This is a genomic window from Rothia sp. P7208 (assembly GCF_048512915.1).
Lineage (GTDB): Bacteria > Actinomycetota > Actinomycetes > Actinomycetales > Micrococcaceae > Rothia.
This window is the reverse complement of the sequence record NZ_JBLXXW010000001.1, coordinates 576715-681471: the sequence shown is the minus strand read 5'-3', so window position 1 is coordinate 681471 and position 104757 is coordinate 576715. Positions and strand designations below refer to the sequence as shown.

98 protein-coding genes, 3 tRNA genes and 2 rRNA genes (1 of these 103 only partly in view) are annotated in these 104757 nt (G+C 46.6%); 51 read left to right on the top strand and 52 right to left on the bottom strand.

Annotation, left to right across the window (positions count from 1 at the left end):
* Positions 1–17 precede the first annotated feature (17 nt).
* From ACN084_RS03220 to rpmH, 9 genes are all read right to left on the bottom strand, one after another.
* The gene (locus tag ACN084_RS03220) at positions 18–1676 is read right to left on the bottom strand and encodes an alpha-keto acid decarboxylase family protein (RefSeq protein ID WP_419105861.1); all 1659 of its coding nucleotides are present in this window, start codon (positions 1674–1676) and stop codon (positions 18–20) included.
* A gap of 332 nt (positions 1677–2008) precedes the next feature.
* On the bottom strand, positions 2009–3121 hold the full coding sequence (locus ACN084_RS03215; RefSeq protein WP_419101270.1) for a ParB/RepB/Spo0J family partition protein: 1113 nt from the start codon (positions 3119–3121) through the stop codon (positions 2009–2011).
* A 188-nt stretch (positions 3122–3309) separates the two neighbouring features.
* On the bottom strand, positions 3310–4173 hold the full coding sequence (locus ACN084_RS03210) for a ParA family protein (protein WP_419105885.1): 864 nt from the start codon (positions 4171–4173) through the stop codon (positions 3310–3312).
* A 452-nt stretch (positions 4174–4625) separates the two neighbouring features.
* The gene (gene rsmG, locus ACN084_RS03205) at positions 4626–5270 is read right to left on the bottom strand and encodes a 16S rRNA (guanine(527)-N(7))-methyltransferase RsmG (RefSeq protein WP_419105860.1); all 645 of its coding nucleotides are present in this window, start codon (positions 5268–5270) and stop codon (positions 4626–4628) included.
* Complete coding sequence (locus ACN084_RS03200) at positions 5271–5786, bottom strand: protein jag (RefSeq protein ID WP_419105884.1); 516 nt, start codon at positions 5784–5786, stop codon at positions 5271–5273. It lies immediately after the preceding gene.
* 31 nt (positions 5787–5817) lie between these two features.
* Positions 5818–6795 (bottom strand): membrane protein insertase YidC, encoded by a 978-nt coding sequence (gene yidC / locus ACN084_RS03195; protein ID WP_419105859.1) that lies wholly within the window; start codon positions 6793–6795, stop codon positions 5818–5820.
* A 52-nt stretch (positions 6796–6847) separates the two neighbouring features.
* Positions 6848–7228: a membrane protein insertion efficiency factor YidD gene (gene yidD / locus ACN084_RS03190; RefSeq protein WP_419105883.1), complete on the bottom strand. Its 381-nt coding sequence runs from the start codon at positions 7226–7228 to the stop codon at positions 6848–6850.
* A gap of 9 nt (positions 7229–7237) precedes the next feature.
* Positions 7238–7648 (bottom strand): ribonuclease P protein component, encoded by a 411-nt coding sequence (gene rnpA / locus ACN084_RS03185; RefSeq protein ID WP_419105858.1) that lies wholly within the window; start codon positions 7646–7648, stop codon positions 7238–7240.
* A gap of 64 nt (positions 7649–7712) precedes the next feature.
* Positions 7713–7850 carry a 50S ribosomal protein L34 gene (gene rpmH / locus ACN084_RS03180; RefSeq protein ID WP_419101264.1) on the bottom strand — a complete coding sequence of 46 codons (138 nt, stop codon included), beginning with the start codon at positions 7848–7850 and terminating at the stop codon, positions 7713–7715.
* A gap of 521 nt (positions 7851–8371) precedes the next feature.
* Between rpmH and dnaA the strand changes: the two genes are divergently transcribed.
* From dnaA to rrf (ACN084_RS03090), 18 genes are all read left to right on the top strand, one after another.
* Entirely contained in the window at positions 8372–9937 is a 1566-nt protein-coding gene (gene dnaA / locus ACN084_RS03175; protein WP_419105882.1) for a chromosomal replication initiator protein DnaA, read from the top strand.
* Between the two features lie 545 nt (positions 9938–10482).
* Entirely contained in the window at positions 10483–11079 is a 597-nt protein-coding gene (locus ACN084_RS03170) for a hypothetical protein (protein ID WP_419105857.1), read from the top strand.
* Positions 11080–11252: 173 nt separating this feature from the next.
* A complete protein-coding gene (locus ACN084_RS03165; protein WP_419101262.1) occupies positions 11253–11897 on the top strand; it encodes a hypothetical protein in 645 nt (214 codons plus the stop codon).
* Between the two features lie 210 nt (positions 11898–12107).
* A complete protein-coding gene (gene dnaN / locus ACN084_RS03160) occupies positions 12108–13232 on the top strand; it encodes a DNA polymerase III subunit beta (RefSeq protein ID WP_419105856.1) in 1125 nt (374 codons plus the stop codon).
* Between the two features lie 45 nt (positions 13233–13277).
* Positions 13278–14447 carry a DNA replication/repair protein RecF gene (gene recF, locus ACN084_RS03155; RefSeq protein ID WP_419105855.1) on the top strand — a complete coding sequence of 390 codons (1170 nt, stop codon included), beginning with the start codon at positions 13278–13280 and terminating at the stop codon, positions 14445–14447.
* A gap of 32 nt (positions 14448–14479) precedes the next feature.
* A complete protein-coding gene (locus ACN084_RS03150) occupies positions 14480–15067 on the top strand; it encodes a DUF721 domain-containing protein (RefSeq protein ID WP_419101259.1) in 588 nt (195 codons plus the stop codon).
* Positions 15068–15371: 304 nt separating this feature from the next.
* Positions 15372–17399 (top strand): DNA topoisomerase (ATP-hydrolyzing) subunit B, encoded by a 2028-nt coding sequence (gene gyrB / locus ACN084_RS03145; RefSeq protein ID WP_419101258.1) that lies wholly within the window; start codon positions 15372–15374, stop codon positions 17397–17399.
* A 78-nt stretch (positions 17400–17477) separates the two neighbouring features.
* Complete coding sequence (gene gyrA / locus ACN084_RS03140) at positions 17478–20123, top strand: DNA gyrase subunit A (protein WP_419105854.1); 2646 nt, start codon at positions 17478–17480, stop codon at positions 20121–20123.
* A 2-nt stretch (positions 20124–20125) separates the two neighbouring features.
* Positions 20126–20626 (top strand): DUF3566 domain-containing protein, encoded by a 501-nt coding sequence (locus ACN084_RS03135; RefSeq protein ID WP_419105853.1) that lies wholly within the window; start codon positions 20126–20128, stop codon positions 20624–20626.
* Positions 20627–20738: 112 nt separating this feature from the next.
* A tRNA-Ile gene (locus ACN084_RS03130) sits at positions 20739–20812 on the top strand.
* A 21-nt stretch (positions 20813–20833) separates the two neighbouring features.
* Positions 20834–20950 (top strand): DLW-39 family protein, encoded by a 117-nt coding sequence (locus tag ACN084_RS03125; protein ID WP_419101255.1) that lies wholly within the window; start codon positions 20834–20836, stop codon positions 20948–20950.
* Between the two features lie 23 nt (positions 20951–20973).
* A tRNA-Ala gene (locus ACN084_RS03120) sits at positions 20974–21046 on the top strand.
* A gap of 3 nt (positions 21047–21049) precedes the next feature.
* A 5S ribosomal RNA gene (rrf, locus tag ACN084_RS03115) occupies positions 21050–21166 on the top strand.
* A gap of 400 nt (positions 21167–21566) precedes the next feature.
* The gene (locus tag ACN084_RS03110; RefSeq protein WP_419101254.1) at positions 21567–22799 is read left to right on the top strand and encodes an inorganic phosphate transporter; all 1233 of its coding nucleotides are present in this window, start codon (positions 21567–21569) and stop codon (positions 22797–22799) included.
* Positions 22799–23095 (top strand): hypothetical protein, encoded by a 297-nt coding sequence (locus ACN084_RS03105; RefSeq protein WP_419101253.1) that lies wholly within the window; start codon positions 22799–22801, stop codon positions 23093–23095. The genes ACN084_RS03110 and ACN084_RS03105 overlap by 1 nt, the downstream gene beginning before the upstream one ends.
* A 39-nt stretch (positions 23096–23134) precedes the next feature.
* Complete coding sequence (locus ACN084_RS03100; protein WP_419101252.1) at positions 23135–23578, top strand: DUF3349 domain-containing protein; 444 nt, start codon at positions 23135–23137, stop codon at positions 23576–23578.
* 215 nt (positions 23579–23793) lie between these two features.
* Positions 23794–23866: transfer RNA gene (locus ACN084_RS03095), tRNA-Ala, on the top strand.
* A 3-nt stretch (positions 23867–23869) separates the two neighbouring features.
* Positions 23870–23986: ribosomal RNA gene (rrf, locus tag ACN084_RS03090) — 5S ribosomal RNA — on the top strand.
* Between the two features lie 261 nt (positions 23987–24247).
* On the opposite strand, the gene ACN084_RS03085 is transcribed toward rrf (ACN084_RS03090), so the two are convergent.
* The gene (locus ACN084_RS03085; protein ID WP_419101251.1) at positions 24248–24709 is read right to left on the bottom strand and encodes a hypothetical protein; all 462 of its coding nucleotides are present in this window, start codon (positions 24707–24709) and stop codon (positions 24248–24250) included.
* A gap of 228 nt (positions 24710–24937) precedes the next feature.
* Here ACN084_RS03085 and ACN084_RS03080 point away from each other — a divergent pair, with 228 nt between their 5' ends.
* The gene (locus ACN084_RS03080) at positions 24938–25465 is read left to right on the top strand and encodes a peptidylprolyl isomerase (protein WP_419101250.1); all 528 of its coding nucleotides are present in this window, start codon (positions 24938–24940) and stop codon (positions 25463–25465) included.
* A 295-nt stretch (positions 25466–25760) separates the two neighbouring features.
* A complete protein-coding gene (locus ACN084_RS03075; RefSeq protein ID WP_419105852.1) occupies positions 25761–26348 on the top strand; it encodes a rhomboid family intramembrane serine protease in 588 nt (195 codons plus the stop codon).
* 257 nt (positions 26349–26605) lie between these two features.
* Here the strand turns inward: ACN084_RS03075 and ACN084_RS03070 are convergent, their stop codons facing one another.
* The 3 genes from ACN084_RS03070 to ACN084_RS03060 form a co-directional block, all read right to left on the bottom strand.
* Positions 26606–26911, bottom strand: coding sequence for a glutaredoxin domain-containing protein (locus ACN084_RS03070; protein WP_419105851.1), 306 nt, complete (start codon positions 26909–26911; stop codon positions 26606–26608).
* Between the two features lie 136 nt (positions 26912–27047).
* Complete coding sequence (locus ACN084_RS03065) at positions 27048–27242, bottom strand: CsbD family protein (RefSeq protein WP_419101247.1); 195 nt, start codon at positions 27240–27242, stop codon at positions 27048–27050.
* A 209-nt stretch (positions 27243–27451) separates the two neighbouring features.
* On the bottom strand, positions 27452–27625 hold the full coding sequence (locus ACN084_RS03060; protein ID WP_419101246.1) for a ribosome recycling factor: 174 nt from the start codon (positions 27623–27625) through the stop codon (positions 27452–27454).
* Between the two features lie 402 nt (positions 27626–28027).
* Between ACN084_RS03060 and ACN084_RS03055 the strand changes: the two genes are divergently transcribed.
* Positions 28028–30049, top strand: a complete 2022-nt coding sequence (locus ACN084_RS03055) for an amino acid transporter (protein ID WP_419101245.1) — start codon at positions 28028–28030, stop codon at positions 30047–30049.
* A gap of 83 nt (positions 30050–30132) precedes the next feature.
* On the opposite strand, the gene ACN084_RS03050 is transcribed toward ACN084_RS03055, so the two are convergent.
* Positions 30133–31506: a galactokinase gene (locus ACN084_RS03050; RefSeq protein ID WP_419105850.1), complete on the bottom strand. Its 1374-nt coding sequence runs from the start codon at positions 31504–31506 to the stop codon at positions 30133–30135.
* A gap of 178 nt (positions 31507–31684) precedes the next feature.
* A complete protein-coding gene (locus ACN084_RS03045; protein ID WP_419101243.1) occupies positions 31685–32215 on the bottom strand; it encodes a TetR/AcrR family transcriptional regulator in 531 nt (176 codons plus the stop codon).
* Between the two features lie 63 nt (positions 32216–32278).
* Here ACN084_RS03045 and ACN084_RS03040 point away from each other — a divergent pair, with 63 nt between their 5' ends.
* The 5 genes from ACN084_RS03040 (at position 32279) to ACN084_RS03020 (ending at position 36154) form a co-directional block, all read left to right on the top strand.
* Positions 32279–33025 carry a hypothetical protein gene (locus tag ACN084_RS03040; protein ID WP_419101242.1) on the top strand — a complete coding sequence of 249 codons (747 nt, stop codon included), beginning with the start codon at positions 32279–32281 and terminating at the stop codon, positions 33023–33025.
* Between the two features lie 115 nt (positions 33026–33140).
* Positions 33141–34379, top strand: a complete 1239-nt coding sequence (gene bioB, locus ACN084_RS03035) for a biotin synthase BioB (RefSeq protein ID WP_419101241.1) — start codon at positions 33141–33143, stop codon at positions 34377–34379.
* 103 nt (positions 34380–34482) lie between these two features.
* On the top strand, positions 34483–35385 hold the full coding sequence (locus tag ACN084_RS03030; RefSeq protein ID WP_419105849.1) for a serine hydrolase: 903 nt from the start codon (positions 34483–34485) through the stop codon (positions 35383–35385).
* Positions 35386–35547: 162 nt separating this feature from the next.
* Complete coding sequence (locus tag ACN084_RS03025; RefSeq protein ID WP_419101239.1) at positions 35548–35910, top strand: hypothetical protein; 363 nt, start codon at positions 35548–35550, stop codon at positions 35908–35910.
* 16 nt (positions 35911–35926) lie between these two features.
* Positions 35927–36154: a hypothetical protein gene (locus ACN084_RS03020; protein WP_419101238.1), complete on the top strand. Its 228-nt coding sequence runs from the start codon at positions 35927–35929 to the stop codon at positions 36152–36154.
* An 88-nt stretch (positions 36155–36242) separates the two neighbouring features.
* Here the strand turns inward: ACN084_RS03020 and ACN084_RS03015 are convergent, their stop codons facing one another.
* On the bottom strand, positions 36243–36710 hold the full coding sequence (locus ACN084_RS03015) for a MarR family winged helix-turn-helix transcriptional regulator (RefSeq protein WP_419101237.1): 468 nt from the start codon (positions 36708–36710) through the stop codon (positions 36243–36245).
* Positions 36711–37144: 434 nt separating this feature from the next.
* Positions 37145–38002, bottom strand: coding sequence for a PRD domain-containing protein (locus tag ACN084_RS03010; RefSeq protein ID WP_419101236.1), 858 nt, complete (start codon positions 38000–38002; stop codon positions 37145–37147).
* A 644-nt stretch (positions 38003–38646) separates the two neighbouring features.
* Between ACN084_RS03010 and ACN084_RS03005 the strand changes: the two genes are divergently transcribed.
* The 4 genes from ACN084_RS03005 (at position 38647) to ACN084_RS02990 (ending at position 41480) form a co-directional block, all read left to right on the top strand.
* A complete protein-coding gene (locus ACN084_RS03005; RefSeq protein ID WP_419105848.1) occupies positions 38647–39954 on the top strand; it encodes a carboxylesterase family protein in 1308 nt (435 codons plus the stop codon).
* A 15-nt stretch (positions 39955–39969) separates the two neighbouring features.
* Positions 39970–40389, top strand: coding sequence for a fluoride efflux transporter FluC (locus tag ACN084_RS03000; RefSeq protein WP_419101234.1), 420 nt, complete (start codon positions 39970–39972; stop codon positions 40387–40389).
* A gap of 10 nt (positions 40390–40399) precedes the next feature.
* Positions 40400–40774 carry a fluoride efflux transporter FluC gene (locus tag ACN084_RS02995; RefSeq protein WP_419105847.1) on the top strand — a complete coding sequence of 125 codons (375 nt, stop codon included), beginning with the start codon at positions 40400–40402 and terminating at the stop codon, positions 40772–40774.
* Between the two features lie 100 nt (positions 40775–40874).
* Positions 40875–41480: a VanZ family protein gene (locus tag ACN084_RS02990; RefSeq protein WP_419105846.1), complete on the top strand. Its 606-nt coding sequence runs from the start codon at positions 40875–40877 to the stop codon at positions 41478–41480.
* 25 nt (positions 41481–41505) lie between these two features.
* Here ACN084_RS02990 and ACN084_RS02985 read toward each other — a convergent pair whose 3' ends face one another.
* The 3 genes from ACN084_RS02985 to ACN084_RS02975 form a co-directional block, all read right to left on the bottom strand.
* On the bottom strand, positions 41506–42744 hold the full coding sequence (locus tag ACN084_RS02985; RefSeq protein ID WP_419105845.1) for an acetylornithine deacetylase: 1239 nt from the start codon (positions 42742–42744) through the stop codon (positions 41506–41508).
* Between the two features lie 101 nt (positions 42745–42845).
* On the bottom strand, positions 42846–43385 hold the full coding sequence (locus ACN084_RS02980) for a flavin reductase family protein (RefSeq protein ID WP_419105844.1): 540 nt from the start codon (positions 43383–43385) through the stop codon (positions 42846–42848).
* A 335-nt stretch (positions 43386–43720) separates the two neighbouring features.
* On the bottom strand, positions 43721–45385 hold the full coding sequence (locus ACN084_RS02975; RefSeq protein WP_419105843.1) for an alpha-keto acid decarboxylase family protein: 1665 nt from the start codon (positions 45383–45385) through the stop codon (positions 43721–43723).
* A 238-nt stretch (positions 45386–45623) separates the two neighbouring features.
* Here ACN084_RS02975 and ACN084_RS02970 point away from each other — a divergent pair, with 238 nt between their 5' ends.
* From ACN084_RS02970 to ACN084_RS02950, 5 genes are all read left to right on the top strand, one after another.
* On the top strand, positions 45624–47711 hold the full coding sequence (locus ACN084_RS02970) for a DUF6541 family protein (protein ID WP_419105842.1): 2088 nt from the start codon (positions 45624–45626) through the stop codon (positions 47709–47711).
* 139 nt (positions 47712–47850) lie between these two features.
* A complete protein-coding gene (locus ACN084_RS02965) occupies positions 47851–48549 on the top strand; it encodes a glycosyltransferase family 2 protein (protein WP_419105881.1) in 699 nt (232 codons plus the stop codon).
* Complete coding sequence (locus tag ACN084_RS02960; RefSeq protein WP_419105841.1) at positions 48549–48980, top strand: DUF2304 domain-containing protein; 432 nt, start codon at positions 48549–48551, stop codon at positions 48978–48980. Before ACN084_RS02965 ends, ACN084_RS02960 begins: the two co-directional genes overlap by 1 nt.
* Entirely contained in the window at positions 48977–49855 is an 879-nt protein-coding gene (locus ACN084_RS02955; protein WP_419101226.1) for a glycosyltransferase family 2 protein, read from the top strand. The genes ACN084_RS02960 and ACN084_RS02955 overlap by 4 nt, the downstream gene beginning before the upstream one ends.
* 87 nt (positions 49856–49942) lie before the next feature.
* Positions 49943–51262, top strand: a complete 1320-nt coding sequence (locus ACN084_RS02950; RefSeq protein ID WP_419105840.1) for a hypothetical protein — start codon at positions 49943–49945, stop codon at positions 51260–51262.
* Here ACN084_RS02950 and ACN084_RS02945 read toward each other — a convergent pair.
* Together ACN084_RS02945 and ACN084_RS02940 are read right to left on the bottom strand one after the other, a co-directional pair.
* The gene (locus tag ACN084_RS02945; RefSeq protein ID WP_419105839.1) at positions 51259–52254 is read right to left on the bottom strand and encodes a glycosyltransferase family 2 protein; all 996 of its coding nucleotides are present in this window, start codon (positions 52252–52254) and stop codon (positions 51259–51261) included. The two genes, ACN084_RS02950 and ACN084_RS02945, sit on opposite strands and share 4 nt — an antisense overlap.
* 150 nt (positions 52255–52404) lie before the next feature.
* The gene (locus ACN084_RS02940) at positions 52405–53379 is read right to left on the bottom strand and encodes a glycosyltransferase family 2 protein (protein WP_419105880.1); all 975 of its coding nucleotides are present in this window, start codon (positions 53377–53379) and stop codon (positions 52405–52407) included.
* 361 nt (positions 53380–53740) lie between these two features.
* Here ACN084_RS02940 and ACN084_RS02935 point away from each other — a divergent pair, with 361 nt between their 5' ends.
* From ACN084_RS02935 to ACN084_RS02920, 4 genes are all read left to right on the top strand, one after another.
* Positions 53741–58600, top strand: coding sequence for an NAD-glutamate dehydrogenase (locus tag ACN084_RS02935; RefSeq protein WP_419105838.1), 4860 nt, complete (start codon positions 53741–53743; stop codon positions 58598–58600).
* A gap of 167 nt (positions 58601–58767) precedes the next feature.
* Positions 58768–59514 (top strand): GntR family transcriptional regulator, encoded by a 747-nt coding sequence (locus tag ACN084_RS02930; protein WP_419101222.1) that lies wholly within the window; start codon positions 58768–58770, stop codon positions 59512–59514.
* A gap of 29 nt (positions 59515–59543) precedes the next feature.
* Entirely contained in the window at positions 59544–60440 is an 897-nt protein-coding gene (gene iolB, locus ACN084_RS02925; RefSeq protein ID WP_419101221.1) for a 5-deoxy-glucuronate isomerase, read from the top strand.
* Positions 60441–60514: 74 nt separating this feature from the next.
* Positions 60515–61261: a sulfite exporter TauE/SafE family protein gene (locus ACN084_RS02920; protein ID WP_419105837.1), complete on the top strand. Its 747-nt coding sequence runs from the start codon at positions 60515–60517 to the stop codon at positions 61259–61261.
* 88 nt (positions 61262–61349) lie between these two features.
* Here the strand turns inward: ACN084_RS02920 and ACN084_RS02915 are convergent, their stop codons facing one another.
* The 11 genes from ACN084_RS02915 to ACN084_RS02865 all read right to left on the bottom strand — a co-directional run bounded on the left by ACN084_RS02915 (position 61350) and on the right by ACN084_RS02865 (position 74444).
* The gene (locus ACN084_RS02915) at positions 61350–62561 is read right to left on the bottom strand and encodes a Gfo/Idh/MocA family protein (protein ID WP_419101219.1); all 1212 of its coding nucleotides are present in this window, start codon (positions 62559–62561) and stop codon (positions 61350–61352) included.
* A gap of 122 nt (positions 62562–62683) precedes the next feature.
* Positions 62684–64126, bottom strand: coding sequence for a sugar porter family MFS transporter (locus ACN084_RS02910; RefSeq protein WP_419105836.1), 1443 nt, complete (start codon positions 64124–64126; stop codon positions 62684–62686).
* Positions 64127–64451: 325 nt separating this feature from the next.
* The gene (locus tag ACN084_RS02905; RefSeq protein ID WP_419101217.1) at positions 64452–65426 is read right to left on the bottom strand and encodes a Gfo/Idh/MocA family protein; all 975 of its coding nucleotides are present in this window, start codon (positions 65424–65426) and stop codon (positions 64452–64454) included.
* A 40-nt stretch (positions 65427–65466) separates the two neighbouring features.
* The gene (locus tag ACN084_RS02900; protein ID WP_419101216.1) at positions 65467–66384 is read right to left on the bottom strand and encodes a sugar phosphate isomerase/epimerase family protein; all 918 of its coding nucleotides are present in this window, start codon (positions 66382–66384) and stop codon (positions 65467–65469) included.
* A gap of 264 nt (positions 66385–66648) precedes the next feature.
* Positions 66649–68148 carry a CoA-acylating methylmalonate-semialdehyde dehydrogenase gene (locus tag ACN084_RS02895; protein ID WP_419105835.1) on the bottom strand — a complete coding sequence of 500 codons (1500 nt, stop codon included), beginning with the start codon at positions 68146–68148 and terminating at the stop codon, positions 66649–66651.
* A gap of 86 nt (positions 68149–68234) precedes the next feature.
* A complete protein-coding gene (gene iolD / locus ACN084_RS02890) occupies positions 68235–70169 on the bottom strand; it encodes a 3D-(3,5/4)-trihydroxycyclohexane-1,2-dione acylhydrolase (decyclizing) (protein WP_419105834.1) in 1935 nt (644 codons plus the stop codon).
* 40 nt (positions 70170–70209) lie between these two features.
* Complete coding sequence (locus ACN084_RS02885; protein ID WP_419105833.1) at positions 70210–71124, bottom strand: Cgl0159 family (beta/alpha)8-fold protein; 915 nt, start codon at positions 71122–71124, stop codon at positions 70210–70212.
* A 34-nt stretch (positions 71125–71158) separates the two neighbouring features.
* Positions 71159–72124 carry a 5-dehydro-2-deoxygluconokinase gene (gene iolC / locus ACN084_RS02880; protein WP_419101212.1) on the bottom strand — a complete coding sequence of 322 codons (966 nt, stop codon included), beginning with the start codon at positions 72122–72124 and terminating at the stop codon, positions 71159–71161.
* 424 nt (positions 72125–72548) lie between these two features.
* The gene (locus ACN084_RS02875) at positions 72549–73016 is read right to left on the bottom strand and encodes a GyrI-like domain-containing protein (RefSeq protein ID WP_419105832.1); all 468 of its coding nucleotides are present in this window, start codon (positions 73014–73016) and stop codon (positions 72549–72551) included.
* A 15-nt stretch (positions 73017–73031) separates the two neighbouring features.
* Entirely contained in the window at positions 73032–73742 is a 711-nt protein-coding gene (deoD, locus tag ACN084_RS02870) for a purine-nucleoside phosphorylase (RefSeq protein WP_419101210.1), read from the bottom strand.
* Positions 73743–73844: 102 nt separating this feature from the next.
* Positions 73845–74444 (bottom strand): arsenic metallochaperone ArsD family protein, encoded by a 600-nt coding sequence (locus ACN084_RS02865; RefSeq protein WP_419105831.1) that lies wholly within the window; start codon positions 74442–74444, stop codon positions 73845–73847.
* Positions 74445–74632: 188 nt separating this feature from the next.
* Between ACN084_RS02865 and ACN084_RS02860 the strand changes: the two genes are divergently transcribed.
* Positions 74633–75148, top strand: a complete 516-nt coding sequence (locus ACN084_RS02860) for a PTS sugar transporter subunit IIA (protein ID WP_419105830.1) — start codon at positions 74633–74635, stop codon at positions 75146–75148.
* An 8-nt stretch (positions 75149–75156) separates the two neighbouring features.
* Here ACN084_RS02860 and ACN084_RS02855 read toward each other — a convergent pair whose 3' ends face one another.
* Positions 75157–76470: a hypothetical protein gene (locus ACN084_RS02855; RefSeq protein ID WP_419105829.1), complete on the bottom strand. Its 1314-nt coding sequence runs from the start codon at positions 76468–76470 to the stop codon at positions 75157–75159.
* Between the two features lie 219 nt (positions 76471–76689).
* Between ACN084_RS02855 and ACN084_RS02850 the strand changes: the two genes are divergently transcribed.
* The 3 genes from ACN084_RS02850 (at position 76690) to gabT (ending at position 81127) form a co-directional block, all read left to right on the top strand.
* Positions 76690–78171, top strand: a complete 1482-nt coding sequence (locus ACN084_RS02850; protein ID WP_419105828.1) for an NAD-dependent succinate-semialdehyde dehydrogenase — start codon at positions 76690–76692, stop codon at positions 78169–78171.
* 55 nt (positions 78172–78226) lie between these two features.
* Positions 78227–79654: a gamma-aminobutyraldehyde dehydrogenase gene (locus ACN084_RS02845; RefSeq protein ID WP_419105827.1), complete on the top strand. Its 1428-nt coding sequence runs from the start codon at positions 78227–78229 to the stop codon at positions 79652–79654.
* Positions 79655–79786: 132 nt separating this feature from the next.
* On the top strand, positions 79787–81127 hold the full coding sequence (gene gabT, locus ACN084_RS02840; RefSeq protein ID WP_419105826.1) for a 4-aminobutyrate--2-oxoglutarate transaminase: 1341 nt from the start codon (positions 79787–79789) through the stop codon (positions 81125–81127).
* A 116-nt stretch (positions 81128–81243) separates the two neighbouring features.
* Here the strand turns inward: gabT and ACN084_RS02835 are convergent, their stop codons facing one another.
* A complete protein-coding gene (locus ACN084_RS02835; RefSeq protein WP_419105825.1) occupies positions 81244–82524 on the bottom strand; it encodes a sucrase ferredoxin in 1281 nt (426 codons plus the stop codon).
* A gap of 61 nt (positions 82525–82585) precedes the next feature.
* Here ACN084_RS02835 and ACN084_RS02830 point away from each other — a divergent pair, with 61 nt between their 5' ends.
* The 4 genes from ACN084_RS02830 (at position 82586) to ACN084_RS02815 (ending at position 86473) form a co-directional block, all read left to right on the top strand.
* Positions 82586–82993 (top strand): RNA-binding S4 domain-containing protein, encoded by a 408-nt coding sequence (locus ACN084_RS02830; protein ID WP_419105824.1) that lies wholly within the window; start codon positions 82586–82588, stop codon positions 82991–82993.
* A gap of 72 nt (positions 82994–83065) precedes the next feature.
* Positions 83066–83596 (top strand): N-acetyltransferase family protein, encoded by a 531-nt coding sequence (locus ACN084_RS02825; protein ID WP_419105823.1) that lies wholly within the window; start codon positions 83066–83068, stop codon positions 83594–83596.
* 31 nt (positions 83597–83627) lie between these two features.
* The gene (locus ACN084_RS02820; RefSeq protein ID WP_419105822.1) at positions 83628–84980 is read left to right on the top strand and encodes an MATE family efflux transporter; all 1353 of its coding nucleotides are present in this window, start codon (positions 83628–83630) and stop codon (positions 84978–84980) included.
* Between the two features lie 167 nt (positions 84981–85147).
* Positions 85148–86473, top strand: coding sequence for an MFS transporter (locus ACN084_RS02815; RefSeq protein ID WP_419105821.1), 1326 nt, complete (start codon positions 85148–85150; stop codon positions 86471–86473).
* Between the two features lie 65 nt (positions 86474–86538).
* Here the strand turns inward: ACN084_RS02815 and ACN084_RS02810 are convergent, their stop codons facing one another.
* The 3 genes from ACN084_RS02810 to pdxS form a co-directional block, all read right to left on the bottom strand.
* Complete coding sequence (locus tag ACN084_RS02810) at positions 86539–87576, bottom strand: YeiH family protein (RefSeq protein WP_419105820.1); 1038 nt, start codon at positions 87574–87576, stop codon at positions 86539–86541.
* Between the two features lie 57 nt (positions 87577–87633).
* A complete protein-coding gene (pdxT, locus tag ACN084_RS02805) occupies positions 87634–88272 on the bottom strand; it encodes a pyridoxal 5'-phosphate synthase glutaminase subunit PdxT (protein ID WP_419105819.1) in 639 nt (212 codons plus the stop codon).
* Positions 88273–88475: 203 nt separating this feature from the next.
* A complete protein-coding gene (gene pdxS, locus ACN084_RS02800; RefSeq protein ID WP_419105818.1) occupies positions 88476–89381 on the bottom strand; it encodes a pyridoxal 5'-phosphate synthase lyase subunit PdxS in 906 nt (301 codons plus the stop codon).
* A gap of 89 nt (positions 89382–89470) precedes the next feature.
* Here pdxS and ACN084_RS02795 point away from each other — a divergent pair, with 89 nt between their 5' ends.
* The 3 genes from ACN084_RS02795 to ACN084_RS02785 all read left to right on the top strand — a co-directional run bounded on the left by ACN084_RS02795 (position 89471) and on the right by ACN084_RS02785 (position 92154).
* Positions 89471–90970 (top strand): PLP-dependent aminotransferase family protein, encoded by a 1500-nt coding sequence (locus ACN084_RS02795; protein WP_419105817.1) that lies wholly within the window; start codon positions 89471–89473, stop codon positions 90968–90970.
* 67 nt (positions 90971–91037) lie between these two features.
* Entirely contained in the window at positions 91038–91631 is a 594-nt protein-coding gene (locus ACN084_RS02790; protein ID WP_419105816.1) for a hypothetical protein, read from the top strand.
* Between the two features lie 157 nt (positions 91632–91788).
* Complete coding sequence (locus ACN084_RS02785) at positions 91789–92154, top strand: hypothetical protein (RefSeq protein WP_419101191.1); 366 nt, start codon at positions 91789–91791, stop codon at positions 92152–92154.
* Between the two features lie 71 nt (positions 92155–92225).
* On the opposite strand, the gene ACN084_RS02780 is transcribed toward ACN084_RS02785, so the two are convergent.
* The 11 genes from ACN084_RS02780 to ACN084_RS02730 form a co-directional block, all read right to left on the bottom strand.
* Complete coding sequence (locus ACN084_RS02780; protein WP_419101190.1) at positions 92226–92678, bottom strand: hypothetical protein; 453 nt, start codon at positions 92676–92678, stop codon at positions 92226–92228.
* A 1-nt stretch (position 92679) separates the two neighbouring features.
* Positions 92680–93336, bottom strand: a complete 657-nt coding sequence (locus tag ACN084_RS02775) for an Asp23/Gls24 family envelope stress response protein (protein ID WP_419101189.1) — start codon at positions 93334–93336, stop codon at positions 92680–92682.
* Positions 93336–93899: an RNA polymerase sigma factor gene (locus ACN084_RS02770; protein ID WP_419105815.1), complete on the bottom strand. Its 564-nt coding sequence runs from the start codon at positions 93897–93899 to the stop codon at positions 93336–93338. The genes ACN084_RS02775 and ACN084_RS02770 overlap by 1 nt, the downstream gene beginning before the upstream one ends.
* A gap of 87 nt (positions 93900–93986) precedes the next feature.
* Positions 93987–94610, bottom strand: coding sequence for a hypothetical protein (locus ACN084_RS02765; RefSeq protein WP_419101187.1), 624 nt, complete (start codon positions 94608–94610; stop codon positions 93987–93989).
* Between the two features lie 2 nt (positions 94611–94612).
* Positions 94613–95239, bottom strand: a complete 627-nt coding sequence (locus ACN084_RS02760) for a hypothetical protein (RefSeq protein ID WP_419101186.1) — start codon at positions 95237–95239, stop codon at positions 94613–94615.
* Positions 95236–95595, bottom strand: coding sequence for a hypothetical protein (locus tag ACN084_RS02755; RefSeq protein ID WP_419101185.1), 360 nt, complete (start codon positions 95593–95595; stop codon positions 95236–95238). The genes ACN084_RS02760 and ACN084_RS02755 overlap by 4 nt, the downstream gene beginning before the upstream one ends.
* Before the next feature lie 40 nt (positions 95596–95635).
* On the bottom strand, positions 95636–95836 hold the full coding sequence (locus tag ACN084_RS02750) for a hypothetical protein (RefSeq protein ID WP_419105814.1): 201 nt from the start codon (positions 95834–95836) through the stop codon (positions 95636–95638).
* Positions 95836–96327, bottom strand: coding sequence for an Asp23/Gls24 family envelope stress response protein (locus tag ACN084_RS02745; RefSeq protein ID WP_419101183.1), 492 nt, complete (start codon positions 96325–96327; stop codon positions 95836–95838). The genes ACN084_RS02750 and ACN084_RS02745 overlap by 1 nt, the downstream gene beginning before the upstream one ends.
* 187 nt (positions 96328–96514) lie before the next feature.
* Entirely contained in the window at positions 96515–98728 is a 2214-nt protein-coding gene (locus ACN084_RS02740) for a heavy metal translocating P-type ATPase (protein ID WP_419105879.1), read from the bottom strand.
* Positions 98729–98867: 139 nt separating this feature from the next.
* Positions 98868–99083: a heavy-metal-associated domain-containing protein gene (locus ACN084_RS02735; protein WP_419105813.1), complete on the bottom strand. Its 216-nt coding sequence runs from the start codon at positions 99081–99083 to the stop codon at positions 98868–98870.
* A gap of 48 nt (positions 99084–99131) precedes the next feature.
* Positions 99132–99467: a metal-sensitive transcriptional regulator gene (locus ACN084_RS02730; protein WP_419101180.1), complete on the bottom strand. Its 336-nt coding sequence runs from the start codon at positions 99465–99467 to the stop codon at positions 99132–99134.
* Positions 99468–99640: 173 nt separating this feature from the next.
* On the opposite strand from ACN084_RS02730, the gene ACN084_RS02725 reads away from it, so the two are divergent.
* Positions 99641–101686: a glycoside hydrolase family 15 protein gene (locus tag ACN084_RS02725; RefSeq protein ID WP_419105812.1), complete on the top strand. Its 2046-nt coding sequence runs from the start codon at positions 99641–99643 to the stop codon at positions 101684–101686.
* 56 nt (positions 101687–101742) lie between these two features.
* On the opposite strand, the gene ACN084_RS02720 is transcribed toward ACN084_RS02725, so the two are convergent.
* The 3 genes from ACN084_RS02720 to ACN084_RS02710 form a co-directional block, all read right to left on the bottom strand.
* Entirely contained in the window at positions 101743–102702 is a 960-nt protein-coding gene (locus ACN084_RS02720) for a bile acid:sodium symporter family protein (RefSeq protein ID WP_419105811.1), read from the bottom strand.
* 5 nt (positions 102703–102707) lie between these two features.
* Complete coding sequence (locus ACN084_RS02715) at positions 102708–104087, bottom strand: M48 family metallopeptidase (protein WP_419105810.1); 1380 nt, start codon at positions 104085–104087, stop codon at positions 102708–102710.
* Positions 104088–104278: 191 nt separating this feature from the next.
* On the bottom strand, positions 104279–104757 hold the end of the coding sequence (locus ACN084_RS02710) for an acetate/propionate family kinase (protein ID WP_419105809.1). 661 nt of this gene lie beyond the right edge of the window; only the last 479 of its 1140 coding nucleotides appear in the window; the start codon falls outside the window, past its right edge — the gene reads right to left on this strand; its stop codon occupies positions 104279–104281.

The following is a 104757-nucleotide window of genomic DNA, read 5'->3' as shown; positions in this document are numbered from 1 at the left end:
ACCAACACCCTAATTTTTTATTGAGAGTTCGCTCGTGCTAAAGCCTTCGCAACGTCGTTGAGTAGTTGAGGGACATCATCTTTATCCATAATAATTTCCATAAACACCATGCGATCACGAGTTTTATTAGTAATACGGCAAGCATCTAATAATTCTTGGGCAGTTCGGACTTTAAATAAGAGGACGTCATCTTCACCTGCACCAAATGCAGCAGGTATAAGATCCCATTGATAACGGTGAATATCGTTATAAGGCTGTTGAGGCCCATGAATAGCTCGTTCAACGGTGTATCCGTCATTATTAATAAGAATAATGACCGGATTAATTTTCTCACGCAGCATTGTTCCAATTTCTTGGATAGTTAGCTGCGCTGACCCGTCTCCAATAAGTAGAACACCTCGTGACGACCTATCTGCTATTGACGCTCCGAGCATCGCTGGCAAGCTATATCCGATAGACCCCCACAGTGGTTGCCCAATAAACATTGAGGATTCTGGAAATTTCCTATTCGCCATCCCGAAGAAAGAAGTTCCTTGGTCAGCAACAACAATATTTCCAGGAGTCAACTCTCCAGAAAGCAAATCCCACAAGGTATCTTGTGTCAAAGAAGCGTTCATATCAATCTTTTGAGTTTGTTCTTTGACTTCTTTTTGGAGAGGGTATGGCTTGGCATCATATTCTCGAGCAACCTCTACAACAATCTCTAAGGCTGTTTTAATGGTCAATGGAGTGAAAACTTCATGCCCGATGCGTGAAGATTGTGGACGAATATGAACCGTATTCTCGGGAAGTTTCTGAGAGAATCCCGCAGTAGTAGAATCAGTAAATTCCACACCAGCACTAATAAGAACCTCTGCATTCTCAATAGCGTCTTTAGTTCGCCCATCAGAGACCACCCCTGCATATACTCCCGCAAATTGAGAGTCACTCTCGTCGACAAGAGTTTTGCCCCACATTAATGTAGCGTGAGGGAATCCCGTTTCTTTGAGGAGTGTCTTAAGCTGTTCACGTGCTCCCATACGATGCACCAATAAATCAGCGAGAACGCTCACTTCTTTCCCTGCAAGAACCTCGCTCAAAGCCTTTCTAAAGGCTTTTTGAGCACCTTTAGAGGATAGTGCAACATCAGTTTGAAGAGGCTCTCGAGGCGGTGTAGTCTCCACTCTTGCAACATCGGTCGACAACAAGAGGTAACCTGGTCGGCGACGGATTACTACTTCACGAATCACGCGATCGATTTCAGCCGTTGCTGTAGCATGGTCAAGGTCTGCTACGGCACAGGAAACTTCCCGCGCCATTCTCATAAAATGCGAGAAATCACCATCGCCTAACGTGTGATGCATTTTCAGGTGGTTTGCTTGATTTTCTTTACTTGGAGCACCAACAATATGCACGACAGGAACATGCTCAGCATAAGAGCCAGCTAAAGCATTGATCGCAGAGAGTTCTCCGACCCCATAGGTGGTAACAAGGGCACCTAGTCCACGAACTCGAGAATAACCGTCAGCACTATAACCAGCGTTAAGTTCGTTTGCGCTACCAACCCAAGATATATTTTTATGTTCTACGATGTGATCTAGAAATTGAAGATTAAAGTCTCCGGGGACTCCAAATATTTCAGTAATCCCCTGCTCTGCAAGTCTGTCCAACAGGTAATCACTCACTGTATAACTCATATAGTCCTCATCTCTTTTTTTATCAATGCAATAAAAAATATTCTTAGCTGTTTTCAGAATCACATAAAGGAGGAAAAGTTGCAAGACAGGTGAAACACAAAAGGGAAATTTTCCAGCATCTCACTAGTGCGAGTCCCTCTTGTTCCACGTGAAACCCTCCTTAAAAGAGGTATTCATGCAGTATATTTAACCGCAAAAGGTTTATATCCTTCATAAAATCTCGTTTCACGTGAAACATTTCATTAGAAGACAGCAAGAAAACCTTACACTTAAAATAAATAATGCGTGAAATAAATATATTTATTTCACGCATTATTAATAAATATAATTATCTATTTTTTATCTATATTTGGATCGAGAACAGAAATAATTCTATTAAGGTCTTCCACAGAAGCAAATTCAATAGTCATTTTTCCTTTACGGGCACCTAATTGAATTTTAACATTTGTATCAAGCCTATCAGCGAATGCGTCTGCAATATAATCCAAGCGTTCATGATGCTTTTGAGGTCGAATTGTTTTTGGTTCTTTTTTAGGCTGTTCCGAAAAATGTGATACTAGTTCTTCTACAGCGCGAACAGACAAACCTTCATTAACAATTTTTTGGGCAACCTTTTCCATTTCAGCATGAGTTTTCAACGACAATAACGCCCGAGCATGCCCCGAAGACAATACACCAACAGCGACTCGGCGCTGCACGAGAGCAGGAAGCTTTAGAAGGCGAATAGTATTCGCAATCAACGAGCGAGAACGCCCAATTTTTTGGGCTAATTGTTCTTGAGTAGTTCCAAACTCCTCAAGAAGTTGCTGATACGCTGCAGCTTCTTCAATAGGATTAAGCTGGCTACGATGAAGGTTTTCTAATAATGCATCACGTAGCAAATCAACATCATGAGTTTCTCGAACAATAGCAGGAATCGTATCGAGACCAGCTCGTTGCGTTGCGCGCCAACGACGCTCCCCCATGACTAATTCGTATTTTTCCTGACCATTTTCACGGCTTTTTCTTACCACAATAGGTTGTAAAACACCTATTTCTTTAACAGAATGAACAAGTTCTTCCATATCTTGCTCATTGAATTCAGTACGAGGCTGTTTTCTATTGGGGTGAATATCGTGAACATTAAGAATGGTAAATTGAGCGCCGGGAACAGGGATTAGCCCACTGTCAGACTGACTTTCTCCGCCAAAGAAGAAATCGACAGGTCGCCTATTAGAAGTTGAACCACGAAGAGCTGCTCCCATGTCTGCACGTTTTTTCTTCGAATCCTTCTGCTGGGTTTGAGATGTTCCACGTGAAACATTCTTTGAGTCACCATTGTGTTGAGGAGCATTTTGAGATAAGCGATCTGCAGTTTGAGATATGTGAACGTTCTTCTCTGTGTAGTTTTCAGTAGGAATGAGAGCGCCAATACCTCGACCTAGCCCACGCTTCTTTTCTGCCATAGTAAGATTCTCCTCTTATTCAGTAGACCGTCTAAGTCTAACTGTTTCACAAGAAACATAGGGAGAAAGATGCGATGTTTCACGTGAAACTCTTAAATTGTACGCTCTTTTAAAAAGTTGTTATTCATGAATAAAAAGCAGTTGCTTCCTTTTCTTCACATAAAACAACCTATTTAGATTTATAATAATTATTTTCTTTTTGCTATTTCTATAGCAGCTTCTATATAAGCTCTAGAACCAGTCGATGAGACATCATAACTAATTACAGTCTGCTGATAGCTTGGCGCTTCTGAGATACGAACAGAACGGGGAATAACAGCATCAAGAACTTCATTCGGGAAGTGAGCTCTTACTTCATCAGCTACCTGAGAAGCTAGATTTGTTCTTCCGTCATACATTGTCAAAAGAATAGTACTCAACACAAGATCAGCATTAAGATGTTTCTGAATCATCTGGATGTTTTTGAGTAGTTGACTCAACCCTTCCAACGCGTAGTATTCACATTGAATAGGGATAAGAACTTCTTGAGCCGCAACAAAAGCATTAACGGTCAGCAGACCAAGGCTTGGTGGGCAGTCAATAAAAATATAATCAAGGCGTTCTAGCCCTTTATCTTGACGCCATTGCTCATATTCTTGAATTGCTCCTCGCAGTCGGTTTTCACGAGCAACCATTGAGACAAGTTCAATCTCAGCTCCAGCAAGATCAATATTTGCAGGCGCACACCAAAGCTTTTCGACGTCTGGACACGGTTCAATAACATCAGATAAAGGAACTTCGTCAATGAGTACGTCGTAGACGCTACGCACATCGCTTCCGTGTTGAATACCTAAAGCTGTTGACGCGTTGCCTTGAGGGTCGCTATCAATGACAAGAACGTTCATTCCTTTAGTGGCAAGAGCGGCCGCTAAGTTGACCGCGGTGCTTGTTTTCCCGACGCCGCCTTTTTGATTCGAGATAGCAAATACGCGGGTTTTTTCTGGTCGATTCAAAACGATTTGTTCCAGTTCCTTAAGTTTCTTTTTCTCACTTAAAACCTCTGCAGAAACCATGCTATCGAGCCCTTTGCTCCGCACCTGTTTCTCTATTTTCTGACGCGTTTCACGTGAAACATAACCGCGATCCAGCCGAGGAGTGCCTGCGCTTTCTGGTGGATCCGGCGGCATTCCAAAATCAGGAACATTAATTGCTATTTTTTGGTTCATGAGGTTCCAGTCAATCCTAACTTTCTCCCCTCAAGAGCAATATAGAAAATTCGGCACTACGACATGAGGGTGCTACTTAGATTACCTGTTTATCAGTGACATATCGACAATATTTACAAATAAAAACCTTAAAAGGTTGTTCTTAAAGATAAACTCCCAAATATTAAAAATCGCACAGGCAAGATTCACCCCATCACATACCAGGCACAACAAACTTAACAAATATAAAAAATGGTGGTATCAATACCTTGCAGTATTGATACCACCAAAAAGTAGAATCGATTTACAGATAAAAGCTTCTAAAGAGAAACTCTCACAATAGTCGTCGGTTCATCAAGAAGCCCTTCACCAGCACTAAGCACCTCTACAGTACGAGCACCATATTTATTGAGCTTCTTTTGCGCCTTAGCAATTTCTTCTCCAGCAGAACGTCCTTTAATCGCAAGCAACTCACCAGTACCACGAAGAATGGGAAGAGTAATATCAACAAGTCCCACCAACGCCGATACAGCACGAGCCGTCACATATTCAACATCTACCATGCCGATAGCTTGCTCGGCACGAGAACGCAAAATTGTCACGTTCCCCAGTCCCAAATCTTCAACAACTTCATCAAGCCATATCACACGACGCTCCAGAGGCTCTATCAGCGTAATATCGAGGTCTGGACGAGCAATAGCCAAACAAAGCCCTGGAAGGCCGGCACCGGAGCCCACGTCAGCGATTGAAGCGTCTTTCTTGATATATTCCTGCACCACAGCACAGTTCAACACGTGACGCCCCCACAAACGAGGAACTTCTCGAGGCCCGATAAGACCTCTCTCAATACCACTAGTGGCAAGATGCTCAACATAGCGTTGAGCGAGCGAAAGCCTCTGACCAAAAATCTTTTCTGCAGCGATTCTTTCAACGCCGGTTAGCTCCGGAAGAATGTCCTGAGTCATTTATGCCTCCGGAACAGAGATAACAATGTGACGCCCTGCCCCTTCTCCTTCAGACTCTGAATAAAGACCATTTTCAGCGACAAGATCATGAACAAGTTTGCGTTCATAAGCACTCAAAGGCTCCAAGTGGTAGTCTTCTCCAGTTTCTTTGACCTGCGCAATAGCTTCTAGTGCCATAGAAGTAGCTCGTTTAATACGTTTTGCGCGATATTCACCGATATCAAGAACCAAACGGGAATGATTTCCCGTAGCAGCAAGCACCGATAAACGCACTAGTTCTTGCAAAGCAGCAAGAGTATTTCCTCGTTTACCGATAAGAGCTTTAAGCTGTTCGTTCTCACCATCTTCACTAATAACAGAAAGATATGTGCGGTTATTACGAATCTCAATGTCGATATCTCCATCAATATCAGCGATATCAAGGAGTTCCTCAAGATAGTCTGCGGCAATGTCGCCTTCATCTTCGAGGTATTTGAGCTGATCTTTTTCCTCGCAGTTTTCGTGTTCTTCAGACATAGGTGTTTCTTCCACAAGATGCTCCATCAAACTAATTCTTCTTTTTCTGTTGTTGACGCTGACGTTTTTTGCTGACAGGCTGTTGGCGTTGCCCTTGAGCTGCACGTTCACGTGCTTTTTGCAATTCTTCTTCGTATTGTTCTTTAGTCTTACCGACCGGTGGCAGACCTTTTTCTGCGCGACGAGCGTTGAGTTCTCGTTCTGCCTGAGAACCGGGCGTTGGGTTATTACGAATAACCCACCATTGCTGCCCTACAGACCAGATATTTGAGACAGTCCAATACACAAGAACACCGATAGGGAAGTTAATACCAGAAATCAAGAAGATAACAGGGAAGATATAAATCATCATCTGCTGTTGGCGATACATGGGTGACTCTTTAGCCGCATCAGACACGTTTTTAGCGCCCAGCTGTTTCTGGGATACAAACATGGATACAGACATCAAGACGACGAGAGCGCCAGCGACAATAATCGTGCTTGCGTGGTTTCCGTTCCCGGGGTTCAACATTGTGGAAAAGAGCGGAACTTGTCCAAAAATATACGAATCATTGAACTGTTTGACTAGGTCACTAGAAAGCATCAAAATGCCTTCATGTTTTTCCGCCGCGTGAGGAATCCCTCTTAGTACTTGGTAGAGCCCAAAGAAAATTGGCATTTGAGCCAGAATAGGGAAACAAGATGAAAGCGGATTAGCTCCGCGTTCTTTATACAGAGCCATTTGTTCTTGCGCCATAGCTTGACGTGAGAGCTGGTCTGTTTTACCTTGATATTTTTTCTTCAGTTTTGTGAGTTCTGGCTGAAGTTCTTGCATCCCTCGCATAGATTTAATCTGTTTAAGGAACAGAGGAATAGTCAGAGTACGCATCACGAGCGTTAGCCCGACAATAGCAAGTACCCAGGTCAGACCCGAGGTAGGGTCTAACCCGATTGTAGTGAAGAGTGAATGGAATACCCAGAGAATAAAGGAAACAATCCATTTAAAGGGCCAGAGAATGGCGTCAAACATCGAGTTCTCCTTGGCTCGTTGAGCCTATTAGTTTGGTCTGTTGCATGATGGTTTATAGATAGTCTTGAGGGTGGTTCAAGAGAATAATTTTAGGTTCTTTTCCGGCAGGAAATTTTTGTTTTCCTGCCGGCACTTCATCAAGTCCACCAGCCGCCCAAGGATGACAACGCAGAAGCCTGCGGACAGTAAGCGACAGCCCCTTAGTTGCCCCGTGTCGAAGGCATGATTCTAAGGCGTAGGCTGAACAACTTGGATAGTATTTACAAACGTTTCCATAAAGTGGTGAAACGACTGCTCGATAAACTTTTAATACCGCGATAAGAAAATTCTGTGGCAATGTCCAGAGAGCATGTTGTATGGATTGTGGACGAACAAATTCGTGTGGCGCTTGTTCTAAGAGGTCTGATCTTTGTCCGTGAGAAGAGTGCGTCATCATGGATTTTCAGCATTCCTCTCGGCGGGATAGTGAGGCAGTTTCAGGGCTTTGTGCTACTGCTTGCAGACATTGTTGTGATGCTATTTTAGCAAGGATGCTAGTTAGAGCACTTTCATAATCTTGTGCTAGTTGCTCCCATGTGGCATGAGAGGATGCCGGAAGAGCGCGAATAACTAGTTGGTATCCCTGCGGAAGTTCTTTGAGTGTAGGTGCTGTGAGTGCGCGCAGTCTTCTTTTGACGAGGTTTCGGGTAACAGCGTTCCCAACAGTTTTAGAGACAATAAATCCGACAATAGTAGGAGATTGCCCATAGGAAGTTGCATATAGAACTAAGTTCCGGCGCCCAGAACGGACACCGGAACGTGTAGTTTCTGTGAATTGGACTTTTGTCCGCATCCGGTGCTGTTGAGCCAGCACATGTTCTCCTTTCGGTTTCGACTCCTAGGATTCCCCCAGAGGTCGAGGAGGGAAGGAGTTTAATTTATGCCGAAAGAGCGGTGCGACCCTTGCTGCGACGGTTTGCCAAGATGGCACGACCTGCACGGGTGCGCATGCGAAGACGGAAACCGTGCTTCTTGGCACGACGGCGGTTATTCGGCTGAAAAGTCCGCTTGCTCATTTTGTTACTCCAAAGCGTTTGGTAGGGGCGCGCAACCCTTCACCAATTTGTTTAGAAACAGGTTGACGCTTATTTCTGATGATGAGCACACATCCTAAGCGTTTTTTCACACTATTGCCCTGCCTAAACAGAGCGTACGGAGCGTACACATATGACTAAAAAACTCTATGAGGTTAATTGCCTGTGGTCAAGCAAGGCACAGCTAAGTTTTTAATCACAGCATGTGCATAATCTATTATCAACACCTGTGGATTCATTCTTTTTGAGGCACTAAATTTCATGTTTTCCACAGAATAACCGCTCGCAACTCATCAACAGTTACTTTTCTTGTAATTCACGACTTCTTCGATAAACTGTCTCGAAGTGCCCACATGAAATACACTGTGTAAATAACAAGTTTTCCACTCTGTGTATAACAGCTGTGGAAAACTGTGGATTTTGGTTTTTAAGCGCTAAAATTTAATCTCAACATTACCCAATATAAAAGGAGTTCCACCTTGAGCGAGCAATCACATGACACCATGATGCTTCGTTGGGCTCATCTCAAGGAGATGCTTCGAACTAAAGTCAGTCCGCGGTGGATGGGATTCATTTCGCAAGCGCTGCCTCAAGCACATATGGGTTCAGTATTACTTATTGCGGTTCCTAGCGAGTATGCAAGAGAAGTCATTCAACAAAAAATTAATCACGAATTCAAGGTTGCATTAGAAAACGCTTTCGGAGAAGGAACTACCGAAGCTATCGTCATTGATACCAGTCTTGAGGAAGTCTCCTCTGCTGCTTTCGTTCAGCCAAAGAATCCTCAACAAGAGATCTCGTCACCGGCTAAAACCGCTAACATACCCCAAAATAATGATGAGATTCAGGTTGTTGAGTCTGTTCCGACAGTTCAACAGATAGAGACGGAGGGGCGTCTGGCAAGCCCATCCTTTACACAAAGTAATCATTCTGTTCAGGAAGAATCAGTTTCTCTTGTTCAAGATGTTGAGACGCCCAAGCCAAAGCAAAACACCGAAACGTCAACGGCATCGTCTGTGTGGGAAAGCTCTGCCCGCCTCAATGATAAATACACTTTCGACACTTTTGTAATTGGACAGTCTAATCGTTTTGCTCATGCGGCAGCTTTTGCTGTTTCAGAAACTCCAGCATCTGCGTACAACCCCCTCTTTATCTATGGCGATTCGGGGTTAGGGAAAACTCATTTGCTCCACGCAATCGGACATTATGCGAAACGACTTTATCCAGAACTTCGAGTACGTTATGTCAATTCCGAAGAGTTTACGAACGAATTTATTAATTCCATTCGAGATGATGAAGGCTCTTCATTTAAGCAGATTTATCGCAATGTTGATATGTTGCTGATTGATGACATTCAGTTTTTAGCTGGTAAGGAACACACTCAAGAGGAGTTCTTCCATACTTTTAACACTTTGCATAATCATCAGAAGCAAGTGGTCATCACTTCTGATTTGCCTCCTAAAATGCTCACTGGCTTCGTAGAACGTATGCGTTCTCGTTTTGAGTGGGGGCTTATTACTGACGTGCAACCGCCGGAATTAGAAACTCGCATTGCCATTTTGAGGAAGAAAGCTCAGAATGAATCTATCGAGGTGCCTGATGATGTGATGGAGTATATTGCCTCGAACATCGCGACTAATATTCGTGAGCTAGAAGGTTCTCTTATTCGTGTGGCAGCGTTTGCATCGTTAAATAAGCAACCTATTGATTTGTCAGTGGCAGAACGTGTCCTCAAAGATTTTATTACCAGCGACGGTGCTCAAGAGATTACCGCTTCTCAAATTCTTGTGGCGACTGCGAGCTATTTTGATGTGTCGATTGAAGAATTACAGTCAAAGTCTCGAACACGTACTCTTGTGACAGCGCGCCAGATTGCGATGTATCTGTTGCGGGAGCTGACAGATATGTCTCTTCCCAAAATTGGTCAAGAATTGGGTGGCCGTGACCATACTACGGTCATTCATGCTGACCGAAAAATTAGGAGTTTGATGGCAGAACGACATCAGATTTTCAATCAAGTAAATGAGTTAACCAACAAGATAAAACAAGTTCAACGGGCTCAGAAGTAGTTCTGACAAGCTTAAATAACAAAAAATCTGGACTGTGGATAACTTGTGTGACTTAAGGTCTTAAAATGTGGAGGTTAAGTGCATAGTTATACGTTTTAAGTGGATTGCTTATGCAGCATAATTATTCATTCACACTAGGTTCACTTAATGAGATTTATTAAAACACATTTTATCAACATCTAAAACCTTGAATTCTCGCGGTATTTGATGGTTATCCACACAATCCACATCCGTTATTAACACTACTACCTTAAAGAGAAAAACCTCCAAATAACATTTTCTGTGCCTCTCTCGAACATCTAGACCTCTGTAATTACAACTTTTCTTGCCTGCTATTGGTGCCCTAGTTCTTGATGTAATTACAGAAAATTGGTGTTTTCTGAGATGTTGTGTTGTTTTGAAAATTAAAAGGATGTAGTTTGACTATCAGATGATCTTCTTTTGAATAACAGTATTTTTAAGAAGTATTCTCGCAATGAACCATTGAGAACAACACTGAAATGTACATATTTTCATGAGTTCTCCCCTTCTTATATAGAGGAACCATGAATTCGATATCTCGTCGTCATCTTGTTAGTGGAACTGCTTGGTCTGTACCTGTAGTTCTTAGTTCGTCACTAGTACCCAGCTACGCTTCCTCCCCTTGTTCTGAAAGCGTGTGGTATATCAAGTCACGTCTGATTCAAACAGAATCGGATCCTTCAAACGTTAACTTTGACAATGTTGTTACCGACCAAACAACTCCTCCGGGTGAAAGTTCCATGCAACATTGGTATTTCAGAGGAAAATTATGGTGGCGTATTCCTTTAGGCTTTCCAGAAGGAGCAGAAGCTGGAACGCTTGTTACTATCCCCTTCGATAGCTCTTGGACTTCCCCTTCGCGTCCGTCTCCTTATCCTCTTGCTAAATTTAAAGCGTTTGGATCAGCCCATCCTGAGCTTTTTACTCACGAACTCCCTCCAGCTGAGATAGCTATAGGATCTGACCACATAACAATTTCTTTCTCTCAAGAAATCCCAGTAGGAGCTGCTGGAGGTTTTATTTTTACAACACTTCCTGTTGGTGGAGAAGACGCTGTATTGGCCGGTACTCCATATACGGCTGAAGCTTATATAACTTTCAAACCTCTACAGTGCTCTTAAAATCTCGATACTTTTTAGATATGTCGTAGTACGAATCTGGCGGGGTATGTCAGCTAAACAGCTGACATACCCCGCCAATAGAGTGGTTAGTTAATAAAACGTCTTTTGGGTATCTTGTCGGTACACTAAAAAGTGAAGTTTTAATTTAAAAATTTTTTCTTATTAGGGGAATAATGTCTCACACAGTGAACCGCCGTCATCTTGTTAAAGGTGCCGCTTGGGCTGCGCCCGTTGTCCTCGCAACATCTGTCGTTCCGGTCTATGCTGCTTCATGCGATATGCGAGTCTGGGAAGTTGAATCTCAAATTGTTGCAACGGACCCAGACTATTCAAACAACAATTACATCAAAAAAGTTCTTTACGGCAAAGGTCTTAGCGAAAAAGACAAGTCTCAAGAATACGGTGAAGCAGAAATGCAACACTGGTACGACGCCAATAGTAAAAAGCTGATGTGGCGTCTACATATCGGTCTTCCTGAAGGTGCTGCTAACGGTGCAATGATTACAATTCCTGTTGACCCCTCATGGTCAAACCCCTCAGCTATTAGCCAAGGTGGACTCGAACTTTTCTTGCGTCTTGATGCTCACCGCCCAGAACTTTATTCGGAGAGTTTCCCACCTGCTCTCATCGAAGATCGTGGAACTTACCTGTCTATTATCTTCGCTGGGCCTATTCCGAAGGGTGCAGGAGCAGTCTTTACGTTCTCTGCAGATCCAAAGGGTGGAGAGGAAGCCGTTCTTGGACGCAATAGCTCCACTGGCACAGGCAATACATACACCGCTAAAGCGACTATCGAGTTTAAGAAATTAGGCTGCTAAAGAGTCAAAAAAGATTACCACTAGCGTATATACCCTAAATGGTATATACGCTAGTGGTGTCTTTAAGGGTGATAACAACTAAAAACACCCCCATCTTCTGGTCTTTACAACGGAACACTTGAAAATATCCGGTAGACTGAACACAAAATGTGCTCACATCTTCGACGAGCTCAGAAACTTTATCTTTGATTCAACGTACAAGGGGTACTGGTGAAATTTACTATCGAACGTGATGTCCTCACAGAAGCAGTCGGCTGGACCGCTCGATCACTTTCACCTCGTCCACCTGTGCCTGTCCTTTCAGGACTGCTAATTACTGCAGCTGACGGAGAAGTCTCTATCGCTAGTTTTGATTACGAGACCTCCGCAAAACTAAAAGTCAGTGCCGTTATTGAAGAAGAAGGTACAGCTCTGGTTTCAGGAAGGCTACTTGCGGAAATTTGCCGTGCTTTACCGAACTCAGCCGTGAACGTTAGCGTTCACGAGTCAAAAATGCATATTCAATGCCGTACCGCAAGTTTTAACCTCAGCACTATGCCAGTAGCTGACTATCCCGAGCTTCCTGCGCTTCCCACTATTTCTGGAACTATCGACGGAAATTCTTTCGCAAAATCTGTTTCACAAGTTGTTGTTGCAGCTTCTAAAGACGACACCATCCCCCTACTCACTGCTATTTTGGTAGAAATTGAGGGGAAAAAGATGACGTTATTTGCAACTGACCGTTATCGTCTAGCAATGCGTGAACTGACATGGGAACCAGCCTCAAAAAATATTAAAACTTCAGTATTAGTCAAAGCGAAAACAATGTCAGAGGTAGCTAAAACTCTAGGTGGAGCAGGCGATCTTAACATAGCGCTTTCCGATTCCCATGAACTGATTGGTTTTGAATCAGGCGGACGTCGCACGACAAGCTTGCTTGTCGATGGAGAATACCCCAAGATTCGCTCTCTCTTCCCTGACTCCACACCTATTCATGCGATTGTCAGAACTTCTGATTTGCTCGAAGCGGTACGTCGTGTCTCGCTTGTTGCAGAACGTAACACTCCTGTGCGTCTTGTTTTCGCTGAAGGTCAAGTGAGCTTAGATGCTGGAACAGGCGAAGACGCGCAAGCAACGGAAACGCTGAGCGCTCATCTTGAAGGTGAAGATAACATTACTGTTGCGTTCAACCCATCCTACTTATCGGAAGGTCTAAATAGTTTCGGGACAGAATTTGTTCGATTCTCTTTCACTGACCCTGCGAAACCTGCCTCTATCTCAGGGCAGAAAGAACTGATGGGCGAAGATGAAAGTGACTACCGATATTTGCTCATGCCTGTTCGTCTACCTAACTAACAAAGTCTTTTAAAACTAAGAACTTGTGAAGAACGGAAGGTTTGTGTGTACATCGACCATATTTCGTTGATGAACTACCGCACTTACTCGCTGTTGAATTTGCCGTTGTCTACTGGTGTCACCGTGTTTTTGGGTGCTAATGGCGTCGGTAAAACCAACATTGTTGAAGCCATTAACTACACTGCAGAGCTTTCTTCACATCGCGTGTCTCATGATGGCCCATTAGTTCAGGTGGGTGCTCAACGAGCGTATATACGTACTCGTGTTGTGCGTGGAAAATGGCAGACCATCACTGAATTTGAAATTGCGCCAGGGCATAGTAATCGTGTTCGCATTAATAGGGCAGCTCCCGTGCGTGCTCGCGAAGCGTTGGGGATTACTGCGACAGTGTTTTTCTCTCCCGAAGATTTACAACTAGTTAAAGGAGAGCCTCAATATCGAAGACGTTTTGTTGACGATATGGCTGTTTCTTTGCGTCCTGTTGTTGCTTCTTATCGAAGTGACTATGAACGGATTCTCAGACAACGAAACTCTCTTCTAAAAACGATGAGAGGTGGGCGAATCACTGAAGAGCATCGCCATACTTTGACTATTTGGAATGAGCAAATCGCTCAAGCTGGAGCGTTACTTGTTCATTCTCGATGGAATGTTTTGGCTCGGCTAATGCCAGAAATTCAACATGCGTATCAGCAGCTCACTGACGGTTCTAAAGCGATTGGTGTCACCTACGAATCGACTATTTTTCCTGATATTACAGATGCTACGCTCCCCCACGCAGCGCAGCTGAGCGTTGCTGATATTGCTCAGGAATGGATGCGCGCGATAGAAGACAAACAGCAAGAAGAAATTGAGCGTGGAGTAAGTTTAGTGGGAGCTCACCGTGATGAGATGATATGGAAGATTGGTGATATACCGGCTAAAGGTTTTGCATCTCATGGGGAGAGCTGGTCCTTAGCACTAGCTCTCAAATTAGGTTCTTGGTATGTTCATAGAAAAGAACAGCAAGGTGTGGGATCTTGTCCGATTCTTATCCTTGACGATGTTTTTGCTGAATTAGATACTGCACGGCGAAAACGCCTCGGTTCAATTGTCTCTGACGCTGAACAAGTGTTAGTCACATGTGCTATCGAAGAAGATATCCCTCAGGAACTGGGGGATGATATTACCATTGTGAGGGTGAGCCCGGGGCGGGTGGCATTTGGTGCAGAATCTTAGATGGCATACGGTAGTGAAAGAATTGTCTTCTCATGAATTTTGACGAGCGATACGCTGAAGCTCCAGCAATTATGTTGCAAAGAATGCGTTATGCTGCTTCTGAGCGAGGAGAGGCACCTCTTGAGGGGTATGCTGCTCGAAAAATTCTCAAAGATTTTAGTGCCTCAATGAGTCAGCAACCGGGGAAGAAAAAACCTCAACCGTATTACCAGCGGCAAAATATTGCTCAAATGGGTGGATATACAGGGGCTGGTGAAGATTATCGTGACCCCCAACCGCTGAGTTATGCTATCGATAAATTAATCCGTAGTCGAGGCTGGAAAGATCCGGTTGCTGTTTCTTCTGTGCTGGCTCGGTGGAAAGAATTGATGGGTGAGCATGTTGCTGAACATACAACACCCGAAAAATATCAAGATACTAAAGTTACGATTCGATGTTCTTCGACCTCCTGGGCTACTAATCTGAAGCTGATGAAAAGTGAAGTGTTGAAGATGTTTGAGCGGGAGCTTGGTGCTGGTATCGTGACAGATATTATTATTTTGGGCCCCCATACACGACAGTGGAAACACGGTAAATTGGTTGCTCCTGGTGGACGTGGACCACGAGATACCTATGGGTAGTTTTCTTATCTAAGAAGAGAAACTTATAACCACGGGGAACCTATTGTGCAATACCCTGATGCGCTTGAAACGCCGATTTTAGGCGTTCTAGCGGGTAGCCGCTAAGAATAACCCTTATAAAAGGCAACAAAGAGGGCTATATTTCCCTATTTTCCGGTAGAATTGAGCATAAATGTACTGCGCATTTTTAACTCTATGTCACTCATTGAATGAGTAATCCGTGCAGCCTTAATGTATAGCAATAAATAAGGTTGTGAAGGTTTGACAAAGATGCGCTAAATCTTACTCAAGGAGCCTTATACCTGTGGCAACTGAAGAAACACCTCATGAATATGGTGCAGCCGATATTACGGTTCTCGAGGGGCTAGAAGCTGTTCGTAAACGTCCTGGTATGTATATCGGTTCAACTAATGAACGCGGTCTGCATCATCTTGTCTATGAAGTTGTCGATAACTCTGTTGACGAAGCTTTGGCTGGATATGCCGATCATATTGAGGTGACAATCCTCGAAGACGGAGCGGTGCGTGTTAGCGATAACGGACGTGGCATTCCGGTTGATGAGCATCCCACCGAACATAAACCTACTGTAGAAGTCGTGATGACGATTTTGCACGCTGGCGGTAAATTTGGCGGTGGCGGTTACGCTGTTTCTGGTGGTCTGCACGGTGTGGGTATTTCTGTTGTGAATGCGCTATCTACTCGCGTGGAAACGCAGGTGCGACGTCAAGGGTATGCGTGGAACATCTCCTTTGAAAATGGTGGTGTTACGAAGAACCCGCTGACTCGTGGCGAAGCAACAGAACAAACTGGAACTACTCAGACGTTCTGGCCAGATCCCGAAATTTTTGAAACAACTGTTTTTGATTTTGAAACGTTGAGGGCGCGTTTTCAGCAAATGGCGTTCTTGAATAAGGGCCTCACCATTTCTTTGACGGATCAACGAGAGGTTCTCCCCCAAGACGAAATTGCTGGGGATGATAAGAAAAAAGGTGAACAACTCAATCGAGTTGGTGCAAATGCGCACGGATATAAAAGCGTCACCTACCTCTATGAAAATGGTCTTTTAGATTATGTTAAGTTCCTTAACAGCTCTAAAAAACTAGAGACTATTAACGACGAAATCATCGCTTTTGAAGCAGAAGATACCGAGCGTATTATGAGCTTGGAAGTGGCGATGCAATGGACTACCGACTATAAAGAGTCTGTCCATACGTATGCTAATACCATTAATACACATGAAGGCGGTACGCACGAAGAAGGCTTCCGTGCAGCACTGACGTCTTTGGTGAACCGTTATGCTCGCGATAATAAATTGTTGAGAGATAAAGACGATAACCTCACCGGTGAAGACGTTCGTGAAGGCCTAACGGCTGTTGTCTCTGTAAAAATTTCTGAGCCTCAATTTGAAGGTCAGACGAAGACGAAGCTGGGCAACTCTGAGGCAAAGTCCTTTGTTCAGCGTGAGATGTCAGATCATTTAGGTGACTGGTTCGAGCGTAATCCTCAGATCGCTAAAGACATTGTGCGCCGTGCGATTACTGCGTCTAATGCTCGTTTAGCTGCTCGTCGCGCTCGCGAGACAACTCGCCGTAAAGGCTTGTTGGAGACGGGTTCGATGCCTGGAAAGCTTAAAGACTGTTCGTCGAAGGATCCATCGATTTCTGAAATTTATTTGGTGGAGGGTGACTCTGCAGGTGGTTCTGCGGTTCAGGGACGTGACCCAAATACTCAGGCGATTCTTCCTTTACGTGGAAAGATTCTCAACGTAGAACGTGCTCGTCTTGACCGCGCTTTGGGCAATGCTGAGATTCAGTCGATGATTACCGCTTTTGGGTCCGGCATCGGAGAAGAATTTAACATCGAAAAAGCCCGCTATCATAAGGTTGTTTTGATGGCGGACGCAGATGTTGATGGTCAGCATATTACGACGTTGTTGTTGACTTTGCTCTTCCGCTTTATGAGACCTTTGATTGAAGCTGGGTATGTGTATTTGGCGCAACCTCCGCTGTATCGCATTAAATGGTCTAACGCTCCGCACGATTATGTTTATTCTGATGCTGAGCGTGATGAGGTTGTTGCTCGAGGTCTCGCTAATAATCAGCGTCTTCCTAAAGATAATGGTATTCAGCGTTATAAAGGTCTTGGGGAGATGGATTATACCGAGCTTTGGGAAACAACGATGGATCCTCAAAAGCGCACTCTCTTGCAGGTGACTGTAGAAGATGCTGCTGCAGCTGATCAGGTTTTCTCTGTTCTGATGGGTGAAGATGTTGAGGCTCGACGTGACTTTATTCAACAGAACGCAAAAGATATTCGATTCCTTGATGTCTAGGGAATATGTGCATAGCACAAGCGTTATATAACGCTCAAGGAATATAAATCAAGGACGAAAAGAAACGGAAAACTTCACATGAGCGATGAAACTCAGAATGATTCCACAGAACCTATTGAAGGCGAAGTTGTAGGAAGTTCCTTAGCGGCAGCAACTACCGTTCACGGACGAGTGAATAAAGTAGACCTCCGCTCAGAAATGGAACGTTCATACCTGGATTACGCGATGGCCGTCATTATTGGACGTGCTTTACCGGACGTGCGTGATGGGCTAAAACCTGTACACCGTCGCGTCATCTATGCAATGTACGATGGCGGCTATCGACCTGAACGAGCTTTTAATAAATGCGCTCGCGTGGTTGGTGACGTGATGGGTCAGTACCATCCCCACGGTGATAGCGCTATCTATGACACCTTGGTACGTCTCATCCAGCATTGGACCATGCGTTATCCCCTTGCGCTAGGGCAGGGAAACTTTGGCTCTCCCGGTAACGATGGAGCTGCGGCGTCTCGTTACACTGAGACAAAAATGGCGCCTATCGCATTAGAAATGGTTCGTGATATCCACGAAGATACCGTGGACTATCAAGATAACTACGATGGTAAGAACCAAGAACCGACTGTTCTTCCATCTCGTATTCCTAACCTATTAGTCAATGGCTCCTCAGGTATTGCGGTGGGTATGGCAACAAACATTCCCCCTCATAACTTACGTGAAGTAGCAGAAGGCGTGGAATGGTTCCTTAAAAATCCTGATGCAACGAACGAAGAGCTTCTTGATGCTCTATTAGAGCGCATTAAAGGCCCAGACTTTCCTACTGGCGCTACCATTCTTGGGCATAAGGGCATCGAAGATGCTTACCGTACAGGACGCGGATCTATTACGATGCGCGCGGTGGTCAACGTCGAAGAGATTCACGGTCGCACCTGCCTGGTTATTACCGAACTCCCCTATCAAACAAACCCCGATAATCTTGCTATTAAAATTGCTGACCTCGTCAAAGAGCATAAGATTACCGGTATTGCTGATTTACGGGATGAAACTTCTGGTCGTACCGGACAGCGTCTAGTTGTCGTTCTTAAGCGTGATGCTGTGCCTAAGGTTGTTCTAAATAACCTTTATAAGCACACTCAGTTACAAGAAAACTTCTCTGCTAACATGCTTGCTGTCGTTGATGGTGTGCCTCGTACACTTTCTTTGGACGCGTTTATTCGTCATTGGGTAAACCACCAGATTGAGGTTATCGTTCGACGAACTCGTTATCGTTTGCGTCAAGCTGAAGAAGAAGCGCATATTCTCCGCGGACTGCTTAAAGCTCTTGACGCTCTAGACGAGGTAATTGCTCTGATTCGTCGTTCTGCAACAGCAGATGATGCTCGTAACGGGTTAATGACGTTACTTGATATTGATGAAGCTCAGGCTCAAGCAATTCTTAACATGCAATTGCGTCGTCTGGCAGCTTTGGAACGTCAGAAGATTCAAACTCGTCATGATGAATTGATGCGTTTGATTGCAGAATATAACGAGATTATTGCTTCTGATACTCTTCAGCGTGAGATTATTTCTGAAGAACTTGCTGATATCGTCAATCGCTATGGCGATGATCGTCGCACCAAGATTCTGATGGGATATGACGGCGACATGTCGATGGAGGACTTGATTCCTGAAGAGGAAATGGTTGTAACTATTACTCGTGGTGGTTATGTCAAGCGCACTCGTTCTGACCAATATCGAAGCCAACACCGTGGCGGTAAAGGTATTAAGGGTGCTGCATTACGTGGCGATGATGTTGTAGAACAGTTCTTTGTGACCACAACGCATAACTGGATTCTTTTCTTCACGAACCTAGGTCGTGTTTACCGCACAAAGGCTTATGAGCTGATGGAAGCCGGTCGTGATGCTAAAGGCCAGCATGTCGCTAATCTCTTGGCGTTCCAACCTGAAGAGACTATCGCCAAAGTGATGGAGCTGAAATCTTATGAAGATGCTCCATATCTAGTGCTCGCTACTAAAGGTGGTTTGGTGAAGAAAACCAAACTAAGTGACTATGACACTAATCGTACTGCTGGTGTTATCGCTATTAACCTACGTGATGGCGATGAACTTGTTTCTGCTGGTCTTGCCTCTGCAGAAGACGATTTGATGTTGATCTCTCGTAAAGGTCAGTCACTGCGTTTCACCGCAACTGATGAGGCATTGCGTCCGATGGGTCGTGCAACCTCTGGTGTTACGGGTATGAAATTCCGTGATGGTGATGAGCTGTTGAGTATGAACGTTGTTTCTGATGATTCGTATGTTTTTGTCGTGACTGAAGGCGGTTATGCAAAACGCACGAAGGTTGGAGAGTATCGTATTCAAGGTCGTGGTGGTCTTGGTATCAAGGTTGCTAAATTGGCTGAAGATCGTGGTGACCTTGTGGGTGGATTGATTGTTGAAGAAGATGACGAAGTCTTAGTCGTTATGCAATCAGGTAAAGTTGTTCGTACTTCTGTTGCTGAAGTTCCTGCTAAAGGACGCGACACCATGGGTGTTATTTTTGCTAAACCTGGTAAAAATGACCATATTGTTGGTGTTGCTCGTAATCAAGACCGACAGCTTGAAGAAGAAAATGATGGCGAAAGCGCCGAAGCGGTCGATAATACAGTACCGTTAGAGAATCATCAGCTTGAGTCTGAGCAAGTAGTAGCTCAGAGTTCTGAAGAGAATGCACACGGAGGTAACTAAGAGTGAGCACTACCGGTACTAGCACCCGTAAACAAGGTGCACGAGCTACTGCGAATAAACAGCGTGTGGGGGCACGCAGCAACAGTACACGTTCTGCTGCTCACCGTAATAAGCCTTTGGTGCGTCCTGCACCTCGTTCTAAAGTTCGTCGCGCTCGTCTTGTTGTTGCTAAAGTCGATACTTGGTCTGTGGCTAAGCTGGTTTTCTTGCTTTCTGTTGCTGTGGGTATTGTCTTTGTTGTGTCTTCAGTGGTTTTGTGGCTTGCGATGCAGGCTACGGGGCTGTTTGATGGCATTAATGATCTTCTGACGATGCTTGGCACAACAGGTAACCATATTGATATTTCTAATTTCTTATCGTTGGGGCAGGTTGCGTTGTACACCACGATGATTTCTGTGGTGAACGTTATTCTCTTTACACTGCTTGGTGTTATTGCTGCAATGCTATATAACATTGCTGCAAAGCTTGTCGGAGGTATTGGGTTGACCTTGACTGATGATTAGAAATCTCTCTGTTTCCTTAGGATAATCTTAATGTGACCTAAAATACCCTATATCGATTTGGAAAAGTCGTGAAGGTCGTGTAAAGTTTTATTTCGTCCTAAGGGACAGGTAAGGGCGTATAGCTCAGACGGTTAGAGCGCTTCGCTGATAACGAAGAGGTCCCAGGTTCAATTCCTGGTACGCCCACTTCCTTACCGAAAGGCAAAAATGAAAAAGGTACTTCTGGTTGTTTCAACTGCGGTTCTTGGAATATTTTTGACGAAGAAGGTTCAGGAAAATCAGGATGTCAAAGCATCTTGGAAAGAATCTACGGATTCTTTGTAAAATCTCATAGAGGTTATAGCCGAGGGGGCGTGGCGCAATTGGTAGCGCACCTGCTTTGCAAGCAGGGGGTTAGGGGTTCGAGTCCCCTCGCCTCCACGTTTCGGTGATTATAGCAAGAGGGAAACGCCCGGATCCATCCCGAACCCGGAAGCTAAGACTCTTTGCGCCGATGGTACTGCACTGGGGACGGTGTGGGAGAGTAGGTCGTCGCCGAGCTATTTTTATGGTTGAGAATGACTCCAAGCCTTGTAGAGGTTTGGAGTCATTTTTTATGCTCGGAATAGAGGATATTTGTGATGAGTGTCCTACTGTTTTTAAGGTGAACAGTTGGTAAACACTACCTAAAGATAGGGTTTAACTCGTTGATATCTTAGGTGAACGCTTTTGAACACAACATAAAACAACATATGTTTTTTATGGAACAACCCTGTATTTACTTGAATGAAAACCTGTTATTTAGGGAGAGTTTAAGGGTTTTTAACCTTCTATTATTTTCTCCGTAAAGATTAAAGTGGTTTTATTGTCTGTTTATGTTGGTTCATGTTGTTTTTTGGTGAGTGTTTTTACCGTGTTCACCTAGCTTTCTATCTCGAATAACTATGTTCATAATCAAAGAGTGACTACTGAACTTATTATCTTAGCTATCGTGGTTCTTACGGCTTTAGCCTTTGACTTCACGAATGGATTTCACGACACCGGAAACGCTATGGCAACTTCTATTGCCACCGGTGCTCTCAAACCTAAAACTGCTGTAACTCTTTCTGCTGTTCTTAACCTCATCGGCGCATTCCTCTCCGTCGAAGTTGCTCGAACTGTAGGTAAAGGCATTGTTAATCTTGATGCTGTTGCTGGTGATAACTCAGGACTGCTTCTGATTGTCTTTACCGGGCTCGTTGGCGGTATCTTATGGAATGTTCTCACATGGCTTCTAGGATTACCTTCTAGCTCCTCTCACGCTCTATTTGGAGGGTTGATTGGATCAGCTATCGCAGCTTTCGGATTTTCTGGTGTTCAATGGAGCGGAGTTGCCGCAAAAATCGTCATTCCCGCTGTGATGGCACCATTCGTAGCAGGTATGGTTGCAACGGTAGGAACTTGGCTTATTTATAAAATTTCCCGACCAGTCTCTGATAAAAAGAAATATGAGGGATTCCGTTGGGGACAAGTTGGTACCGCATCCTTGGTTTCTCTAGCACACGGTACAAACGATGCCCAAAAAACTATGGGTGTTATCTTCCTAGCGCTTGTTGCATCTGGAGAAATTACGCCTGATGCAGATATTCCGTTCTGGGTTAAATTTACCTGTGCTCTCGCTATTGCTCTTGGCACTTACTGGGGCGGCTGGCGCATCATTCGAACCTTGGGTAAAGGCCTCGTGGAAATTGATACACCTCAAGGTATGGCAGCTGAAGGATCATCTGCCGCAATTATTTTGACATCTTCTCACTTCGGTATGGCGCTATCTACAACGCACGTAGCAACAGGCTCTATTCTTGGCACCGGTCTTGGGCGACGTGGCGCTGAAGTACGCTGGGGTGTTGCAGGACGTATGGTTATCGCTTGGATTATTACCTTGCCTGCGGCTGGAAGTATCGGTGCTATTACTTGGATGATTGGTCACTACCTCAACGCTGTCACAGGCAGTGGATTCTTGGGTGAACTCGCGGTATTCCTTATTCTCATTGGTTTCTGTGCGTGGATGTACCTACATTCCAAGAAAGCTCCTGTGGACGCTTCAAACGTCAACGCTGAATGGGGCGAATCAGGCGCCGATAAACAGTCTAAAGAATCAGTTCAGACACTAAACTCTGGTGTCTCCAAAAATACAGCCCATAAGGTGGGTGCCTAATGATAAGTCTTTTTGAGATTGCTCAACGAGTTGTTCCCGTCATTCTGACCGGTTTAGTGTTTGGTGCTGGTATTCCAGCTTTCTACGCCATTGGGCTGAGGATGCTTGCCGGAACGACTGAATATACCGCAGACGGTCGTTTGATTGAGGTTGAACCACCATCTTCGTTCCGTAAAGTCATCGCTTATAGTATCTTTGCAGTGATTGTCCTTGTTATTATTATGGGAATCTTATGGATTGCTAAAGATTTTATTTATCATTCCACAGGGTTTAACCTATTTGGTGTGGCGGGATAGGATGTCTCGCTTTTGAATCCCTAGCAAAGGAGTAGCGGGATGCCTCAGAGAAATATCGTCTCTCGTGTTATTGACTGGTTGAGTGTCGGTTACCCCGAAGACGTCCCGGTACAGGATCGAGCAGCAGTGATGGCTGTGTTGCGTCGTCGATTGACTGACGCGCAACTTGAAGAAGTAATTCGTAAGTTAATGCTCTCTCGTGCTGCTCGAGGTGAAGATTATGTTTCTGACCAACGTATTAACGAGTACATCAGAAAAGTAACCGATGACGTTCCTACTCCTGAAGAGATTGACCGTGTGGCTCGAATCCTCGGCGCTCATGGTCTGCACATTTCAGAGAATCATTTCAGTGCCGAAGACTCTGTTGAAGAGACTGACACTGATGGGTACGTCGAATACACCAACCCTAGTGAAGAAGAAAAGCGTATTGCTGAGTTAGCCGCTTCTCGTGTTCGATTGGATGGAATCACTGGGGAACAATAACTGTCGGCATTCGTTGAGGCGCGGATGTCGTATCTAATCTTTCTTAGAAATAAGAGAGGTGCAATCGCATCAGTAGTCCGTAGCGAAATGCACGTGAGGAGCACCTTGTAGCGGGGTGCTCCTCACTTTATTTAAGATATAAAGTGCTGTAAGTCATAACTTCTTGATTTGCTTAGATTTCGGTAAGTGTTGTAGGATTTTATCTGTAACACCACGGGGGCGTGGCGCAATTGGTAGCGCACCTGCTTTGCAAGCAGGGGGTTAGGGGTTCGAGTCCCCTCGCCTCCACGTTTCGGTGATTATAGCAAGAGGGAAACGCCCGGATCCATCCCGAACCCGGAAGCTAAGACTCTTTGCGCCGATGGTACTGCACTGGGGACGGTGTGGGAGAGTAGGTCGTCGCCGAGCTATTTTTATGGTTGAGAATGACTCCAAGCCTTGTAGAGGTTTGGAGTCATTTTTTATATCGACCCATTATCCACTCATAATGCCATAAAACCCGATACCGCTCTACAACGTCGAAGTAACACTATTCTCCTCTAAACAGCTCTTCAGATTCCCCAAAATCCTCATAAAAGTACCCTTGACGAACAGTTACTACGCCCGTTCATCAAGGGTACTGAGAAGAAACTTTATAGAAAAATTCTTATATCCAAGATTGACCAATAACTAGCTTTGAGGGGTCTTCCAAGGATCCTCTACTGGCTGAGATGCTTTATATGCAGCATAACCGGCAACTGCACCAGCAACTACCAAGCCAAGGAATACCAAAGACTTATTTCCGCCCTTAGTAGCTTTTTTCTGCTCTTTGGCATAAGCCTTCGCAGCCTTAACAGCTTGCTTCTGAGCATTCTTGAGAGCTTTTTTATTTCCAGTTGCTTTCTCAACAAGGTTTTCTGCTTGTTCTGGAATATCGAAAGAACTTAGCTTATCTGCGGCAACAGCAGCAACCTCGCCACTCTTTGCACGAGTCTTTTCTGCATACTTCTGAGCGATTTCGCTAGCCTTAGCTGCCTGAGCTTCAGCAAGCTGAGTGAGCTTCTCAGCCTTTTTGCCCGTTGCTTTCTGAGCCTTAGCAAAAGTCTTTTCTGCAAGTTTCTGAGCTTTCGATACTTTGCGTGCACACACCATGAGGTCTGCCTTTCTTTATCGTTACACCATAGAACCAAGTGCCCTACGGAAAATTATGATTAATACCTAGCTTACGTACTATTTTCTTAAAACAGAGGTTTAGCTCGCAAAAACCCCCATGTTTCACTTCTCGCTAAAGTTCTATCAACATATCTCAAAGACTTTCGCTAAGTGCATAAGTGTCCTAGAGGCTAGCGGACTATGACAGAACATGCGAAAATAGAGACTATGACTAACGCAACTGCTAAAGCAACTATTCATACCAACCACGGTGATATTGTCGTCAACCTCTTCGGCAACCATGCACCTATCACTGTCAAAAACTTCATTGGTCTTTCCGATGGCACCCAACAGTGGACACACCCTCACACCGGTGAACCACAAGAAGGTCCCCTCTACAAAGACGTCATCTTCCACCGTATTATTCGTGATTTCATGATTCAAGGTGGAGACCCCCTCGGTCAAGGAATTGGCGGCCCTGGCTACCAGTTCAAAGATGAGATTCATCCTGAACTTTCCTTCAATAAGCCATATCTTCTCGCTATGGCAAATGCTGGCCCCGGCACCAATGGTTCACAGTTCTTCATCACGACTGTAGAGACCCCTTGGCTCAACGGTCGTCACACCATTTTTGGTGAAGTCGCAGACGAAGCATCTCAGAAGGTTGTAGACGCTATTGAAGGCGTTAAAACCGGAAATATGGATCGTCCCGTCGAAGACGTTGTTATTTCTTCTATCGATATTGAAGAACTCTAAACCTGATTAATATTAGGTAAGAGCCCGTCCGGTACATACCCCGGTCGGGCTCTTATTGCATCACCACAGCATAACTCAGAGAAAAGTACGCCAGATGAACTATCAACCACCTCTACACGGAGAATCATCGACTCCTTCATTTCCGACCTGCTCTCAACACCCTGACAAGATGGCATATGCACGGTGCAAACAGTGCCAAAAACCTACATGTGGTGATTGTCAGATTCCCGTAGAAGTCGGTATCTTATGTCGTTCTTGTCATCCTGATGGGACAGCTTCTCGCAAGATGAGGAGAATGTTAACACAACAAGATTCTCCTGTGATTACCTACCTGTTAATAGTGCTAACAACACTGGTTTATGGCGCTCAGCTATTAATCCCCGGGTATTTTGTGTTTAATGCTTTTGCTTTTAACTGGAACTATGTTCTTGAAACACATCAATGGTGGCGTTTTCTCACAAGTGGTTTTTTGCATAGCCAAGGGAATATCTCTCATCTGGCGCTCAATATGTTTTCTCTATGGCTTTTTGGCCGCGAACTAGAACTTCGTTTGGGAAAAATAAAATTTATAGCTCTTTACCTATGTTCTATTATTGGTGGATCTATTGCGGTGTCTATGGCTAGTACGTTGAGTTCTGATCCGTCTGTAACGACTATCGGTGCTTCTGGGGGAGTCTTTGGTCTCTTCGGTGCATTTTGGGTACTGACTCGTCTTCGAGGCGAAAATTCTTCCCCTATTCTAATCCTGATTGTTATCAACATGGCCTATAGTTTCTTCTTTCCCGGTATTTCTTGGGAAGCTCATCTTGGAGGAATGCTAACAGGTGCTGCAATGACATGGGTGTTGCAAAAATTATCTCAACAGGGGCAATCAAATATTTGAGAAGAAGGGGTATCTACTCCAGTGAAAGAGACACGCTGAGTAGTTATCCACATACTTTGTCCACATTGTTAATAACTACAGGTGTGTAATTCCTAGAATGTTATTCTGTGGAAAACGTGATAGATTCAAGAAGCTACTTTCGCGTAATTACAGGGGTGTAACTATTTTCCCCAGAGTTATCCACTATTGTGGATAACTCTGGGTTTGATATCTGTGGATTTTTTGGAATTACAAAAAATCACACAATATGAAGACTCCTAAACAGATGCCTTCTTGATGAGAGCACGTACAGCCTCAGAAGCATCAGATGCCGAAGCAACAAAAGACTCTTGAGCTGTCGAAACTGTTGGAACAACGGCATTTCCCTGATTGACCGATTTAACAAATTCTTCAGCCTCAGAATCTTCCCAAATATTGACCCATACGGCGCTATCGCCATCGTCACCTAAACCAGCGTCAAGGCGCTCACAAAAAGGGCACCCCGGCCTCCAAAAAATAACAACAGAACCCTGCTCAAGAGCCTGCTGGGCCTGAACAAACGTTGATTGCTGATGGTTTGGCATGGCAAACTTCTTTCTTCTAAAAATACTGATACGAGGTAACACAGAAAAACTCCCTGCTACTGGAAGTATGATGACACAAAAAACTGTGGACGATACCGAAAAAATCGGTACCGCCCACAGCTTCTAAAAGAATAAATTACTTCTTGAAGGAATCAATAATGTCGCCAGCAGCGTCCTTGACCTTCTCTACACCGTCTTTAACAGTGGACTTGAGCTGATCAACTTTACCCTCTGCTTCTAGCTGAGAATCGTCAGTTACTTTGCCAGCAGCTTCTTTTGCCTTACCGGTAGCGTCTTCAACGCCGTTCTGAATTTTATCTCCGATGCTCATAAGAGCCTCCTTCATAGATATGAGGTCTTTCGAGGAAGCAAACTTGCAACCTCTCACTAGTAAGACGAAACAACCCACAAAAATGTCACGCAGAAAATAAAATTTTTTTTCGGGGAAACTAAAAAAGACTAATTCTGCTGCATTCTATCGTGAAAATAGTCTTAAAAATCAAACGCCCCATCGAAAAGATGGAGCGTCCGGCGAAAAACTTACTTGCCAAATTTTTCGGTTACAGCTTCAATGCCTTCGCTAATTTTCTCTTTTGCTTGGTTGACAATATCTTCGTTGACAACGTCTTTACCAATTTTTTCGTTGACAACATCTTTGACGCTTTCGACGCCTTCGGTGATTTTGTCTTTCATTCCATCAAGATCGAAACCCACGGAACTATCCTTTCATATCAAAGACGAGAAGAACTCTTGGAGTATCTACTCGAAGCATCAGAATAATGCTCATAACTAGAATAGTTGGTGCAGAATCATAAATAAAAGCTTTTCATCAAAATTTTCTATATCAACAGATTAAGGATTCAACAGCATATCTCTAAATCTAGGTGATACCGCAAGCTGAACCACCAGCTCAAAAACCTCAAAAGAACATTGGCATGCCGAAGAACCATCATTATAGGTAAAAACAAGTATCAAAATAACTAAAAATGACGTTTCTGACCAGCATGAACTAAAAAATAATGGTACTGAGTACATTGCATCGAAAAACAGGAGTATACTCGCCAGAGTCTTATTCATGATTACGCACAATAGTGCGTTCCTAGAAAGGTCCCCCTGATGGGGTCTACGCTCAAAAATAAACAGCGCAGTATCGCTCAACGAACACACAATAGCGATCCTGAACCAGAGGCGACATCAACTATCACACAAAAAGTTCGCCATATATCTCGTACATGGCTCTTAGATAATGGGCAAGAACTCAAAGGCAACCTCCAAGGCCCACACGGTAGAAAACGTCCACAACATGAAGGCCATTCTTGGTGGAAAGTCATGTGCCTCTCCGGCGTTGACTACTTTTCGACCTTGGGATACCAACCAGCTATTGCAGCACTTGCAGCAGGACTACTAAGCCCTCTCGTGACAATACTTCTTGTCTTTGTCACGCTCTTTGGTGCACTTCCTATCTACCGCCGTGTAGCTGCAGAATCTTCAAATGGCGCCGGATCTATCGTCATGCTAGAAAGACTCCTTTCACGATGGAATGCGAAAATTGTTGTCCTCATCCTTCTCGGATTTACGACTACAGACTTCATGATTACGATGACACTATCAGCAGCCGATGCTGCTGAACACGTCGAAGCTAATCCTTACGTCCCATCTTTTCTCAACGGACAACATATCCTGATTACCCTTTTCTTCCTCGGCCTACTCGGTGCAGTATTCCTCCGCGGCTTCAAAGAAGCTATCGGCATCGCAGTCGGACTCGTTATCTTCTTTCTCTCTGTAAACGTGGTAGTCATCGCCGGTTCAATGATTCGTATCTTTGAACACCCCGAATACCTCAATAACTGGTCGGAAGCATTACTAAGAAACCATTCAAACCCATGGTTAGCTTTTGCCCTTATCGCTCTTGTCTTCCCTAAAATAGCGCTGGGTATGAGCGGTTTTGAAACAGGGGTCGTCGTTATGCCCCAAATTAAGGCTGAAGGAAAAAATACTGCCGAACAAACTAAACACCGTGTTATTGCGACTCGCAAGCTACTCACCACCGCAGCGTTAACAATGAGCACGTTATTGATTACCTCAAGCTTTGTCACAACATTGCTTATTCCGCAGGCAGAATTTCAAGAAGGCGGTCACGCCAACGGTCGAGCTTTAGCCTACTTAGCCCATGAAATGTACGGGGAAGGATTTGGAACAATCTACGATATTGCCACCATCCTCATTCTCTGGTTTGCAGGGGCTTCAGCAATGAGTGGTTTATTAAACCTCGTGCCACGCTATTTGCCTCGATACGGTATGGCCCCAGAATGGGCGCGCGCTTCACGTCCTTTAGTTATTGTCTTCACGATTACAGCATTCATCATCACCATCATCTATAAGGCAGATGTTAACGCCCAAGGTGGAGCTTATGCTACTGGCGTTTTGGTGCTCATGACAAGTGCCGCTATTGCGGTAACTCTGAGCGCTCGCCGTCATCGAGAACCTTATTCCGTTATTTTCTATTCGTTGATCACTCTCATCTTTGTCTACACAACCGTTGCTAACATTATTGAACGCCCAGAAGGTATTCGTATTGCTAGCACTTTCATTGTGGCAATAGTCGTTGTGTCACTTATTTCTCGTGCGATGCGCTCATACGAGCTTCGTATTGACCACGTTAAATTTGATAAAAAGGCTCTTGAATTTATTCTCGAAAAAACAGATGAGCCCATACACCTTATTGCTCACCGTCCTGATAACTTCAACCTTGCTGATTATCTTGAAAAGCGAGAACGTGAAGAATGGGGGCATCATATCGGTAGAGATAAGAATGTGCTCTTTATGGAAATTGCAGTGATGGATCCTAGCCAGTTTAAATCTGAGTTAACGGTGCACGGTGTTGAAGTAGGCGACCAGCGTATCCTCTGCGCTTCTGGAGCTTCTATCCCTAATAACATCGCTGCTTTGACATTAGAAATCCGTGATATGACCGGTAATGTTCCGCATGTGTATCTTGACTGGGCTGCGGGTTCTCCGATGAAGAACTACTTGGCGTTTATTTTCTTTGGACAAGGTCAAGTTGCCTCAACAACGCATGAGGTATTGCGGCGAGCTGAAAAACAGATTATGAGACGACCTGTTGTTCATGTGTCGTAGTTGGTGTCCTTGATATAGCTATCCCCTAGTAAGTATTCCATTTGAGGCATGTTTACTAGGGGATAGCTATATCTCAATAATTTCTAGATATCTTTATCTGCGGGGAATCCTGCAACCATCGGTAAAAACTCAGGGGAGGCGTAACCACAGCGAGCATAAGCTTGCGCCACACTCCTTGCGGCATCAGGAATCTTCTGTCGATCAATAAGCGCCATGACCGCACCACCAAAACCTCCTCCAACCATGCGAGCGCCTAATGCTCCATTTTCAAGACAGACGTTTACTGCAAGGTCAATCTCTGGTCGTGAAACCCTCAGCTCATCCCTCATGGAAATAAAAGATTCTGTGAAAAGATGCCCTAGTTCACTCCATGCATGAGGGGTTTCATCTGACATATTCCGAAGAAGGAATGTTGCTCGTTCTACAAGGCACATGTCGTGAAAAGTATGTCTAACCCAACCACGAGGAAATTGTGGCGGTTGCTCAGTTCCTTCAAAAGCGTCAAGAGCACGAATCGTCGTTGTATCAACCATAGATAAACGCCAAAGCTTCGCCTGATGCTCATCTAATTGAGAACAGGACAAATCCTCAGGGAGAGCATTGCGAAGATAGTCCAAACCTAGAGCCTGCGCGCAGGCTTCTGCTGCTGCTCGACGGACTGCGAATTCTCCGCCGGAGAGTTCGTGTGGAGTATTGGTGTTGATGACGAGGAAACCTAACCCTGCTGACTCAACATCTGCTTCTAGAGGTTCAATGGAGAAATCTCGAAAATCAATAGCTAGAGCCCTATGAGGCTTCGACCGTAATGAGGTTGTCTGATCTAAACCTCCCGTACGAGCTCCCGCTACATCATTTTCTGCGCGGATGCATACTTGAGCTAGGCGGGAACGCAAAGCGTCATTGCCTGGCCCGCGATCAGAAGGCAGCGGTTCGCTCTCGTCACAATCTTCACGTAGAGGGCACGAAAGGTCGAGGAGAGCTAAAATTGTTGAGCATTCTAAAGCTGCAGAAGATGAGAGTCCGCCGCCAACAGGAACATGAGAGTCAATGAGCAAATCTGCACCAAAATTTTTAGGTAAAACAATATCTTTGCCCCCTTCCTGATTCATGGACCAAGCAACACCTGCAACATATGTGAACCACCCTTTGAGGTTGCCTGGTTGAATATCTCGAATGACAACAGTTCTTTCGTCAGCGGGCATCTGTAGAGATTCTGCACGAAGCACACCGTCGGTTCTGAGCTTTCCTGCAATATAGGTGCGGTAGGGAAGAGGCATCGGTAAGCATGAGCCACCCAAGAAATCAATATATTCCCCTAGTAGGTTAAGTCGTCCAGGGGCAGACCAGACACCATCAGGATAGACTCCATATTTTTCTTTGAACGCATTTTTCACATGCAGTACTTGTTCTTGATGATGAGGAAGATCTTTCCATCGTGGTTGAGCAAAATTGCTCATAATGATATGTCTTCTTTCCTGTAGTTGTAACCTCTACACCTCATATGTGGTGAGGTGGCATATTCGAGAATATAACGATATTTTCTCACGGTGTATTCCCTCTGATTATGTTGTGCTCATGCTCTGAATTTGATGGAGAAGAATATATTTTGGGATGATCTACTTTTCAGAGGAGTGATTATTCTGTTGCTAACCACCCGCGAATGAGTGCTTGAATACTTGTTTGATAAGAAGAAGGGGGCGTCAGCATCGCCTTTCGTGCTTCAAGGACAGCTGTTGTTTGTTCTTCTTCAATGAGGCTGAGACAAAGATGTACTAAAGATTTTGCGGCAATCATGCCTGATATGTCTTCTCTGAGCTGTGTGAAGAGGTCTGCTAGATGGCAGAGAAAAGGCAAGTCTTCGGGGTGGAGAGCTAAGGCTAAACGGATGACTTCAGCACCTTCGGGTATAGAAATAATATGTGTGTAAAGTTCTTGAGCGCTATGAGAAAGCGCAGTATCTACACTGTCTCCAACGCAGCGGATATTAGAGAGCATTCTTGATGCCAAAGACGCAAGAAGCTCTTGTTTATTTCGAATGTGATAGTACAAAGAACCTGGTGCGACGTTTAACTCAGTGGCTAATCTACGCATAGAAAGATCCGCTAAACCGTATTGGTTGAGAACGGAGAATGCAGTGTCCAAAATTTTTTCACGTGATAGAGCCACCACATTATTGTAAAACGGTTCAGAGAACAAAAAAATAGATAAACAATGGGGTTGAATGGAAATATGACACTGAACTTCTCTGAACTCAAAGCACGTGTTTCTCGTAAAGAGCCTCTGACTATTAATGATGTTGTTGATATTTTGAGCTCTGGCCCAGGTGCAAAGTTTGCTCTTGTCGAATTAGCTGCACAGCAACGTACGGAGTTTTTTGGTCGTGAAATAACGATCGCTAATTTACTCGGTGCAGCACCTCTTTCTGATATTCCGCAAGTGGTTGTAACCGTCGCAGATGCAGAGGATGACCAAACATTAGCGCTGAAGCTTATGAACGCTGCTGATGAATTAGAGTCGCTTACTCACGGACGATCTGGCCAGCTGGTTCTCGACTTTTTACCAGTTCACAAGGTATCCGATGCGGCTCAGACACTTAGTCCGATGCGAGCTGTTGGCGTTCTTGTTGCTCTTCGTCTATTAATCGGTTCGCATAGTCTTTTCTTGAGACAACAGAGAGTTCAGCGACTGCAGTCTTTACAATCTTTAGGTTTGCATGTGCTAGATACTCTTGCGATGGAATATGACCAAGAAAATGCTTCCTTGAGCGTTTTTGAAGACCTCGTTTCTATTCGTAATGCGCGTTTAGAAATCTCTAATATTCAAGGGCGAGACATCATTGAAGAACACATCGCGTTCTTTGAGTCTCAAGGAGATTCTGACGCTCGCTCCTACGCTGAGGTTCTTTTGGGGGAGGACGGCGGTACCAGTGGCGGTTGCGGTGGTAACTGTGGGTGCGGTTCAGGCGGTTGTGGCTAATAACCTGTGATACAGGCATCTTTAAATGCACTCTTCCTGAGATTTTCTGGAGAACTTCAGGGGTATTGGCGCGTTTTGAATTGAACACCGTTCAAAAAAACAGTTAGATGAGTTTATGACGACCAACTTTCTAGAGATTTCTCAACGCATTCTCAACGGTGGGCAACCTGCTACCCGCGAAGAAGCCTTAGCCATGCTCACCGCAGAAGACTTTTCTACCTTCACCCTGGTAGAAGCTGCCGGTCAATTACGTCGCCACTATTTTTCTAATACAGTCAAAATCAATTACCTCGTCAACCTCAAATCTGGTCTGTGCCCAGAAGACTGCACCTATTGCTCTCAGCGACTAGGTTCAGAAGCTGACATTCTCAAATACACCTGGATCAAACCCGACGAAGCCGTCAAACAGGCAGGGCACGGTATTGCTGGAGGGGCATCTCGTGTATGCATGGTTGCTTCCGGTAAAGGGCCAACCAACCGAGACGTTGAACGAGTTGCCGGAATGGTAGAAAGCCTGAAAGAGGAACATCCCGAGGTGGAAGTATGCGCCTGTCTTGGAATTCTCAAAGAAGGACAAGCAGAACGTCTACAACAAGCTGGTGTTGACGCTTACAACCACAATCTCAACACCAGTGAAGACCACTATAAAGATATTTGTACAACCCACACCTATGAAGACCGCGTCAACACAGTGCACTCAGCTCAGGAGGCTGGACTATCTGCCTGTTCGGGTCTCATTGTGGGAATGGGAGAAAGCGACGAACAACTTGTCGACGCAATTTTTGCCCTTAAAGACCTTGAAGGGGACTCTATCCCCGTAAACTTCCTGATGCCTTTTGACGGAACTCCCTTAGCTGGCACGTGGGAACTCACGCCCATGAGATGTTTGCGTATCCTTGCAACAGTTCGCATGGTCAACCCTGAAAAAGAACTTCGTATGGCTGGAGGCCGCGAGATGCACCTGCGCTCGCTTCAAGCTACAGCATTACACGTCGTTAATTCCTTATTCCTCGGTGATTATTTGACCTCTGTGGGTCAGTCTGCTTTAGATGACTTAAAAATGATTCGGGATGGGGGGTTTGTCGTTCTTGGTGCTGAAGATCGAGATCTTGTGGCAGAACACGAAGAATATCTACGTGCTCATAATGCTCTACCTCAAGAGAATATGCCGGCTGCGACCCCCTGCGGAACTAGTGGTTCTGCAAGTGCCTGCGGTGGTTGTTCTTCTGCTGGAGCTTGTGGAAGCTCGCATGCTTCAGCTGAAACTGTTCAAGATTCTGGACACCATGTTGAGTTTTCTCCTGTAATTACAAGAAAACGTGGTGTTGGTACGGATATTGCACCTAATGCCTGATGGTTTTCTGATGATACGGTGAGAAAAATAGAGTATTTTTGCTCTTTTCTCACATAGACTGGGGCATAACGTCTTATACGATGCACCAGCACATCATGAGAGGGTGAATAGAGCTATTATTTCTCGACGTTCAGCACTGACATTATGTAGTCTAGGTGGTCTAGGTCTAACTCTTAACGCTTGTGGTTCTTCGTCTGAACAAGAAAAAGATGAGAATCATGTTGCCGTGGAATTGTTTGATCGACAGAATAATCCGCTTAAAGTTTCTGGTGCTTACCGTCAATTAGCTGATTCTCTACGTGGGCTACCAGAGTTTTCTTCCCCTCGTAATTTTTCTCTGGCTCTGCACCGTTATGATACGCAAGAAACTTTTTACTATAACCCGTCATATCGTGGTTATGAAGCGAGCACGGTGAAGGTTCCTATTGCCTTGGCTCGAATGCGTATTGCGTATGAGCATGGAAAATCTTTGGGGCATCATACCGTATCTTTAGTGAAATCAAGTATCGGTTATAGCGATAATAATTCGACAGTTTTGCTCTACGCCGGATTAGGTGAAAACGAGCAGGAACGCTCTGAACAACTTAATCTCACCTATCAAAAGCTGGGTGTTTCTCAGACTCGAGACGGTGGTGGTTGGGGGAATAACCTCACAACAGCTGGAGACCACCTCAAAATTGCGCGAGCGGTCTATGAGGGACTTGATTGGGTGGCTTCATCTGATATGCGCGTCCTTCGTACTGCTATGGAAGGAGCTGACCCGTCATCGCAGGGGTGGGGTGTTGGTGCCCTCACTCAAAACCCCGGTGCTCAACGCGTACTTTGCAAGAACGGATGGATTGCTGATGATGCTGGCATTTGGTTTATTAATTCTACGGGCGATGTGCTTCATCATGGGAAAACATATGCTCTATCCGTGATGACAACCGGTTTCGCAGAGCAACAGCAGGGGCAAGAAGCTAATAGTAAAGTTGCTCAGACGGCGTTATCAGTATTATCTTCTTGATAAACACCGTCATCGGGAAAACTTTGATGATGCTATCAGTCTTTAGGACTTAGAACGAGAAGAAATATGAACTAGACTTATTGCATAAGATAGCTTATGAACCTGTATAAAGCTCCTTTATGAGCGACGCAAAGACTTACTCAAGGAATTGATTCAATAACCATGAATTTAAAAGATTTTTCTCCAGCATTCCTAACCTCATTAGCAGGCATTTTCGTGGGAGCGTTGATGATTGGTTCAAGCTCGGTAGTAGTAACGGCTCTAGGATGGTTACTGTTACTGGCGGCCCTCGTTCTTAACGTATTTTCCGTGATGGTTTCTCTCCAAGGGGCTAAAGGTAAAGATCTTCCTAGCTTGATTAGTTCTGTTGTTTCGGATTCTCGTGGTGACGAGAAAAAAGCTATTACTCAGACAGAAGATTCTGAGCCTGAACCTGATACAGAGGCTCAACCCACGGTAGAGAAAAATACTGAAAAAGAACAAGAGAAGATTTTTCGTACGCGTTCTGCTCGACCACGAAACTAGAAGGTAAAGAACCGGTATGAATACAAAGTTTTTACGTTCTCCGGCGTATCTTATGTCGGTTGGTGCGCTTATTGTTGGTGCGGTGCTAGCTAGTACTGACATGATGATTATCGGGTGGATTGTTTTTGCTGTTGGACTTGCTCTTAACGCGATGGCTTTAGTTGTTTTAGCTAATCGAGATTATTTGCATCATGTTCAGCGGTTAGAAGCGTCTCGTTCTGCACGTGCTTCTGGTCGCTCGTAAGATACGAGCACATGTCATAAAAAATGCGGTGACCCTCCGTGTTAAGGGGAGGGCCACCGCATTTTTTATTTCTTTGCATTATCACTACTTAGATGATGTCGTTGAGGATTCTCTTCATGAGAGTAGACATCGCAACGATTTCGTTTGAGTCGGTGTTGCGTAGTAGGTTTTGAATAAGGTCAGTGTGCACGGTGCGTGCTGCTCGGAATTGTTTATATCCTTGGGGTGTTAGGTAGACACCTTTTCCTCGGCGGTCTTGTTCGACGTTGATGCGTTCAACCCAGCCGATGTCAATGAGACGACCAACCTGGTAGGTGAGGCGAGAAGGGGAAAGGACGAGTGTTGAGGACAACTTGCCCATGCGCACCACTGGTGGCTCTTTGTCTTTCTTGTACCCTTCTGCGAGTACTGCAAGCACCTGGAAGTCGTCGAGCTTCATTTTGGTGTGCGCTCGAAGGCCTTTATCAAGGTATTGGGTAATGGTGCTGTGTGTTTGTGAAAATAGCTTCCAGAGAAGTGTAATTTCCTGTTCGGTAAGTGGATGGGCAGTATTCATAGCAGTATGGAGTGTACCCTTCGTTGGGGAAGTGGGTTGGGGAAATATATTTTGTAGGTTTCGATGATATGTTGTTCAGAAAATCCATTACTGGATATCCATGACAAAATATCAAGTCCACAAGCTACATATAGTTTATAGTAAATAATCTCTTAACAGTTACATTATATGCAAAGAAAAATTTTCTCATTACCAAGCGGTAATTTCCAGTTAAGTCTGATATCTACGTCTTCGATTATATAGATTTACCTAGTCAAGAGCGTAAAAATACAAATAATATTAAGATATTAGTCGTTAAAGCTGATAGGAATCTTTACGTTCTATGGGTTTCGTCTGAAGAGAATAGTGTTGCTATTGACTTCTTAAGAACTTCTCTATTGATAAAACAGGAAAGTTGTTTATTCTAAATTCCACTAAGGCCGTTTAGATAATTACTAACTATCAAGGGTTAAATCTTTTGCTAAACGAGCAATATGAATAGTCAAGTAGGTTAACTCGTCATCCGTTAACTCTTGGTCTAATTGCATTTCAAGTAGTAGACGGACTTTTTTTGCGCACGAGAAAGCTTGAGGATAACTTGTCTTGACTGCTTCAAAAATAGCTGGAGTTGTTGGATCTTGTTGTAAGGGATATTTACCTTGTTGAGAACGAACAAAAAGATATCTTAAATGAGTGATAAAACGGACAACGCTCATAGAAGATTGATCAATTTTTTGTCCGTATGCGGAGGAAATCACATCAAAAATTTGGGAAAAAATTTCAGTCATGCGGAATGTTGTAGACATATCCGCTGTCGTTAATTGAGAATTGACCAGATGTAACGCTAAAGGAATGGCTTCTGCATCAGCTAGCGTTACACCTAAACGTTCTTCTACTAATGCAATTGCTTTCTTTCCGAATTCCACTTCTTGAGGATATAACTGGGTCACTTCAAGAGTTAGTGGGTAATCAGCATCAATGCCTTCCCTTGCTCGGATGATCGCAAAGTTAAGGTGATCTGCCAACGGGATAATAAAAGAATGGGAAAGGGATATATCGCTATTCTCGCGAACAGAAGCCTCTAATTCGGTGGCAAGAGCAAGAATCTCTGAAGGAATCTCTGAAAGAGACCATGTAAGCCTCTCGTCAGATGTACTCTGCTCAGGAACAAAAGTTTGTTCAACCTTGGTGGGGTCAAGGAGATCGCCTTTGCGTTTACCAAAAGCTAAACCTCTGCCAATAACGACAGTCTCTACTCCGGAATGATTCATAGCGAGGGCAACATTGTTGTTATAGATTCGAGAAATCCGCACAATGCCCTCCTTAACTAAAGCACCTATGAAGCGTACATGTCTTCTCTATTTTAGGTGATATATCGATGAAGAGGGGGTTTGACCGCTATCATCCCTGGAAGTTTTGGGCTCGAGGGAGCTTTTCTTTGTGATAAAAGGTGGTCGAAGATATAGAAAGACTCGTGCCGGGGGGAACCACAACCACCGACACGAGCCAGTCTAAATGAAACGTACGCATCTCGAGTTTGCATTAGTACGAATCAGTCTCGCGGGTGCACCCTTTCGGGTGCAATATAGTTGACAACACAATAACTATACCTATTTATTGAGCAATGATGCAAGTGTTATTAGATAATTTTTTAGTGCAGTACCCACGGGTAACATAGTCAGATAAACCTTTAGTGTAGCAGAGCTTACTAATGCATTATATTTCCTAGTCAATAGCTTGTTGTTCAACTTTTCTGAACAGTTATTGACCACCTAGAGGTCATATCAATAAAAAGATAAGTCCCATTTATATATAAACCAGATAACAAAAATATCTGACGATAAAGCAGATAACCATGCTGATACAACACCAACACAGTGCACCACCGAACACCGCTCCAACAAACTACACTAAAAAGAGCAGGTAAAACTCCTTCAAAACCTCAGAAAGACACCCCATGAAACTCATCAACACTCCAGCCGGAACCATCCACGCCATAGAAGATGAGAACACCATCAAAGCATGCGGAATCCCCTACGCTCGAGCCAAACGATTCAAAGCACCATACCCCGTACGTTTAGACGCCTTTGAACAACCGTACACAGCAGACCGCCCAGCCCCAGCCGCACCACAAAAACTCCGCGGAACACAAGCAGACATCCGACAATCAACACTTATCAGTGAAGACTGCCAAAACCTGTCCGTCCTTGCCCCAGCCACAATAAAAGACCCCAAAAAACCCGTCATGGTTTACCTCCACGGAGGCTCATACGTCGTCGGCTCAGGAGACGGAAAACGATACAACGCGCACAAACTCGTCACAGAACAAAACCTCATCGTCGTCACCGTAACCTACAGGCTAGGAATACTAGGATTCCTCGGAGGAACACCACAAAGACCAGCTAACCTAGGACTCCTCGACGTCAGAGAAGCACTCCGATGGGTCAAAGAAAACATTAGCGCCTTCGGAGGAGACCCCAACAATATCACCGTCTTCGGACAATCAGCAGGAGCAGACCTTGCAACACAACTGATGATTACCGAAAACGTCATCGAAGAAGGACTACTCCACCGTGTTATTGCACAAAGTGCACCTTTAGACATGGTCAACCATAAAGAAAAAATGCCAGCAGCAATGCTCAAAAAAATTGCACACATCCCAGAAGACGCTCCAGCTGAAACCTACGCTGAACTCTCCTGGAAAATGATAAGCCTCAACCCCCTTAAATTCGGCTTATATCCTTCGATGATGCCATTTGGAACACAATATGGGTACTATCCACTACCATCCCCAGAACACGTAGAACAAGCATGGAAAAAAGCTGCACCCCACGTACAAGTACTCCTTGGAAATAACGAACGAGAAGCCGCCTACTTTACACCCGCCACACAATACCTCACATCCATCAGCAACTCACGACCCCTCGAAAAAATCATCAAAAAAACCACCTACGATATTTACGAAAAACCAGCAAAAACCTTCGCCCAAAGGCACCAACAAGCAGGCGGAAAAGCAACCCGATACACCCTAAAAGTCGGTCACCCACTGCACCGCCTACGCTCATCACATGGAGCAGAACTTTCGCTCCTCTTTGACAACCCCGCCTGGGAAAACTCTAAAATGCTTGCCGGAATGCACCACTATGAAAGAACCCAACAAGGAAAAGCGCTCCGCACCATCTGGGCAGAATTTGCACGAACTGGCACAATACGCGCCGAACTAAAAGACTTAGCACAGATACAATTTTTCTTTAAAGAAAAATAAAGGATACTAGATACCGTGAAACTATCGGACATTCCACAAGGACTACTCGTCTTCTTAGGTGGCGGAACCGGCGCAACACTACGTTGGCTACTGAGCGTCATATTAGCCGTAGACACCGCAACCCAAGTATGGATTATCAACCTCATCGGAGCATTCCTACTAGGCTTCTTTCTCAGCTTCCTCTCCGCCTCAGGGGAAGATAACGAGCACCGTCAAGCCCTACGCCTACTCATCGGCACCGGACTCATGGGAGGATTCACCACATACTCCTCATTCTCCGTAGAAACCATCAAACTAGCACAACAAAATCTCTGGGGAGGCTTCGCCCTCAGCATAGGGGCAACACTCACCCTCGGACTCCTCTGTTGCTGGTTCGGAACCCACCTCGGCTCGTACGCCGGAACTCAATACCGCACAAAAACCTCAAACCAATAAGAAAAATCTCATGAACTACGCACTTATAATCGGCATCTTCATTGCCGGCGGAACCGGCGCTTGGGCACGTTTCACCTGCGACCAATTCGTCAAAAAACTATGGAAAAAACATATCCCTCTGGGCACGTTCATCATCAACATCATAGGATCTTTCTTCCTCGGACTATTAGCCGGAACCATTGCATCACAAACTATCACCGACACATGGATCATCACCATTATTGGTGCGGGATTCCTCGGAGGATTTACCACATTCTCCAGCGCAATGGTTGAAGTCGTAACTCACCTACAAATCAAACAACACCACGCCGTCTACTTCCTTCTCCTCATCCAACCCTTACTAGCACTAACCTGCGCTGCACTGGGATTTACCATCACCAGATAACATCACCACAAAAAACTTGCTACCTTTTAACGACACCACACAACAACACCTCACAGATACAACGAAACCCCAAACCTAACACCACGAGGCTAACTCAACCATGCTCGCTGTACACTTCCTCGCCATAGAACAAGCCTTCTACCTATGGGGTGTCTCCTATGCCATCATCAGCATCATCCTTCTAACACTATGGAGCATGAAAAAAATAACCTTTAGCCTACGATGGTTTCTCTACACACCCATCATCCTGCTCTATTTTTGTGGCGTCATTGCAGTCACAATGCTGCCCCTACCAAACCCCGAAGAATATACCCACATTTGCTTTGAGAACCCCTACTACCCACGATTCATCCTCGGATGGAGCCTACAATTTGCCATTCGTGATTTCTCCTCCATGGGAATAGGAGCAATACTCACCAGCAGCTACATCAAAGGACTCATCCTCAACGTCGCACTTTTCTTACCAGCCGGTATCTTCCTCGCACTCCTTGCAAAAACAACGTGGAAAACAACACTCTTCGCAAGCTTCGGGCTATCAATGCTCATAGAACTCACACAACTAACTGGCATCTGGGGATACTATCCTTGCGCATACCGCACCTTCGACGCAGAAGACCTGCTAACCAACACCATCGGAGCCATGATTGGATGGTCCATTATCGAACTACTCCGGCATACCACACACCAACAACCAACCAAAAACTAAACGGACAAGGTCTACACCAAACAACCTACTCAACTGGGCGCGAAGAATACTGCACAACACGAAGCATAAACTGCTCACACAAACGAATTTGCGAAAGATCAATCCACTCATTAGGAGTATGAGCCTGAGCAATATCACCCGGACCAATAATGACAGCGCTAATACCAGCCTGCTGAAACTGACCAGCTTCCGTACCATACGTAACACGAACTAAATCAGTATGATCGTCATACTCTTGACCAACCCACTCAAACCCTAAAGAAACCAGTGGATGATCCTCTGGGGTATCTAGCCCCGGAACCGCCGCAATCAACTCATGATTCACCGAAACCTGAGAAGACAAAGAACCTTCTGGCACACCCGATAGACGTTCTGCACGCTGGGCTTTTTGTATCATCCTCGGAAGAATATCATTGAAAAGTTTATCCTCAACCGATGCAATAACTTCTTCACGGTTCGTTGCAGGAATCGTGCGGAAATCATATTCCACCACAACGTTCTCTCCCACAATGTTGTACTGCAAACCACCCTGCACAAAATTTGCACCCGCAGTAGAAGTCGGAGTCACAAAACCCTCGTCAAAAGGCCCATCTTCGAGCCACTGCTGCGCCAACTGCTCAATAAACACAATGAACTCGGCGGCCGAAGCAACAGCATTGACCCCATGAGGAGCCAACGATGCATGTTTAGCGATGCCATGAAAAGTAGCACGACCACGATGAGCCGACTTATGCGCCACAATAACCTGCATTGAAGACGGCTCACCAACTACCGCATACTCAGGGCGAACACCACGTTCTGCAAGCTCCGCAATCATACGAGGGGCACCCAAACACCCAATTTCCTCGTCATACGAGAACGCAAAATGTAAAGGCTTCACTAAACGTTGCTGATCAATCCGTTCAAGAAGCCACAACGCTACCCCGATAAAAGACTTCATATCAGCAACACCACGACCATAAAGGCGATCGTCTACTACCGTCGCGCAGAACGGGTCAGTATCCCAACGCTGCCCTTGAACAGGAACCACATCGGTATGAGCGCTAAGAACAACACCACCTTGGCACGTTCCATCTGCTGCAGGAATCGTGACATACATATTGGCGCGCTCGCCATCATCGCTATAGGTATACCACGGTGTATAACCGTATTTGAGAAATTCTTGCGCAATGAGTTCTAAAAGGACGGCATTAGAAGTTTCAGAAATCGTAGGAATCGCAATAACTTTTTGAATCCAAGGCAACGAATCGGGAAGCGTTGACATCATGAGTCCTCAATCAATCGGTGGTCTGTGTATATCCAGTCTAAAAGGAATTCAGAAATAGTTTTCTAAACTTCTCTGAAAAATATGTGTGCGAGGCAGGACTATATTTCGTAAAAGTCGCCTAAGCGGTGGAACTTACGGGCGTGATACACCACCGGAGTCATTGTTGTAGTGTCATGACGAATAAAATCTGTGACGGTTGCAGTTAAAACAACTGCTGGGTCTGCCTCAATTTTCTGAAGAGGTTTCACTCTTAGAACACGGTTAAACCCCTGCAAAAGAGGTTCACCCGTGGGGAGAGTGTCCCACGTTGTTCTATCCTCAAACTTGGGGTATCTGCTAGTTGCAAATTTCTTCGCAACCTCAACATTCTCCCCACTAACTAAATGAATGAGAAAGGACTCCGAATCGACGATTCTAGCTGCAGAGCCGGTTCTGTTCTGAAAAGAAAAAGCAACAATAGGAGGTGTTGCTGACACCGAAGAAAGAGAAGAAATAGTGAGCCCAGCTGGAAACCCCTGCTGATCTTGTGCCGTAATGATGGCAACTGCTGCTGCCTGAGCTCCAAAACACTCACAAAAAAGTTCTGCTGGAGTCTTTGAAGAAAATACGTGCGATGTAGGTGCTAACTGTGTGCTCATGGCTATCAATCTTTCTTTTGCGGCTGCAAGGTGATACGGGTAAGCCTAAAGGCACAAAGCAGAATGCGCGAGGTTATGTCGTTTTGTGTAAATGAGGGCGTTCTATGACGAATATGACGAGGGTGTAACGTCATATTGCTAGTGCGTCATATGAATTGTCTAGAGAAGTATCCATCCTAAATTTTTTTGTAATTACATACTAAAAACCGCATATCTGCAACGGCAGAAAACAAGGTTTCACTCAGGAACACTCTCTTAACGGTTCAGGCCTGCTATCTGCGCACAGATAGCCGGCCTGAACTGTATACAAGAAAAATAATGTATTTGATTAGTATTTATGCCTTTTTATGCATTTCTTCAACGAGTGCGCCAAAGTCTCTCAGTAACTGAGGCATATCATTCTTATCGGTCACAACCTCAACAAAAACCAATCGATCTCGAACCTCGCGTGCCACCGTACATGCGTGAACAAGCTCCTCAGAGGTCGTCGCCTTCAAAATGATGGAATTCTCTTCCGTTGCCCCAAAACCTTCTGGAATCTTCTGCCAGTTATAAGCAGTAATATCGTTATATTGAGCCTCTGGCCCATGAATAGAACGCTCAATCGTATAACCCTCATTATTGACAACGAAGATAACAGGATTAAGATTCTCACGAATAATAGTTCCCAACTCCTGAATCGTTAACTGAGCAGAACCATCACCGACGAGAAGAACACCTCGCGAATCACGGTCAGCCATCGCCGCACCTAATAATGCAGGAATCGAATAGCCAATAGAGCCCCACAACGGCATGCCAATAAAACGAGAATCTTCAGGGAACTTCTGATGAGCCATACCGAAGAACGACGTGCCCATATCAACAACCACAGTGTTCTTTGTATCCAAATGCTGAGGAAGAAGAGACCATAACTGGTGCTGAGTCAAAGGCTCAGAATTTACCTCCACCGAACTATCAGAGGCAAGAATCGACGAAAAATCTGCTGGTAAAGCACCAACCTCCGTAGCAACTTCACGAATAATATTCAAAGCATCAGCAATAGTTAGCGGGGCAAATACAGCACCAGCAACAGTCGCTCCCTGCGCACCTAAATCAATCACCCGAGAAGAGTCAATTTGCTGAGAAAAATGCGCTGAAGTCATATCGGTAAATTCCACACCTGAACAGATGAGAACCTCAGCTTCCTCAACAACACGACGAGTATTCTCGTCAGACAGCGCACCAATGTAAATGCCAGCATAATTCGGCAACGTCTCATCAATCATTGCCTTACCCCACAGAATAGACGCAAAAGGGAATCCTGTGGAGGTTACAAGAGCGTTAAGCTCACTGACTGCACCAAGACGCTCTGTCATAATATCGGCAAGAACAGCAGTTTTCTTGCCACGTATAAAATCTCTCACTGCATGACGGAACTGATCTTCAACCTCAGGATCAGAAAGACGCAAATTCACATCAAGAGGGGTACTGGGAGCGCTTGCTGGAACACGAGCAACATCCACAGGAATCATGAGATAACCAGGCTTACGGTGAACGATAGCTTCGCGTAAAACACGATCAATATCGCTCGTTGCAGTCGCTCTATCTAGAACAGCTACCGAATAATTCACTTCTCTAGCCATGCGCACAAAATGGTTAAAATCCCCATCGCCCAAGGTGTGGTGCATACGTCCATGCTGTTGCTGAGCCGTTGTGCCCGGCGCTCCAACAATATGAATAACGGGAACATTCTCGGCATAAGAGCCAGCCGTCGCATTAATGGCAGATAACTCCCCAACACCGTAGGTGGTGCATAAAACACCTAAACCACGTACGCGAGCATACCCGTCGGCAGCGTACCCAGCGTTAAGTTCATTAGCGTTACCAACCCACGAAAGTTTTTCGTGTTCAAGGACATGATCCAGAAAATGTAAATTGAAATCTCCTGGAACACCAAAGATATCGGTGACACCCAATTCGACTAGTCGATCAAGCAGATAATGACCTACGGTATAAGACATCAGAATAAACTCCTAAACCTAAAATAAAGTGTGGTAACGCATATCGCTTCTAACGATAGCGGTCATACCTCCGATAAACCACCTGCTTTTCGAGAAAGAACTCGCAAATAACACGAGAAAACAGTGTGTTTTGCCTCAGAATCTAAGGCTTTTGTCTTTTCCGCAATAACGAACAGAATGCATATTGTAGGCTGTATAAACAGCTCATTAATAACGCACAGCAAGGAGAATGCAAACTATGGTCTGGCTGGTTACTGCAGTGCCATTTCTCATAGGAATAGCGCTTATTCTGCTACCAGGTCTTTTTGTTACCTCTGCACTGCGTCTTCGTGGTATCGATGCGATAGCTATCGCGCCTTCTGTCTCGATTGCACTCATTACCATTAGCGCAATGATTGCGCCGCTTATAGGACTGCCTTGGAACGTTGGTATTCCCTTAGGCTTTTCCTTGCTGGTAGCTTTTACCCTTGGCGTTATCTATGCTCTTATCCGCTATCTTCGATGCGAAGACTTCCCTGCAACAGTGCGAAGCAAACGAGCCTTGACTATAACCAAAGGTGCTGGCATTACAGCGCCAGTACTTACACTGCAACGGTGGATTAGTAAAGAACAAGCGCTCTACTGGGGTAGCTTCCTGATAGGGGCGCTATTACTTCTGCGGAATACTAAAAATGCTATTGGGCGTCCCGAATGGATTTCGCAAACTTTTGATAATAACTTTCACCTGAACGCTATTCGCTATATAGAACAAACCCAGAACGGGTCGTCTCTATCTATTGCGGGGATGACTTCTGGAGACGGTGACGTATTTTTCTACCCTGCTGCATGGCACGATGTTGTCTCACTGATTTTCCAGCTTTCTGGAACAACCATACCCATCGCAACTAATACGATGGCATTGGTGACTTGTGCAATTATCTGGCCACTGAACCTCGTGATGCTCATGAGGAGCATATATCGTTTTAACGCTGCAGCGGTCATGAGCGTTGGTGCTCTTGGTGCAGCTTTTACCGCGTACCCTGTATTACTCCTAAATTTTGGTGTGCTCTACCCCAATCTTCTGGGAATAGCTCTTATTCCTTCGGGTCTTGCTCTAATTATTCAAATACTGCGTATTACAGGAATACGTCTGCTGAACACCGCTCAGAGCCTGCTATTAGGCATTTTCTGTGCGTTAGGAATTGCACTATCACACCCAAACGCGATTATGTCACTCTTTGTGATTGCGTTGCCATTAGTACTTGTGCGGATGGTTTTGCAAATAATTCGTTTATCGAAGGGTGCACTGAGCAGATGGGTTTTCTGCGTGCAAATGGCATCTTTAGGCGCTGTTCTTGCAGTCGTTAATATCCTGTGGGGGATTGTGCGTCCCTCTAAAGAAGCTGGAGAAATCTGGGGCCCTCATATTAGTCAAGCTCAAGGTTATGGAGAAGCCTTAACGAACGCCGAGATTAATAACATCCCTCAATGGTTTATCACGATTATATTTCTCGTAGGAATCTACGCGCTGTTGCGCCGCAAAGACCGGAATCTGTGGCTTCTTCTGTCGTGGTCTTTTGTCGCATTTTTCTATAGTGCTGCACGATCTCTCCCCTGGGACCAAGACCGTTACTGGGTTGTTGGCATCTGGTATCATGACTCTTACCGATTAGCAGCACTCTTGCCTATCGTTGTGATCCCCATTGCTGTATGGGGTATTCAATACATGACACAGAACTTCTACCAGAGTGTTCTATGGTCTAAATTGATACACGTTCTAGAAAACGCTATAAAGAACACGTCACGACGGAAAGAAACTCTAGAATCTCAAGCTCGTATCGTATCGACAGCAGTAGTTCTATGTGCTGTTATTTATGGCGGGCAAACTGCTCAAGCTCTTACCCGTCAGATTGAAGACAGTTTCTGGTTCTACGCGCCTACTCACGATTCTCGACTGCTGACGACTGATGAAATAGAAATTCTTAAAACCTTGGACGACTATGTTCCAGCAGATAACGAAATTATTGTGCAACCCTATACAGGCTCTGCTTTAGCCTATGCTTTAGCAGATCGAAAAGTTACCGCTTATCACACCATTTATGTTGAAGAGCCTGAGGTTAAATACATACAAGAACACCTCAATCAGGCTAAAGATGACCCGAAAGTGTGCCGTATTATTAAAAAAGATAGAATGAATTACTATCTTGACTTCGGAAAACAAGAAGTTAACGGTGACGATCATACGCATCGTTATCAAGGATTTGAGAATCTCAAGAACTCGGGAATACTCTCTGAAGTTCACCGTCAAGGTAATGCTATTCTCTATCGAGTCACTGCCTGTAACTAGCGGTATATGAGGGAAATGAACTGTTACACTGAGTAACGATTCGCAGAGAACACCCCTCATTTCCATTGCACACACTGGGAGCAAATTTTTGACGAATACACCTTCATCTGATGTGACGCCTCAACGCGTCCTCGTCATCATGCCCGCTTGGAATGAAGAAACAACTATTGGGCAGAGTATTCGTGAACTACGCGAGACAGCGCCGTGGGTAGACCTCGTCGTGATCAACGATGGTTCTACTGATAAAACTAGTGCGATTGCAAAATCACATGGAGCGTTCGTTATAGATCTTCCCTTCAATATGGGTGTAGGTGCTGCCATGCGAACTGGTTATAAATATGCTCAACGCATGGGATACGATATCGCCTTGCAAATGGATTCTGATGGACAGCACCCACCAGAATATATTGATGTTCTTATCAAAGGACTAGAACAAGCTGACATTGTTATTGGTTCGCGTTTTCAAGGAAATAGTACGTATAAAGTTTCTGGTCCGAGAAAATGGGCGATGGGAATCCTATCTTTTATGTTCTCCCGTATTTCTGGAGAACAATTTACAGACGTTACTAGCGGGTTCCGTGCTGTGAATCGTAGAGGTATCGCTCAATATTGTGATTTCTTCCCTGCCGAATATCTTGGTGACACCATAGACTCTACGGTGATGGCGATTCGTTCGGGATGTAAAGTCATTCAGGTTCCGGTTCAGATGCGTGAGAGGCAGGGGGGAGAACCCTCTTCAGGGCCTCTCAAATCTGCTATTTATCTGATTCGTTCGTTCTTTGCTTTCGGTATCTCCATGACACGACGAAAAACAGAGCCAGCGGGAAAGGATAACTAATGCCATCTAACGTGTTCTTTTTATTTCTTTCTCTTGTTGTCTTCTTGATGGTGATTACTCAGGTGCGTAATCAGAAGATGAAAGAGAAATATGCGGCGTTATGGCTTGTTATCTCAGCCGTTATTATCGTCCTTGCGCTATTCCCCGATGTTCTTCTTCGCCTTGCAGAGTTTACAGGTGTGGTTGTGCCTGTGAACCTACTGTTTTTATTAGCAATTATGATGCTTATTGCGGTGTGTTTGCACTTGAGTTTTGAAGTGTCAAAATTATCAGATGAGACGAGAACCTTAGCAGAAGAAATAGCGATACTGAAAGCTACCGTAGATCAGGGTAGTCCTCAACAGGTGCAAGAACGCTACGCTTCAAAGAAAACAGCTCAGAGCACTTCTTCTAAGAAGTGCAACCTTAATAACTCACAGGAGAAAAAATGACGACCGTTGATGTGCTTTTCCCGTACTACGGTGATGTGGACTTTATGAAACAAGCGGTGCGTTCCGTTTTGGGTCAGACGAACCCTCATTGGCGTCTTGTTGTAGTTGATGACGGTTACCCCGATGACTCTATCCCTGGATGGTTTGAGTCCCTTAACGATGAACGTATTACCTATATGCGCAATGAAAAGAACCTCGGCGCAAACGGTAACTATACTAAGGCTCTGAGCTTTGTTGAAAATGAACTGGTAACGGTGATGGGAGCTGACGACGTGATGCTTCCAAACTATATTGATTGGTTCATTGAAGCTGCGCAGGAGCATCCTCAAGCTCAGATTTTTCAGCCTGGTTGTGTTGTGATTGATGAAAATAATGCATTGTCGAACACTTTAGTGGAGAAAACAAAAGCTTATTATCGACCTAACACTTCAACGGAGCTTTCTGGTGAAGAACTAGCTGTATCGATTCTTCGTGGCGATTGGTTGTACTTCCCCTCTCTTGGATGGCGTGCTGAGACTATTGTTGGTCTTGGGTTCCGAGAAGGGCTCAATGTTGTTCAAGATATGGCGTTAGTCCTTGATGTTGCGATGAGTGGTGGGTCGTTATACTACGACGAGGCTGTTGCTTTTATGTACCGTCGTCATAAGGCATCTGACTCTTCTTGGCGTGCTCTTGAAGGAACACGTTTTGATGAGGAGAGGACATATTTTGAGACCATTGCACAAGAGATGTCTGCTTTAGGTTGGAAGAAAGCAGCTATGGTTGCTCGTGTTCATTTCTCATCTCGTATGCATGCTTTGACGTTGTTGCCTCAGGCTACGATGGCGAAGAAATGGAATGGTGTGAAGAATCTTGTCAATCATCTGGTGAAGTAGAGATGATGTTATTGTGCCGGTAAGGTTTAAACCTTGCCGGCACTAGTATATATTCCTGATAAGTTATGAAAGTGTAGAGTGTTATCGGTGGTCAAACAACAATCAAAAGAACCTCCCACATCTACCGATCAACCTACCCCCCCAACATCTATTACGCGTAAGGAATCTAGCGCTATCCTCGGTGCGTCTGTTCTTTCTGCACTCTCAGCGTTCCTTGCTACAGTCATTGCAAAACATGCACTACCTAGCGCTGACGTACCAGAATTTTTAGTGTTTTGGGCGCTACTCTTTGGTATTTACGGAATCATTGGAGGTATTGCCTCAGAGGCCACCCGCGCTGTCGGAGCTGCTCAACTTAACCCACCTGCAACACCTGGCGCCCGCCCTGCTGTTATCGCTTTAGGGATAGGTCTTGGTGTTGCCATCATCGTGACGGCAACATCAGGTATCTGGATTCATTACTTTCTTTCTCAAGACCCCCAGTTTACTCTCGTCGCCATTGCGTTAGCTACGGTTCTATATGCTGTTCAGGTTGCTCTAAGCGGTAATGCTGCAGGCCAGAAAAAATGGTATCTTATGGCAACCATTAACGGCGGAGAGGCTACTTGGCGTTTCGTGAGCATGCTTGTTGTCGGTCTTCTTGCCGGATACCTTTGGGATCTTGAAGCTGCTGTTATCTCGCCAGCATTACTCTGGATAGTCCTTGCTATATGTTCTTCTCATGCCCGTTCTGCCTTAGGGGCCAGAGGCGATGTGCCTGCAAAAACGCTCACCATAAACACCCTTATCGCAATGGGATCAGCCGGCGCATCGGCTGCTCTTACCACAGGCTTCCCCCTCATGATGAAAGCCACTGAAGGAGCATCTTCTGGTACGCACTCAGATATGGTGCTAGGAGCGCTTATTTTGGCTATTTCGATTACTCGTTCACCTATTATGATTCCGCTCCAAGCTTTTCAAGGAGTGGCAATTTCTCTCTTTATCAAGCATCAACATCGTCCTCTTCAAGCCATCGCCCGACCTGCTGGTGCTCTTCTCGGGGTGGGGGCTATTGGTGCGATCGCAGCTTATCTGATAGGGCCGTTCCTCTTCTTGGCGATTTATCATCCCAAACCAGAAGAAACCGTGGCATACCAAGAAGTCGCCCAAGGACATATCCTCGCCCTGCTAACCTTTGCTTCAGCTATTATGGCGCTCTTAGTTCTTTCTGGAACACTTGTACTGGCAACAAACCTGCACCGAATCTATATCCTCGGGTGGATTGGGGCGGCGTGTATTTCCCTCGGGTTACTCTTCTTACCTTTGCCGCTTATGGTGAGAGTGCTGATATCGCTTTTTGTCGGCCCCCTCAGCGGATTTAGTATTCACCTCATTGGAGCATGGCTGAACGCACGCGTGAGTCGCTAAAGCCCATAGGTTCTCTTGACATAGGCGCGATACACTACCCGATACAACGGTGGGCATAATTTTAGTAAAGTGGCAGCCGCACAAAAAATAGGATTAATAGAAATAATCTGATAAATCTGTGACCACCGAATCAGTTGACGATTACGAGATAGAATTTCACGTCCCTGAGCAGTGTCATTAAAAATTGCTTGCTGTGAGCTATTAAGAAAAGTGATAATCCACGAAACATCGTAAGCCTTACGCCCCTGAACGGTGTTCAGACGTTCCCCTAATAGCTCTGCTTGAGCCTGCATGAGAGCTAAGCTTTCTTCTACAGGGGTAATACGTCCCCACGAAAGACCGGTCGACTCCATAAAATACTCATATTGGACTTCTGGAGTTGCTACAACCGTCTGAGCGTTAAGACATAATGCCAAGGTGACAAGGGCGTCTTCTCCACGATGAATATCTGGGCAGAAACGAACATTTTCAAAAAGAGAACTACGAATGATTTTGTCGCACAAATAAGGAGTGATTCTTCCACCTTGAAGAAGATGATAAGCGGCTTCTTGTCCTAGGAAAGTCTCTGTTGGTTGGGTTGGGCGTGGGGTAACGGAACCATCTGGTTTAGCAATAGCTAAAACACTGGTCACAATATCGGCATCATAGCGCTCCGTATAAGAATGCAAAGATTCTAAAAAATGCGGGCGATACGTATCATCTGAATCAAGAAAAGCAACCCATTGCCCCCGAATATGCTCCAGCCCCTGGTTGCGTGTTCGTGAAACCCCCTGATTCTGCGCATTATTGAAAAAACGTAGCCTTGGATCAGGATTGTGGTGAAGAAATTGTTCAATAACCTGCGCCGAATGATCAGTTGCTCCATCTACGAGTATCAGCAACTCAAAATCAGGGTCACTTTGAGCGAGCACCGATTGAATAGAAGATATAACACGTTCAGCAGTGTTATACACCGGCATAATGATGGATGTGCGAGGAGCAGAAAAGCTCATGCAAAAGTTCCTCACGGGTAGGAAACAAAATATCGACAGCACACATTATATCCTTCACCGCTTGAAACAAAGGATGCGTCATGCAGAACCTTAAAAGTTATAGCGGACATCAGGGAGTACTACATCTGAGCAGTGTAAGACCAAAGAGACTTAGTCAATTCCATACGCTCGTTGAACATAACGGGTATAAAACGTCTGGTAGACCTTCGGCGAAAGCTTAAATAAGAATGCGGCAGCACCAAAAACTGGACGTGTTCTAAGAGCTCGTACAACAATATGCCACGCTAATGCCTGTTGGCATTGTTTCAAATAATTGGGAGCGTTGGAAACACCTAAACGCAGAGCACTTTGTGCTCCATTGAGAAAAGCTAGACACCATGTAACGGCAAGAGCGCCCTGCTCTTGCTTGCTCCCTTGATGTATTTGAGTATTTTCTTTGAGATAGTTCATATACCGGTACATTTCTTGTATGGGCGGTACAGACCCCCACGTGACAGAATGCGGGTTCACGCTATAGAGACATAATGATTCTTCAATAAAGCGCACTTTACGCGCTTTTTGATAAATCGGAATAATATAGGCGGCATCTTCAATACGGTTAATAGTGGGGAAGGTGTGTCCAGTTGCGGTGCTGGCACGAAAAATTTTGTCCCACACATAGGGTGTTGTTTCATCGCGTAGAAGTTTGAGCATCGCCTCATGTCCCGTGAATATTCCAGTTTTTCCGCGGAGTCGGGTGCGTTGGTTTCCGTCTCGTGTGACGACATCATGAGCGCAGACAACAACGTCTATTTCATCGTTCGTCCAATGATGCATTCTTTCAAGAAAAGTTGGCGTGAAGGCATCGTCTGAGTCTAAGAAGGCAAGCCACTGTCCGCGAGCTTGAGAAAGTCCTCGGTTGCGAGTTTCGGATAATCCAATGTTCTGTTCGTTGAGGAAGTAGCGTACCCGTGAATCATTAACTTTTTTGAGGTGCTCTGTGATGATGTGATCAGCGTGGTCTGGGGAGGCGTCGTTAATGATGATGAGTTCAAAATCTGGGTCTGTCTGATGTAGAACGCTATCGATGGCACGGATAACCGCATGAGCGGTGTTGTAGACCGGCATAATAATGGTAGTTCGCACAGTCAATGAGTGCCCCCTTATCTCAAAAGTACATGTACCCATGATTATAGGTGTTTTTAGAGTGTAGCTTGGACTTTAGAGGAGCTCTCTCATGTCTCGTGATGTGGCAAGGTCTTGTGGTTGGGTGTCTTTTGAGGAATATCAGTAGCGAATAAAAGTGTTACAGACTTTAATGCTTCTTGGTTATTCTAAAATATGGGGTTATCTAGCTGATACGTTAGTTTTTTTAATTTTCTTCACGAGAGCACTCTAGGGGTTTTGTGTTAGTGGAGTCACGTTATAAGGTATTACCTATAACACGCACACTCAGCGTGTTGACCATATCACAAAGGTGTGATTGTACTACTACCGGAGGCATATTTTGCACGCTCGCGACGACGCATCACCAGAACAACTGACCACCCCAACATGGATCGATCAGTATTACCAATACACCTCTACAGAGGCAGAAGGAAATAACGTTCACAACCGCCAACGTCTCGCCCAAGAACACCGACGTCTATCACAGACCCGTCAACACGGCGAATCCCTTGTCAATACGCTACAGGACGAAACCTCCACCACATTACTCATCACCACCGATGATATGAGCTACCTCGTTAGCTCCATCACCGCCGAAATTGCCGCAAACTACGGCGGTATTGCAACATTGAACCACCCCACCTTCATCGCTGAACGAGACGATAACGGAACACTCATCAGCCTAGAAGGAACAGGCGTAGAACAACCGGTCGTCAGCGGAGACACCGCAGCGTTACCCGTACTAGACCAAAAAATACCCTCGAACGGCAACACGCTCACCGTAGAATCATGGATATCCATCCAGCTCATCAAAACTCTTGACCCACAAACACAACAAGAACTCACAACACGTATTCACCAGATTCTCAAAAATGTACGTAGCGCCGTTACGGACGCTGACGCCATGGCACAACACGTACAAACCATCGCCCAACAACTCAGCGAGCGCACGAACACCACACAACAAACCTTTAGCGCCCATGACCCCATCCAAAAAATAAGCACTGCTCAAGAATTTCTTAACTGGTTAACCGAAGGAAACTTCTTGTTCTGGGGGATGGAAGAGCGGCGCATTAACCCCGCAACAGCAACACTAGAGACCTCACCGCAGAATCGTTTAGGAATCTTTACCCAAAGCCAAGAACATCACGTCGAACTACCTGACCTCGACATCACAACGGTGTATTCCCAACAGCCATTACACATCACGAAAGCGTATTCTCGCTCAATCATTCACCGTCACGAGTATCTCGACTATATTGGTGTCAGCATTGTGGACGACTCCGGTGCAATCATCGGGGAGCACGTTATCTTAGGGTTGTTCTCTGCTCAAGCGTATACACTGCCAGCTACGCAAACTCCATTGATACGAGAACGTATTAATTCTATTCGTCACCGACTCGGGTTCCACTGCTCATCCCATTCAGAAAAAACTCTTACCGGAATGATCGAGCAGTACCCTAGAACAGAACTGTTCCACACCAACGTTGAAACTCTCAGCGAAACCTTCCGAGCTATCATGGGGCTTGAAGAACGACGCCTTACGAGGGTCTTTATCCGCCCCGATAGCTTAGGGCAGTTTATCTGTGCCGTTATTTTCTTACCGCGAGACCGTTATAACACTGGAGTCCGCCAACGAATCGAATCTGTTTTCTGCGAACAATTTGATGTCGCAGACATCGACTATGACGTACGTTTGTCGACTTCTTCCTTAGCTCGTCTTTTCCTTCGTATTCGGTTGAGTCAACCCAATACGATCCTCGAGATTAACACTGAGGACATCCAACAAAGAGTCCAACGAGCTGTGCGCTCATGGTCAGAAGCAACTGCTTCGGCACTAGAAAAAGCCCAACCAGAAGATAAAGCCCGTACGATTTCTCAGCTATGGGCTGATGCGGTTCCTGCAACCTATCGTGCCGACTATTCCGTTGAAGAAGCCGTCAACGATGTTGACATCTTTGAAGAGCTCTCAACACAACATAAAAAACCTGTAGCAGTCAGACTCTACACAAAAGATAGGCAAACTCGCCTCAAAACGTATCTCAATAGCCAACACACACTAACCGAACTACTACCGGTTATGCAGAATATGGGGCTGATCGTAATCGACCAGAGACCCTACCGTATCACCCCTGCAGACGGGCGAGACTTTATCCTCTATGATTTCGGTGTGGTGTTCCCTGAAGGGATTGACGCACAAGAAGTCGTAGATGTTTACGAACAAGCATTAAGCTCATTCCTTCAAGGACGCCGTGAAACAGACACCCTTGACCGTCTCATTCTCAAAGAAAAAATGAGCTGGAAATATGTGACTGTTCTGCGCGCTTACACACACTACCTTGGTCAACTTGGATGCGGATTCACCCCAGAATTCATGTCCGACACGCTGCTAGGGTACCCTGCTGTTACGAGCCTACTTAACGAATTCTTCGCTATCAGCTTCGACCCGAAACGCCAGTACAACACTGACGAAGAACGAGAACAAGCACGCCAAAAAACATGGGAAGAGCTCCTCTTAGAACTTGGCAAGATACCAACTCTTGACGCAGACCGTTTTATGCGTTCAATGGCTACCGTTATCGCAGCTACTTTACGCACTAACGCGTACCTACCAGATGAGTTCCTCGCGCTAAAAGTCTCTCCCGAATACATTGATTTTGCGCCTTTGCCTCGACCTAAATTTGAAATCTATGTGTATTCTCCCCGAGTAGAAGGCGTACACTTACGCTTCGGCTCCGTTGCACGCGGCGGACTCCGCTGGTCTGACCGCCGTGAAGACTTCCGCACTGAGGTCCTTGGCCTTGTCAAAGCCCAGATGGTCAAGAATGCGGTTATCATCCCAACTGGAGCTAAAGGCGGGTTCTTCCCGAAACAGCTTCCTTCCCCAGCACAAAATCGTGACGCATGGATTGCAGAAGGACGAGAATCCTACAAAATCTTTATTCGTGCGCTCCTCTCTGTAACCGACAACCTGCGTATCGATGAGAACGGCGTAGAACACATCATCCGCCCCGAAGGTATTATCGCTCGCGACGCAGACGACTACTACCTTGTTGTAGCCGCAGATAAAGGGACTGCAGCGTTCTCTGATACAGCTAATAGCATCAGCGAAGAATATGGATTCTGGCTTGGTGACGCGTTCGCGTCCGGTGGCTCTATCGGATACGACCATAAAGCAATGGGAATTACCGCAAAAGGCGCATGGGAATCTGTTAAACGTCACTTTGCCGAACTCGGTAAAGACTGCCAACAAGAAGAATTCACCGCAGTAGGTATTGGAGATATGAGCGGTGACGTCTTCGGTAACGGAATGATGCGCACACAAACAGTCAAACTCCTTGCCGCCTTTGACCACCGCGACATTTTCTTAGACCCCAACCCCGATCCCGAGACCTCTTTCAAAGAACGCGTACGCCTCTACGAATTACCACGCTCCTCGTGGCAGGACTACGACCGTTCACTCATATCTGAAGGCGGCGGAGTCTACTCTCGCGATAGTAAATCTATTCCGCTGACACCCCAAGTACGCTCCGCCCTAGGTATTGATGAGGACATCACAGAGATGTCACCACCTCAACTGCTTTCAGCTATTCTCAAAGCTCCCGTCGAACTCATCTACAACGGTGGTATCGGTACATATATTAAATCGTCTGCAGAAACTCACGCAGAAGTTGGCGACAAAACCAATGACGCACTTCGTATCAATGGTTGCCAAGTACGAGCCACCATTATCGGTGAAGGCGGAAACCTCGGAATGACCCAACGCGGCAGAATTGAAGCAGCAGAAGCAGGCGTACTTCTCAACACTGACGCTATTGACAACTCTGCCGGCGTAGAAACCTCCGACCGTGAAGTCAACATCAAAATCCTAATTGACCGACTCATCGCTCAAGGCAAACTATCGCCAGAGGAGAGAGCAACATTTATTGAAGCTCAACGGGAAGATGTGGGCCAACAAGTTCTTGAAACAAACCGTGAACAAAATGTTCTACTCCAAGCAGAACGGCACGGTGTTATCCCAGGGGTAAGCGCCTACATCCGACTCATCCACGACCTTGAAAAACATGCCGGACTGGTGCGTGAAGTAGAGTTCATCCCTGACGACGAACACATCCGCGAACGCTATGAACAGACCGGAATTACTCTCACTAGCCCTGAATTTTCAGTGCTTACCGCATACGTCAAAATGCACCTCACTGCGGAGCTTTGCAAAACATCTTTTGCAGAAGACCCCTATCTGCACCGTATTTTGCAAGAGTACTTCCCTCCAGCACTTGTAGAGCGCTTCGGAGAAGACCTAAACACCCATCCGCTACGTCAAGAAATTATCTGCACGCGGGTTGCAAACCAGATAGTGAATACTGCTGGTATTACGCATGTCTTTAGGGTTCAAGAAGAAACAGGCGCCAGCGTAGACACTATCGCACGAGCCTTCTTCGTTGCCCGTGACCTTTTCGATATTGACAAGGCTTCTACCGTACATCGCGGGCTTCCTGCACACACCCCGATTCAGGGTTGGCAGGCAACGATGCGAGACTGGCAACGCGTACTTGACCGTCTCGTACGCTGGTTTATCTCTGAGCGTTCTGTTGTTACAGGAGCACCAATCCTTGACATCATTAACACCTATTCAGAGGTTCTGCGACTGCGACGCAACCTCCCTGATTATCTTTCTGATAATTCTCGCGCTCGCGTTCGTGCTTTGCGTGAGCAGGGTGAGCAATGGGGTCTTCCTGAAGAATTGTTAGTTGTCTGGATTCGTGGTTTTGAAGGTTTCGCATTGATGGATGTGGTGCGGACTGCTCAGGCTCATCAACTCAGTGTTGATGCTGTTGCCCTGATTTACTTCTCGGTGTATGACCGTTTCGGAGTAGATTCTTTGTTGACGCTCATTAGCCGTCTGCCTCGTACTGACCGTTGGGAGATTCTTGCTCGTTCAGCTCTTCGCGATGACCTCTATGAGATTGCTGCTGGCCTTGCCCTAGCAATTTTGAAGGCTCAAGGTGAAAATGCCTCGGCTCGCTCGGTGGAACAAGGAGATTCTGCCGTTCAACAATGGGTCAAAGAACATCCTGTTCGTATGGAACGAGTTGATGACACTTTAGCTGAGGTGGTTCAGGCTGCTACTGGGTCTGATGGTCGCCCCCGTTTTGATGTGCTCTCTGTTGCGTTGCGTGCTTTGCGTGGTGCGTTGAGCTAACAGACACTGTGGTTCAGGTGTGGAAGTCATCGCTATTATTTTGATAAATAGCGATGACTTCCTTGCATTTGTTGATGTGCTAGCACCCTTGGAATGAATCACAATGCTACTCTAGAATAGTTATGTCTTTACAAAAGGACATATAGACACTATCCCCAGCAAGGTTGATGATGGCTACTATAGATTTTCCTGCAATTACTATTGATCGTTCTTCCCCTATTCCCCTGTACCATCAGCTTGTTAACGGCATTAACCACCATATTGCTGAGGGAAAGATTCCTACTGGTTCAATGCTCCCTAACGAACTAGAACTTGCTGCTCAGCTGCATTTATCACGTCCAACTGTGCGTAAAGCTATGGATGAGCTTGTTCGTGGTGGGCTACTTGTTCGTAAACGTGGGGTAGGTACACAGGTTGTTTCAAACGAAATTCGTCGCCCCTTGAGCCTGTCTTCTCTATACAACGATTTGCAACGAAGCGGTATTGAACCAACAACACGTGTCATTACCTATGAAGTGGTTGAAGCTGATGAGCAAATTGCAGAGAAACTTGCCTTAACTGATGACCTATCGGTTTATCATCTGGTTCGTGTTCGTTACGAAAACGGTACTCCACTAGCTTTAATGGAGAACTGGGTTCCTGTTAGTGCGGTCTCTTTGACGGAGGACGAATTAAATGAACGCGGTTTGTATGAACTCATGGGATCTCGTGGGGTGACGTTCTCTCTTGCTCAACAAAAAATTGGTGCCACTATAGCTAATAAGTATCAGGCGGTAGAGCTTGATACCCATGAGGGTGCACCGTTGGTGACGATGTTCCGCACCACTATGAATGACACCGGTGTTCGTGTTGAAACAGGAAAGCACGTATACCGAGCAGACCTATATTCCTTTGAAATGACGCTTTCAAACTAAAATTCTGAACTCTACGATAGGAGAGTACCGTGACACAGCAGTGGTTCTACCCAGCAGGTTCTGCTTCCCAAGACCAATGGGAGGTTTCTTTAGGGGCTTCTGACTCTACAACGACTGTAGAAGGCTGGAAACATACTGGTATTCGTGTTGCTACTTTGGGGGAAGAACCTCTGAGCTTAGATGCAGCAGATGAAGAGCGTATCATCATGCCCTTGAACGGTGATGTTCACGTCACGATAGGTGACGAACAGTACCTTCTTGAAGGTCGCGAATCTGTATTCCACGGCCCTGCAGATATCTTATATACCGGTATTAATACCCCTGTGGTGATTAGCGGGGTCAAAGGTGCGCGAGTTTCTATTTCTTCTGCACCAGCACGTGCACACTATCCGGTTCGTCATGTTAAAAAGAGTGAGATTCCTGTAGAGCTCCGTGGTGCCGGTAATTGTTCTCGTCAGGTTCATAATTTTGGTACTCCAGCAGCGTTAGAAGCAGACCGTTTCATTGTCTGTGAAGTGATTACTCCTGCTGGTAACTGGTCTTCATATCCTCCTCATAAGCATGATGTGGAGCAAGAAGGGGAAACTGCGTTAGAAGAGATTTATTATTTTGAGACTCGCCCTGCAGTAGGTGCACCGGCAGAAGCGCAGGATGCGATTGGTTACCAGCGTGTATATGCTTCAGATGAACGTCCCATTGATGTCAACGCTGAAGTGCGTACCGGTGACGTGGTGTTGGTGCCTTATGGTTGGCATGGGCCAGCCATGGCGGCTCCTGGCTACGATTTGTATTACTTGAATGTTATGGCAGGTCCTGGACCTGTTCGTGATTGGCTGATCAGCGATGACCCACACCATGGCTGGGTCCGTTCGACATGGGACAATCAGGAGATTGATCCTCGTCTTCCTTTCACCGCAGAACAATAAAAATATAATATGTCCAGAGGTGCTAAAGAATTATTCTTTAGCACCTCTGGCTTTAACATGATGGGGCAAAAACAATGCTGAATATTATAGGGGAGTACTCTCTAATTTCTTGGGCTCTTCTAGGATGTGCAGCCTTTTTAGTGGGTATCTCTAAGACGATGCTTCCGGGAGTTAATCTTATTTCTGTTATTATTTTTGCTTCTCTCATGCCAGCAAAAATATCAACGGGCGCATTATTAATATTGCTCATCATCGGCGATATTTCAGCGTTAGTAGCGTATAGAAAACATGCTCATTGGAAAACACTCTTGACCTTGGTGCCGGCTGTGCTTTGTGGCTTAGTTGTGGGTGCTGCATATCTTTTTGTTTCTAATGATCAGGTGATTCGTCGTAGCATTGGTTGGATTTTATTGGCTTTGATGGTGCTGACTCTTCTTCAGCGTCAGAGCCGTCATTCAGCACAGAACACTTCGCAGAAGTTTGCTTGGTTTTATGGGGGACTTGGTGGTTTTACCACGATGGTCGCTAATGCTGGTGGGCCAGTCATGAACATGTATTTCTTGGCGAGCCGTTTTAACGTTCAGCTTTTCTTAGGGACAACAGCTTGGTTTTTTGCGGTGATGAACGTGCTGAAACTTCCTTTTTCTGTGAGTTTAGGGTTGGTGAACCCTCACACGTTAACATTAGGTTTAGTCTTACTTCCGCTGCTTCTTCTGGGAAGTTTTATAGGCTGGTTTTATGCTCGACGTATTCCACAAAAAGTTTTTGAGCGTCTTGTAATTGTTGTGACGTGGGTGGGGGCTCTTTACCTAGTTTTCTAAAAGGTTTTGAGTATGCTTAAGGCTCTTTGAAACCGGTTTCCCCTCCAGTTTCAAAGAGCCTTAAGTATCTCTAGGAGTTATTTTCTTCTTATCGTTTGGAGAGGTCTTCTCCGCTGGCACTAGTGCCAGTAACAGGTTCCACTACCTGCCATGTCTGCGTTTCCGCAGAGTCTACTGCCGCTGAGATGACGCGGTTAGCGAGGAGTGCGTCGTGAATATCAGCGTGAATCTTTTCTTGTCCAAGATATGCTTGAAGGAATTTCTTCGCTTCAATAATTTTTAGGTCGTCATATCCCATGGAAGTTCCTGCCCCTGGCTGGAAGAAGGAGAAATCTCCAAAGCCTGGGCCGGCAAAAATACGAGTGTATCCAACCTGCTCGCCAGCTGATCCAAGAGCTAATTCGAGTTCGTTCATACGCTCAAAATCCCATTTGAGGGAGCCCTCAGTGCCGTAAATTTCAATAGCGTACTGGGCGCGTGGGCCAACACTCACACGAGAGGCTTCAAGAGTTCCTACCGCACCTACGCCACCAAGACGTACTAAGAGTGCGGCGTAATCTTCATTCTCGACCGGTGCCATTTCACCATTTTCAATGACTGCGAAGTGGGTTCCGCTTCCCATAGGAAGTTTGGGGCGCTCGGTATGGACGGTATGGGTGAGCGCACAGACCTCAGTGATAGGGCCGACTGTGTAGTGAATAAGATCTGCTAGATGCCCTAAAAGGTCTCCTAATACGCCGGTTCCAGCAAGGTCCCGTACAAAACGCCAAGAGAGCGCTCCGCGGGGGTCTGAAGAATAATCTGCAAAGAATGAACCACGAACGTTGGTGATTCTTCCAAGTTTTCCGTCGCTGATGAGTTGACGAGCGTATTCGATAGCTGGCGTGTTGCGATAGTTGAATCCCACAGCAGTGACTACGCCATTTTTGCGAGCTTCATCAACAATTTCTTGGGTTTCGTCCGCGGAGCGTCCTGCTGGTTTTTCAATCCAGAAAGCTTTACCAGCTGCTGCTGCTTCCTTGCCGATTTGTGCGTGCAAGAAGTTAGGTGCGCAGATAGAGACAACATCAATATCGGGGTTTGCGAGGACATCTTGATAGTTAGTTGTTCCGCTTTCAAAACCAAGAACATTAACAGCGTAATCGACGCGTTCTTCGGAGGTATCTGCGGCTTGAACGAGACGAGTCTTGATGCCTAACTCAGGGTAGACCTGTGGAACTGCTGCGTAGGCTTTGCTGTGGACTTTTCCCATCCAACCGACACTGATAAGACCAACGTTAATGGTACGTGTTGTTGTCATGACGTGACCTTTTCAAAAAAGTAGTAGATGTATAGAACTGAGGAAAATGGAACCGTAGCCCCTATACCCATCGTGAGCAATAGAGGCTACGGAACATCAAGAGAGGTTATTTCAGTGGTAGTTTATTTGTTCTTGACAATGTAGATAGCACCGGTAGTGACGCCAACTTCCACTTCTTCAAGGCTCTTACCGCGGGTTTCGGGTAGGAACTTGAACATCACGAACGCTGCGATTGCGTTGATGACGGCGAATCCGAAGAAGGTGGAGTTTAGTCCAACTGCTTTAAGGATTGAAGGGAACGCGAAGGAGATTGCAGCATTTGCAAGCCAGAGACAGAGAACTGCGAAGCCCATACCGAATGCGCGAATCTGCTGAGGGAAAATCTCCGAGAGAAGAACCCACGTTGCAACGTTCAAGAAGGTCTGCATCGAACCGACGAAGCCGACGATGAGAAGCAAGAGAATGTAAGGGCGAGCTGCAGAGTCGGTAGGTAGTACCAATGCTGCAGTACCGATGAGGAGGTGGAAGATAGTAACCAAAGTGTAGCCGGTGATAACGGTGGTACGACGGTTAATCTTTTCCATCATCCACAATGCGATGAATGCGCCAACAACAGCGATAATACCGGGAGCGATATTAGCGATAAGAGCTGCGTTCTTAGAGAATCCAGATTCTTGAAGAACAATCTGACCGTAGTACATGATGGAGTTGATACCGGTGAATTGCTGGAACACCGCAAGTGCAACACCAACCAGAATGATGCGAAGAATCCATTTGTCTTTGAGCATGGATGACACGCTAGGAGCAATCATCGTGGATTCTTTTTCGAGGGTTCGCTGAATGTCCTTAGCCTCAGCTTCTGCACGTTTTTCGGTGCGAATCTGTCGGAGGACTTCAGTTGCCTCGTCAAGACGACCCTTAGAGACTAACCAGCGAGGAGATTCTGGAATACGGAGCATGCCGATGAATAAGAATACTGCAGGAATTGCGCAGATAGCGAGCATGATACGCCAGACGCCATCGAGGTGGCCCCATACGTTACCGATGAATGCGTTGATGACGAATGCTGCGAGCTGGCCAACAACGATCATCATTTCGTTACGACCAGAGAGGGAGCCGCGAATTTCGTAGGGTGCGAGTTCTGCAAGGAATACAGGAACGACGGTGGAAGCGCCACCGACGCCGATACCGAGTAGGACGCGTCCAAGGACGAGTAGGCCTAGGCTTGGTGCGAAGGAGCACGCTAATGCGCCGAGGAAGAAGATAATTGCGAGCCCCATGATGGTCTTACGACGACCAAATTTGTCGGAAATGCCACCGGAGAAGAGTGCGCCAAATGCTGCAGCGAAAAGGAGTGAAGAAGTAACGATACCTTCTGTTTTTTCGTTGAGGCCTAGCTCTTCTGACATGGGAAGTAGAGCACCGTTGATGACACCGGTGTCGTAGCCAAAGAGCAAACCGCCGAGAGTTGCTACAACCGCGACCTGGCCGAGGCGTTTACTGTGAGGCCCCTTGGTGAGAGGCGGTAAGTTCGCCTCCGACGCACTAACAGAGTGTCCTGACATTATGACTCCTTCGTCTATAAGAAATGTCGATAGTAGATATATGAGGTTAAACGATAGTCTCTGTAGGCGAGCTTACCTAACCTCATGCTCTATAGAGTGTGTGGTTTTAGTAACCGATTACTCAACAGAGAACCCAATGTGTTACTAAACACTATATATTTGTCATGACATAATGACAATCTTTTTAAGAAAATTTTTTATCCCCTTTTTCTTGAAACGACAATCAGCCCTAATCTAAGAAAAAGAGTGCAAAGACAAGCAGATACGCGAAGAGGGGGTACCAACGTGTTGGTACCCCCTCTAGCGTAGATACCCGAAAATATCTTTAGCGATACAAATCAGGTTTCTCTTCGAGAACAACCTGCTCAACATTTCCGGAATTCAACGCCGCAAAACCAGCTTCACAACAAGCAGCCGCCGCATAACCATCCCAAGCAGATGGGCCAGTATGCTCACCCTTGCTGATGGCATTAATCCATGCCTGAACTTCTTGATCATATGCATCAACAAAGCGAGGCTCAAAACTGGGGCAGGTCAAATCTTGACCGACAGAAATGTGGTTTTCTTCAAATACCGCGCGAGTAGTTACAGAATATCCAAAACGAGCAGTGACATGAGTGCTAACCGTTACCAGTACGCCAGACTCAGTCTCCATAATGACCTTTGCAGGATCAGCAAGCTCACCTTGAGCATGCTTGGTCTTCTTGCCAGAGATTACACGGACTGTCTTAATCTCTTCACCAGTCAGATAACGAACTCCGTCAAACTCGTGAACAACAGTGTCGTCAATGAGATTGCGCCCCGTATAAGAATCCAACACATACGGATTAATATGTTCGCAATCAAGCTGCAAAAGTTCACCATAAGAACCAGCTTGAACAGCTGCACGAATAGTGCGGTAACCGCCATCAAAACGACGCATGAAGCCAACCTGAATCAACTTCTTGCCGGTAGCAACTTCAGCCTTAACAATTTCATATGCAGAGGCTGAATCTGGGGTGAGTGGCTTCTCGCAAAGAATAGGCAATCCAGCCTCTAATGCAGGCTGTAAAACAGGTGCATGTAAGAAACCAGGAGTCGCAATTAAAACAGCGTCAACACTGTCAGACTCAAGAGCCTTGTGGAAATCAGTATAAACCTGAGCTCCATCAATACCTTCAAGAGCTTCAATAGCCTTAGACTCATCAATATCTACTACTGCGCTAACGCGTGCGCCATCAATACGTTCGTGAATACGACGAATATGGTCGTATCCCATACGTCCAGCGCCAACAACGGCAACACGAATATCCTGAGACATCTTTACTTCCTTTTCAATAACAGATGAAGTTGGGTTATCTTTAGCCAATTACGGTGCGAGAACCGCAACCAAGTAGATAAGTTTTGGTGCGCTGAGCGATAGGTAGTGGGATATCAAAAGATTTCACAGGATACATATCCTGCTCAACAATGCCAAAGAGTGGTCGGTTGAGAGCCTCAGCAGCTTCAATAACTTTCGACAAGTCAGGCAATCCGTGAGGTGGTTCGCACATCACTCCACTTGCGGTTGCATCTTTGAAGGTCATGTTTTCTTCACGTACTCGGCGAAGAATCTCAGGGTCTACCTGCTTCAAGTGCAAGTACCCGATGCGTTCAGGATACTTTTCAATGAGTTCAACAGAAGAAGCTCCACCATACTGGGCATGTCCGGTGTCCAAGCAGAGAGTAACAAGCTTCGGGTCAGTTACAGCAAGGAACTTTTCAATCTCTTCCATGGTCTCAACATGAGAATCTGCATGGGAGTGGAACTGCTGGAACAAGCCGAAGTCGCGCTGAAGGGTTTCTCCAAGCTTGTTGTGTCCTTGAGCAAGATTATCCCACTGCTGTTCGGTCAAGGTTGATGGCTCTAGTTCTTCGCCGGTCTTGTCATCGCGCCAAAGAGCCGGAATAACAACAATGTGCTTTGCGCCCATAGCTGCTGTTAGTTCAGCAACCTTGCGAGCGGGCTCCCATGCGATATCCCACTGCTCCTGTCCGCCTCGATGGAAAGCCGTGAAAACAGTTCCAGCAGAAATTTGCAAATCGCGCTCTTTAAGTTCGCGAGCCAAAACCTCTGGTTCTGCAGGGAGGTAGCCGTAAGGTCCAAGTTCAATCCACTTGTAGCCAGCTTCAGCAACTTCATCTAGGAAACGCTGCCACGGTGTTTGAGCGTCGTCGTCGGCGAACCATACGCCCCAAGAGTCGGGGGCTGTGCCAATGATGAGGTTATTCTCGGTCATGTTCTCACGCTTTCATCGTTGAAAAGTGTTGTCTGGGTGAAAATGAAGAGTTTCAAAAACCCTTAACTATGTAAAGACATACTATCAAATAATGTGTGGTGGTGAACATAGTAGAAGAAAAAGTTTGAGAAAAATTATGAACCTTCAAAGAACCTACATCAACCCTAGCCACAACCACAAAAGAGGAGGGGCTAGTAACCAGTAATCACTAGCTACTAACCCCTCACAACCATCACACATCCAATAAAGGATCCTTTTTAGTCACTAGTTACGTGACTCAAAATTAAAGTTCGCTCCAGAAGCTTGCTTCGGCTCAGGCCAACGCTGAGTAATAGCCTTGCCACGAGTGTAGAAGCGAAGACCATCTTCACCATAAATATGGTGCTCACCAAAGAGCGAATCGTTCCAACCACCGAAAGAGTGATTTGCCAACGGAACAGGCAACGGAACATTGACACCAACCATGCCGACCTTAATCTTTCGGCTAAAGGTACGAGCTGCAGCACCAGAGGAAGTGAAGATGCAGGTACCATTTCCGAAGGGATTGGAGTTAATCAAATCAATACCTTCTTGCAAAGTATTAACACGAATAACTACCAAAACAGGACCAAAAATCTCTTCACCATAAGCGCTCATCTCAGGTGAAACATTATCCAAGATGGTCGGGCCAACAAAGTTACCCTTCTCATGGCCAGGTACAACAAGGTTACGACCATCAATAACAACGGTAGCGCCAGCCTTCTCAGCCTCAGTAATAATGCGCTGAACACGCTCACAAGACTGCGGAGTAATCAAAGGACCCATATCAGCGTCCTTATCCATACCGTTAGAAACCTTGATGTTACGAGCTAAAGCGGTCACCTTCTCGATGGTCTTCTCAGCGGCTTCTCCCACAGCAACAGCAACAGAAATAGCCATGCAACGCTGACCCGCTGCACCAAAAGCTGCAGCGTTAAGGTGCTCAGCAACAACATCCATATCAGCATCAGGCATAATCAACGCATGGTTCTTCGCTCCGCCAAGAGCCTGAACACGCTTGCCGTGCTTCGTACCAGTCTCATGAACATAACGAGCAATAGGAGTAGAACCAACAAACGAAATGCCATCAACATCAGGATGAGTCAAAAGACCGTCAACGGTCTCTTTGCCACCGTGCAAAACGTTGAAAACGCCATCAGGAAGACCAGCTTCCTTCCACAACTTTGCCATGAAGTTTGCAGCAGAGGGGTCACGCTCAGAAGGCTTCAAAATGAAAGCGTTACCAGCAGCAATAGCCAAAGGCGCCATCCACAACTGAATCATGACAGGGAAGTTGAATGGAGTAATACCAGCAACAACGCCCAAAGGCTCACGAACAGAATACGCATCAATACCAGTTGCGGCCTGCGGAGTGAAACGACCACTCACAAGGTTGGTAATACCGCAAGCATACTCAACGATTTCCTGACCACGAGCAATTTCACCGCGAGCGTCAGAAAGAACCTTGCCGTGTTCTGAAACAACAAGTTCTGCTAACTCTCCAGTGTGCTTTACAAGAAGCTCACGGAAACGGAAAAGAACAGCGGTGCGCTTTGCCAAAGATAGCTCAGACCAGCCTTTTGCAGCAGTCTTCGCAGCAGCAACAGCCTTCTCAAGCTCGTCCTGAGAACCAAGGTGCAAAGACCCTAGAACATCTCCGGTAGCAGGGTTAAAAATTTCCTGACGAGCAGAACCAGAGCTAGGTACTTCTTCGCCGTTGATGAAGTGTAGAACTTCGTATGACATATTTACTCCTTGTATAGAGATAGAAAAATATCGGGATAATGCGTGCTGTAACACTCATGCGCCACAGCACACACGACAACTAAAACTTAAGGTCCAAGAAGAGGACGCTGCATGGCCTTCTTCTCACGATAGGTCTCATAAGCATTCTGAGTAGAAGAAAGCTCACTCACACCCGTAATAGGCACATCCCACCACGATTCAGAAGACGGCGCATCAATCATCGGGTCAGACTCAACATGAATAACAATCGGGCCGGAACCTTCTGGTGCTGCTTTCGCCTGAGCCACAGCATCTTGCAAACGCTCACGAACATCCTCACCCGGTTCAACACGAATAACCTTCGCACCCAAAGACTGAGCATTCGCTGCCAAATCAATAGGCAAAGTATCGCCATGATCAAAACTGTGAGTCTCTTTATCCAAGGTGCGGTACTTCGTACCAAAACGCTGAGAACCAACAGACTCAGAGAGTGCACCAATAGACGCATAGCCATGATTTTGAATCAAAACAACAATCAGTTTGATACCTTCTGCTACCGCAGTGACCAACTCAGTGTTCATCATCAGATAAGAACCATCGCCAACCATCACCACAACATCACGACCATCTTGGGTATCTAACGACGCACGCTTCACACCCAAACCGCCAGGAATCTCATAGCCCATACATGAATATGCGTATTCAACGTGGTAACCATAAGCGTCCTTAACTCGCCACATCTTGTGGAGGTCACCAGGTAATGAACCCGCTGCACACACCACAACATCGCGGTCGTCCATTGCCTCATTGACAGCACCAATAATTTCGTTTTGGCTCATCAACGGGCGATAACGCTCAGCAAAAGCATCATCAACAATGCCATTCCAACGAGCCTTTTCTGAAGCAACTTCCTCCGTAACAGCAGAAGAAACTTTGAAACCGCTCAATGCGTCATTGAGCTTAATAAGAGCCTTCTTTGCATCAGCAACCATCGCAACAACACCACTGTGCTTATACGCATCAAATGCTGCAACGTTGATATTGACAAACTTAACATCAGGATTTTGGAATGCCGTACGAGAAGCCGTTGTGAAATCTTCGTAACGAGTACCAATACCAATAATCACATCAGCATCACGAACAAGAGCATTAGATGCCGTAGAACCAGTGGAACCAACAGCACCCAAGCACAAAGGATGATCCCAATCCATCACACCAACAGCAGCCTGAGTGTATGTGACAGGAATGCCTGTTGCGTCTGCAAACTGACGTAGCTCATTTTGAGCAAACGCATAATGTACGCCACCACCAGCAACAATGACAGGTTTCTTCGCTTCGCGAATAACACTCATCGCTGCTTGAATATCAACGTCTTCTGGCTCAGGGCGACGGATTCGCCAATGGCGAGGAGCAAGGAACTCATCAGGAACAAGAATTTCTTCTGCCTGAACATCCTGAGGCAAAGCAATCGTTACTGCACCTGTATCCACGGGGTCAGTCAAAACACGCATACCGTTCAAAAGTGCAGAGAAAACCTGCTCCGGACGCCATACACGATCAAAATAGCGGCTTACAGGACGGAAAATATCATTAACCGTCACATCTGCTGCGTCAAAACGTTCTAGCTGCTGAAGAACAGGATCCGGAACACGAGTAGCGAACTGGTCTGACGGGAAAAGCAATGCCGGAAGACGGTTCGTTGTCGCAAGAGCTGCACCCGTAACCATGTTTGAAGCACCAGGGCCAATTGACGTGGTAACCGCGTATGTTGCACGACGACGAGTATGGCGAGCATACCCAACAGCTTGGTCTACCTGAGCTTGCTCATTACGGCCTTGATAGTACGGCATCAAGGAAGGATCTAGTTCCTGATACTGGCGAAGAGCCTGCCCCATGCCGGCAACATTGCCGTGCCCAAAAATACCGAAAATACCAGGAATAGTGCGCTCACAGTATTCCTGCCCATCAATGGTGTCTACGGTGTACTGGTTCGCTAAGAACTTCACCACAGTCTGAGCTACAGAGAGTTTTTGAAAACCCATAATTTGTGTCCTTATACGTCAAAAGGTGAATGAAAGAAGATTAATCGGTGATGGTGTGATGTAGAAGTGAAGCGGCTGTTTCAACAGCACCAGCAACATTGCCATCTGCAGGGTATAGCAAGGTGCGCCCTACCGTAAGACCCTGAACACCAGGGAGCTTCAACGCATTTTCCCAGCTAGAGAATACCTCTTCGGGAGAACCAGAAGGATCTCCACCCAGAAGGACAGTCGGCATCGTCGTAGCTGCCATAACTCGTTCCATCTCCTCAACAACAGGAAGTTTCATCCACGTATAAGCGGTGTTAGTTCCAAGAGCTTCAGCAATACCGATAGAGGTAATGACGGCATCAGCAGAGAGATTGTTACGAATAGCGCCGTTATGAGTTTCTGAGATAAAAGGCTCAACCATCGCGTAGAGTTCTTGTTCTGCTAAAGCATTAACTGCCTGAGCGCAAGCCTCTAGGGTAGCTACAGTGTTCTCATCACCGTAGTGAATGCGGGTGAGCATTTTGCCGCCGTCAGCGCCAATACGCTTGAGATATTCGGCAGTGTGTCCGGTGAAGCGGTCGTCCATTTCGTTGACAAGCCCACTAATACCACCACGGTTCATCGACCCGAAGACGAGCTTTCCGTCAAGAGCACCTAAAAGGAGTAAGTCGTCGAGAATGTCGGGAGACGCGAGAACACCGTCCACCGCTGGGTTTTTGAGTGCAATTTGTAGGCGGTCAAGAAGATCGCGACGATCTGCCATCGCCATTGCATGATCTTTGACGCGGTTTGCTCCGCGTGCAGGGTGATCTGCAGCGACGATAAAGTTTTGTTTTCCATAACGTGGGCCTTCGTGGCGAACACGGTTGTCGGCTGCACGTTGGATAGCTTGAGGGTCCTCTAGACGGATACGTGTGAGATGCTCATATCGTCTAGGGTCACGCTCTTCATCGTGAGAATGGGACATTGTAATCTCCTGAAAAATTTGGCTCGTGCGGTGCTTAGAAGTTGCGCCCATATTGAGCGAGGAACTCTTGTACTTCAGATTCGGTAGGCATAGCATCCGAACATGCAATTTGTGATGCGACGATAGCGCCTGCACCATTGGCAAAGTCGAGTACCTTATCGAGTTCCCAGCCAGAGAGCACGCCGTGCACAAAAGCTCCGCCGAAAGAGTCTCCAGCGCCAAGACCGTTAGCTGTTTCAACTGGTGTTGGTGCGCATACCACACGGCTGGTTGCGGTCTTTGCAAGAACACCGTTGGCACCCATCTTCACGACAGCAAGTTTGACGCCTGCTTCAAGGAGTCGGTCTGCTTGTTCATCTGGGGTGCCGTCTCCAACTGCTACGGCGCATTCTTCGCGGTTTCCGATAGCGATAGTTGCATAGGAGAGAAGCTGTTGAGCAGCTTGTTGTGCCTGCTCAATGTTTTCCCAGAACATGGGGCGGTAATCTAGGTCGAGGATGGTGTGTTGTTCGTCGGAGAGGAGATCTCGTGGGCGTGCCTCATGTGCTGCAAGTTGCGCGCTACGAGCTGGTTCTTGGCACATTCCTGTTAGAGTGCTCCAGAAGATACGGCTCTCTTTGACAGCTTCTTTGTTGATGTCTGCTTCGGTGAGCTGTAAATCTGGTGCGGTGGGGAAGCGGCCGTAGAAGTATAGGGGGAAATCTTCTGGCGGCTTGATAGCGCAGAAAGTTACGCATGTTTGCAGCTGAGGATCAGTTGAAACATGAGCTTCGTCTACACCGTATTTTTTGAGTTCACGGCGAAGAAAAGTGCCGAAAGGGTCATTGCCAACGCGGGTAATGACCGAAGTTTTATGTCCGTAACGGGCAGCTGCTACCGCTACGTTTGCAGGGGAGCCACCGAGGTATTTACCGAATGATGTGACGTCTTCTAGTCCGACTCCAATGTCGTTAGGGTATACGTCAACGCTGATGCGGCCCATGGTGAGAAGGTCGTACATGAAATCTTTCCTTAGTGGGGTCGTATGGGTTTGGCGTCCTCGCCGAAAAGCTGTTAGTTATAGCGTGCCCCATCACACACCCAAATGTCAATGTTTGTACTGACATAGTTACAAAGTTTCTTTATTTTGCGTTAAAGACTGGAAAAAATTGCAAAAAACCTCACCCTGATACCCCACCCGAAAAAACAAGAACCCCCTACTTCTTGTCACAATAGAACGCCTAGAAAACCCCGTATAAACTATCTGGCTAGCAGAACATTTCCACCTGCACCATACACCTCAGCCCCAGAACGTGATACCTAACTTGCACCGTGCACACCAGAACTGAAAAAACACTCATACCAAACAAACACCATACGAAAAAGGTCGCTCCACCAAACAGTGAAGCGACCTTCTACACCAAAAAACGAGAAGAACTACCCTCTCAAAGTGCCTTAACAGGAACCCAAACCTGCATCATATAATCCTCAGAACTAGTATCCCCAGGACCATACACCTCCAGTGCAGGACCAGACGCCGTCAAAGCTCTCTCAGGCAAAAACGTACCCAAAAGATAATCCAAACCCGTCATAGACGCTAACGGGGCAGGGCCACGAACATCAACAATGGCATAATCACCAGCAGGAACCTCTGCAGCATTCAAACCCAAAGCCTGCGCGTTATCCCGAGAATTCACCACCAAACCAGCCATATAATCAAACTCTTGACGCATATTAGCACCAAAAATAATGGCAACCTGCTGAGTATCCTCAGTGCTAAAACCAGCCAGCTTAACCGTATTCAAAACACGCTCCCACACATCAGCATTGCCAACAGCAGGATCAATCGTCTCACGTAAACCAGCAAGAACAAGCGATGGGCGATGCTCCACTCGCGCAAAATCAGACATCATAAACGCCAGTATCCCTTAACGTGCAGCAACCGGAAGAACAAGCTCCATCATCTGAGTAAAGCTCTTCTGACGCTGCTCACTGGTGGTCTCTTCACCCTTAAACAAATGATCAGAAACCGTGAACAAAGCCAACGCCTCAACACCAGCATGTGCCGCAACAGAATAAATACCAGCAGTCTCCATCTCAACCGCAAGAACACCCATCTGAGCCCAACGCTGAGCATCAGAAGGATCATGACGATAAAATACATCAGAAGACAAAACATTACCCACATGCAACTGAACACCCTGAGACTCAGCCTCCTGCGCCACAGCAGAAAGCAGACTCCACGATGCAGTCGGGGCAAAAGTACCAGGAAGCTTGTACTGATGCATGAAATGAGAATCTGTAGAAGCTGAAGCCGCAACCACAATATCGAATAGTTCAAGCTGATCTTGCATGCCACCACAAGAACCAATACGAATCAGGCGCTCAACACCGAACGTATGAATCAGCTCATAAGTATAAAGACTCGCAGAAGGAATACCCATGCCAGAGCCCATCACAGAAACCTGCTGACCATTAAACATTCCTGTAAACCCAAACATGTTACGAACAGTATTAAACTGCTGAACATCGCTCAGATAATTCTCCGCGATAAACTGCGCACGAAGAGGGTCCCCCGGCAAAAGAACAGTTTTTGCAATAGGAACACCCTGAGGGTTGATATGAGGAGTGCTTGTCATAGGAGCGTCCTTTCAAAGACCATACAGAACTTCAACATCACTGCTGAAGAACACGCTAATAATTCTCAATACTTTAGTTTAGGTGATATGAACGGATAGACCCTATCCGCAACCACAGCCACCGCAACCACAACCCCCAGAAGCCGGCGCACCAGAGAGTCGACGCTCTACCTCAGATAATTCCTCGTCTGAAAACTCATCCTGATTCTCCGCAGACTCCATCAGGTTCTGACGCTGACCAATATCCGGTGCCCCAGAAGGATTCTGAGAAAGACCCGCTAACGTTGCAGCAAAACCTGCCGGAGCTGAAGGCTTTGCAGGGGGAGCCGACTCTGTGGCGACAGGGCCACAACCAGCGGCAGTCGCCGACACCTTTTTCTGCTGAACACTACGAGCGCGCGAAAAACGCTGTAACTGTTCAGCGTCAGGGTAGTGATAAGACACCTTCACCTCACCATCAACCAACAAAATAGGGAGCACATCAGCACCCGATATCTCAATCTGATCAGCTACCGGAACACACTGCGTAAAAGCGCTCGGATAAGAATCTGTTGAATAAACAACAATATCTAAACCTTCATCAAGAAGTTGCTGAGCTGTCCTAAGAAACTCCTCACGCTCTATATCTTGCGGGTCGTCAGGATTCTCTCCCGGAGCGGGAATAAACACCTCAAGTTCAGCATTTTGTACAGTATCAGCCACAATTCTCCTCATCATGATAGAACTCGTATCAACGTTACCCGCGCAGAAGATACTTTGTATATAACAATGTCGAGACAAGCCAAGAACACGTAAAATTTCTGTATCTATGAGTGGCTAAATACCACTCAAGAGTGTTCTGGGTTACTCTCATGGTGTGTAGAGAAACAACATGCGTCCAAAGGAGAACGATGTTTGGATTCAGACGAAAAAAGAGAACAGCCACGCTCTCAACCACACCATATACGCCAGAAGAACTCTTCTCGCCAGTACAAGGAACATATAAGCCACTAAACCTTGTCGGAGACCCCGTATTCTCCAGTGGGCTACTAGGAGAAGGCTACGCCGTAGAAGCGACAGAAGAAACCATCAACGCGCCCGTGAGTGGACGTATCGTTCTCATTCAAAACACCCTCCAAGCATGCGCCATCTGCACGCCACAAGGGGCAGAAGTGCTCATACACATTGGAGTAGACGTCGCCCAACGAAACCACTACGGGCTCAAAGCGTTAGTCGAAACAGGAACTCACATTACCGCAGGAGAACCCCTACTACGCATCAGCAGAGAAAAAGAATACGCCTCCACGCCACTGCCAGAAGTCATGGTCATGGTCACTAACATGAAGAACTTCGGTGTGAACATCACTAACAATGACGTACGTGAGGTCTCCAGCGGAGAGCACCTCGGCTACACTAAGCCACGCTAAAACGACTCCTAGCCAAGGAAAAACTTTTTAACCGCAGCTTTAAGAACACTCTCAGGCTCAGATTCTGCAAAATGACGTCTCTTCGGCTCCTCACGCTCTGCCTCAAGATTCTTCTCCTGAGCAGAAACAGGAAGTGACTCATCTGAAGAAGGCGACGATGTCTCGGGGTCAACAGCAGAAGACTCCTCGGAATCACCAAAAGCATGAGTCGCAAAATCTTGAGCAAACTCTTCCTGAGATTTCTGCCCAGCCTGCCTTGTCTGCCGTACAAACTCATCAACTTGTGAGCGATAAGATATTGTGTCGGATTCAGTAGAAGGAGTCTCTTCTTCTACCGGTAAAGAACCATCTGCAAGAACCTGAGAAGATGCAGGCTCTGTAAGAGAATCCATCGTCACCGCCGAAACAGCCTGCTCCTGCTGTGGCTGACTCTCGTGTGCGCTGTCATCTTTGATGGTGGTAGAGCTTATCCACTGAGCAACCGACGAATCCTCCAAAACGCCCCAACTCTTACGGCGCTCCTCTTCGCTGACCCAGTTGCCAGTCACAAAATCTGAGAAGGAACGAGCAAGAAGACGAGGCGGCTCTGCAATACGCGGGTCGCGGCTAATAACCTGACCCTTTGCGCCAGAAGCTCCAGGGGCAAGATCTACCGCATAAAGAGTATCTGTGTCATGGGCAATCTCTACCCACAGTCGATGAGATAGCAACGGCTGTACAACATCGCTTGGCTGCGCTGGAATACGTGGAAGCTGAGCATCTGCAAGGTCGCTCGCTCCAAAATCTTCTTCAATATGTGATGCAAGAATATCCCCAAAGGGGCCGTCTGCAATCTTTCCATCGCGTACCGTCGAACGATAAAAACGCAACTCCGGCAATGTGATGCCACCACGTTTTTTAATGATGTAATCAATATCTGAAGGAGAATAACCCTTGGTATGCCCTAAACGAGTGAGCGTACGATGAAGTGCTAAACCATCATTTTGGGTGGTTGGTACGCCCTCTAAATCACCGGGGTTATCCTCAACGGCATGATCCCCAATATCTTCATGAGAAAGCGAAGTGTCAATATTGATAACGGCGTTCGGGGGAATAGTGCCACTATTCAATAAATTCTGAGCAGCCACAAGAAAATTTTGGGTGAGCATTGCATCAATAACGATATTTCCGCTGTCGTTGGTCAACGAAAATTCAACTATTTCACCGTGAGAGCTATGAAGGTGCGCGTGAATAGGCTCTTGCGCCTGCTGTGAGTAATTCTCTAGAAGCGAGGTCAGAACCGGCAAATCTATAGTGTTTGTGGGGGAGCTGTTCAAACTCATGGGGTCATTTTCTCATACCGTCGCATTGTGTACAGACTCTTGCGGCAAGAAGATTAAAAATACCTTCAACAAAAGCCATTAATATCGTGATAACGGTAGCAAAAATAATAAAACCTCGCCAAAATTGCCTTAACCCATTAGGTTGGGGTGTGATAGAAGAATCATCATCTTCCCCTATTATTCCAACATTCAACGAAGAACATGGAGAAAAGGACTAACGTGAACACCGCAATCACCGAACTCATCAACAAAGTACCTACCGGCTTGCTCATTGGCGATCAGTGGAAAGAAAGCTCCACCGGAGAAACCTTTGACGTGTTCAACCCTGCAACTGAAGAAAAACTAGCAACTATTGCCTCAGCAACTTCTCAAGATGCTACTGAAGCGTTAGACGCCGCATGTCACGCCGCATATAAAAACAAGGGGTGGGTTGAAACTCCTGCACGTGAACGAGCTGAAATTCTTCGTCGCGCCTACGAACTGGTCGCAGAACGTGCCGAAGACTTCGCTCAACTTATGACACTTGAAATGGGTAAACCGCTTGCAGAAGCTCACGGAGAAGTGAAATACGGTGCTGAGTTTCTTCGCTGGTTCTCTGAAGAAACCGTTCGTAACTACGGGCGATACGTTAACACACCCGAAGGAACAAACCGTATCCTCACCTCCCGCAAACCCGTTGGTCCGTGCTTGCTCATCACCCCATGGAATTTTCCTCTTGCTATGGCAACACGCAAAGTCGCCCCAGCTATCGCCGCTGGCTGCACCATGATTCTCAAGCCAGCACGACTCACCCCTTTGACCGCACAATACTTTGCGCAAACAATGCTCGATGCTGGACTTCCTTACGGAGTGCTCAACGTCGTACCCTCAGCCTCAGCATCTGCTATTAGTGCGCCCCTCCTTGCTGATTCTCGACTGCGTAAAGTGTCCTTTACTGGATCAACGGAAGTCGGTAAAAAACTCCTCGAACAAGCTTCCGCAAATGTTCTGCGCACCTCCATGGAACTCGGCGGAAACGCGCCGTTTATCGTCTTTGACGATGCTGATATTGATGACGCCGTCAACGGTGCAATGGGCGCAAAGATGCGAAACATGGGTCAAGCCTGCACTGCCGCAAACCGTTTTATTGTGCACGAATCAGTTGCTGAAGAATTCACTGAAAAATTTACCGAAAAAATCCGTCAGATGAAAGTCGGCAACGGTATGGATGAAGGGGTTACTTGCGGTCCTCTCATCGAAAAGAAAGCACAAGAACAGATGAGCGAAAAAGTTGCTGACGCGGTAGCTCACGGTGCTCGTATCGTTGTGGGAGGTCACGCAATAGATGGTGCAGGATATTTCTTTGAACCAACCGTGTTAGCTAACGTTCCAGCAGAAGCATCTGTGATTCGTGAAGAAATCTTTGGGCCTATTGCACCCATTATGACCTTTAGCGATGAATATGAAGCTTACCGCATGGCTAATAACACCGAATACGGGCTTGCCTCCTATGTTTACACTAAGGATTATCAGCGTCAACTGCGTGCCGCTGACCACCTAGAATTCGGTTTGGTGGGTTGGAATGCTGGGGTTATCTCTAACGCGGCTGCACCCTTTGGTGGAGTTAAACATTCTGGTTTAGGTCGTGAAGGAGCCGCAGAAGGTATCGATGAATACACCTACACGCAATATATCGGAGTTAAAGACCCCTACGCTCTTTAGCAGATATGCTGTAAGTAATGCACGTCACCCCAAGACACAATGAAGGGTTCACCCCATGAAACGCCTACAACACTTCATTAACGGAGAATTTATCGACTCGCTTTCAGTCGAGACACTCGATATCGTTAACCCCGCAACCGAAGAAACCGTTGCACAATCACCTATTGCAACAGCAGAAGAGATCGAAGCCGCCATGAGTGCTGCTCGTGAAGCCTTCACTAGTTGGCGACGAACCACCCCATCACAACGACAAAAATACCTCCTTGAGCTGGCAACAGCCATGGAAGAAAACGCCGATAAACTGGTTGAAGCGCAACACCGCAATACCGGTCAGCCACGAGAAATCATCCGCAACGAAGAAGTTCTCGCCGGTGCAGACCAAATGCGCTTCTTTGCTGGTTGCGCACGCACCCTTGAAGGCAAAGCAGCCTACGAATACATGGCCGACCATACCTCCTATATTCGCCGTGAACCCGTAGGTGTTGTTGCCCAAGTCGCCCCATGGAACTACCCGCTCCTAATGGCCGTGTGGAAACTGGGACCAGCTTTGGCGGCCGGTAATACCGTTGTTCTTAAACCCTCGGACACTACCCCAGAATCCACTCTGGTGCTGGCCCAGCTCATTCAGAATATTTTCCCTGCCGGTGTGGTAAACGTACTCTTAGGAGACGCAAGTGTTGGGGCTCAGATGGTAGAACACCCCACCCCGTCCATGGTCTCTATTACCGGTTCAGTGCGTGCAGGCCAAGCAGTCGCCGCAAGCGCCGCAAAAGACCTCAAACGTGCACACCTTGAACTTGGTGGTAAAGCTCCCGCCATCGTTTTCGCTGATGCAGATTTACCTCGCGCGGCTCGTATGCTCACCGAATTCGGGTACTTTAATGCTGGTCAAGACTGCACTGCTATTACTCGTGTTCTTGTTGAAGAGTCTGTCTACGAACAATTCCGTGCACTGCTGGTGCAAGAAGCCGAAAAGATTACGACCGGAGACGCAGACGACTCAAAGAACTATTATGGCCCGCTCAATAACGTCAACCATTTCAAGACGGTTATGCAGAAGCTAGAGAACCTTCCTGAGCACGCGGTTGTTGATACGGGCGGTGTTCGTTGCACTGAACGCGGATACTTCATTGCACCCACGGTGATTAGTAACGTCAAACAGCAAGACCCTATCGTCCAAGAAGAAACATTTGCGCCGGTTCTGACTGTGCAACCTTTCAGTGATGAGGCAGAAGCTCTAGAACTAGCTAATGACGTCTCGTATGCCTTGGCGTCTTCTGTGTGGACAAACAACCACGGTGTTGCTATGCGCATGTCTCGCGACCTTGATTTTGGTGCTGTATGGATTAACACTCACGTCATGCTCACCGCAGAAATGCCACATGGAGGATACAAACTCTCTGGATACGGCAAAGACCTCTCCCTGTATTCAGTAGAAGAGTACACCCGCATCAAACACGTGATGAGTGATATGAGCGTGTAATTCCTCTACGGCGGGAGTCTTTAGCTCCTGCTTGTGAAGTGACTGAACACAAAAGCTGCCGAGAAGAGACCCGAACGTTTCACGTGAAACGTCAACTCTTCTCGGTTGCTTCCTCTAAGAGAAAGTACATCAATGACAAACATAACCTACCGCCTACCACAAGAAATCAAACTCAACGGCACCTTCCCCGGTGAACGCTCACAACAACTAGCACAACGACGAGCAGACGCCGTACCCGCCGGAGTCGCCTCCACCGCGCCCATCTACGCACAAGACGCAGACGGCGGAGTAATCCTCGACGTCGACGGAAACTCCTTCGTAGACCTCGGCTCAGGCATCGCCGTGACCTCCGTAGGCGCAAGCGCCCCACGAGTGGTCAAAGCCATCCAAGAAGCCAGCGAACATTTCACCCACACCTGTTTTATGGTCACCCCCTACGAGGGGTATATTGCGGTAGCAGAAAAACTCAACGAACTCACCCCCGGTAACTTCCCTAAACGATCCGTCCTCTTCAACTCCGGCGCAGAAGCCGTAGAAAACGCCGTAAAAATCGCGCGCGCAGCAACCGGACGTAACGCCATCATCGTTTTCGACCACGCATACCACGGGCGAACCAACCTCACCATGGCACTCACCGCAAAAGCCACCCCCTACAAAAAAGGCTTTGGTCCATTCGCACCAGAAATCTACCGTGTGCCCATGAGCTACCCCTACCGTGACGGTGAAGAACTCACCGGCGCACAAGCGGCACAACGAGCTATCGACATCATCGAAAAACAAGTCGGAGCAGAATACATCGCCGCCGTGCTCATCGAACCCATTCAAGGTGAAGGCGGATTCATCGTCCCCGCAGAAGGATTTCTCTCTAACATCGCACAATGGGCAAAGAGCAAAGACATCGTCTTCATCGCCGACGAAGTACAAGCCGGATTCTGCCGTACCGGACGATGGTTCGCCAGCGAATATGAAGGCATCGAGCCAGACCTTATCACCACCGCAAAAGGCATTGCCGGTGGTATGCCATTATCAGCCGTTACCGGACGAGCTGAACTCTTCGAAAAAGTGCAACCAGGCGGACTCGGCGGCACCTATGGCGGAAACCCTGTCGCCTGCGCCTCAGCTCTCGCCACCATTGAAACCATGCAAGAATGGAACCTCAACGAACGCGCGTTACGTATTGAACAACTCATCCGCCAAAAACTTGAACCACTCGTCCCCGAACTGCCTATTCTTGGTCAAGTACGTGGACGCGGCGCCATGATGGCACTAGAGTTCGTTCTCGACACCGACTCACAAGAGCCACATCCGCAAGCAGCACGAGATATTGCAAGCTACTGCCTAGAACGCGGAGTGCTTATCCTCACCTGCGGAACATACGGCAACGTTGTACGCTTATTACCTCCTCTAACCATCCCAGAAAATCTCCTTGAACAGGCATTAGATATTCTGGTTGAAGGTATCCGCTCAATCTAAAACATTCCTACACTCTAAAAGTGTTGTCCCCGTAGCATGCACGCTACGGGGACAACACTTTAACAAGAAAAAACTACAATCTTCAGAACCACAACTGAAAACTTACCAGTAACTGACTAACGACGATGAGACGCCTTCTCCACCGAGAGAACCTTAAACGTTGAGAGCGGTTTTTCTCCTTTACCGCAAGACTCACGTGCCGGAGCAGTCTTCGTTTTAGCTGTGACAACAATCCACGAACGACCATCCTCATGGTGAACAATAGAGCGCTGAACACCCTTATACGCGGACGAAAAAACTTGAGAAGACCCAGTATCCTGCCCACCATGAAGCAACGCATACTTCTCACGACGGTACTGCTCTTTAACCTCACGATACCGCCGATTAAGCTCGTTGAGCTCTACCAGCTCTTCGACACATGCCTGACCATAAGACAACTTTTTGCGTAGAACCTTCGCCCGCGCCTTCTGCTCACGCCACAGTCGACTCTTACGCAACCGCGCATACTTCTTCTTCAACTGCCGATACTCTCGAGACTTCTTAAGATTCTTCTTTTTCTGTGAGGACTTCTCACTTTTAACAGAAGAAAACGACAGCTGAGAAATAGTAGGCTCTTCTCCACCCTGAGCAAGATACTCACGAACAGCAACCTCTGCCACCTGATGAACCGCCGCAAGAGAAGAACAACCACGAATACCAGCCAACGACGGAACCTGATACTCCTCTAAAGACACCACCGCCATAAGAGCAGCAGCAGGAGTCAGCCGACCATACATATAACCAGCAGGCAACACCACACCGGTGGGAGCTAAACGATGCCCACCAATATGCGAACACTCCCAAACCGTCTCCGGAGGGCGAACCTGCTTGAGATACTGTGCAATAGGCCGTCCTGCTAACGCACAACACCGATCACGCTTACCATGAGTACACAAAAATATGAGACTATGAGGAACCTTCTTAACACCCTTAATCTTCTGCGGTGAGTGCAACGGAAGAGAGAGCATCTTCTCTAGATGAGGAACCTCAAAACGGTACGTGTGCTGTTTCCCCTGTGCGCTGTTAACAATAAAAATGCGGTGTGTTTGACGCTTCTGCTGAGATTGACTTCCACGTGAAGCCGGCTCCCTAATAAACAACAGCTTATATCCGCGAAGTTTTTTAACCTTACGCGCAATTCTTCGAGCAAGTGCAGAATGAACACTGCCACCTTTGAGGATATCTCGCCCCCACTGCCCTGGCACCTCAACACCAACCCATCCACGGGTACGTGTAGCCGTCCCATAAGTTTCCCCCTCAACATTCTGAGAACAAGACTCTGGTGGAAGAACAGGGAAACGGATAGTAGAAAGAATCTCCTCATGCGAGCAGGGTGGGGGGGCGAGGGTGGTAGTCATATCTTCAGCTTAGCTGGGTATGCTAAGAGAGTCATATTTGTTTTGAGGAAAGGCACAGAAAATGAGTCAGGACAACCTCAGCTCATCTCATCAACATAATCCACCAGTTCGGGTTGATGTGTGGTTGTGGTCTGTGCGTATCTTTAAAACACGATCCTTAGCGCAGAGTGAATGTAAAGCAGGGCACGTACGTATCGACGATAGCGCTGTTAAACCCTCGCGAACAGTAAAACCGGGAGACGTGATACGTGTACGATACCCCGGATATGAGAAAGTTTTGCGGGTGGTTTATACCATTTCCCGTCGAGTAGGCGCACCTATTGCGGTGACCTGTTACGAGGACTTATCCGAACCATACCCATCATATTTACTGCGTGGCGGTGTTCCCCACCGTGAACCTGGTGCGGGGCGCCCAACAAAAGCTCAACGTCGTGAACTCAACAAACTTCGAGGATACGAAAAATCTTAAAATCTGATGCTCAACCTATAGAGAGGAAAAGCTCTCTTCCGTCGACTCACCCCTGCCACTAGGATAGAGCGAGTGATACATGAAGAAACCCCAAACTACCGGTTAGCAAACCTCAACGACGCACCCATACTGCACACCTTCGCACAAAAGATGTTCCCTGACGCAACACCGTCCTACATCCCCCAAGAAGCAGTACAAACCTTCATCAACGAAAAACTCTCACAAAAAATCTTTGAAGAATACATCCGCTCAGAACACTACCAAGTAGGCATCCTCGAAAAGAACAAACAACCTGTCGGGTACACCGTCCTCTACACCAACACCGCTGAAAACCCCGAAATCGTTGCAGAAGCAGCATGCTTAAGCAAGTTCTATCTAGACCCATCCGTACGCGGCAACGGAACAGCCCAAAAAATGATGGATGCCGTCTGCGAACAAGCACGACAAGCAGGATTCACAACACTATGGCTCGGCACCGCAAAACTCAACATACGTGCCAACAAATTCTACGAAAAATACGGTTTCCGTATCGTCGGAGAACGCAAATTCTACCTCACCAAAGACATCTACGGAGACGACGTCATACGCCGTCTCAACCTCTAAACACCTGCCCCACACAAGTAGAGTAAAGATTATGTCAGCTACCCGCCCTGCACCCTCCAACACCTTGCACCGACAAATCCTTCACCTAGCAATACCAGCCTTCGGCGCACTCGTCGCTGAACCGCTCTTCGTCATGGCTGACTCTGCCATGATCGGACACCTCGGCACCGACAAACTAGCAGGACTCACCCTCGGCTCGACCATCATCCAAACAGTCATAGGGCTAATGGTGTTCCTCTCATACTCCACAACACCAGCAGTTGCCCGAGCCTACGGAAAAAATAACCTCGCTCAAGCCTACGCTGCAGGACGAAACGCGCTCTGGGTCGCCCTCGGACTAGGGGCACTACTTGGCATCTTAGGGTGGGTTTTCTCTCAACAGATCTTCACCGCATTAGGAGCAGACACCGCCACCACCATCAACGCCCAAGAATACTTACACCCCTCACTACTTGGACTGCCCGCCATGCTCGGTGTACTCGCAATCGTAGGGGTGCTACGAGGTTTACAAGACACAAAAACCCCGCTTTATGTTGCCACCGTCGGCGCGATTGTGAACATCGTCCTCGACTGGGTGATGATTTACCTTCTGGGGTGGGGACTTGCCGGCTCTGCTATTGCTACCGCCACCGTACAATGGGGCATGTTCGCTGTCCTCAGTGTGAGTCTGTGGCGGGGTATCACCCGATACGGTGTGCAACTTTCACCCGAACTTTCGGGACTTCGCCACGTATTTGCTCTCGGCTCATGGCTCATGTTGCGCTCGCTTTCTATGCGAGTGGCGTTACTCGGCACGGTTATTGTTGCCACACATCAAGGGCAGACAGCTCTTGCAACCTATCAGCTCACCATGAGCTTTTTTAGCTTTCTTGCTTTTGCGCTCGACTCTTTGGCTATCGCTGCACAGGCTCTTTTAGGTAAAGAACTGGGTGCGCAGAACCTCAACACGGTACAAGGAAAGAACGCTGTTCTTGATCTTAAAAATGCTTTAGTGCGGTGGAGTCTTTATTTTGGTGTAATTACAGGAATTTTCTGTGCACTCATCGGCTTTACTGGTAGCTGGATTTTTAGTTCTGACCTGCACGTTCAACACCTTTTTGCGTTGTCCTTATTAGTTGTGGGACTCACCCAACCATTAGCTGCATATGTTTTTGTTCTAGACGGGGTGCTGATGGGCGCAGAAGACATGCGTTATCTTGGTATTGCTTCACTTATTGTTTTAGGTGCTTACGTGCCGTCACTTCTACTCGTTGACGTCTTCACCCCGCTTATGGGGCAGAGTACGGCCTTTATCGCTCTATGGTTAGCGTATTCTACGGTTTTCATGGGTGCTCGTGCCGTGACTCTTGGCCGACGCGCTCGCACTGAGATATGGGTTCGGTAGGATATGCAATAAAAATATTTGAACTAATTTTGAACCTTTATGATATATTGACTTGCATCACACATGAGCGGTTCTGTTGTCAACGAACTTTGAAAATATAAATAATCACACAAAGTGTATTTCGACGTTGACAGCAGATGTCCAATATCTTTTGAGCAGGTAAAGAGATGTCATCCCGTAAAAAAGTATTAAAAATAATATTAATATCTATCTTTATACTTTCAGGATTTATTGGTTCAGTTTCAGAATCAACTTACGATATGTCCTTCGCTAAAACCGCTCTGGACATATCTGATAGCGTTACATCAATCGGCTGGATATATTTTGCAGGATATCTTACTGAAGCAGTAGCATCAGCAACTTTAGGGTCAAAGATAGACACAATTGGTCCCATAAAAGCAGTCATAATATTTACTTCATTAGCTTCTTTGCTGCTTATCACTGCTGGTCTATCTAACCTCATATTTGGTGTTACCAGCATTATTCTTATAGTACTTTTAGCTGGAGCTATCGACTTTATCAATCAGTTAGTTGGAATTGCTCACGAATCAGCACTTCCCGAAGTCTTCGGCGATGACGAGAGAAGTCTCATCCAATTTTCCGGTCTTGATTCATCGGTTCGGTCTATATCATCTATCGCCGCACCCGTTATATCCGGCGCAATTATTTTTGACTTCCCAGGATTTAAGTCATTAATTATTGTAGGAATACTCTATGGGCTAAGTTATACCTTACTTGTTTTCTTCTTATCAACGGTCAAAAACCAACAGATGGGAGTAACTATTGGACAGCAGACACACTTAACAGAAAAATCTGAGCATAACCAGCAGGAAAAATTAGATGGAACTTTAGAAGAAAAGCCAGCAGAGAGTACGGGTCTTCCTAACGGTTTCCACCAGACGCTATCTTACATTTTAAGGTCACCGTCGTGGAGATATTTCCTTGTGATTGATACGTTAGCTACGGTTGCCATATCCACAGTTCTACTGCTCCTATTCGCGCTATTGGTACACGAATTTACCTTAGACACATCTTCTGCTGGTTTAGTTTTAGGAGCTATGGCTCTAGGATCTTTTATCGCGGCATTTTTTATTGGAAAATCTACAAAAGATACTATTTCCAAATTATTTGGTATTGGATGTTTTATCACAGGTTTAGGAGGTGCCAACATTGCTCTATCCTACGGAACACTAAGCATTGCTATGGTTGGGGCATTTATCTTAGGGTTCGGTAGTGTCTTTCAGCTGAGAGGGATGACCCTTCTTATCCAGCTCAATGCACCTCAAGGAAAAATTGCTGCTTGGTTCTCCGTCATAGATACTGTTGAACTAATTTTCAATGCAATAACAATAATTATTGCCGCATATATCATGGATAAATTTGGTGGAACACCAGTTTTCCTAGTTGTTGCTATCATCTCAATACTATGCTCAATAGCTTGGCTAGCTATTAAAAATACTTACCACTTTACGACAGTAGCCCAACAGCAATAATGAAAGTATATTTTCACTCAACTACCCACGGTAGGAACCCATGAGAGCCTAAGATGCTTGAAAACCTACATGACGACTAAGACCAAGATAAGGCTCACCACAGCCGCAACCACACTCGCAACAGCACCCAAAACAACAGCACTCAACCCCGTCGTCATAATCTTCCGAAGATGAACATTAGTGCCCATCGCACCCATCGCAACAGTAATCAACACCGTTGACAGAACCTCAGCACCCCTCAACACGCTGCTAAGAACACCATCAAATCCCATATAGGTCAACACCGAACGCAAAAATACTGCAACAAGAAAACCCACCACAAAAAGTGGCAACAACGGTGGCCGCTTCTGAGACGACACCCCACGACGAGCTTTCTCTTGCCCCTGCCGATACCCCACATAAGCAACCAAAGGAGCAAGAAGAACCACACGACCCAACTTCGTCACCGTAGCAGTTGCCACCACATCCGTACCGATAAACCCAGCACCCGCAACAACCTGACCCACCTCATGGATAGAAGTACCAATCCAAACCCCAGCCTGCTCCGACGAAAGACCAAACTGAACAGCTAACGCCGGAATAAGAAACATCAAAAATGTTCCAAACAGTGTTACACAAGCAATAGCAGTAGTCGCAGAAGACTCCACATCCTCTTCGGAATCATCTTTTTTCTCTAACACCGCAGACATACCAGCAACCGCAGAAGCACCGCAAATAGCTGTACCCGTCGCAATAAGCATACGAGAATTATGGGCAACACCCATCAAACGTCCGCACCACAACGTCACCAGATACGTGCTCAGCACCGTGACCGCAATGATAAAAAGCACGCCCCAACCTAGCTCAAGAATGTCAGGAATTGCCAGACGCAACCCCAAGAGCACAACACCAACCCTCAAAAACGTTTTACTCGAATACGTCAAACCTGCTGAACAAGAATCGGGGATAAAACCCACATTCCGCATCAAAATGCCGAGAACAATCGCCAACAGGAGAACGCTAACAAGCTGAAACCCCGGAATAAACGTGATGAGATAAGCTCCCACTGTTAACGCAATTGCAAAGAGAATACCGTGTAAGCGGGAGGTAAAAGTACTGAACATAAACTAAACATAACCCATATCTACGATACGTACACCAAGATATGACAGCTTCAACGTTTAAGACAGAGAACAGAATGATGATCTAAAATTCGTCATGCTAAGCAGCTCACGATGAATCGTTGTATCGCCCGTAAGTTCAGGGTGAAAAGAAATACCCATAACATTGCCCTGCCGAACACCGACAACCTGCCCACCATGATGAGCTGTTACCTGAACATCTTGACCCACTCGACTCACTCGAGGAGCCCGAATAAAAGCCGCATGAACAGGGTGTAGCTGTTCATCTGCCCCACGCCAAAGAACCTCTGTCTCTGCAGAATCAACCTGCGAACCAAAAGCGTTACGATCTACAGAAATATCAAGAATATCGAGTGTTTGCTGACCCGGTGCAGGGTCGTCTACAGTGTGCGCTAACATGATGAGCCCAGCACAAGTACCTAACGTTGGGACACCTGAGATAATAGCTTCGCGTAAGGCATCCCGTACCCCAAAAATACGAGTAAGACGGTCAATGGTAGAAGACTCTCCACCGGGAAGAATCAACGCGTCTAACCCATGAAGGTGCTCAGCCTTTTTAATAAGAACTACCTGCGCACCCAGAGATTCCATCATTTGTCCATGTTCTGCGACGCCACCTTGAAGGGCAAGAACACCAACAGTTTTACCGTTCCCAGAATTGTTAACAATAGTGGTCAATGTTTGTACCCTTCGTGTTTTTCTCGCGCAAACTTATACAGATAAAATCTGTGGCTAAACTAAGCATATTTATTGTCTATGCGTGGATTCTATTCTGTGCTATTGAGCCATATTAATAGGCTCCTATAAATACTTGTGGGTGCTATGTGCCCGTTCTAAGGGGGTACGTAGCGCCCACAAGAATTTTTGTGTAATTACAATTCTTACCAGCCGCGCTCAGCTAAACGGTGAGGTGCTGGAAGGTCCGCAACATTAATACCAACCATCGCTTCACCCAAACCACGAGAAGCCTCAGCGATAACAGCAGGGTCGTTATAGAACGCAGTGGCCTTAACGATGGCACGTGCACGAGCAACAGGGTCACCAGACTTAAAAATGCCAGAACCAACAAAAACACCATCTGCACCAAGCTGCATCATCATTGCAGCGTCAGCGGGGGCTGCCACACCACCAGCAGTAAAAAGAACCACCGGAAGTTTTCCTGTGCGTGCCACTTCCACAACGATGTCGTACGGTGCAGCAAGCTCTTTAGCTTTCACATACAACGCGTCAGGAGAGGTCGCATGTAGTGCTTGTAGCTCAGCAATCTCAGATTTAATCGTGCGAATATGCTTTGTCGCTTCAGAAACATCGCCCGTGCCAGCTTCGCCCTTAGAACGAATCATCGCCGCACCTTCAGCAATACGGCGAAGTGCTTCACCCAAATTAGTTGCACCACACACAAAGGGAACAGTGAACTGCTGTTTATCAATATGATTCACATAATCAGCAGGAGAAAGAACCTCAGATTCATCAATATAATCCACCTTGAGAGATTGAAGAACCTGCGCCTCAACAAAATGTCCAATGCGTGCTTTAGCCATCACAGGGATAGACACCGCGTTAATAATGTCTTCAATCATGTCAGGGTCACTCATACGAGCAACGCCACCTTGAGCACGAATATCGGCAGGCACACGCTCCAGTGCCATCACCGCAACCGCACCAGCATCTTCTGCAATTTTTGCTTGTTCAGCGTTGACGACGTCCATAATGACGCCACCTTTGAGCATATCTGCTAATCCTCGTTTGACGAGGGGAGATCCATGAAGTTCAGTATTTTCAGTCATGGTCTCTACTGTGCCCTAAAACGCTGGTCTAAGATAGAGCCAAGAATCAACAAAAATTTTAGACCACTAGGTGGAACTACTACACTCCTATGCACACCTCAGCTTCCGTAGAACTACCCATCACCCTCAACCGCAACCTCACAACCTCACTACCAAGCCAACTGGCAGAAAAAATACGCGAACTCATCCTCAACGGCACACTCATCGCATCAGACCCGCTACCCTCAACACGAACACTCGCTCAACGCCTCAACGTCTCCAGAGGAACAATCGTCTCCGCCTACGAACAACTCACCGCAGAAGGATACCTACACACCACACACACCGGAACAACCATCAACCCCCACCTACCTCACCCCCACAACAAACACCACACCAACACACCACAGCCCACCACACCAACAGACCTTTCCACTAGTCACCTGAGAACACCTCAAAACACCCTTATCGACCTACGCCCAGGCACCCCAGACACCTCCACACTCGCCAGCACACCATGGAGAGCAGCATGGAGAACCGCAGCAGCCAACGTCGGAACAACATACCCTGCCACAGGTTCTCCCACCCTCAAAAAAGAACTAGCCGAACACCTGCGAATCACCCGAAGCGTCATCACCCACCCCGAAGAGCTACTCATCACATCAGGAGCACGAGACGGATTTAGACTCATCCTCTCAACACTAAGAACCATCATCAAAGACCGACCACTACGTATCGCCGTTGAAAACCCAGGGTACCCCTCACTACAAAAAATTCCTGCCACCTTCGGACACACCATCATGCCGATACCCCTCGATACACAAGGACTCAACCCCCAACACCTACCTCCTCACACCCCACCAGATATCATCCTTCTTGCACCAAGCCACCAATACCCACTAGGCACCACCATGCCTATCACACGCAGACTCGAACTGCTCGAGTGGGCAGACAAAAACAAAGCCCTCATCATCGAAGATGACTACGACTCCGAACTGCGTTACACAGGAGACCCCGTCCCCGCGCTCGCTTCACTCACTCGCTCACATCATCTAGCATCACACTATGATTGTGTCGTTACCCTCGGATCGTTCGCTAAAACCCTCTCCCCAGCCGTTGGGCTAGGATACCTCCTCACTCCGCAACACCTACATGAGCCACTTAGCAGGCTCAGAACCCAGCTCGGCTCACCTGTCTCTGCCATTACTCAAGAAGCGATGACACTCCTCCTACAAAACGGTACGGTACGTCGCCATATCGCAAAGATGCGAAGAACTTATGCCACAAGACGTCGTCTTGTACAAAACTATTATGACCACAGCAAACTTTCTCAACAATGCACACTCCTACCCATGGACGGCGGGCTACATGCCATCCTCAAATTCACGTCGAGAGCGCACCTTAGCGCAGAAGAACAATACCTCAAAGAACAAAAGGTTGTAGCGCGAGCTAAAGAACAAGGAGTATCCGTCAGAAGTTTAGGAGAATACTGGTCGCATAATGGTATGCCGCGTCAAGACTACGGGCTGATCATCGGCTTCGGTGCAGTATCAGAACGGCACCTTGAACAAGCGATGACACTGCTAACCCGCATCATCTGCAATCCCTAAAAACAGACTCTGAGAATTATCAGTTCTCTACTCGCACGAAAATACTCTTTTCCGATAGCCTTATACCGTGATTCAAAACCGTACCCACTCAAAATCTTCAAACAACCAATCAGAGCAGAAAAAACAGTTGCTAAGCCAGTGGACTGCCGTCCACGCATCAATATACGTTGTATTCGGTCTCATCACGTTATTCATGGTGAACCCCAGTCTTGACGTACTTCGCTATACGATTTCACCATTTATGGTCATGTTGGCAGTTGTGCATAGCTACCTATACAAAACTTTATCTGCAACAGAAAAAGACAAGAGTCGGTTTCTCTTTGTCACCTCGTCCGTAGCGTTGTGCATAACTACGCTGATATATCTATTCTTTGCAAGGGAAGAAACTTCAGCCGGAGTTATCCTCGGAATAGGATGGTGTATTTCTGGTGCGGCGCAAACCATCTTTTCAAACAAGTTAAAGAACAACAACGCACTTGCTAAAGATTGGCGTTTTGAAGGAATCATGATGCTTGCAACAGGGCTGAGCTTCTGGGCTGTGAGCGGTATCGGCGATAGAGCCATGCTTGGAGTGTTCAGCTGTGGCGCAATCATTACCGGTGTGTTTCTGAGCACCGGTGTTATCACGTGGTACCGGCTCGGGAAACCTCTAGAAATATAGAACACCTACAAAACGACGTCTCTTACCTCATCCAAGTTCCCAGTAGCTTGAAGTTTTCTTTGGGGGAAATACACACGACAAGCTGAAAGATTAACATTCTCTGCATGCTCGCCGGTTAACGAGTAGACTGGATGAGACACATCAGGAGGAAAGTTTAGTGGTACAACAGCGCCCTAGAGGTTTCAAAGAGCAGGTGACAGGGCCGCTCGTCATCGCCTCAATTCTAGCCGTCGTTGCGTTTTGGGGAACCTTCATCACTGCAACAGGTGGAACAAATAACCGCCCACAATATGTTTTAGCGTTTACGGTTGCTGGTGCAGTTTTTATCGTTACCATCGTTGTTTGTGCAACATTAATTCTTGTTGAAAAACCGAACTCTCCTGAACTAGGGCAAGGTACCGGAATCAACCGTTCTTCAGCAAAACTTTACGCCGAAGCCCGTGCCCGACGTGAAGCCCAAGCACGCGCAGAAAAAGCACAACAGAAAACCTCTCAAGAGGAGAAAAACCCTCAAGAACGCTAAAGACGTTGTGGCGATAAAACTTAAAATAAATATGCTGGGGACGAGGGAAAACTCGTCACCAGCATATTCTTTTAGCTATTGACAACGTCTATATGAAGAACCACTGGCTCTTCCACAATACGACGGACAACCTGCGCTACAGTCCGTACAGTATCTGGAACATTCGCACTCGAGGTTGTTCCTAAACGAAGAACAATATTTAGTTGGGGAGTCTGCACCGCACTCTGTGAAGAACGAGAACGATCAGAGTCAATACCCTTTTTCTGCTCAGATGAGGCAGACCCGTTAAGGGTTTCTCGAACCGTTGAACCCACCGTAGAGTTAACCGCGCTCATCGCCCGCAAAATACGTGTAGCACCAGCATAATGAGGGTAGATTTTCTCTACACCCTCTACCGCTAATACTTCCTTGCGTATCCGAGAAATATCAATTGATAATTCAGAACCTTGGTATTCTTCTTGCGTGTTATTTTGGGAATCAGAATCGTGGGAGGAATGTGGCTCAACATGAATGATTTGTGGCATATCACGCACCTTTCCGGTATTCGAAGGCAGCTTCGTCGCGGAGCATCCCCCAAGCACCAGTTTTCTTCTGACGTGTGTGTTGCGTTTGAGCAGCATCAAAAATATCTTGAATCGTCACGTTCACCATCTGAACGTTCAGCTCACTAATACGCTCAATTTCTTTGAGAATCAGTGTCCGTAACTCTTCAGCAGCGTTGTCAATAACTGTGCCAAAACGAATAGATGCAGTGACATTAACCGTAATGGGGGAATCGATAACAGTCACATCACCATCAAGATGGCATTTACCAATAACGACATCCTCTAACTCATCAGCGGCTGAACGGATAGCTGAGATAACTGAACCTTCCGTCTGCGTTAGACGGTCAAACTCGTTATCTGAGCGTAGGGGGATAGAACGTCCAGCTTTAGTTTCGAGAGCAATATTATTCAAGAGCGTATCAATCCAGCTCGTATCCTTATTTTGCTCTTTAAGGTCATGCTCAGAGAGCTCAGCGGTGAGTGTGCCGAGCTTACGTAGCGCCTTGACCCGTTGTGTACATACAGGACATTGATCAATATGTTCTGTTGTTTTTCTATGGGCTACCGTTTCATTATTTTCGTGTTCATCATCCAACCAGTCACTTAAGACGCTGAGAGGGATTCTACAATCAGACATTATTTCCAGCCCTCCAATCCATCAAGCAGTGCGATTCTTGCTCGAGCAAGTTTTCCTCGAACACTAGATTCGCTAATCATCAATGTCTGTGCAATTTCTTTATATGAGGCTCCACCAAGTTCCCTCATCACCCATATCTGCCGTTGCTGAGCGGGTAATGTTTTGAGCACTTCGGAGAGCGCACCCATCTGTGAACCCGTAATAGCACTTTGCTCAGGAGTAGCTCCTGCAGCGACGGGTTCGGGTGAATTATCAATGTCGGCGTTGAGCTTACGTGCTCTAATAAGATCGATTCCTTTACGGTTGACAAGCATCATGAGCCAGCTTTTAACACGTTCAGGGTTCTCGACCGTATCCATTTTCTTCCACGCCTGAATAAAGGTTTCTTGGAGAACATCGTCTGCGTCAGCGGTGCTTCCTGTTAACCGAATAGCGTAGGCCCTCATGGAAGGAGCATGTCTACGTAATAGAGCTTGAAATGCGTCTGAATCGCCGTTTGCAGATCTTTCGCACAATAATGCGTCAGATAGTCCTGCTACTCTATCGGGGGTGAGTAATGCCATGTGTTTTCCTTCCCGGTCTCACAAAAACACAAGGCAGAACCAACAACATTAATAACTCGTGTGGTTCTGCCTTATGTGTTCTAAGGGTTAGTTTACCCGTTGTGTGTCCTTGGACATCATGGCGCGAATCCCGCCGGTCAAATAGACCGTTACAGGAATTTCTTGTCCTGTAAGGGCATCTAAACCAGCAACAGTCTTATCAACTGTTTCCCGTAGTGAGAGAGGGTTTGCGCCCTGTCGAACTTCAACCTTGACAAATAATCCAGAGGTTTTCTTGGGGAGTTTAAGTGCCGTAACACTTGTACTTAGAACGTCAGGGTTTTGCTCAAAAGACTCTTTGACAGCGTCTTTAGCGAAACTAGCAGCAAGTTCTGTGCGTCCCTGAGAGCCCTGCGACTTTACCGAGTGCTGACTAGAAGCTACAGAATGAGCGCGGTTACCATGCTGAGCAAAAATCCAACGTACCAGAAGGAAAACGGTGATAACCGCTAGAACAACAACTCCGACTGTTACCCAGCTAAAACCCCAAGGAGTTGCAGCTGCCGCAAACACATCGCGTGCTGGCTGTTCTACCTGATCAACAGCATCATTCCAGTACTGTGCCAAAGGCTCAGAGACTTTCAACGCGATAAGCCCTGCACCTAAAGCAAGGAATACTAAGCCGAAGAGGGTCAGTAAGATTCTATTGAGTGCGCGAGGTGCGTTACCCATCTTTATGCCACCAGCCCTTCTCCAGCAACAGTGACCGAAGCGCGCATTGTCGGTACAAAACCGTATGCGTCCAAGGTTTTTTGTGCAAAATCAGTGATTTCTTGAGTCGGTACAACCGAACCAGATGTCGGAACAATCTCTACAACAGCCTTAGCGTGGTAGATACTTGTGGTGACCTGCTCCTGATTGAAACCGAATTGACGGCGTACTGCCTCGCTCATTGCCGCAGCGATGACTTTATCATCTGCAACAAAAGCGACTCTCTGGCGAGATCCTAAAGAATGCTTTGCCAAAGTCCCAGGTGACAACGCTTTTTGAACAGCGAAGATACCGAGGATGACGAGAACAGCACCCGTTAGGTAGAGTGCCCAGTCAGGTATGCCTGAAGGTAGCTGAGCTACACCATCAAACATCTGTTCACCGCTGAGCAAAAGAGCCTTCTGCCCTGCCATACTCAAAACTAGTTCAATACCAGCCCAAAGAATAACGGCGAGCAATAAGACCGCGAAGAAAATGGAGACGCCAGCACGTGAAGAGTGCGTTTCGCGACGAACCATATATTTAACAAACGGCCCTGGAGCGCGACGAGCGGTGGGATATTCTTCGACATATTCTTGATGACGACTCATTGAACACGCACCTGCTTTCCGTACTCGGTAATACCTGAAATGCTGACATTTACTGCGCCAATCTCACGACCAGTAATCTCACTGGCCTGTGCGATAACTAGCGCACGAGCGCGCTCCACCAAATCAAAGACCGTGCCACCCATTTCTTGAAGAAAGTCAGGTGAAGTGGGAATCTCGTCGAGACGTGGAGCACGAAGCGGTATAGAAATGTTCACGCCGAGCTTACCTGAGTGATCGGTGAGCGTCGTCTTAATATCAGACGACGCCACACCGAACGCCTCAGAAGCAACAGCAGTGCACACGGTAACCAGAGCCTTGCGGGCAACAATCGTGTTTCCGCGACTACTTGAATTCATTGCTTGTACTTTCGTGGACTATTCACCGAAGTGACATGGATTAGTTGGAGGAAGAGCCCTTTTTATTTACGAGAGACTTCCATGCTTCATCAAGGTTCAAAGAACCGTTTTCGAGCGTTGCCCCGAGGAATCCACCTGCTGCAAGGAAAATTACAGCGAGGAGGAATCCGCCAAATCCATGATCAAGTGCTGCATATGCAAGCACTGCGGCTACTAATAATCCGATTAGAGTCTTACTCACTACTTAACACGGCTTTCAGTTTTGGTTTCTTCTTCTACTTCTTCTTCGTCATCTTCAGAAGCAACATGAACATCGAGAATTTCGATGTTTACTTCAGTTACCTCAAGACCAGCGAGGTCTTCAATTGCCTTGATGACGGAGTTACGTGCGTCTTCAGCAACCTTGTAGAGGGGGTAAGGGTACTCAACAACGAGGGAGAGATCTACAGCAGCCTGAGTCTGGCCAACCTCTACAGAAACACCCTGCTTGAGGTTTTCTTCCTGACCAGCGAAGGAACGAATAGCGCCCAATGCGCGAGCTGCGCCGCCACCAAGTGCGTAAACGCCTTCTACGTCGCGAAGAGCGAGGCCAGCAATCTTAGCGATAACTGCGTCATTGACGTGGGTGGTACCCTGACCGCTATCTGCGCCAATGTTCTTTGCAGGACCAGAGGAAGCTGAAGTGCTCTTGGACTCTACATCTGCAGGGGTTACCTTAGTGTTCTGTGCCATGATTCTTTCTCCTTGCGAGTTTATTGTCATAATGGCTAAAAAAATTTTAGATAACGGCACCCCAAGAGATATTGGTCGAAGCGCCTGAGGTGCCGTCACTAATAAGACGAAATGACAAGAGAAAATGTCACGGTATTTTCTCAAAAATGTTCAGTGGACTTATGTTTTTGCTGATTTACTAGCTGTTTTACTTTGAAGAATTTTCTTGGAAACGCATCAACCTCAAAGAATTAAGAACCACAATCACCGAGCTAGAAGCCATCGCAGCGCCAGCAATCATCGGGTTCAACAATCCCAAAGCAGCCACAGGAATAGCAATAAAGTTATACCCAAACGCCCACACAAGATTAGACATAATCAGCCTCAACGTTGCTCGCGAAAGCTCAATTGCTGTCACGATAGAACGTACATCGCTACGCATCACCGTCATATCAGATGCTTCCATGGCAATATCTGTTCCAGAACCCATCGCAATACCAAGATGGGACTGTGCCAAAGCAGCCGCATCATTGACACCATCACCCACCATGGCAACACGTACCCCACCTTCTTGAAGGCGTTTAACAGTCTCTACCTTTTGAGATGGTGATACCCCAGCAAAAACATCCTCATCTGCAATACCCACTTGACGCGCGATAGATTCTGCAACAGGCTGAGCGTCGCCGGTTAGCAACACTGGGCGTAGTCCCTGCTTCTTTAATGCGGCAATAGCCGTTATTGCATCATCTTTTGGCGTATCTTGAAGCGCGATGAGAGCAACTGGGGTAGCGTCAACAGCAACCATGACCACTGTTAAGCCCCGTTCTTGCTCCTGCCGTAATAAGAGGGCATCTTTCTCACTCAACTGCACCGAATGCTCCTCAAGGAAAGAACGCTGCCCAACCATCACAGTGTGCTTTTGCTCCGAAGACCGTACACATGCTTGTACGCCGCCACCTGCGGTCATCGTAAAATCTTCTATAACTGGCTCAACCACAGAACTATAATCAGCGTTTACACGACGGATAATTCCCTGAGCAATAGGATGCTCTGAACGTTTTTCAACACACGCAGCATAGGTAAGAGCCTGCTCAACAGTAAGACGCGAGGAACTACCGCTCAACGGCAACGTATGAACAACGTTAAACTTTCCTGCAGTAACTGTTCCTGTCTTGTCGAAAATAATTGCACCAATATCGCGAGTATCTTCTAGCGCTTGTGCAGAACGAATTAGAATACCTAGCTGATAAGCACGCGTGGTTCCCGCAAGAAGCGCAGTAGGAGTTGCAAGACCCAAGGCACAAGGGCATGCAATCACCAAAACAGATACTGAGGCAATGAAAGCGCTATTGACGTCCTGAGAGAACACCCACCACGCAAGGAATGTCAGCACCGCAATCACAAGAACTACCGGAACAAAAACCGCAGAAATCCTATCTGCTAGACGCGCAATAGGTGCTTTAGTTGCCTGAGCCTCAGAGACAAGAGCACCTATCTGAGCTAAAGTCGTCTCTTCCCCCACGCGAGTGGCCCTGACCGTCAAAGCACCAGAAAGATTGACCGTAGCACCTGTGACGGTATCTCCCACTCCAACCTCAACCGGAGCAGATTCACCGGTCACGAGAGACATATCAACAGATGATTTACCCTCAATCACCTCACCGTCAGTAGCAATTTTCTCTCCAGGTAAGACCATAAACTCATCATCTGGCATAACATCTTGAGCTGGAATCTTGACCTCTTGACCATGACGAAGAATACGAGCCTCTTTAGCGCCCAGCTCAAGAAGTTGATGAAGAGCGCGAGAAGAACGTTGCTGAATACGCTGTTCGATGTAACGTCCTATCAAGAGGAAAAAAGCAACCATCGTTGAAGAATCAAAATAAAGTTGATGGCTATGCGCAGAATGAGCATGCACAGCTACTGTCATTGCAGGGTCGATCAGTAGCTGAGCTAAAGAAAAGAAATAACTCGAAAGAACACCTAGCGAAATGAGAGTGTCCATCGTAAACATGCCATGTCGCAGATTGGTCCATGCTGCACGATGGAAAGGAATCGCTGACCAAAACACAACTACACTCGCAAGGAGTGCAACCGCCCAACCCCAATGCGGAAACTGAACAGAAGAGAACATCGATATAAAGAACACCGGAACAGCAAATACTGCTGTAACCCAGATTCTTTGTTTGAGAGAATCTAACTCCGTATGCTCAGGAGAAGAAGATGCTCCTTGGGTCATCGTTGGTTCTTTAAGCTGTGCCGTATACCCAGCTTTTTCAATCGTGTGAATCAGCTCTTTGGCCTCTACACCTTCTGGAACAAGCACTCGAGCAGAAGACAATGGTAGGTTGACGGATGGGTCTACTCCGTCGATTTTGCGTAATTTGCGCTCTACGCGCCCAACGCAGGAAGCGCAGGTCATGCCCCCAATATGAAGATTGATAACGCGTTGGTTTTGTTGCTCGTTCACAGCTATTTTCCTAGAGAATAAGAGGGATGTAAAAGGCAGAGGGCACCTCAGCTCCATGAGAACGATGAGGTGCCCTCAAGGTCAGTGAGGACTAATCCACTAGGGTGAAGCCGGCTTCTGCGATGGCCTCACGAATCTTATCTCTACTTAACTCTTCTTCGTGTGAGATAGTGACGGTGGATTCTCCATCTTTTACAACATCCACGTTGACCTCTTGCACTTCAGAAAGCTCTTTGAGCTCTTCTTCTACGCTCATTGCGCAGTGGTTGCAGGTAAGTCCTGTTGCTTTGACAATAGTTTCTGCCATGATATTTCTCCATATTCTTAGGTTTTATGATGTGCAAGGAAAGTTTGTTTAGGAGCGTAAAAGCCGTGAAATTGCGGCACTAGCTTCAGAAACTTTATGCTCGACGATGCGGTGGTCTCCTGTGCGCTGAGATTCTTCTGCCGCGTGAACAACACAATGTCCGATATGTTCTTCGAGCAAGCCGATAGAAACAGCATGTAGTGCCTTATTAGCTGCTGATATTTGCGTCAAAATATCAATGCAATATTGGTCTTCTTCTACCATGCGTGAGATACCACGGATTTGCCCCTCAATGCGACGTAACCTTTTGAGATACGCTTCTTTTTTAGAGGTGTATCCGTGAGGCGGTGAGGTGTCTGTATGGACTTCTTCTTGGTGGCACATATCGCACGTTCCCTCCGTAGTGTTTGGTGTTCTATGGTGAAACACTCATCTCTAAGATATACCCCCTAGGGGTATAAAACAAGAGGTGTCAAGAATGTATTTATTTCTGCAAAAAACCACGAAAGACGCTTCTACCCTCCCCAGAAAACTAAGCTTAGGTTAGTGTTAACCCCATGGCTTCTTTTATCGAGGACTACGCATTATTATCTGATATGAACACTGGAGCGCTTGTCTCCCGCGCAGGATCCATTGACTGGTTTTGCGCCCCAAGATTCGACTCTGGCGCCGTGTTCGCTGCCCTACTAGGGGACAGAGAACACGGACGATGGCTGCTTGCGCCCCTAGAATCAGTAAACCCCGCCCCCGTAGAAGAAGTCCGCACAGAACGCTCCTACCGAGAAAACACCTTCACTCTCCAAACCATCTGGCACATCGGAGACGCCAGCGTACGCGTCACAGATTTTATGCCGCTAACCGGCGGAACCTCCATCGTACGAAACGTCGAAGGGCTCACCGGAGAGGTCGTCATGCTCCACGAACTCACCATGCGATTCGACAATGGAAAAACAACACCATGGGTCACCCGCTACACCGACGGAGACACCGACCCCATGGTCATCGGAATGGCCGGCCCTCACGCACTCGTCTTCCGTGGAGATACCATTCCCGACACCCAACATGGTGCCCATACCGACACCTTCGTTGTATCTGCCGGACAACACTATTCTTTCTCCCTGAGCTATTTCGCTTCAAACCACAACCCGCCCGCGCCCATCGACTATGACACCGCCTTGACCTACGCCAACGAACAATGGAGCGAATGGTCAGAACTTTTCACCGCAGGGCGCAACGAACCAGCACCAGAAACATCATCACGCCCTGTCATCACCGCAACAGAAGCTGTCTCAGACTCAACGAACACCAACGAAACCGCTGTTTGGGCAACACGCTCTATCGGTGAAGCTCTCAACACTGAAAATGACCCTGTGACCAATACGCAACTACCAGAAATTGATTCACAGACCTACCACGAACTCGCGCAAACAGCAACGCACACCATCCTGCCAAACACCGCAGAAGACACCCAAAATGAACACGATGCACTCTATCGAGAAGCACGGCTACGCGCACTACTCACACTACGCGCCCTCATCTCCCGTGAAACAGGTGGACTCGTTGGTGCCCTCACCACATCACTGCCTGAAACCCTAGGCGGTAACAGAAACTGGGACTTTAGATTCTCATGGCTACGAGACGTTGCCATGGCAATGGACGTGACCCTTACGCACGGACACGAACGAGAAACTGCCCAACTAAGAAACTGGATACTTCGTGCCGTAGCAAATAACCCTCAAAAACTTCACGCCGTCTACGGTGTCGCCGGAGAAAAAGACGACCTAGACCGTCGCCTCGCATTACCAGGCTACGAAGGTTCACAACCGGTTCGCTCAGGTAACGGCTCAGGAGAATATTTCCAAGCAGACGCTCTAGGGCAGATGCTCGTCACCTTCGCAAACTTGCGTCATAACGGAGTAGGGGAGGACCACCTATCATGGCCGCTACAAAAAGAACTCCTCAACTCAGCCGTTGAGCGAATCGGACAAGCAGACCGATCACTATGGGAAATGCGAGCAGAACCTCGCATCTACACTCACTCTCAAGTCATGCTATGGGCAGCCTTTAACGCCGGAGTATCAGCAGTTGAAGACTATGGTCTTGCCGGAGACGGAGCATTATGGGCACATTGTCGAGACAGCCTTGCAGAAGAAATTCTCGAACACGGCTACAACCCAGAATTGAATTCCTTCGTGCAAACCTACGACGGAACCACCGTAGACGCCTCCTTATTGCAACTTCCACAGGTAGGCTTCTTAGACTGGTCTGACGAACGCATGCTCGGCACTGTCCGCAGAATTGAACAAGAATTACAGCATGCTAGCGGAATGATTTATCGCTACATTAACCGCAACGGGTTTGACGGTTTTGAAGACCAAGATAACCTACACTGCGCAGCTTCGCTCTGGTTAGCAGAACAATACATACGTTCTGGCCGAGAACAAGACGGGCGAAGAATTCTCGATACAGTATTGGGGGTTGCGAACGATCTTAATCTGATGAGCTCAGAGTATGACTACGCTGCTCAACGCATGACGGGTAACTTCCCGCATTCTCTAGCGCATATTTCTCTGATTCGCACAGTAGAAGCTTTAGGGCTATAACCGTCAGGAAATCCGAAGAATATAGGATATGACAGCTTGTCAAGAGCCGTTATATCCTATATTCCTTTTTTGGCATATTGAGTAGCTTGATGAGCGCACACCATCAATTGCACCTGATGGAAAATCATCAACGGAACAATCAAAACACCCACCTGAGTGCTACCAAAAATAACAGCAGCCATCGGAAGACCCGTCGCTAAAGATTTCTTCGTTCCACAGAACTGAATAGCGATAATGTCCTGACGGCTAAACCCTGCACGGGAAGCAACCGCACGTGTTAGCCACAACATGGCGTACACAAAAACTATTGAAAAAATTACTAGAAGAGATAACTGCCACCAGCTGATACGGCTCCAAACACCGTGAACAATGCCCTCAGAAAAAGCCATATAAACCACCATGGCAATAGAGAGACGATCCACCTGTTTTGTCACCGGACGGTGCGCAAAATCTGCACTCCAACGACGCATCAGCTGTCCTGCAATAAACGGTGCAAGTAACTGTATAGCAATGTCCAAAAAGATATTTCCACTAATGGCAATGCCATCAGAGTGCATCAAAAACATGACTAAAAGTGGTGTCGCAAAGACCCCCACAATATTCGAAACAGAAGCAGAAACAATTGCACCAGCAACATTACCGCGAGCAATAGAAGTAAAGGCCACAGAAGATTGCACCGTTGAAGGAACAAGAGTCATATACAAAATGCCTAAATATAGCTCATGCCCCAGCACCATACCCATTGGGAACAGAAAGACCCCTATACAAGGAAAAATAATAAAAGTGAAAGCAAGAATCAACACATGAAGACGCCAATGCTTTAACCCCTCTAAAGCCTGCTGAGGAGAAAGGCGAGAACCATAGAGAAAGAATAATAAAGCAATAGCAATTTTTGTTGCTAATGAAAAGCTCTCAGCAAAAGCGCCTGTGGCTGGTGCGATAAAAGCAATCACCGCTGCCAGCAAAATCAACATGATGAGCGGGTCAGCGGTGATGCGTGGAATACGAAGAGCCATAGAGGCTATTTTACGATACGGCCCTCATCGTCATTGCCTTCTTCTGCAGATGTAGAAGTATATGACGTTTCTTCACTCTGTGATTCCTGTGCATGATTCTCAGCTGGCATCTGAGGGCGCAAATGCGGTGGAACCCATAGTGTGAAGAGGGTGTCGGATATGTGGCGGTCACGCTCGGTAGCTGGCTCTTTCTTCTGCGTTTGAACGATACCCCAATGCTCATTATCAGCACGTTCTGGGTAGATATTCATGAAGTCTGTTGCCTGCAACGGATCTGGCCATAGACGAGCTGGCTCAGCTGCTGGAACAGCAGATAGAGGATACTGTGGATTGACTTTTGGACGCCAAATGAGACGCCCTGGCTCGGAGCGGTCACGCAAAGCATGTGCACGCCACGTTGTTGGAGGGTGCGTCAAGGATAGGTTGCTTATCCACGTAAAGAACCCCTTTTCGTAGACTGCGCGGTTTGCTAGCTCATCGCTATTGACCTCGTTGCACAAGTATTTTCCAGCAGAAAGAACACCCATCGTTTGGAGCGCGCCTTGAGGTGCAAGACGATACCCAAAATTATCGGCGGTATATTCTTGTGCTCGTGAGAGCGTCGAACCAAGAACTGGAATCTGCATAAAAAATGACGTAAAGATGAGGCGGAAATAGCTGACGTGTCCAGCAGCAATATGCCCCACCTCATGCCCAATGATAAAGCGTAGAGCCTCGGGGTTTCTTGCTTTCCCACCTATCTCAAAAAGGTCTGAGTAGATGACAATAAAACGACGATGACCATGCCCCGACGCAAAAGCGTTAATCTGCCCGTTGCCTAGTTGTACGTAGGCATCTGGTACGCGACGAAGTCCGCTAGCACGCGCCGCGTCAACAACCATTTGGTAGGCTTCAGGGAATTGAGTGGGCGTTATACGAACGGCAGTAAGCCTAATTCTTGCGTAGGCTAAAGCACGAACAATAAATATTCCCAGTGGGGCATATATTGCTAAGAGGAGAAGCTGCTTGAGCGTTGCACCAAGAGTAGCACCTTCGGCTGCACCCGTCACCACCGATACAAAATTAACAACGAGATAAATAAAACCAGCAATATATACCCCAAAGGTCAGCAAATACGCAGCAATGACCCACGGTAATTCACCAGGGTGCCGAAGCGAATTCACAAACTTAAACGGCATCAACGATTGATATTTCAGCAACGCTGGTGCAGGTAACGGCGATATTGGGCGTTGACGCGTATCTTCTGGAATCCACCCGCGGGAGAGATCGTCAGGCAAGGGGCGTTCTCTTAGATTCGAGGCTCCTACCGGCAAACTACTGTGTGAAGCTCTGCCTTCAGAAGGCTGCCCTGTTGTGGGAACATCGTCGTGTGGAGGTTGACTCATTGCTATTTCTTTCACTCTCGACAAGGGTGTTTACTGGTTACTATAGTACGCATTATCGACGAGGAGAACCTCATCTTAGGGACGAATTAACGTCCGAAGCCGTTCCAGAGAAAACTGCAAAATACTCTGCGGGGCGTACCCATCATTGAGATGAGGGTACGCCCCGCAGAGTAGCTAGAACCGAAAAATAATTATGCTGAAGCTACAATGACTTCGGTTGCCTGAGCAATAGCCAACTCTTCATTGGTTGGAATAACAAGAACAGGAATAGCAGAATCTTCCGTGGAGATAATACGTGGATCATCACCGCGAACAAGATTTGCCTCAGGGTCAAGAGTGATACCCAGAGCACCCAATCGTTCGATAGTGAGCGCACGGAACTCAGAAGAGTTTTCGCCGATACCTGCAGTGAAAATAAGAGCTTGCATACCTCCAATAGCTACATGGTAACCGCCAATGTATTTAGCTAGACGGTAGGTTGTCATATCCAAAGCAAGTTTTGCTCGTTCATTGCCGTCCTTCATCGCATTAACAACTGCGCGCATATCATTATCTCCGGCAATCGCTAATAAGCCAGATTCTTTATTGAGAATCTGGTCCATACGCTCAGCAGTAAGCTCTGGATTACGCATCATCAAGGAGGTAAGAACAGAAGGATCGATATCACCGC

What these genes read in the sequence shown, in the direction of transcription:
- ACN084_RS03220 (WP_419105861.1), bottom strand. Translation starts at nt 1,676, where the DNA reads ATGAGTTATACAGTGAGTGATTACCTGTTGGACAGACTTGCAGAGCAG.
- ACN084_RS03215 (WP_419101270.1), bottom strand. Translation starts at nt 3,121, where the DNA reads ATGGCAGAAAAGAAGCGTGGGCTAGGTCGAGGTATTGGCGCTCTCATT.
- ACN084_RS03210 (WP_419105885.1), bottom strand. Translation starts at nt 4,173, where the DNA reads ATGGTTTCTGCAGAGGTTTTAAGTGAGAAAAAGAAACTTAAGGAACTG.
- rsmG (WP_419105860.1), bottom strand. Translation starts at nt 5,270, where the DNA reads ATGACTCAGGACATTCTTCCGGAGCTAACCGGCGTTGAAAGAATCGCT.
- ACN084_RS03200 (WP_419105884.1), bottom strand. Translation starts at nt 5,786, where the DNA reads ATGTCTGAAGAACACGAAAACTGCGAGGAAAAAGATCAGCTCAAATAC.
- yidC (WP_419105859.1), bottom strand. Translation starts at nt 6,795, where the DNA reads ATGTTTGACGCCATTCTCTGGCCCTTTAAATGGATTGTTTCCTTTATT.
- yidD (WP_419105883.1), bottom strand. Translation starts at nt 7,228, where the DNA reads ATGACGCACTCTTCTCACGGACAAAGATCAGACCTCTTAGAACAAGCG.
- rpmH (WP_419101264.1), bottom strand. Translation starts at nt 7,850, where the DNA reads ATGAGCAAGCGGACTTTTCAGCCGAATAACCGCCGTCGTGCCAAGAAG.
- dnaA (WP_419105882.1), top strand. Translation starts at nt 8,372, where the DNA reads ATGATGCTTCGTTGGGCTCATCTCAAGGAGATGCTTCGAACTAAAGTC.
- ACN084_RS03170 (WP_419105857.1), top strand. Translation starts at nt 10,483, where the DNA reads ATGAATTCGATATCTCGTCGTCATCTTGTTAGTGGAACTGCTTGGTCT.
- ACN084_RS03165 (WP_419101262.1), top strand. Translation starts at nt 11,253, where the DNA reads ATGTCTCACACAGTGAACCGCCGTCATCTTGTTAAAGGTGCCGCTTGG.
- ACN084_RS03150 (WP_419101259.1), top strand. Translation starts at nt 14,480, where the DNA reads ATGAATTTTGACGAGCGATACGCTGAAGCTCCAGCAATTATGTTGCAA.
- gyrA (WP_419105854.1), top strand. Translation starts at nt 17,478, where the DNA reads ATGAGCGATGAAACTCAGAATGATTCCACAGAACCTATTGAAGGCGAA.
- ACN084_RS03125 (WP_419101255.1), top strand. Translation starts at nt 20,834, where the DNA reads ATGAAAAAGGTACTTCTGGTTGTTTCAACTGCGGTTCTTGGAATATTT.
- ACN084_RS03105 (WP_419101253.1), top strand. Translation starts at nt 22,799, where the DNA reads ATGATAAGTCTTTTTGAGATTGCTCAACGAGTTGTTCCCGTCATTCTG.
- ACN084_RS03100 (WP_419101252.1), top strand. Translation starts at nt 23,135, where the DNA reads ATGCCTCAGAGAAATATCGTCTCTCGTGTTATTGACTGGTTGAGTGTC.
- ACN084_RS03085 (WP_419101251.1), bottom strand. Translation starts at nt 24,709, where the DNA reads ATGGTGTGTGCACGCAAAGTATCGAAAGCTCAGAAACTTGCAGAAAAG.
- ACN084_RS03080 (WP_419101250.1), top strand. Translation starts at nt 24,938, where the DNA reads ATGACTAACGCAACTGCTAAAGCAACTATTCATACCAACCACGGTGAT.
- ACN084_RS03075 (WP_419105852.1), top strand. Translation starts at nt 25,761, where the DNA reads ATGTTAACACAACAAGATTCTCCTGTGATTACCTACCTGTTAATAGTG.
- ACN084_RS03070 (WP_419105851.1), bottom strand. Translation starts at nt 26,911, where the DNA reads ATGCCAAACCATCAGCAATCAACGTTTGTTCAGGCCCAGCAGGCTCTT.
- ACN084_RS03065 (WP_419101247.1), bottom strand. Translation starts at nt 27,242, where the DNA reads ATGAGCATCGGAGATAAAATTCAGAACGGCGTTGAAGACGCTACCGGT.
- ACN084_RS03055 (WP_419101245.1), top strand. Translation starts at nt 28,028, where the DNA reads ATGGGGTCTACGCTCAAAAATAAACAGCGCAGTATCGCTCAACGAACA.
- ACN084_RS03050 (WP_419105850.1), bottom strand. Translation starts at nt 31,506, where the DNA reads ATGAGCAATTTTGCTCAACCACGATGGAAAGATCTTCCTCATCATCAA.
- ACN084_RS03040 (WP_419101242.1), top strand. Translation starts at nt 32,279, where the DNA reads ATGACACTGAACTTCTCTGAACTCAAAGCACGTGTTTCTCGTAAAGAG.
- bioB (WP_419101241.1), top strand. Translation starts at nt 33,141, where the DNA reads ATGACGACCAACTTTCTAGAGATTTCTCAACGCATTCTCAACGGTGGG.
- ACN084_RS03025 (WP_419101239.1), top strand. Translation starts at nt 35,548, where the DNA reads ATGAATTTAAAAGATTTTTCTCCAGCATTCCTAACCTCATTAGCAGGC.
- ACN084_RS03020 (WP_419101238.1), top strand. Translation starts at nt 35,927, where the DNA reads ATGAATACAAAGTTTTTACGTTCTCCGGCGTATCTTATGTCGGTTGGT.
- ACN084_RS03015 (WP_419101237.1), bottom strand. Translation starts at nt 36,710, where the DNA reads ATGAATACTGCCCATCCACTTACCGAACAGGAAATTACACTTCTCTGG.
- ACN084_RS03005 (WP_419105848.1), top strand. Translation starts at nt 38,647, where the DNA reads ATGAAACTCATCAACACTCCAGCCGGAACCATCCACGCCATAGAAGAT.
- ACN084_RS02995 (WP_419105847.1), top strand. Translation starts at nt 40,400, where the DNA reads ATGAACTACGCACTTATAATCGGCATCTTCATTGCCGGCGGAACCGGC.
- ACN084_RS02990 (WP_419105846.1), top strand. Translation starts at nt 40,875, where the DNA reads ATGCTCGCTGTACACTTCCTCGCCATAGAACAAGCCTTCTACCTATGG.
- ACN084_RS02985 (WP_419105845.1), bottom strand. Translation starts at nt 42,744, where the DNA reads ATGTCAACGCTTCCCGATTCGTTGCCTTGGATTCAAAAAGTTATTGCG.
- ACN084_RS02980 (WP_419105844.1), bottom strand. Translation starts at nt 43,385, where the DNA reads ATGAGCACACAGTTAGCACCTACATCGCACGTATTTTCTTCAAAGACT.
- ACN084_RS02975 (WP_419105843.1), bottom strand. Translation starts at nt 45,385, where the DNA reads ATGTCTTATACCGTAGGTCATTATCTGCTTGATCGACTAGTCGAATTG.
- ACN084_RS02970 (WP_419105842.1), top strand. Translation starts at nt 45,624, where the DNA reads ATGGTCTGGCTGGTTACTGCAGTGCCATTTCTCATAGGAATAGCGCTT.
- ACN084_RS02965 (WP_419105881.1), top strand. Translation starts at nt 47,851, where the DNA reads ATGCCCGCTTGGAATGAAGAAACAACTATTGGGCAGAGTATTCGTGAA.
- ACN084_RS02960 (WP_419105841.1), top strand. Translation starts at nt 48,549, where the DNA reads ATGCCATCTAACGTGTTCTTTTTATTTCTTTCTCTTGTTGTCTTCTTG.
- ACN084_RS02955 (WP_419101226.1), top strand. Translation starts at nt 48,977, where the DNA reads ATGACGACCGTTGATGTGCTTTTCCCGTACTACGGTGATGTGGACTTT.
- ACN084_RS02945 (WP_419105839.1), bottom strand. Translation starts at nt 52,254, where the DNA reads ATGAGCTTTTCTGCTCCTCGCACATCCATCATTATGCCGGTGTATAAC.
- ACN084_RS02930 (WP_419101222.1), top strand. Translation starts at nt 58,768, where the DNA reads ATGATGGCTACTATAGATTTTCCTGCAATTACTATTGATCGTTCTTCC.
- ACN084_RS02920 (WP_419105837.1), top strand. Translation starts at nt 60,515, where the DNA reads ATGCTGAATATTATAGGGGAGTACTCTCTAATTTCTTGGGCTCTTCTA.
- ACN084_RS02915 (WP_419101219.1), bottom strand. Translation starts at nt 62,561, where the DNA reads ATGACAACAACACGTACCATTAACGTTGGTCTTATCAGTGTCGGTTGG.
- ACN084_RS02910 (WP_419105836.1), bottom strand. Translation starts at nt 64,126, where the DNA reads ATGTCAGGACACTCTGTTAGTGCGTCGGAGGCGAACTTACCGCCTCTC.
- ACN084_RS02905 (WP_419101217.1), bottom strand. Translation starts at nt 65,426, where the DNA reads ATGTCTCAGGATATTCGTGTTGCCGTTGTTGGCGCTGGACGTATGGGA.
- ACN084_RS02900 (WP_419101216.1), bottom strand. Translation starts at nt 66,384, where the DNA reads ATGACCGAGAATAACCTCATCATTGGCACAGCCCCCGACTCTTGGGGC.
- ACN084_RS02895 (WP_419105835.1), bottom strand. Translation starts at nt 68,148, where the DNA reads ATGTCATACGAAGTTCTACACTTCATCAACGGCGAAGAAGTACCTAGC.
- iolD (WP_419105834.1), bottom strand. Translation starts at nt 70,169, where the DNA reads ATGGGTTTTCAAAAACTCTCTGTAGCTCAGACTGTGGTGAAGTTCTTA.
- ACN084_RS02885 (WP_419105833.1), bottom strand. Translation starts at nt 71,124, where the DNA reads ATGTCCCATTCTCACGATGAAGAGCGTGACCCTAGACGATATGAGCAT.
- iolC (WP_419101212.1), bottom strand. Translation starts at nt 72,124, where the DNA reads ATGTACGACCTTCTCACCATGGGCCGCATCAGCGTTGACGTATACCCT.
- ACN084_RS02875 (WP_419105832.1), bottom strand. Translation starts at nt 73,016, where the DNA reads ATGATGTCTGATTTTGCGCGAGTGGAGCATCGCCCATCGCTTGTTCTT.
- deoD (WP_419101210.1), bottom strand. Translation starts at nt 73,742, where the DNA reads ATGACAAGCACTCCTCATATCAACCCTCAGGGTGTTCCTATTGCAAAA.
- ACN084_RS02860 (WP_419105830.1), top strand. Translation starts at nt 74,633, where the DNA reads ATGTTTGGATTCAGACGAAAAAAGAGAACAGCCACGCTCTCAACCACA.
- ACN084_RS02855 (WP_419105829.1), bottom strand. Translation starts at nt 76,470, where the DNA reads ATGAGTTTGAACAGCTCCCCCACAAACACTATAGATTTGCCGGTTCTG.
- ACN084_RS02845 (WP_419105827.1), top strand. Translation starts at nt 78,227, where the DNA reads ATGAAACGCCTACAACACTTCATTAACGGAGAATTTATCGACTCGCTT.
- gabT (WP_419105826.1), top strand. Translation starts at nt 79,787, where the DNA reads ATGACAAACATAACCTACCGCCTACCACAAGAAATCAAACTCAACGGC.
- ACN084_RS02835 (WP_419105825.1), bottom strand. Translation starts at nt 82,524, where the DNA reads ATGACTACCACCCTCGCCCCCCCACCCTGCTCGCATGAGGAGATTCTT.
- ACN084_RS02830 (WP_419105824.1), top strand. Translation starts at nt 82,586, where the DNA reads ATGAGTCAGGACAACCTCAGCTCATCTCATCAACATAATCCACCAGTT.
- ACN084_RS02820 (WP_419105822.1), top strand. Translation starts at nt 83,628, where the DNA reads ATGTCAGCTACCCGCCCTGCACCCTCCAACACCTTGCACCGACAAATC.
- ACN084_RS02815 (WP_419105821.1), top strand. Translation starts at nt 85,148, where the DNA reads ATGTCATCCCGTAAAAAAGTATTAAAAATAATATTAATATCTATCTTT.
- ACN084_RS02810 (WP_419105820.1), bottom strand. Translation starts at nt 87,576, where the DNA reads ATGTTCAGTACTTTTACCTCCCGCTTACACGGTATTCTCTTTGCAATT.
- pdxS (WP_419105818.1), bottom strand. Translation starts at nt 89,381, where the DNA reads ATGACTGAAAATACTGAACTTCATGGATCTCCCCTCGTCAAACGAGGA.
- ACN084_RS02795 (WP_419105817.1), top strand. Translation starts at nt 89,471, where the DNA reads ATGCACACCTCAGCTTCCGTAGAACTACCCATCACCCTCAACCGCAAC.
- ACN084_RS02780 (WP_419101190.1), bottom strand. Translation starts at nt 92,678, where the DNA reads ATGCCACAAATCATTCATGTTGAGCCACATTCCTCCCACGATTCTGAT.
- ACN084_RS02775 (WP_419101189.1), bottom strand. Translation starts at nt 93,336, where the DNA reads ATGTCTGATTGTAGAATCCCTCTCAGCGTCTTAAGTGACTGGTTGGAT.
- ACN084_RS02770 (WP_419105815.1), bottom strand. Translation starts at nt 93,899, where the DNA reads ATGGCATTACTCACCCCCGATAGAGTAGCAGGACTATCTGACGCATTA.
- ACN084_RS02765 (WP_419101187.1), bottom strand. Translation starts at nt 94,610, where the DNA reads ATGGGTAACGCACCTCGCGCACTCAATAGAATCTTACTGACCCTCTTC.
- ACN084_RS02760 (WP_419101186.1), bottom strand. Translation starts at nt 95,239, where the DNA reads ATGAGTCGTCATCAAGAATATGTCGAAGAATATCCCACCGCTCGTCGC.
- ACN084_RS02755 (WP_419101185.1), bottom strand. Translation starts at nt 95,595, where the DNA reads ATGAATTCAAGTAGTCGCGGAAACACGATTGTTGCCCGCAAGGCTCTG.
- ACN084_RS02745 (WP_419101183.1), bottom strand. Translation starts at nt 96,327, where the DNA reads ATGGCACAGAACACTAAGGTAACCCCTGCAGATGTAGAGTCCAAGAGC.
- ACN084_RS02740 (WP_419105879.1), bottom strand. Translation starts at nt 98,728, where the DNA reads ATGACCTGCGCTTCCTGCGTTGGGCGCGTAGAGCGCAAATTACGCAAA.
- ACN084_RS02735 (WP_419105813.1), bottom strand. Translation starts at nt 99,083, where the DNA reads ATGGCAGAAACTATTGTCAAAGCAACAGGACTTACCTGCAACCACTGC.
- ACN084_RS02730 (WP_419101180.1), bottom strand. Translation starts at nt 99,467, where the DNA reads ATGTGCCACCAAGAAGAAGTCCATACAGACACCTCACCGCCTCACGGA.
- ACN084_RS02725 (WP_419105812.1), top strand. Translation starts at nt 99,641, where the DNA reads ATGGCTTCTTTTATCGAGGACTACGCATTATTATCTGATATGAACACT.
- ACN084_RS02720 (WP_419105811.1), bottom strand. Translation starts at nt 102,702, where the DNA reads ATGGCTCTTCGTATTCCACGCATCACCGCTGACCCGCTCATCATGTTG.
- ACN084_RS02715 (WP_419105810.1), bottom strand. Translation starts at nt 104,087, where the DNA reads ATGAGTCAACCTCCACACGACGATGTTCCCACAACAGGGCAGCCTTCT.